Origin of the sequence: Hydrogenophaga sp. BPS33, from assembly GCF_009859475.1 — a bacterium.
Lineage (GTDB): Bacteria > Pseudomonadota > Gammaproteobacteria > Burkholderiales > Burkholderiaceae_C > Hydrogenophaga.
Window position 1 is genome coordinate 1,129,498 of the sequence record NZ_CP044549.1, and the last position, 115,343, is coordinate 1,244,840.

Genomic DNA, 115,343 nt, shown 5'->3' on the forward strand with positions numbered 1-115,343 from the left:
TCGTTGGTCGAAGGCGGTTTGCCGGCGGTGATGAGCCAGACCTTCCGCTCGATGATCCATTCGCGCCTGGCGCTGGGCCTCAAGCACTACGAACGCGCGTACCCCGAGACCGACGTCGTGCTGATCGAGCCCGACCAGCGCGACGCCACGCTGTTTTTTGCCAACACCTTCAGCTACCGCCAACGCCGCGAGATCGCGGAGCACGCCTACCAGCAGACGCGCCGCATGCTGCTCGAGCGCCAGGCCGAACTGGCGCCGCGCTTCGCGCGCCACGGCGTGGCGTTGAACCTGCGCGTGCTGCGCGACCCCGAGCGCCATCTTCTGCAGCGCGAACCCCTCACGCGCAACGCGGTGGGCGCGCGGCTGCACGCCACGCTCGACCAGTTGCAGCGGCACCTGGACCACCAGGCCGCACTCGGCCCCCGCTGACGACCGCCGCCATGACCAAAAAGGCCCCGCGGCGCACCGCCGAGCGCATCCTGGAAGTGACGCTGGAGCTGTTCAACCGCTTCGGTGAACCCAACGTCTCCACCACCCTGATCTCGGCCGAGCTGGGCATCAGTCCGGGCAACCTCTACTACCACTACCCCGCCAAGGACGAATTGATCAACTCGCTGTTCGCGCGCTACGAGCGCGCGCTGGGCGAGTTGCTGAGCGCCAGCGACGGCGTGCGCAATGTGGAGGACGCGTGGTTCTTCCTGCACTCCTTGTTCGAGCGCATCTGGGAGTACCGCTTTCTCTACCGCGATCTCAACGATCTGCTGTCGAAGAACCGCTTGCTGGAGACGCACTTTCAGGCCGTGCTGAAGAACAAGTCGCGCGCGATCCGGCAGATGCTGGACAGCATGAGCCGCCACAGCGCGGTGCGCATCGACGCGCGCGAAACCGAACCCACCGCCACCAGCATGGTCGTGGTGCTCACCTATTGGCTGAGCTTCGAGTACGTGCGCGATCCGCGGCACGCGCTCGAACCCGACAACGCTCAACAAGCGCTGCTGCGCGGCGCCAGCCATGTGCTCAACCTGCTGGCCCCTTACCTCGAAACCTCGCAAAGGCAGCATCTGATGACGCTCACCAGCGCCTACGGCTCTCCCACCTGATCCAATCCGCGAGAGCCACGCCATGGCCCCTTGGACTGCATCCTCTCTGACCGGGCCGCAAGACCGGATGGACGTCGGGCAACTGCAGCGTCTCTGGAGCCACCTGCACCGCGGCGACGCGGAACCTTGGCCTGAAGCGCCCGAACTGCAGAACGCCTGGCTGGCCTTTCACAACGGCGATTTCCAGCGTGCAACCGAAACCGGCCTGGGCCTGGGCGACGCCGGCATGAACGTCGCCAACAAAGCCACCAGCATCTACGCCAACTACCTGGAGCCGCGCGAACAACATCGCCACGATCTGCTGCTCGCCGCTGCCGCGCGGGCCGAAGACTTCCAGCGGCGGCAACCGGAAAACCCCGGTGCCTGGTTCTGGCAGGCCTATCCGCTGGCCCGCCACATCCAGAGCATCAGCGTGGCCAAGGCCCTCACGCAAGGCCTGGGGTCTCGTGTGAAGACCGCGCTGGAGGCCGCCATCGAGCGTTGTCCGCAACACGCCGACGCGCACCTGGCGCTGGGCACCTTCCACGCCGAAGTGATCAACAAGGTGGGGGCCGTCGTGGGACGCATGACCTACGGTGCCAACAAGGCCGAAGGGCTGGCGATGTACCGGCAGGCGTTGGCGCTCAACCCCGACGCCATCACCACCTTGACCGAGTACGCCAACGGTTTGATCATGCTCGAAGGACTGGAGGCCCTGTCCGAAGCAAACCGCCTGCTCGACCGCGTGGCCACGATCGAGCCGCTGGACGAGGCCGAGCGCCTGTACGCAGCGTCGGCGCGCGCAGTGTTGGAAGGATGAGGAGGCCGCGGACGGCCACCCTACAATTTCCTTTCCATTCGCTTCACGCCGCCCGATCACATGACCACGCCCGCCGACATTTCCTCCATCGCTCCCCGAGACAAAGCCGAGATCCTTGCGCAGGCGCTGCCCTACATCCGCAAGTTCCACGGCAAGACCATGGTCATCAAATACGGCGGCAACGCCATGACCGATCCCGCGCTACAGCAGGACTTCGCCGAAGACGTGGTGCTGCTCAAGCTGGTGGGCATCAACCCGGTGGTGGTGCATGGAGGCGGGCCTCAGATCGAGACCCTGCTCAAGCGCCTGGGCAAGCAAGGCCAGTTCATCCAGGGCATGCGCGTGACCGACCCTGAAACCATGGAAGTGGTGGAATGGGTGCTCGCGGGCGAGGTGCAGCAGGACATCGTGGGCCTGATCAACCAGGCCGGCGGCAAGGCCGTGGGCCTGACCGGGCGCGACGGCGCCATGATCCGCGCGCGCAAGCTGCGCATGACCGACCAAAAGGACCCGAACCTGGAACACGACGTGGGCCAGGTCGGTGACATCGTGAGCATCGATCCCGCCGTGGTGAAAGCCCTGCAGGATGATCAGTTCATTCCCGTCGTCAGTCCGATCGGCTTCGGCGAACATAACGAAAGCTACAACATCAATGCCGACGTGGTCGCCGCCAGGCTGGCCACGGTGCTGCAGGCCGAGAAATTGCTCATGCTCACCAACATCCGCGGCGTGCTCGACAAGGACATGCAACTGCTGACCGAACTGACGCCGCAGCGCATCGATGAACTGGTGCAAGACGGCACCATCTCCGGCGGCATGATCCCCAAAATCGCGGGTGCACTGGACGCGGCCAAGAGCGGCGTCAATGCGGTACACATCATCGACGGACGCGTGCCGCACGCACTGCTGCTCGAAGTGCTCGGCAACGAGCCCTTCGGCACCATGATCAAGTCCTGAAGTGCGGTTGCTGCTGGTCGAAGACGATCTGATGGTGGCCAGCGGCATCAAGCTGGGGTTGGCCAACGCCGGCTACACCGTGGATTGGGTCGGCAGCGCCGAGCGCGCGCTGCAAGCCCTGGAGAGCGACACTTTCGATCTCGCCATCGTGGACATCGGCCTGCCCAAGATGGACGGCCTGGCGCTCACCCGTCAACTGCGCGCCAATGGATCGAAGATGCCCGTGTTGATCCTGACCGCGCGCGACGCGCTTCACGACCGGGTGCAGGGGCTGGACATCGGCGCCGACGACTACATGGTCAAACCCTTCGAGCTGCCCGAGCTGTTGGCCCGCATGCGCGCGCTGTTGCGGCGCTCGCAGGCGGCCACGTCGGCGGTGCTGGGCTTCGGCCCGCTGGAGATGGACACCGCCAGCCGCCGTGTCACCTTGTCGGGCCAGACCATCGAGCTGGGTCCGCGCGAATGGACGGTGCTCGAATACCTGCTGATGCACGTGCCCAAGCCCGCCGCCAAAGACAAGCTGCTGCAGGTGCTCACCGGCTGGGACAAGGAGATCACGCCCAACGCGATCGAGGTCTACGTCTCGCGTCTGCGCGCCAAGCTCGAACCGTCTGGCATCAGCCTTCGCGCGATTCGGGGTTTTGGCTACCGTCTTGAACTGAACGAAGCGCCGGGGCATGCCGCTGCGCTTTGAACCGGCCGCCTCGGGCGGCATGATCTGGGGCTTGCAGCGCCGGTTGCTGGTCATGCTGCTGTTCACCCTGAGCGTGATCGGCACCGTCAGCGTGCTCGTGCACTACCAGACCGCCGGTACCGCCGCGCTGCAGCAGGACCAGCGCCTGCTCAAGCTGCTGCCTCTGCTGGCCGATTCGATCGTCGTCACCAGCACGGGCCAGGGCGAACCCGAGCGGGCCATCGCCGGGCTGAGCGAGGCCATCGAGGGGCCGGGCATGGCGATGCTGTTGGCGCCGCCCGTGGAAGAGTTCCTGTCCGAGCGGCCTGGCCTCACCGCCTTCGGCGTGTTCGATGCCCGTGGCAGCCAGATCCTGGGCGAGCGCTGGCTGCCCGTCATCCTGCCCGATGGGCACGAGGCCGAGTTTCGCAGTGTCATCGAGGACGGCACGACCTACCGCGTGGCGGCACAACGCGTCGACTCGGACATGGGGGAGCGCATCGTCATGCTGGCCGACGGTTCCGACGTGCGGCAGCATTGGCTGGGCAACGTGTTGCTGCGGGTGCTGTTGCCCAACTTGTTGTTGTTCGCCGTCGCGGCCGCCGTGGTCGCCTGGGGGGTGGCGCGCACCCTGCGGCCGCTGATCGACCTGCGCAGGGCCGTGGAAAACCGCTCCCCGCGCGACCTGAGCCCTCTGAGCACCACCAACATTCCTGGCGAGGTCCTGCCGCTGGTGGAGTCGCTCAACCGGCTGTTTCAGCTCGTCAATGTGCAGACCGAGGCGCAACGCCGCTTCGTGGCCGATGCCGCGCACCAGCTGCGCACACCGCTGGCCGGCCTGCAGGCACAGGTGGAGGCCTGGGCCCAGGCCACGCGAGGCATACCGGGCGATCAGAACATCGGCCTGCGTGCCGACCAAGTGCGCCGCATGCGCGAAGCCACGCGGCGCACGTCCCAATTGGCGAGCCAGTTGCTGGCGCTGTCGCGGGCCGATTCGGTCAGCGCCGACATCCAGCCGATGCAGCGGGTGGACCTGCAGGAACTGTGCGAGAACATGCTCTCGCTGTACCTCGATGCGGCGGGGCGCAAACACATCGACCTGGGCCTGGAAGTGCAGCCCGTGCAAACCTTGGGCCATGCCTGGCTGCTGCGCGAAATGCTGCTCAACCTGGTGGACAACGCGGTGAAGTACACACCCGTTGGCGGGCGCATCACCGTGCGCTGTGGCGAAGAGCCGGAGAAAAGAGGTGGCGCCCTGTGCGCATGGATCGAGGTCGAGGACGACGGTCCGGGCATTCCCGTGCACGAGCACGAGCGCGTGCTGCAACGTTTCTACCGCGTGCCGGGCACGGCGGGCGAGGGCAACGGCCTGGGGCTGGCCATCGCCAATGAGATCACGCGCGCCCACCGCATTCCGCTGCAGTTCGAGGCCGGTGCGCAAGGGCGCGGGCTGCGCGTGCGGGTGACTTTCGAGGCGGTCACTCACTGACCCCGGATCGCCCGCCCAAAGGCCGCTTCTCGCCCCACGCTGTGCGAGAATGGCCGCGGAAGAAGACCCGAGCCGGGGCTGGCGCAGGCCCCGGCCATCCCACCTCCAACCGACATGCTCGCCCATGACCTCCAACGCTCCAGACTCCCCTTCCCCGGCCGACGATGCAGCCCTTGAAGCGGCCCAGGCCATAGAAGCAGCCGCGCAAACAGAGGGCGGGACCCGCAAGCGGCCCAAACCGGGCGAACGCCGTGTGCAGATCCTGCAGGCGCTGGCCACCATGCTGGAGCAACCCGGTGCCGAGCGCATCACCACCGCCGCGCTGGCTGCGCGCCTGGAAGTGAGCGAAGCGGCGCTGTACCGCCACTTCGCGAGCAAGGCCCAGATGTTCGAAGGCCTCATCGAGTTCATCGAACAATCCGTCTTCGGCCTGATCAACCAGCTCGGCGAGCGCGAGCCCGACGCGAACCTGCGCTCGCGAAAGATCGTCACCTTGCTGTTGCAGTTCGGCGAGAAGAACCCCGGCATGACCCGCGTGATGGTGGGCGACGCGCTGGTCTTTGAAAACGAGCGCCTGCAGCAGCGCATGAACCTGTTCTTCGACAAGATCGAATCGGCGTTGCGGCAGAACCTGCGCGAAACCTCGGTCTTGACCGGCGCGGCCACGCCCACGGTGGACGCCCAGGCGGATGCGTCCGTCATCACCGCGTTTTGCGTGGGACGCCTGCAACGCTTCGCACGCAGCGGCTTCAAGCGCTCACCCGGCGAAAGCCTGGACCACAGCCTGGCGCTTTTGCTGCCCGTCACACGGCCCTGAACCGTTGCATTGGGCGTGGCAATTAGGGCACTGGCCCTAACAAAGGTGGCACAAACGGTCCGGTGGTTTGCCTGGGCCGCCGGTTTTGCGGTAAAAATAGCACGACCGTTCGATTCTTCGGGCGGTTTGTTTTTTGGCCCATCCCTCGAACCGGATTCCTTTCGCATGAGTGCAGCATCCCACCGCGACAAGCCCGCCACCACCGCCGTGCGGCGCTCGGCCGCGTCCGGGCCGCTGCAGAAGGGTCAGCAGACCAAGGCCGCCATCGTCGACGCGGCACTCGGCCTGGCCACCCAGATCGGCCTCGAAGGCCTTTCCATCGGTGCGCTTGCCGAAGTCATGCAGATGAGCAAGTCCGGTGTGTTCGCGCATTTTGGTTCGCGCGAAGAGCTGCAGATATCCGTGGTGCGCGAGTACCACACGCGTTTCGAAGGCGAGGTGTTCTATCCGGCGATGGAGGCGCCGCGCGGGCTGCCCCGGTTGCGCGCGCTGTTCGACAACTGGATGAAGCGCACCACGGTCGAGATCGACTCGGGTTGCCTCTACATCAGTGGCGCGGTCGAATTCGACGACCGGCCCGGCCCGGTGCGCGACGCGCTGGCCAGCTCGGTCGGCACCTGGCTCGCCGCTTTGCGCCGTGCGGTGGAGATCGCCATTGAAGAAGGCCATCTGGCACCCGGCACCGACGCACCGCAAATGGCGTTCGAAATCCACGCCCAGATTCTTGCGTTGCACTACGAAGCGCGATTCCTGCGCAGCCCCGGCTCGGTGCAGCGCGCCTTGCGCGCCTTCGATGGCATCGTCGATCGCCACAGCCGTTCGCCTGCCGAAAAAGCGCTCTCCAAATCCCCCGTGGCCGCGCGCAAAACGCGCGGCTGATTTTTTCCTTTCCCCGCAAACCCAGTTCAGGAGGTTCCGATGCCCGTTTACAACCCGCCTTTGCGAGATATGCAGTTCGTGATGCACGAGGTGCTCAAGGTCACCGACGACTTCAAGGCCATGCCGCAACATGCCGAGGTGGACGCCGACACCATCAACGCGGTGCTCGAAGAGGCGGGGAAGTTCGCGACCGAGGTGCTGTTCCCGCTCAACATCGGCGGCGACACCGAAGGCTGCACACTCGACAAGACCACGCACGAGGTCAAGACGCCCACCGGCTTCAAGGAAGCCTACAAGACCTACGTGGAAGGCGGTTGGGCGGCCTTGTCGTGCGACCCGGCATTCGGTGGCCAGGGCCTGCCGCTGGTGGTGAACCAGTGCCTGTACGAAATGATGAACTCGGCCAACCAGGCCTGGACCATGTACCCCGGCCTCACGCACGGCGCCTACGCCGCGCTGAGCACCTACGGCACGGACGAACAGAAGCAAACCTACCTGCCCAAGATGACCAGCGGCGAATGGACCGGCACCATGTGCCTGACCGAGCCGCACTGCGGCACCGACCTGGGCCTCATGCGCACCAAGGCCGAACCGCAGGCCGATGGCACCTACAAGATCACCGGCAACAAGATCTTCATCAGCGCCGGTGAGCACGACATGGCCGAGAACATCATCCACCTGGTGTTGGCCCGCCTGCCCGACGCGCCCCCCGGCACCAAAGGCATCAGCCTGTTCGCCGTGCCCAAGCACAACGTCAAGGCCGATGGCACGTTGGGCACGCGCAACGGCATCATCTGCGGCGGCCTGGAGCACAAGATGGGCATCCATGGCAACGCCACCGCGCAGATCGTGATCGACGGCGCCACCGGCACGCTCGTGGGCCAGCCGAACAAGGGCATGCAAGCCATGTTCGTGATGATGAATGCCGCGCGCCTGGGCGTGGGCAACCAGTCGCTGGGTCTCACCGAAGTGGCTTACCAGAATGCCCTGGCCTATGCGAAGGACCGCGTGCAAGGCCGTTCGCTCAGCGGCACCAAGGCCAAGGACAAGCCGGCCGACCCGATCATCGTGCACCCCGACGTGCGCAAGATGCTGCTCACCGCCAAGGCCTACGCCGAAGGCGGCCGCGCCCTGGCCATGTTCTGCTCGGTGCTGCTCGAGAAGGTGCACCACCACCCGGACGAGAAAGTGCGCAAGGACAGCGACGACATGCTGTCGCTGCTCACGCCCATCACCAAGGCCTTCCTGACCGACAACGGCTACAACGCCACCACGCAATGCCAGCAGGTGTTCGGTGGCCATGGCTACATCAAGGAATGGGGCATGGAGCAATACGTGCGCGATGCCCGCATCAACATGATCTACGAAGGCACCAACACCATCCAGAGCCTGGACCTGCTGGGCCGCAAGGTGCTGGGCAACAACGGTGCCACGCTCAAGAAGTTTGGCAAGCTCGTGGGCGCGCTGGTGCAGGAAGAGGGCGTGAACGAGAAGATGGCCGAGTTCATCAACCCACTGGCGGTGCTGGGCGAGCAGATCACCAAGTTCACCACCGAGATCGGCTTCAAGGGCCTGCAGAACCCCGATGAAGTGGGCGCTGCCGCGGTGGACTATTTGCGCGTGGCGGGGCACCTGGTGTTCGGCTACTTCTGGGCCCGCATGGCGCAGGTGGCGCTGCGCGAAATTGCCGCCGGCAACACCGATCCGTTCTACGTCGCCAAGCTGCAGACCGCGCGCTTCTATTTCGCCAAGCTGTTCCCAGAAACAGCGACGCTGATGCGCACCGCGCGCGCAGGATCGAAGTCCCTCATGGACACCGACGCGGCACTCGCGTAAACACAGGCTTTCCTTCAACACCAGGAGACTTCGATGATCAAGACAACGCTTGCAGCTTCGCTTCTGATTTTTGCCGGTCATGCGCTTGCACAGATGTCACCCGTCGGTCTGTGGAAGACCATTGACGACGACACGAAGAAGGAAAAGTCGCTGGTGCGCATCACCGAGAGCAACGGTGTCTACAGCGGCAAGATCGAGAAATTCCTCGATCCCGCCACCAAGCCCGACATGGTCTGCGAGAAGTGCACCGACGAGCGCAAGGACAAGCCTGTGCTGGGCATGACCATCCTGCGCAACCTCAAACAGAGCGCGGACGACAAGGGCGTGTACGACGGCGGCGACATCGTCGATCCGAACAACGGCAAGGTCTACCGCACGCGCCTAAAGCCGGTGGAAGACGGCAAGAAGCTTGAGATGCGGGGCTACATCGGCCCGTTCTACCGCACCCAGGTCTGGATTCGCGTCGAGTGAAGACCGCGCGCCTGTTCTCTTTCATGGAAACCCAATGAACCGATTTCAAGTGAAGAAAGTCGCCGTGCTCGGCGCGGGCGTGATGGGCGCGCAGATCGCCGCGCACCTGGTGAACGTCAAAGTCCCCGTCGTCTTGTTCGACCTCCCCGCGAAGGAAGGTCCGAAAAACGGCATCGTCACGCGCGCGGTGGACGGGTTGAAAAAGCTCAAACCCTCACCGCTGGGCGTGGCACGCGACGCCGATCTGATCGGCCAGGCCAACTACGAAGAGCACATGGAGCAGTTGCGCGACTGCGACCTCATCATCGAGGCCATCGCCGAGCGCATGGACTGGAAGCTCGACCTCTATACGAAGATCGCGCCCTTTGTCGCCGAGCACGCCATCGTCGCGTCCAACACCTCGGGCCTGTCGATCACGAAGCTGAGCGAAGCACTGCCCGAAGCGATCCAGCCGCGCTTCTGCGGCATCCACTTCTTCAACCCGCCGCGCTACATGACGCTGGTGGAGCTGATCGCCACGCCGACAACCGAACCGCAGATCCTCAACGACCTGGAGACCTTCGTCACCAGCGGCCTGGGCAAGGGCGTGGTGCGGGCCAAGGACACGCCCAACTTCGTCGCCAACCGCATCGGCATCGCCGGCATGCTGGCGACGATGAAAGAGGTGGAGAACTTCGGCCTGACCTTTGATGTGGTCGACGACCTCACCGGCAAGCGCCTGGGGCGCGCCAGCAGCGGCACCTTCCGCACCGCCGACGTGGTGGGCCTGGACACCATGGCCCATGTGGTCAAGACGCTGCAGGACAACCTGAACCAGGACACAGACCCCTTCTACGGCAGCTTCGGCACGCCGCCGGTGCTGGCCAAGCTGCTCGAGCTGAAGAACCTCGGCCAGAAGAGCGGCGCGGGCTTCTATAAGAAGGTGGGACGCGACATCCTGCGCTTCGATCTGGCCAGCGAAGACTATGTGCCCAGCGGCGAGAAGGCCGACGAGGTGTACGGCCGCATGCTCAAGCGCCCGGCCGCCGAGCGCCTGAAGCTGCTGCGCCACAGCGAAGGTCCGCAAGGCCAGTTCCTCTGGGCCATTCTGCGCAACAGCTTCCACTACGCCGCCGTGCACCTGGCCTCCATCGCAGAGACCGCGCGCGACGTGGACCAGGCCATGCGCTGGGGCTTCGGCATGAAGCAGGGCCCGTTCGAGCTCTGGCAGGAAGCGGGCTGGCTGGAGGTGGCGAAGATGGTGCAGGAAGACATCGATGCAGGCAAAGCCTTGTCCAAAGCGCCGCTGCCCGATTGGGTGTTCAAAGGCCCGGTGGCCGAAGCCGGTGGCGTGCACACCGCGCAGGGTTCGTGGAACCCGGGCAAGGGGGTGTTCGAAGGGCGCTTGCAGTTGCCGGTGGTCCAACGGCAGCACTTCCCGGAACTGTTGCTGGGCGAAGCCGGCCCGAAGTTCGAGACCGCGGGCACGACGATCGAAGAGAACGACTCGATCCGCGTGTGGACGCTGGACGAGCAGGTGCTCATCGCCAGCATCAAGACCAAGATGCATGCCATCAGCCCCGAGGTGTGCGAAGGCCTGATGGCCGCGGTGGATTTGGCCGAGAAGGAATACCAGGGCCTGGTGATCTGGTCGGGCGACGAACCCTTCAGCGCCGGCGCCGACCTGCAAGCCATGTTGCCGGCCTTCATGGCCGTGGGCGTGAGCGCGATCGAAGACGCCGAAGGCTTCATGCAACAGACCATGCTGCGCCTGCGCTATGCAAATGTGCCGGTGGTGTCGGCCATTCGCGGCCTGGCGCTGGGCGGGGGTTGCGAGTTGGCGGTGTACAGCGCACGCCGCGTGGTGCACATGGAGAGCTACATCGGCCTGGTGGAAGTCGGCGTGGGTCTGGTGCCCGGGGCCGGCGGTTTGACCTACATCGCGCGCCGCGCAGCGGAGAACGCCGAAACCTCGACCGGCAAGGACTTGCTGCCGTTCCTGACCGAGGGATTCACGGCCGCCGCCATGGCCAAGGTGGGCACGAGTGCGATCGAGTCGCGGCAACTGGGTTATGTGCTGCACTCGGACGTGATCGTGCCGCACAAGGACGAGTTGCTGTTCGTCGCGATCAACGAGGCCAAGGGTTTGTTCAACGGCGGCTACCGCGCGCCGCACAAGCGCCTGTTCCCCGTGGCAGGGCGCGACGGCAAGGCGACCATCCTGGGCAGCTTGGTGAACATGCGCGACGGCGGCTTCATCAGCCAGCACGACTTCCATATCGCGTCCTTGATCGCGGATGTGGTGACGGGGGGCGATGTGGAGCCGGGGACGCTGGTGAGCGAGGACTATCTGATGACCTTGGAGCGCCGGGCGTTCTGTTCGCTGATCGTGCATCCGAAGACGCAGGAGCGGATTCTGGGGATGTTGAACACGGGCAAGCCGGTACGGAATTGAGCGTATGAAAGGTGCGAACGTGGTCCGCGTTGCAGACACTCTCCCGCAAGCGGGAGAAGAGGGAGAGCAGCTCCTGGAGGCCGACGTGACTTACCCCCTCTCCCGCCTGCGGGAGAGGGTTGGGGTGAGGGCGCAGGCCAAAGAAAAAGCGCGGGAACTGCGAACCAGCACCACTGAAGCCGAAGCCCTGCTGTGGCAACACATACGGGGCCGACGATTCCAGGGCTTCAAATTTCGCCGGCAAAGACCATTGAGCCCCTACATCCTTGACTTCGTCTGCCTCGAAGCGGGTTTGGTCATTGAGATCGATGGCGGACAACACAGCGATCAACTGGACTACGACCAGAGACGAAGCGCACTGATCACAAGCCGTGGACTGACCGTCATCCGGTTCTGGAACCACGAAGTCATGAACGAAACCACTGCCGTACTGGAGAAGAGTTGGCAAACGTTGCAGACCCTCACCCCAACCCTCTCCCGCAAGCGGGAGAGGGAGTGAACACCAAAATCCGAAGGAGCATCCCATGACCAAGCAAATCCAGGACGCCTACATCGTCGCCGCCACCCGCACGCCCATCGGCCGTTCGCACAAGGGCTCCTTCAAGCACCTGCGCCCGGACGACATGCTGGCCCTCGCCCTGCGCTCCGCGCTTGCACAAGCCCCGGGCCTGGACCCCAAGGCCATCGAAGACGTGATCTGCGGCTGCGCCATCCCCGAGGCCCAGCAAGGCCTGAACGTGGCGCGCATCGGCGCCATCCTCGCCGGCCTGCCCAACAGCGTGGGCGGCATCACCGTCAACCGCTTCTGCGCCTCCGGCCTCTCGGCCATTCAGATGGCGGCCGACCGCATCCGAGTGGGCGAGGCGGACGTGATGATCGCCGCCGGCACCGAGAGCATGAGCATGGTGCCGATGATGGGCAATACGCCCAGCCTCTCGCCCACCATCTTCCAGAACACCGACGACGTGGAAAGTTATGGCATTGCCTACGGCATGGGCCTGACCGCCGAGAAGGTCGCGCAGAAATGGAAGGTGTCGCGCGAGGCGCAGGATGCGTTCGCACTGCAGTCGCACCAGCGTGCCGTGCTGGCCATGCAGAACGGCGAGTTCAACGACGAGATCACGCCGGTGGAAGTGACCGAGCGCCGTGTGGACCTGGAAAGCGCGGAAGTGACCACCACCATGCGCACCGTGAAGCTGGACGAAGGCGCCCGGCCCGAGACCTCGCTCGAAGGCCTGGCCAAGTTGCGCACGGTGTTCGCCGCGCGCGGCTCGGTCACGGCGGGCAACAGCTCGCAGACCAGCGACGGCGCGGGTGCGCTCATCCTCGCCAGCGAATCCGCGGTGAAACGCTTCGGCCTCACGCCCTTGGCGCGTTTCGTCAGCTACGCCTCGCGGGGCGTGCCGCCGCACCTCATGGGCATCGGCCCGATCGAAGCGATTCCCGCCGCGCTGAAATACGCCGGCCTTACGCAAGACCAGATCGACTGGATCGAGCTCAACGAAGCCTTCGCCGCGCAGTCGCTGGCGGTCATCAACACCCTGGGCCTGGACCCGAGCAAGGTGAATCCCATGGGCGGCGCGATCGCGCTGGGCCACCCGCTGGGCGCCACCGGCGCGATCCGAGCCGCGACCGTGGTGCACGCGCTCAAGCGCCACAACAAGCAGTACGGCATGGTCACCATGTGCGTGGGCATGGGACAGGGCGCGGCCGGGATCTTCGAACGGGTATGACCCACGCGCCAGGCTGGGCCGTGCGGACATCGCCTCAGAGCGAGGTCTTCTCCAGCCGGGCTTGCAGCATCTCCACGATGGAGGGGCTCTGGGCCAGGTCCAGGGGCGTGCGGTGTTGGTAGTCTCGCAGGCGGGTATCGGCCAGGCCCGCCAGCAAGATCTGGACGTTCTGCACACGGCCTTCCTGGCACGCCACGTGCAGCGCGGTTCTTTGGCGGTTGTTGGCCTGGTCGACCTTCGCATCCCGGAGCAGCAACAGCGTCACCAGGCCGGGTTCGCTGCCCGCAGCCGCAAAGATCAAGGCCGTATCGCCCACCTCGTTGCGGGCATTCACGTCGGCGCCGGCTTGCAGCAACCATTCAACCCCTTCCAAGTAGCCGATCTCGGCGGCGATGTGCAAGGGCGTCTGGCCACGCCCGTCCGCCTGGTTGAGGTCGTCACCGCGTTGCAGCAACGTGCGCGCGGCCTCAAGGTCGGCTGTGCGCATGGCCGCGTGCAACGAGGCATGCCCCGTGCTGTGTGCAGCGGTCGTGGTGGTGATCGCGCCCCCGGTGACGGTGGTGGTCACGGTGTGCGTGGTCATGTGGCTGGTGGTGGCGCTCTGGGGCTGAAGCGCGCGTTGCACCGCGCCGATGGCGTCTCTCAGCTGCGCCGCCTCCGCCGCGCTCAACGCGTCCTGGTCGACCGATTCCAGCAGGGCCACTGCACGTTGGGGGTATCGCTCGGCCAACGACAACGCGTACGGGCCGAAGTCGTGGAACTCGAAGGCGGTGTGGATGACCCAGGTGCTGGCCATGTCGAGGGCGAGCTGCGTGTGCGGGTCCAGTACATGGGGCTGGGCCGCGATCAGCAGGCCCAGCGCCTGGTCGGGACAGTGCCTCGCCAGGGCCCACGCCAGCTCTGCGAATCCCGGGGGCAGCTGGATGTGGCTGCCGCGCGAACGCACCTGCATTTCCTTGTCTCTGCCCGGTTCCATCGCGAAGGGTCCGTTCGGCGTCGAGAACGCTTGCGCCAAAGTTTTTCCATGTTGCTGGATCAAGGCTGTTGCCTTGCCCGTAGTGGGGTCGATACCCCAGGCCCGTAGCAAGTCAGTGGCCCAGGCGAGGGCGTCCGCCGCGTTGTTCGAGGGACGCGCCGTGGGTGCGGTGGGTATGCGCATGAAAGTCTCCCTGATGATGGACGGTGTGGGGAACAGATGGAGCGGCCGGGTTCACTGGAACAACGCCGTCAACGCCGGATTGCCCTTGTTCAGCACCAACTGCAACAGGGTGGTGCCGTCCGAAAAGGTGAGGTCTCGCGCCGCGCCGGCCTGCAGCAGCACCCTGGCGATCGCGATCTGTTCATGGTGAACTGCGAAGGCCAGAGCCGACATGGTTTTGGCGTTCTGGGGGTTGGGGTTTGCCCCGAGTCGCAGCAACAGATTGCATGTGTCCAGGTGGCCCCGTTCGATGGCATAGTGGATCGGGACATAGGCGCGCGCATCGGGTTGATCGATATTGGCGCCGTGCTGACACAGCAAGCGGACGACTTCCTTGTGTCCAGAATCGGCGGCGAGATGCAGCGGCATCGCGCCGGTGGCCAGGGAAATGTTGGCGCTGACGTGGTGGACCTCCAGGAGCTGCCGGACGGCCTCCAGGTTGCCATCAAAGCAGTGCATGAACATGAGCTCTTCCTTGGCCCGTTGCGCTGCCGTGCCTTTCATCGCGGAGAGTTCTTGCAGGGTCAGAGCGGGTTGCGATGTCTGTTGCCATGCCTTGCCACGGGCGGGCCAGCTGAACGTGACCATCGGCTGCACCGAGCGCGCCGGGGCGGGCGGGGGCGGCGAGGCGACCAGCGACCGGGTGGGCTTGGGGTCCAGGATGCGATCGCCGACCCATTCATTCGCGATCGCCGCGTTCAATTCGATCAGGGTGGTGCCCTCCCGGCCGATGATCGTGAACGAGAAACTGGGAAAACCTTGCAGCGTCGGGCGTCCGGGCTTTGGCACGGTGGGATCGCGCTGCAGGCGTCGGAAGAAGGCCTCGGCCGCGTTGCGCGCATTGCAAGCCGTCACCACCAGCTTCGTTGCCCCCTTTTTGTACATCAAGAGCATCAAATCCACCAGGGGCACCAGGCTACCGTCGCTCAAGCGCACCGTCACGGTTTGCAGTTCGCCATCCAAGGTTCCGTGGAACGTGCAGACGACAAAGTCGCCGTACTGGATATCCATGGCCTCCAGGTCACGCCATGCCAGACCTTGGGTGCCGTCCCCCACCGCGTGCATGGGGATGCCGCCGTTCTGGCCTTTCTGCAGCAAGGACGTGGAAATTTTTCCCGGGAAGCCGGGGCCGGTGACCACCCAGCCGCGCGGTGCCGTGACGGGTCTTGCCATGATGGGTTGTGCGGTGTCGGTCGGACGCAGGGCCGCGATGAGGTCGTCGCCCAGACCCCGTTCGATAGCGATCGACTGCGCTGTTCGGCCCAATTCGTCGACGCGGTCCACAAGTGCCTGGAATGCCGCCTTGCTCATCGTCGCACGGATGGCCTGGACCACCGCAAGCGCGTTGTCGCCGCAGCATGCGCTGTGCAAGAAGGTCATGCGATGGGGGCCATCGTCGCCAGCGTGCACCCCCGGCCGTTGCAGCAGCAAGGCCACGGCACCGTCGCTGCCGGCGCGGGCGGCCAGGTGCAGCGGGGTCCAGCCCTCGTGGTTGGGTGTGTGCGCCGCCAGGCCTGGCTGGTTCAGCAGGCACTGCACGACCGTCGGCTTGCCATTGCGCGCTGCCAGGGCCAGTGGCGTGGCCCCGTGCTGATGAACCGCGTTGAGCACGGCAGGCGGGACCGTCTTGCCGGGCGTGCTATGCCGCTGCAGCAACCATTCCACCCCCTCAAGATGGCCCTCGTTGCTGGCCAGGTGCAAGTCGGTGCAGCCATCTTTTCGGGTTTTCTGGATATCCGCGCCGAGGTCGATCAGCCGTTGGGCCACGTCGAGATGGCCATACACGATCGCCAGGTGGTACGGCGTGGATCCGTCCACCGCCTGTGCGTCGACTGCGGTGCCTGCGAGCAGATCCAGCATGGTCAAGCGGCCAGATCCCGCCGCCTGGTGCAGGGGCGTCCAGCCCAGCCAATCGGTGTGCTGCGGGTCGACGAGCGGCTGTTCCAGCAGCTTCTTCGCGATCTCCGCGTGGCCCACTTCGATGGCAACGTGCAAGGCGCTCGCGCCGTAGGTCGACGCGGCGTTGAGCACGGCTTTCTGGTCCGCTGTGCTGGGCAGGCGCGCCACCTCGGCCAACATCCATTGCACGGCGGCCAGATGGCCATTCTGGCAGGCGACGAACAGTGGACTCGCGGTGTGGCTGGACACCCGAATGTCCACGCCCCTCGCGCGCAGTGCCCGGGCGATGTCCACGTTGCCCACGGACATCGCGAAGTACAGCGGCGTGTCCTCGGATGGTGAGGCGCTCAGGCGCAGGGCGCTGGACTTCAACAGTTGCCGGACGACATCGGCATGCCCTCGGGTGATGGCCTCCTGCAAAGGCTTTGTGCCTTCGTGGTCGGGTTCGTTGATCTGCGCGGTGGAATGCCGCAGCAGGTCGCGCACCAGATCCGCATGGCCCGAACGGCAGGCCAGCAGCAGCGGGCTCTGGCCCAGCGCGTTGGCTTGTCCCAATGCGCTGGGCAGGGGCTCGCCCGTTTGTTTGGCCAGGGCAGGCAGCAGCCATTGCACCGTGGTGCGATCGCCCAACTCGCAAGCCGCATGCAGTGGCGTTACGCCCGCGCGATTGGCTTTGCCGAGGTCGGCCCGCGTGTTCTCGGCCAGCCACCGGGCCATGGCGGGCTGCTTCGCCTGGATGGCGAGCAACAACGGGGTGCTTCCCGAGACGTCGGTGGCATTGATGTCGACATCGGTCCGGACCAGCAGCAATGCGGCGACTGCGGGGCTTGCGCGCCGGGCGGCGTCGTGCAAGGCCGTGCGGCCTTGGGCATCCACCGGCGTGAGGTCCACCTCGCTGCGGTGCAGCAGCAGATCGACCACGGCTGGGCTGGGCGCGAACGCCGCGAGCTGCAGCGGTGACTGGCCGCTGCGGTTCCTGGCGTTGAGCACGTCGTGCAGGTCGATGGCCTGGAACTGTGGCGTGTCCAGAAGCCAGGTCACCGCCGCCAGGTTGCCCTTGAGGCACAGCCTGGCCAGTGCCGTGTTGCCTTGTTGGTCCGCATGCAGGACGTCCGCGCCTTTGTCGAGGAGGCTCTGGGCCGCGTTCCATTGGCCCGCCAACAGTGCGTAGACCAAGGGTGGCGTGCCTTGGGCATCTTCTGCGTCGATCTGGATGTCGCCGTGGCCCAGCAAGCATTCGATCATGCGCGGTTCGCCTGCCCGCGCCGCGATGTGCAGCGGCGAGCAGTGGTCGTTGTCCGCCAGGTTGGGGTCGAGGTGCTCGGCCTCGAGCAAGCGCTCTACCACGCCGTGCCGGCCTTCCTGGACGGCGTGCCGCAACGGCGTCATCCCATGTTGGTCCAGCGCGTTCAGAGCGGCGCCTTTGTCCGGGCCGTCCGGCCGAAAACTATCCTGTGCCATTAACCAGGTCACCACCGATTCGTGGCCCGCGCGGCAGGCCTCGTGCAAGGGTGTTCGGCCTTCGGGGCCGGGCTGTTGATCGTCCGCGCCATGGTCCAGAAGCAGGTTGCACGCCAGCATCTGGTTCATTCGGGCCGCCAGGTGCAGGGGGGCTGCGCCCTCCTGGTCGGTGGCGTTGAGGTCGATGCCGGGTTGCTGCAGCAGCAGTTTCAGGACGTCGTCCTGGCGGGCTTCGACGGCCAGGTGCAACGCAGTCTTGCCATCGACCAGCACCGCATTCAGGATGACGGTGCTGCCCAGCAGGGCTCGCACCTCCTCGACCTGGCCGGCCCGGACCGCCCCGGCCAGCCGCTGCAGACCTTGCTCGTACACGTCCTGCGCGTCCTGCGCCTGGGCGGTGAGCGTCGTGTTCAAGGTTGAATGGGCGTCGCTATCCTCCGAGTCCGAGTCCGCGTCTGTGTCTGAGAAGGATGAGAAGGACGAGAAGCTGTCGTCGCCGGACGGGTCGACATGCGGCGGCCGGTGGATCTGCTCAAAGGTATCCGAGGCCTCTGGGTCCGCGTCGCTCACGGAAGCCTCGGAGTCGCTTACCAAGGACTCGCTTTCCTCGGAATCGCTGTCTGTGGAGATCGGAGAGGAGACCTGCGACGTGCGCGCAGGAACAAGAGGCGTTGGGGTGGAGGTCAGGCGCGTCACGGTTTCTCCGGGGCAAATGCCAGTCAAGGAGCTCCCTGTTGTGCAGCTTGAGTAACAAACCCCCCGGGGGGATTCCGGCACGTCCCTGGCCGTGCGCACGGCGATCAGGATGTGCGCTCGGTACCCGGTTCCAATAGATGGGCGATGGCGTGGTGCCCATGGGCCTTCGCCAGGTCGATCGCGCTCAAGGCCTTTTTGCAGCGGTGTTGTCGATCCGCCCCCGCGTCGATCAAGACTTTCACGATGGCCAGGTGGCCGTTTCGACTGGCGAGATGGAGCGCGGTTTCGCCCGTGGACGGGTCTTCTGCATCGACCTTCGCGCGGTGCTCGAGCAGGAGGGCGGCGATGTCGGTTTTGCCGCACAGGCACGCGAGGTGCAGCGCGCTGCGGCCCAGCTCGTCAGGCGCATTGGGATTCACGCCGTGTTCGGTCAGCAGTTCGTGCACCGGCTCCGTTGCTCCATGAGCGGTATGGAGGAAAAGCAGAGCGATCCGGCCCGTCCTTTGGTAGTCCAGCGGGCCCGAGAACTCTTCCAGGTCGGGTATCTTGCGCGTGTGGATCACGACCTCCTGCCGACCCGCGTCCCACGCCAGCGTGTCCACCCGCATCTGTGTGCCCATGAGCAACGCATTGCGCTTCCCGAAACCTGTCTTTTCGGCCACACCGTCTTTAAGCCACTGCTGTGCCGCCACCTGGTTCTTCCCCATCAGGTACGCAGAGCCGGTCATGAGGGTGTAGTCCAGTCCCGTGTACCCGCCGTTGGCCGCCGTCGGACGGGGAATGGCCGGGTCGTTCTGCAAGCGAGAACGCCACACCGTGGCCACGTCGATCGTGTTGCCGAGGTCGTCCTGGGCATCCAGAAACAGCAGCTTCATCACGCCCCTCTCGAAGAACAGGCGCAGCACCTCGGCCTTGGGCACTTTCTCGCCCCGGCCCAGGTCCACCATCTCCTCCATCAAGACGCTGTCCCAGTGGACGCGGAACTGGCACAACACCAGATCCCCGGCCTGGATGGCTAGCGCTTGCAGGCCCTTCCACGTGAGGTCGAGCTTGCCGTCGCCATAAGTCTGCAATGGGATCTCGCCTTTTTTCCCGATCGCGACGAGTTCCTGGTTGTTCCATTGCGGCTGTGCACCGCCCACGACGACCCAGCCTCTCTTGTAAGACGTCTGCGGTAGCGCCGAGGGCATGGTCACCGGTGCCATGGGCAGCGCCTGAATGACGTCGTCGCCCGCATGGAACTGGGCGGCCCGGGAGCCCGCCTTGGTGTCCCACGCGTTGCGCTCGTCGGCCCATGCCAGGAAGTCGTTGCGCGGCATCCCCGCTTGCAAGGCATGGATGGACGGCAGCGCTTTCTTGCCTTGGGTGGCCACGAGATGCAAGGCGGTGTTGCCGTACGGTCCTGGCTGCAACCGGTCGGTCTTCGGATGGGTCAGCAGCACGGCGATGGTTTCGTGCCTGGCCCTGAGGCACGCGGCGTGCAGCGGCGCAATGCTCTGGACGTCTGCCTTGTTGGGATCGATGCCCTCTTGCGCCAGAAGAAAGCGCACGGTCTGCACATGCCCTTCCTGCGCCGCCAGTTGCAGCGGCGTCTTCCCCGAATCTGTGGTTTGGTTCAGCACGGCGGCACGGTCGCGCGGTTGGCCTTTGAGCAAGAGGATCTCAGGCCGCTTGAGCAGCGCACGGATGATGCCGGTGGCACCGCGTTCGCCTGCGATGTGCAGCGCCGTGAAGCCGGCCTCGAAGGTCTGGTGGATGTCGGCGCCGTGGTTCAGCAACGCGTCGACCATTTCTTCGGTGTCGGGAGCGATCGCCCAATACAGCGCCGTGTGGCCCGAGGCGTCCGGTTGATCCACGCCGACACCCGGGTGCTCCAGCAACGCGTCGATGGCTTCCTCGTGGCGGTGGATGACGGCTTCGTGCAGCGGGGTATGGCCTGCCTGGTTCACCGGGTTGGGCTCGATGTGCGTCTGCTTCAGCAGCACGCGCACCACTTTCGCGTGGCCCTTGGCTGCGGCAGCATGCAGCGGGGTGTTCCCATCTGTCATGCGTGCGTTCAGTACGCGGCGCGGGTCGAGCCTCTTGCCGTCGGTTTGAGGGCGCAACAGCTTGCGCAGCAGCCATTTCACGGTGACCAGTTTGCCGACATCGCTGGCCAGGTGCAGGGGGGTTGCGCCGTCCATTCGGATGGCTTGAGGGTACGCCCCCTTGTTCAGCAGTTGTTGGGCGACGCCCAATTGCCCGTGCCAGATGGCGCTGTGAAACGCCGTGCCATTGTCGAAAGGCATGGCGTCTACCTGGATACCCTTGTGCGCCAGGAGCATGCCGACGATCTCGGTCAAGCCCATTCTGGCCGCCGCGTGCAGCGGTGTTCCTTCGGCATTCGCGGTGTTCACGTCAATGTCGGTCTGCTCCAGCAGAAACTTCACCAATGCTTGAGCCTGCGGACCATGGCCGATGGCGTAGTGCAAGGGCCGCGAGGAATCGTCCGAGGGCTGGTTCAACACCTGTTTGCGTGCGAGGGTCTTCCCACCGTGTCGCCACAGGTCGGGCTGCTCCAGCAGCCACTGGACGATCTCGAGATGGTGGTTGCGGCATGCCTGGTGCAGCGGTGCAAACTCGCCCGGGGTGGGGCGGTTGATGTTGGCCTTGCTCTGGTGCAGCCGTTTCGCCATCTCCAAGTGATTGTTCTTGATCGCCAGAGAGAACGCGGTGTCGCCGCTGTCGGACGCGCTGTTCACGTCGATGTCCGGATGCACCAACAGCAGCTCGATCAGGTCGATGCGCTGGTGTTTCGCGGCTTCGATCAGGGGTGTGCAGCCCTCGTCGTCGGCCTCGTTTGGACGAATGTCTTGCTGCTTCAGCAGGAACGCCACCAGCCGCGCATTGCCCGAGCGGGTGGCCAGCGTCAGCGGTGTATCGCCCTTGCGGGTGCGCTGATTCAGCACGGCAGCCCTGCTGCCCGGTTGGCCCTTCAGCTTCCAGATGCCGGGCTGTTGCAACAACCACCGCACCAACTCGAGATCGCCGTTCTGGCACGCGAGGTGCAATGCGGCAAAGCCGTCGTTCGTGCACAGGCCGATGTGTGCCCCCTTGTCCAACAGCGACACCGCCGCGCTCGTCTGTTGGTATTGGATGGCGAGCAGAAAAGGCGTGGCGCCGGCTGCGTTGGCGCGCTGAATGTCCACGCCCTTGTGCTGAAGCAGCGCCAGGACGGTGAGGGCATGTTTTCCCTTGAGGGCCGCATGGAGCGGCATGTCGCCTGCGTGGTTGGCCGGGTTGGGGTGGACGCCGGGTTGCTTGAGAAGCTCGTCCACCACCTCCGTCTTGCCGGAGGCGGCGGCCTGCAGAAGCGGTGTGACACCGGTCGTGGTGACCAGATTCAACACGGCGACGATGTGGCGTGGCCCCGCGATGCCCTGCCGGATCTCGGCCTGTGCCAGCAACCACTGGACCACTTCCACGTTGCCGTAGTGACAGGCGGCATGTAGCGGCGCCACGCCGTTGTGCATGGCCCTGTTGACGCAGCTTCTGTGTTGCGGTTGCCGGACTTCTCTTTCCTTTTCCAGCAGAAGTTGGGCCACATTCCAATGTCCGTATTCGAGCGCCAGCAAAAAGGGTGTGGCGCCCGATGCCAGCGGCGCGTTCAGCGGGATGCCGCGCACCTTCAGCAAGCGCGCCATGGCCCCCGCTCTACCGAACCTGGCCGCTTCGTGCAAGGCTGTCCAGCCCTTGTCGCGTGCTCGGGCCGGATCGATGTCCGGGTGCTCCAAAAGGCAGTCCAGCACCTTGAGCTTCTCCTGGCGCGCGGCCAACTGCAGGGGCGTTGCGCCGTCCTTGATGGTCTCGTTGAGCAGGGGCGACAGCATCAGCAGAGCCAGCACTTTCTCCGGGTCGTCGGCGTGGATGGCTTCCACCCACTTTTCCGGCCCTTTTTTGTTGGCCTGTTGTACTTTCTGGGCCTGAACCGAGAGCGTGGTGCCGGGCTGCGGGGCGGGCAGCGGTGGCGGGATGGCCGTGGTCGTGGCCGTCAGGGTCGTTGTGGTCGAGCCCGGTGTGGTCCTGGTGGTGGGTGCGTGGGTCGCGGTCTGCGTTGTGGTCGTTGTGGTGGTGGTCGTGAATGTCGTCGCGGTGGTGGCCGTGGGTGGGTGCTGGCTCGCGTCTTGTGCCTTGGTGAAGGCCAGCTCCACCGCCGTCCAGGTCACCGGTGGTGCCGGACAGTCCAGGGCGAGGCTCAGCAGGGGCAACGCCTGAACCGGTGCCGCATCGGCCAAGGCGAGCGCCAACTCGCCGAAGCCGTTCGGCAAAGCATGGCCCACCGCCCGATCGCGCGCTTTCGGGGCTTTGGCGACGTTCGTGACGCCGTTGCCGTCGTCCCGGACCGTCAGTGGGGCCTGGCTGCCCTGCAGTGCCAGGTACAAGGTGTGGCCATGCTTCGCGATCAAGGTCTGCGCCTTCGCCCCGGCAGGGTCGATACCCAGCTTTCTCAGCAAGTCCTGCTGCTGTTGGACGGTGGAGAACTCGGTGTCGCTGTTGGATCGAGAGCGGGAGGTCGGTGCGACTTTCATGTCGTTTCTCTGAAGAGGCGGAATGGGGGATGAAGCCTTCGGGTCGGTCCCACACGGCGTCGTTGTGGCAGCCTCAGACTTCTTCTTCGTCGGCCGGCAGGCGCTGAGCCATCGGTTTGACGGGCGGGTCGAGCAGTTCGATGACCTCTGAATCGCCGCGGTGCACCGCCAGGTGCAGCGGCATTCTTCCGGTGTTGTCGATCGGCTTCAGATGGATGCCGTTTTGCGACAACAGAAGCGCCACGACTTCTGCGGGGCCCAGCCTGGCGGCCACATGCAGAGGCGTGGCCCCGGTCTTGTCGGGATGGTTCAGGAGGGCGGGCAGTTGGCTGGGCTGTCCATGGGGTTTCGGGTGCGCGAGTTGCTCCAGCAGCCACCGGAGGATGTCGACCGATCCGCTCTTGCAGGCCAGGTGCAAGGACGTCTCGCCGGCCTTGTTGGTGCAACGGATATCTGCCCCCTTGTTCATCAGCAAGCGAGCGACCGCCAGGTGCCCATGCGCGATCGCGGCATGAAACGCGGTGCTGCCAGACGCGTTGATGGCATCCACCCGGATCTTCGACTGGGCGAGCAACTGCTGGGTGATGACGAGCAAGCCCCGTTGGGCGGCCATTTGCAGCGGTGTCTTGCCTTCTCCGTTTCCCTGGTTGACGTCGATACCGGTTTGCGCGAGCAAGTACATGACGAGCAGTTCCGCTTCTGCGCCATGGCCGATGGCGCACATCAGGAGGGAGTCGTTGCCGCCCGGCGTCTGGTTCAGCAGCGTGGGCCTGTCGAGCGTGCGACCGTTCTGTTGAAGAACTTCCCGCTGCTGCAACAGCCACTTGACGATCTCCACGAGGTGGTTCATGCATGCGTGGCGCAACGGTGTGTCCCCGCTCCGGGTCGGTTGGTGGATGGATGCCCCGTTTTTCAGCAGCAGCTTGGCCATCTCCAGATCGTTGTTCTTGATCGCCTGGAAGAACGGCGAGATGCCGTCGAGGGACTCCAGGTTCACCTTGGTTTTCGTGTGCGTCAGCAACAACCGGACGATGCCGACGTCTCGGGTGTTCACGCCTTCGTGCAGGGGGGTATTCCCCTTTTTGTTGGCCTTGTTGGGATCGATGGAACCCTGGTCCAGCAAGAACTTCACCAGCTGGGCATTGCACGACCGCGTCGCCAGCGCCAGGGGCGTGCTGCCATCCCGGGTGGGCTCGTTCAGTACGGTGGCGACGGTGCGATTCGGGTGCTTGTGCTGCCAGGCCACCGGCTGTTCCAGCAACCACTTTACGGCTTTGAGCTTGCCGTTCAGGCAGGCGAATTGCAAAGGCGTGAGATCTTTCTTCGAGACCGGGTGCAGGTTCGCGCCCTTGTTCTGCAGCAGCTCCACCATGTCCAGGCGGTCGTGGCGGATGGCGAGCAGAACCGCCGCGGCGCCGTTTTCCGGCTCCGGCTTGACGCCCGGTTGCTTCAGCAGGTATTTCACAAGCGCCGCCTGGCCCGAACCGATCGCCAACAGCAAGGGTGTTTTGCCGTCATGCGCGGGCAGGTTCAGCAGCGTCTCCATGTCGAGCACCTCACCGTCGTGCTGCAAGATCTCGGGCTGCGCCAGCAGCCATTGGACCGTTTCCAATGCGCCGTTTCGGCACGCCATGTGCAGCGGTGTGACGCCCTCGGCGTTCGGCCTGCCGACCCAGCTGCCAGCGCTCAACGGCTGGTTCGACAGCTGCTTCGCCACTTTTCTCTCTTTGTTCAGCAGCACGTTGGCCACTTTCAAATGGCCGTGCTCGATCGCCGTCAAAAAGGGTGTGGCACCGGTCGACAGCGAGGTGGCGCTGCCAGCGTGCGAGTCCTTCAGCAGCCGTTTCACGACGTGGATGTGGCCGCCCCGGGCCGCTTCTTGCAAAGCCGTCCAGCCACCTTTGCCCGCGGTTCTTTGGATGTCGGGGTGCTTGAGCAAGTAGTCCACGACCTTGAGCTTGCCCAGGCGCGCGGCCAACCGCAGAGGCGTTGCGCCACCCTTTATCGCGCCGTTCAGCAGAGGCGACAGCATGAGCACGGCCAGCACCCTCTTCGGGTCGTCGGCCATGATGGCGTCGACCATCTTCTCGGGGCCTTCGTCATTGGCCTGTTGCACGGCATTTGCCTGGGGTGAGAGCGTGGTCTCGGCATGCAAGGGCGCACGGCCAATGGGACCGGGATCTGCGGTGGTGGTCGCGGCCATGGCCGTGGTCGTGGTGGTTGCCCCGGGCATGGTCTTCGTGGTCCTCGTGGTTTGGGTGTGGTGGGCTGTCTGGGTGGTGGTGGTTGTCGCTGTAGCTGTCGTGATCGGGGTCGCGGTGGCCGGTGAGCGGTGTCGGCCCAGCTCGGTGGCGATTTCGATGGCCGTTTCAACCGCCTTCCAGGTCGCGGGGCGGGCCTGGCAATTCAAGGCGGCGGTCAGCAGGGGAAGCGAATGGACCGGTGCTGCAGTGGCCAGTGCCAGTGCCAGCCCACCGAACAGAGGGGGCAACGGATGGTCCACCGCCTGACCGCGCCGCCTTGGGGCTGTGTCGATGGCGACCAAGCCGTTGTCCTTGCTCCCGATCACCAGCGGGGCGTTGGCGCCATGGAACGCCAGGTACAGCGTGTGGCCATGCACTTCGATCAACGCCTGCGCCTTCGATGTGGTCGGGTCGATACCCAACTGCTGCAGCAAGTCCTGCTGCTGTTGAACCGTGGAAAACGAGGTATCGCTGGTTGTTTTCGGGTGGAACTTCGCGCCGAAGACTTTCATGATGTGCTCCCTGCATGTGATGCAGCTTCGGAACCAGGGGCATCGTGCAGTTCCTCGCCGATCGCGCGCTGCGGCGCGATGACGGACGGCTGAGTGCTCTTGCGTTCAGGGGGATGGTGCTTGCCGCCGGGACAGAAGATTCAAGATGGCGGTGCGCCCATGGTGCCGCGCCAGATTCCATGCGTCGTGGCCCTGAGGGCCCCTGGTCCTGGGGTCGGCCCCGGCATCCAGCAACAGCTGGACGATCGCGGCGTGTCCTTTTTCGACGGCAATGAGCAGTGGCGTGGAGGCGTCGTCTTTGGCCGTCATCGCCTGTGCCGGGTTGGCGCCGTGCTCCAGCAGAAGATGGCACACCTCCGCATGGCCGCCCTCGCTCGCAAAGTACAGCGCGGACCGCCCCGCCAGATCGGTCAGATGCACATCGGCGTTGTGCTGGAGCAAGGCCTTTGCGACGTGCAGCCGGCCGCCATGGCACGCCAGTGCCAGCGCCGTATACCCTCCGACCGAAGCGTTCGGATCGGCCTTGAGCGTCTCCAGAAGAATCTGTATCAGATCGGCTCTCCCGTCGAACGCATGCAGAACCAGCAACTGGCTCTTGAGGTCCTCGACCTCCTCGGCGGGCCGATGGCCCAGCCATCGAGCGTCCAGCGGCCCACGGCCGGTGACCTTGAGCGTCGCGCTCTCGGCATCCCAAGCCAGCGATTGCTGCGCTTGTACCGACCGCATCGGCAGCGCGTCGCCTGCCGCCAGGGGATTCCTGAGCTTGGTGGCACAGTCTTCGAGACCCAAAGCGACCGCGATGGTGTTCAGGGCACCGACCGTCTTTCCGTTGCCCACGATGGTGTATTCCAGGCCCAGGTAACCCTCGACACCGTTTCTGGGTCGCCGCAGGGTCGGGTCTTTCGTCAGGCAGTGGTACAGGGGGGTCATGCCCATGTGGGCTTCGCAACCGAGAAACACCACCTTTCGGGCGCCTTTTTCATGCAGCATGCGCGCCACGTCCACCAGTGGCACGAACACGCCCTTGCCCATTTCCATCATGACCCTCTGCAGGGAGGTGTCCCATTGCGTGTGGGCATAGATGAAGACGAAATCGCCGGACCGGATGGGCAGCCCGATCAATGCCTGCCAAGACAGCTGGGTCTTGCCGTCGCCCAAGGTTTCGATCTGCAGGCCGGCCTTTCTTGCGACGTCCACCTGTGCGTCCAGTGGCTCCAGCCGGGGACCCGTCACCACCCAGCCCCGGCCTTGCGCCGTGGGCACCCGCGCCATGGGCAGAATCCTCGTGGGCGGCGTCAGCAAGTCGATCACCTCCTGGGGTGCGCCCCGTTCCGCGGCCAATGACGCGGGCCAGGCACCCCATTCGTCGCGCGATTTCAGGAGTGCCTCGAACACCTCGGGCGACACCCTGGCGCGGATCGCGATCAGGAGCGGCAGCGGGTCTGGACTGATGGCCACGAAGTGCATGAGCGTGAGCCCATGCGGCCCTTCCTGTAGTACACGGATGCCGGGGTGCTCCAACAACCGCACCAGGACGTCCAGGTTGCCATTGCGGGCGGCGTGGTGAAGAGGTGCCCAACCTTGTTTGTTCGGCCGATTGGGATCGATGCTCTTTTGCTTCAGCAGCAGGCTCGCCGCGTGTGTGGCGTTTGCGCTGGTGGCCTGCAGCAGCGGTGTGGTGCCGGATTGGTCGGCGTGGTTGAGCACCAGGGCCGCACGCGCGCCAGCTTGCCGCAGCGTTTTGTTCAGCAGCCAGCGCAGCGTGAGGAGACTGGCGGCGCAGGCCGCATGCAACGGCGTGGAGCCGCCTTGGATCGGCTGCTGAATGTCCGCTCCCCGGGCCAGCAACCACTGAGCGACCTGCAACCTGTCGTTCGCGATCGCGAGGTAGAACAACGTGAGACCGCTGGGAAGCGGCTTGTGGATGTCGGTGTCGCGTTGCAGCAGCAACTTGGCGATGTCGCGGTGGCCCGCGTGCACAGCGTAATGCAAGGGCGTCCATTCTTCAGCGCCGATCTGGTCGGGATCGGCGCCATGGTCCAGCAGAAGCCGCACCAGTTTCGCATCGCCTTGTCCGATCGCCCCCAGCAGGGGTGTCACGCCATTGGGAGCCGCCTGGTTCACCACGGTGCGCAAAGCGATCGGTCGGCCATTTTTTTCCAGGAGCGCCGGCTGCTTCAGCAACCATCGCACGTTGCCGGCGCTGGTGTGCGAGCACGCTCCGATCAAGGGCGTGAAGCCAAAGGTCCGATGGTGAATATCGGCGCCCTTGTCCAGCAGCAGTTCGGCGGCCTTGCGTTTCGAATGCCGGATGGCGTAGAAGAGCGCCGAGAGGCCCTTGGGGCCCGGCGCATCGATCTGGATATCGGGACGGTTCAGGAGCCAGGTGATCACGCCCGTGAAACCCTTTGCGGCGGCCCGATGCAAAGCGGTCCATTGCTCGTGGTCTGCCAGGTTCGGGTCCATGCTCTTCTGTCGCAACAGCAGTTTCACCACCTTCTGCCGACCCGTTTCGGCGGCCATCTGCAGGGGCGTGATGCCCCGGTTGGTGCGTTGGTTCAATACGGCGGACCTGTCACGCTTGCTGTCGCCGAGCGCCCGAAGTTCCGGTCGCTTCAGCAACCAACGCACGGCCTCCACATGCCCAGCCGTGCAGGCGGCATGCAGGGGCGCATGACCGCCTCGCCGGGTTCGGTGGATGTTGGCCCCGGCACGCACCAGCAAGTCGGCCATGTCCAGATGGTTGTGGGCGATGGCGAGATAGAACGGTGTCGTTCCATCGTCGCAGGCCACATGCACGTCCGTCTCCGGATGCCCGAGCAGTGCGGTGGCCATCCCGATGCCGCCGTTTTGGGCTGCCCAGTGCAAGGGCGTCCAGCCATCGCTACTGGCCAGGTTCGGGTCGATACTGCCTTGCTTCAGCAGGAACGCGGCGGCGTTTTCTTTCCCCCGAAACACCGCCCATGCCAGAGGCGGCATGCCATTGGCCAGCAACGTGTTCAGCAAGAACGGCGCGCGGCGCAAGACGTCCTGTATGCGTGCCGGATCGTCCTCGTCGATCGCCTGGGCAAGCGGGCCCGTGCCGCCCTGGGTGGCTTGCAGCACCGCCTGCGCTTGCGCCGAGAGCGTCAGCTCGGGCGTGGTATCCAGGGCATCGAGGTCGGGCTCTTCTGTCTCGCACTCGACGTCGCCGGTGATGTTCAGGTATTCGCTCGACGCCTCGCTGTCGCTGGTCGGGGCCGTCGGCGGCTTGTCGTGGGGGTTCGAGCCGGCCTGGGTCCATGAGGCCAGCGCTGCACCGATCGCTTTCATGCTGTGGCTCCAGGAGAAAAAAGTTCTTCCTGTACGAAACGGGCGACCCGATCGGGTTCTGCTGCGGGCCGGCCTGGGTCGGCTTCAGTACCGCCTTTGCCGGGGCGGCGTCATCAGCTTGACCACCTCATCGCGGCCATGTGCTTTGGCCACATCCAGCGGGGTCCTTCCCCGCCTGTCCTTGATCTGGTGGTTGGTGTTTCTTTGGAGCAGCAGCTGGACAACGTCGGCGTGGCCCTGCTGGCAGGCCATGTGCAGGGCGGTTTCTTTTTTCTGGTTCCTGTGGTTGGTGTCGATCCGCGCGCCCTGGGCCAGAAGCAACTGCACCGTGGCGATATCGCCATTCGCGCAGGCGATCATCAGCAAGGTGCTGCCGCCGGAGTAGACGTCGTTGGGGGAGGCGCCATGCCATAGCAGCAGTTCGACGATGCGTGCGTGTTTCCCTACGACGGCCATCTGCACCAGCGTGCTGTCTGCGAACCGTTGCGTGGCATCCGCCCCGTGCTTCAGCAGCAATTCGACGATATCAAGCTGGTGGTACTCGACCGCGATGGACAGTGGCGTCTGGCCGCGCCTGCTGGCGGGGTCGACCGCGGCGCCTTTCTTCAGCAGCAGCGCCACCACATCGGGCTGACCTGCGGCAGCCAGGTGCAACGCGGTGCGCCACGTTTGGTTGGAGGTGTGCTGGATGTCGGCACCGCGCGCCAGCAGCAGATCGACGACCGCCACGTGGCCTTCCTTGCTGGCGAACATCAGCGGTGTGTGCCCTTCGATGTCTTGCGTATCGACGCCCGCGCCGTTGTCCAGCAGCACCTTGACCACGTCGACATGCCCGCTCTGGCAGGCTTGCCAGAGGGCCGATGGGGAAGTCGCTCCACGCTCCAGCAGCAACTGCACCACGTGGGCATGGCCGTTGCTGCAGGCCAGGTTGAGCGCGAGCTGGTGGGTCTTCGACACTTTCTGAGGGTTGGCGCCATGCTCCAGAAGGACATTGGCGACCTCCACGTTGCCCGCCTCGCAGGCCACGTGCAGCGCGGTCTTTCCGAGCTGCAGTTCGTCCACGTTCAGGTTGAAGTTGCCGAGCAGTTCCCGCGCCTTGTCCGGGATGTTTTCATGGGCATAGCGGAACAGCAGCGCGAGCTTGGCAGGGTCGACGTAGGCTTTCTGCATGGCGTAGAGCGCTGGCAGCGGCAGGGGTTCGCTGCGCTGCAACACCAGCTCGCGGTTGTCGCCGTCCCAGACCAGGGTGGTCACAGGCAACACCGAGCGCGTGTGCAGCGCGTTGCCCGCCACGCCGCGTGTTTTTCCCTGCGCGCAGTCGTGCATGAAGAGATGTGCCACGCCGGCGTTCAGGCTGGGCAGGCCTGGGCCTTCTCCGCCGATGAAGCTGTAGTGCAGATCCAGGAAGCCTCCCTCGCGATCGGCGGGAAGATGGAAGCTGGTTTCGTACTGCAAGAGCCGCCGCAGCGGTTGCGCCGCGCGGGCCACGTCGTCGCCCATGAACAGCGCCCTCAGCACCCCCTTGTTGAACAGGACGCGCATCAGATTCGCCAGGGGCACAGCTTCGGGTTTGCCGCGCGGATCGGACGCCGGAAACACCACCATGACGCGTTGCAGCGTTTCGTCCCAGTACGACCGGAAATGGCAGACGGCGAAATCACCGTGCTGGATGCCCATCTGTTGGACATCCGGCCACGTGGCGTTGTTGTGGACGTCGCCATGCGCGTCCATGGCGATCCCGCAATTTTCGGCGATGCTGACGAGCTCCATGCTTTGCATGTATTCCGGGAACGGGCCAAAGACCAACCGCCCTCGGTTGTAGGTGGTGGCCACCAGCGGCTGAACCTGCACGGCTCTGGGCGGTTGCAGCGACGCGATGACCTCTTCGGTTTGGCCGCATTCGATGGCGCCGAACACAGGCAGGTTGCCCCATTCGTCCGGGGTCGTGAGCAGCAGTGTGAAGTCGCGCGGCATGTGCTGGCGCAACAATTCGATGTTTTGCGGATGGGCCGTGTTCATCGCCACGGCATGTGCGGGGTTCAGCTTGTGCGGCCATTCCAGCGACGTGAGAGGTTTCTGCGCCAGCAGCCAGGACAACAGCTCGTGCGAACCCTTCTGACATGCGGCGAACAGCGGTCGCCAGCCGTCGGTTCCCTCCAGGTTGATGTTGGCGCCCCGCGCCCGCAGCAGTTGGGCCATGTCCAGCTGCCCCGACTCAATGGCCAGATAGAACGCCGTGGCGCCGGACCGGGTCCGCGCGTCCAGGTGGGCCACGCCTTGCTGCAGCAGCAAGCGCGCCACGTTGATGTGCCGGCCGGCGACGGCCAGGTGCAGCGGCGCGGCACGCCGCTCTCGATCAAGAGCGTCGGGGTTGGCGTTCTTGTTGAGCAACGCGGCGACGATGCCGTCGTGGCCCGCCCCCGCCGCTTCGTGCAAGGGTGTCGTGCCGTGGATGTCGGCCAGATTCGGTTCGATGCCCGGGTGCGCCAACAGGGCGTCCACGATGGCTGCTTTGCCTTCGCGCGCGGCCATCTGCAAAGGCGTGCCGGTGTCGTCGAGCGGCTGGTTCAGCAGAAAGGGCGCGCGGTCCAACAGTTGCTGGACCTGCTTCAGGTCGTTGTCCGCGATCGCCTGGGCCAGTTGCTGCGCACCTTCCTGGCTGGCCTGCAGCACCGCCTGTGCCTGGGGCGAGAGTTGTGCCGTAGGTCCTTGCGGGGTGTACTTGTCGTCCAGCGTGGTTTGCGGTTTGTGATGGGGCGCTGAGGTCGTGGCGGTTTGCGAGATCCCGACCGTGTCCGTGCTGGTGGAGGTCGTGGTCGCCGTGGTGGTCGTGGTCGTTTGCGAATGCCGATCGGGCGCGAAATTCAGGGATGATCCGGGGTGTCCAGTCGTCGGTCGCATACGGTTTCTCCAGAAACCGGTTTGCGGAACGCGCCGGGTGCTTCGGTTCCGGCGCGGTGGCTCAAGCCGACGTCAAGGCCGGCCCAGGAACAGGTACAGCCCTGTATAGCCGCGCGGCGCGCTCACGATGCTCAGGTACAGCGGGCCGATGCCGGTGTCCGCGCCCACGAACAGGCTGGAGCCAGTGCGCATGTCCTTGAACGAGATGTCGCGCCGCGCGGTCCAGGCGTTGCCGGCTTCGATCGAGCCACCGACGAACAAGGCGCGTGCCACGCCCACGCTGTACGGCAGGCGCTGGTAGTAGGTGAGGCGGCCGAACACCAGGTAATTGCCCGCGAGCTGGCCCACGCGGTAGCCCGACATCTGCTGGAAGCCGCCCAGGGCGTATTCGTCGAGCGCGCCGATGGGGATCTGGCTGGCGTAGGCGATGCGCGCGCCCAGGTTGAAGGTGTGCGGGCCCCAGCTCTTCACGGCGGTGGCCGTGCCTTCCAGTCGCGTGAAGCTGCCGCTGTTTTCCTCGTCGCGGAAGGAACGGCGGCCCATCACGATCTCGCCCTTGGCCCGGTAGCCGCGCGAAGGGAAATTGGCGTAGTCGAGCTGGTCGGCCAGCACGGCGGCCCGCACGCCCAGCTCGCTCCACACCAGGGAGCCGTGCGCGTCCTGTGGCAACACGCCCGCGATCAACTCGGGCTTGACCTTGCGGCGCGCGGCCACCAGGCCCACGCGCATGTCGCCCACATTGCCCAGCAGGCCCATGGGCCAGCCCAGGTCCACGCCCACCTGCACGCCTTGGCGCTGCAGCAGGGCCAACATGTCGCCACCGGGGGTGAAGTACTCCACGCGGCGCAGGCTCGCGTCTACATAACCGGAGACAAATCGGTCGCTGCGCAGGCTCAGTGGCTGGTAGAGCTCGGAATACAGGCCCAGCGTCTCGCCCAGTTGCACGCGGTTGCGCCACTCCGCGCCGCTGTCGTTGAGCCAGTGCCGGTTGTGGCTGATGCGCAGGTTGAAGGCGCCCTGGCCTTCGAAGTCGGTGCGCAAGTCCAGCCCCACACGCAGGTAGTTCGGTCCCCAGGTGTTCTCGCGCAGGTGCACGGTGAGGTCTTCGGCCCCATCGCCACGCCGCGCCAGGCTGTAGTCCACGCGCTCGTAGTCGCCGGTGGCCGCGAGTGTCTGCAGGTCGCGCTCGAGCGTGGGCACGTCCAGCGACTGGCCAGGCGCCGATTCCAGGGCTGTGGCCAGGCGCGCCGCGTGCGCCTCGTTGACGCCTTCGAACTTCACCGAGGCCACCCTGCCGATGCGCGCGGCGTTGGCCTGCGCCTGCGCCGCGCGCGTGGCAACCCATTGCTGGTAGCGCGGCGCATCGGCCGAAAAGCGCTTGAGCGCCTCGCTCACGGTTTGCGCGTAGTCGTTGCCGATCTTCACCAGTTCGGCGGCCTTGCCGAAGTCGGCCGAAGAAATCGTGCCCAGCGGTGGGGTGAGCAACAAGTCGTCGGGGGTCAGGGTGGCGATGCTGGCCTGCACGTTCTGCTCGGTCAGGATGTTCACCATCTGCGTGGTGATGCCCACCACGCTGCCCAGTGTTTCGCGCCCGGCCAGCGGGGTGCCGATGTTGATGGCGATGACCACGTCCGCCCCCATGCGGCGCGCCACGCCCACCGGCAGGTTGTCCACCAGGCCGCCATCGCCCAGGATGCGCCCGTCCACCTCCAGCGGGGAAAACACGCCCGGCACCGACATGCTTGCGCGCAGTGCGGCGGCCATGTCGCCATGGTCCATCACCACGGCCTGGCCGGTCTCCATGTCGGTGGTGACGGCGCGAAACGGTGTGGGCAGGCCGTCGAACGTGGCCAGATGCCGGGTGGACAAGGTGTAGCGGCGCAACAGCATTTCCAGCGAACGCGTGGACACCGCGCCGGTGGGCAGCACGAACTGCCCGTCGCGAAAGCCGAGCATGAGCACGGGCGAGAGTTCGAAGTCTTCTTCCTTGCGGCGCTGCGAGAGTCGTTGCCGGGGCTCGCGGCGGTCGAACAAATCGCCCCAATGCACCGACAGGATCTCGCGTTCGAGCTCGTCCACGGTCATGCCGCTGGCGTACAGCCCGCCGATGATGGCGCCCATGGAGGTGCCGACGATCAGATCGACCGGCACCTTGGCCGCTTCCAGGGCCTTGAGCACGCCCACGTGCGCGAAGCCGCGCGCGCCGCCACCCGAGAGCACCAGGCCCACGCGGGGGCGGGGCACGGGAGCGGGCTCTTCGGCTGCTGCGGCTGCCGGGGCTGGCGCGGCTTGCGCGTGCGCGGGATGGCCACCGAGCAGGACGAGGAAGAGCAGGGCGGTGATCAGGCCACGGTGGGCGAAAGGGAGCAAGAGGGAGGGCATCGACGTCACCAGGTGCTGCAGGGGCCGCGCTGGATCGCGGCGAGGCCGCCAGTGTAGAGGGGTGCCCAAGCGCGGCGCTGCAGGGACATGTGTCACCGAGTGGTCATGTGCCCGGTAGCGGGCTCCAGAAAAGCGCAGCGCTTCGTGGTAATTTGCAGCCTCCTTTTTTGCACCACACGGGACACCCCATGAGCGACATCCTCGTCCACACCGAAGCCGGCGTCTGCACCCTCACCTTCAACCGGCCCGACAAGAAGAACTCCATCACCGCCGACATGTACGGCGCCCTGGCCGACGCGCTGCAGGCCGCGCAAGACGACGCTGGCGTGCGCTGCGTGGTGTTCCAGGGCAACGAGACCACTTTCAGCGCCGGCAACGACATCGCCGACTTCCTGAACAACCCGCCCGCGACCGTCGACTCGCCGGTGTTCCGCTTCCTGCGCGCCATCGCGCAGTTTCCCAAGCCGATGGTCGCCGCCGTGTGCGGCCCGGCGGTGGGAGTGGGCACGACGATGCTGTTCCACTGCGACCTGGTCTACGCGGGCGACAACGCTGCCTTCTCCATGCCGTTCGTGAACCTGGGCCTGTGCCCGGAAGCCGCGTCCAGCCTGCTGGTGCCGCAGATGCTGGGCTACCACCGCGCGGCCGAGGCGCTGCTGCTGGGCGAGCCGTTCATGGCCGAGGCCGCGTTGGAAGTGGGCCTGGTCAACCGCGTGCTGCCGCCCACGGAGGCTGCCGGTTATGCCCAGGCGGTGGCGCGCAAGCTCGCCGCCAAGCCCTTGAGCGCCCTGGTGGAGACCAAGCGCCTCATGAAAAAAGGCCAGGCCCGGCAGGTGATGGAGGTCATGGCCGAGGAGGGAGCGAGCTTTGGCCGCATGCTGCGCGAGCCGGCGGCCAAGGAGGCGTTCGGGGCGTTCATGGAACGCAGGAAGCCGGATTTTTCGAAGGTTTGAACAAAGCCCGGCATCGATGGCAATTTGTCTGAATATATAGACAAATTTTGCATAAATGTCCATAATGTTGGACAAATGACCAACTCGGAGCACATGGTGGTATTGGAGCGCCAGTTGCTTTTGCAGCTAGGCGACAGACTCAAACGCCTTCGCAAGGCCCAAGGCATCAGCACGGTGGACATGGCTGAGCGCGCGGGCATCTCGCGCACCACCCTGGGTGCCGTCGAAGCAGGCGATCCTGGACCTTCGATCGGCACTTATCTGCGCGTCATGTCGATCCTGGGCATTGGGGGCGAGCTCGCATTGTTGGCGGGAGATACGTTGCAGCCCGGACCTGCTGGCAGTGCCGCCGCGCGGTCGCGTCGCGCGCGACCGGTGGTGCAAGTGCGGGTGTCGACCGATACATCTCAACATCAGCTGCAGGACCTGCAAAGCCTGGTGCTTCATGAGGAAGCGGTGCGCATGGTACGTGCCGATCCATCGCTGTTGCACCAAGTCCAGAAAACGCTGGAACGCTGGCTGCGCGCGGGGCCTTCGCGCTCCAGCGGTTTGTGGAAGGAATGGCAGGACATTCTGGCCCACGGTCGATGGCGAAAGGCATTGGGGCGCACGCGGAGGGCGCAGGAACTGCGTCAGGCGTCTCCCTTGACGACGGTGCTCCCCGACACGATGCGCAAGCGCATCCTGGCGCAGGTCGGGGATCTCAAGAGAGGTGTCACGTTGGGTGATGTGGACAGCGGAGAAGTCCCATGACCCGCGAAGAACTCGAGCACATCCGACGGTGGTGGAACGCCATTGCCGGTGGTGATTCCGGCGGACCCATTTGATGGACGCGCGATCACCACCTGTCGACATCGCCCATCAGTTGGCGAGCACCCGTGCCGTACTCGACCGCCACCTGCACGGCGCGATGCAGTCTCTGCATCTCTTCGGCTCTGCGGTGTCGGGCGGTCTGAAGCCGCACAGCGACATCGACCTGCTGGTGACCGTGGACGCGCCGCTGCCCGAACCTCAGCGGCGCGATTTGATGACCGCTCTGCTGCGCGTGTCTGCCTGGCCGGGCACCGATCCCGACCTGCGCGCGCTGGAGGTGACCGTGCTGGTGCTCGGCGATGTGCTGCCGTGGCGCTACCCGCCCCGGCGCGAACTGCAGTTCGGCGAGTGGTTGCGCGAGGACTTGTTGCGCGGGGTCTTCGAACCGCCCATGCCGGACCACGATCTCGCGATTCTTCTGACCGAGGTGCGGGGGCACAGCCTGTGTCTGATGGGACCGGTGGCCGAGCAGCAGTTCGAGCCCGTGCCGCGTGCGGACATCCAGCGGGCGCTGCTCGACTCGGTTGCGCAGTGGAACCAGGAAGCCGATTGGCAAGGCGATGAGCGCAACGTGGTGCTGGCCTTGGCGCGCATCTGGTTCAGTGTGGTGACGGGCGGCTTTGCGCCGAAGGACGTGGCGGCGGATTGGGCGTTGCCGCGTTTGCCGATGGGATTGCAGCCCGTGTTGAGGCGTGCTCGGGATGCCTACCGGGGGGACTCGGTGGATGAGCTCGCCGATCATGGGGCGGAGTTGGCCGCCTGGGTGGCGCATGTCAAGGCGGGCATTTATCGCGAGGCCGACGGGATGTCGCGGAGCGACGCAGGCCTCACGCCGCCGAGATCGAGTCCGTGTAGATGAAGCTGCTGCACGCCGCCACGAAAGCCCGGGGCGTCTGCCGGTCCCCGACGCCATAGACGCGCACACCTTCGCAGCGCATCTTGAACACCAGCGGCGCGAAATCGCTGTCGGAGGACACGATGCACACCGCGTCGACCAGGCCCGCGTTCACCAGGTCCATCGCGTGCAGGCACAGCGTGATGTCGGCCGCGTTCTTGCCCCGCGCGAAGGAAATGAGGTGCACGGCCTCGATCGCGTTCGGGTTCAGCAAGCTCTTGAAACGCTTCATCTCGGAGCGCGACCAGTCGGCAAACGCGCGCTTGACGATGAGCGTGCCGTAGCAGGCGGCGCGCAGCAGGATGGCGCGGATGAGCGTGTGTGAGACGTTTTCCGCGTCGATCAACACGGCGAGTCTTTGTTGCTTGTGTCCCAGCTTGGGCATGCGGCTTTCCCCCTGTTCGGTTCGGTGGACAGCCGCCGCCACGTGACAGGGTGGCGGCGGCCCGAACGGGCTGAGAACCGGCGCTTCCTCGCGAAAACCGGCAGGCCTTGCGACCTCCCGTCCGAGCCGCCAAAAGCTTGCACGAACAACGAAGGCCGCTGCTACCAGCGGTTTGCAGCGACCTTCAGGTCGCGGGGAAACGGCGGGTTCTCAGGCCCGGCTCACCTTTTTCGTGAGCGGGGGCGACTTTAACCCATGCCGATCCGGGCACCAATGGAAGAAACCCGCTCAAGGCGTTGGCAGTCCGCTGCCTGATTTCGTTCAAGCGGTGCAGATTTCCTCGGCGCCCAGCGCCACGGCCCACGATGCCACCAAGGCGTCCACTTCTCCTGCGCCGGCCACCCCAAACACATAGTTGTCCGGCCGCACGATGGCCGCCACGCACTGGTGGCGTTGAAACCAGGCCTCGGCCACACCATCGGTCTCCAGCGCGTCCTGCGTGCCGAGCGCCACCACGCGCAATCCCGACGTGGGCAGCACCGCCTGGCCCGCCGCCAGCACCAGCCGCCAACCGTGACCCGCGACGGTGTCCATGCGCTGGCGGCCGTTGGCCGTGAGCAACCAGGGCTGCGGGAACAGGCTGCCGCGCGCGGCATGGTCTTGCTGCGCCAGCAAGCCGGTGCTCAGCGGCGGCAGGATGTCCTGGCGCGGCGTGTCTTTCACCACGCCGTGGCATTGCGCGAGCATCGCGGCGTCGCGCTCGCGCGCCTGCACGACGTCGCGCACACAGATCACCTCGCCCACGTGTTTGATGCGGCTGGTGAGCTCGCGCACGTGCGCCTTGCGCTCGGTGCCGTAGCTGTCGAGCAGGCGTTCAGCGTTCGCGCCCTTCACCTCGCCACGCAGCACGGCGGCCAGTTTCCACGACAGGTTGGCCGCGTCGCGGATGCCCTGGCACATGCCCTGGCCCAGGAACGGCGGCTGCATGTGCGCCGCGTCGCCGGCCAGGAACACGCGGGCCTGGCGCCAATCCTGCGCCACCAGGGCGTGGAAACGGTAGCTGGCCTGGCGCCACAGCTGGCCGTCTTCGGGCGTGAGCCAGCGCGAGAGCAGGCGCCAGGTGGCCGCGTCGCTGGCCATCTCGCGCGGGTCTTCGCCGGTTTTCAGCGAGATCTCCCAGCGGCGGTGGTTCTTCGGGCCGATCACCAGCGTGCACGGGCGCTCGGGCTCGCAATACTGCACGCTCACCCGGGGCAGCTTGGCCAGGCCGCGTTCGTTCACCAGCACGTCCACCACCAGCCAGGGCTCGTCGAAGTCCAGGTCTTCGAGCGGCATGTTCAGCTGCGTGCGCACCGCACTGGAGCCGCCGTCGCAGGCGATAGCGTAGCGCGCGCCCACGGTCTTCGTCCGATCACCATCGCGGATGGACAGCGCCACGCGCGCGCTGTCCTGCGACACCGCCGTCATCTCCACGCCGAGGTCCATCACCACGTTCGGCAGTTGCGCCACGCGTTCGCGCAGCACGCGCTCCACCTCGGGCTGGGTGAACACCATCGAGGGCGTGTAGCCCTGCGGATAGGGCGGCGCGACCATGGTCATGCGGCGGATCAGTTGGCCGTCCACACCGAAGTACTCGGAGGGCGTGAACGGCTCGCAGAAAGGCGCCACGGCATCGGCCACGCCCAGCTGCTGGAACACGCGCATGATCTCGTGGTCCAGCGCGATCGCGCGCGGAATCTGGTAGACATCCTTGAGCCGGTCGCACACGTACACGCTCAGGCCGGCCTGGCCCAGCAGACCTGCGGCCACCACGCCCGAAGGCCCGCAGCCGACGATGGCGACATCGAACACCTTCTGCTCCATGATGATCAGGCCTGTTCGTTCACGATCGGGTTGACCAGGGTGCCGATGCGCTCGATCTCGACCTCGTAGCTGTCGCCGGCCTTCATCCACACCGGCGGCGTGCGCGCCTGGCCGACGCCGGCCGGCGTGCCCATCACGACCACGTCGCCCGGCTCCAGCGTGAGCACCTCGGCCAGCAGCGCGATGGTCTCGGCCACGTTGAAGATCATGTCGCTGGTGTTGGCGTCCTGCATCACCTGGCCGTTGAGCCGACCCTGGATCTTCAGGCCCACGGCGCCCGGCGGCAGTTCGTCGGCGCTCACCAGCACCGGGCCGAAACCGCCGGTGGCGTCGAAGTTCTTGCCGATGGTCCATTGCGGCGTGCGCTTCTGGTAGTCGCGCACGCTCATGTCGTTGAAGGGCGCGTAGCCGAACACGTATTGCAGCGCGTCGGCTTCCTGGGTGTGGCGCGGCACGCGCTGGCCGATCACCACCGCCATCTCGGCCTCGTAGTCGAACTTCGACGACACCTTGGGCACCACGCCGGCCGCGCCGTGCGCGATCAACGAGGAGGCGCCGCGCAAGAAGAACCAGGGGTAGTCGGGCTTGTCGCGGCCGCCTTCCTTGGCGTGGTCGAAGTAGTTCAGGCCCAGGCAGACGATCTTGCCCGGCTCGGGCACCAGTGGCGCCAGCTGCGCGCTCGCCAGCGGCAGGCGTGCGGTGCCGCTGGCAACGGCGGCGCGCGCGGCGGCCAGGAGGTCGACGCCGGCTTTCAGCGCGTCCCGCAGGTCGGCGGGCACGTGCGCTTGCGCCTCGTTCAGGTCGATCAGGTCTTGGCCATCGACGACGGCCAGGCGGGTGGCGCCGTCGCGCAGGTAGGTGGTGAATCGCATGTGCTGGAGGCTTTCAAAAAATCAGGAAGGAACGAAGAGGACGCGGCGTTGCGCTTCCTTCAGGGTGGTGGAGGGTGGGGCGGAGATGCCCCATTGATCGACGCGCCCGGGTGGCCATTTCCAGTCGGCCGGTCCCCGGGGTTGGTAGGTCTCGTCCACCTGTTCCACCTCGGCGGTGTATTCGATGACGATGCCGAACGGGTCGATGAAGTAGTTGAAGAGGTTGTCGCCCGGGCCGTGGCGGCCTGGGCCCCACTGGATCGGGTGGCCCGCGTCCTTCATGCGGCCGCCGCCGCGCATCACCGCATCGCCATCGGGCATGAGGAAGGCGATGTGGTTGAGCGCGTCGTTGTCGGCCACGCCCACGGCCAGCGTGTGGTGGTCGCGGTTGCAGTTCATGAAGGCGATGGCCACGGTGCGGTCGGCCAGCGTGAAGCCGAGGGCCTCGGTGAGGAAACGCTGCGTGTCGTCCACCGCGTGGCTGTTGAGCACCACGTGCGTGAGGCGCACCGGCGTGTCGCGTTGCGGGCCACGGTCTTCCAGGCGCGTATCGCCGTGCACCACCTGGAACACGCGGCCATGCGGGTCGCGCAGCGTGAGGCCGGTGCCGCCCGCCGGGTTCTTCGTCAGCGGACCGATGGGCGAGGCGATGGCACCACCCGCGCGCGGCACGGCTTCGGCCACGGCCTGCAAGGCTTCGGCGCTGCGCGCGCGCAGCGTCACCTGGCGGATCTTGGGCGTGTCGCCACCGTTTGCATACAGCGCGAGCAGGTGGTGGTCGGCGCCGCTGCCGCGCAGGTAGACGGCGTGTTCGCTGCGGTGCGATACCTGCAGGTGCCACACCTCGGTGTAGAAGGTTTCGGCGCGCGCGAGGTCGGGCACGTTGAGCGCCACGCTGCGCACGCCTTCGATCCAGGGAGAACTCATGGGGTGGTCACTTTCATGGGCCGGGCCAGGAAGCGCTCGGCGTTGTGTTGCAGCAGTTGCGCGGTGACCGCGCCGTCGAAGCCGGCGGCTTCGATGCGTTGCACCGGCGTGCGGTCATGGAAGTTGAACGGGTAGTCCGTGCCCACCATCAGCTGCGTGGCGCCGAAGCTCGCCACCAGGTGGCGCAGGGTCGGCGTGTCGAACACCAGGGTGTCGTAGAACAGCCGGCGCGCCTGTTCGGCCGGGGACTCGACCACCGCTTCCTTCAAGGCAGGAAACACGCCCCAGCCCTGTTGCAGCCGGGGCAGCAACGAGGCCAGCGTGCCCCCGCCGTGGCTGAACGCGATGCGCAGGCCGGGCCGGCGCACCAGCAGGTTGCTGGTGATCACCGACGCGGCGGCCAGGCCCACGTCGCTCGGGTAGCCCAGCACCTGCTGCAGCGGCGCGGGTCCCACCAGGCGCTCCATGCCAGCCGGGCGGATGGCGTGCACGAACACCGCCGCGCCCAGCGCCTCGCAGGCTTCGAAGAAAGGATCCAGCGCGGGAGCACCCACGGGCACGCCGTTGATGTTGCTGCCGATCTCCACGCCCGCGAACCCCAGCGTCTGCACCACGTACTCGAGCTCGCGGATGGCGAGATCCACGTCCTGCAGCGGCACCGCACCCAGGCCCGCGAGGCGGCCACCGCTCTCGGCCACCATGGCAGCGATCTGGTCGTTCAGGTAACGCAGCAATTGCTGCGCGTCTACGGCGTCCATCCAATAAGACAGCAGCTCGGGCATGGGCGAGACCACCTGCAGGTCCAGGCCCATCGCGGGCAGGTCCTGCAGGCGCTTGGCCACGTCCCAGCACTTGTCCGACACGGTGCGGTAGTTCTTGCCCGCGATCATCACGCTGCGGTGGCAGGGCTGCGCCGGCGCCATCGAAGGCCAGTCCGCCGGCGCACGGCGGCCGATGTAGGCCGGGAAGTTCTCGGGCACGACGTGCGCGTGCACGTCGACACCGCCACAGGCACAGCGCATCGCGGAAGGCACAGTCCTCACTCCGCCGTGATGCCCAGGGCCTTGACGATGTCGCGCCAGCGCGCGTGCTCGCCGCGCATGAAGGCGTCGAACTCGGCCACCGACATCTTCTGCTCCGCGAGCGACCCCAACTGCTGCAGGCGGGCCGCCACCTCGGGCTGGCGCAACACGGTTTCGATGTCGCGGTTCACGCGCGCCACCACGTCGGACGGCGTGCCGGCGGGCGCGAACACGCCGTTCCAGCCGGTGTACTCGAAGCCGGGGAAGGTCTCGCTGAGCGCAGGCACGTGGGGCATGGAAGCCTGGCGCTGCGCCGTGCTGATGGCCAGTGGCTTGATCTGGCCGCTCTTGATGAAGGCGGTGAGCGCGGCGTCGGGCAGGCAGACCAGTTGCACGCGCCCGCCGATCACGTCCTGGATCGCCTCGGGTGCCTTGGTGTAGGGCACGTGGTTGAGCTTGACGCCGGCCTTGGCGGCCACGCTGTCGGCCAGCATGCCGGAGAAGGTCTTGGGCCCTTCGGTGGCGATCGAAACCGTGCCCGGCTGCGCCTTGGCCATGGCGATGGCCTCGGCCAGGTCCTTGGCCGGGAAGTTCGCGGCGGCGGCGATCACGAAGGGGCTGCGGCCCACCAGGCGCACCGGCACGAAGTCCTTCACCGGGTCGTAGGGCAGGGCCTTGAAGGTGAAGGCGTTGGTCACCATGGCGGCGGTGGTCGCGTAGTAGAAGGTGTAGCCATCGGCCGGCGAGCGTGCCGCGGCCTGGGCGCCGATCACGTTCTGCCCACCCGGCTTGTTGTCCACCACGATCGACTGGTTCCACAGCCGGCCCAATTGGTCGGCCAGGTAGCGCGCCAGGATGTCGGGACCCGCGCCCGCCGGTTGCGAGAGGATGAACTTGATCGGGCGCTGGGGCCAGGCGGGGGTCTGGGCTTGCAGGGCGCTGGCGAAGGGCAGCAGCACGGCGGCGCGGGCGAAATCTCGGCGTTGCATGGGCTTGTCTCCTGGAAGTGGTGCGGCACCGTCGGGCGGCCCGTCATGGGGTGAAAACAGCCCGCATGCTAGGGATCCCTGCTTTATCTGACCAGACGATGACGTGGATTCATAGAATCCATGCCATGGATATTCGACATGTCGACCTGAACCTGCTCGTGGTGTTCGACGCCATGACCCGCCACCGCAGCGTGGGGCGGGCGGGCGAGGCCCTGGGTTTGAGCCAGCCGGCCACCAGCGCGGCGCTCGCGCGTTTGCGCGCGGTCTTCGACGACGCGCTGTTCGTGCGCGCCGGCACCCAGATGAAACCGACACCGCGCGCGCTCGAACTCGGGCCGGTGGTGCACCGCGTGGTGGAGACCATCAACCACGAGATCCTGCAGCAGGCCAGCTTCGAACCCTTGAAGGCCGAGCGCAGTTTCACCCTGCTCACGCCCGACATCGGCGAGGTGGCGTTTCTGCCAGGGGTGCTGCGGCGCTTGCGGCACGAGGCGCCTTCGGTGCGCTTGCAGGCGATTGCCAAGCCCCGCGAGGCGGCGGCCGAGGCGCTCACCTCGGGCGATGCCGATCTGGCCGTGGGATTTTTTCCCGACCTGAAAAAGGCCGGCTTCTTTCAGCAAGGCCTGTTCAAGACCTCATACGCCTGCATCGCCTGCGCGCGCGTGGGGCCAGGCATGGCGCGCATGACGCAGAAGCAATACCTGGCCGCACGCCACGTGGTGGTGCTGCCCGATGGCCGCGAACACCTGCTCGACCGGTTCCTCGACACCAAGGGCTGGCGCCGCCACGTGACGCTGGAGTTGTCGCACTTCATGAGCCTGCTGGCGCTGCTGCCCGGCACCGACCTGATCGCGACCGTGCCCGAGGACATTGCCACCGTGATGGAGCGGCACATCCCGATCCGGCGCATCGGATTGCCGTTCAAACCGCCGGTGATCGAGGTGCAGCAGTTCTGGCACCGGCGCATGCAGAACGACCCCGGGCACCGCTGGCTGCGGGGCCTGTTTCACGAGGTCAACCGGCGCGAGGCGAATGCGCGGATGCCTTAGCTCTTCGACGTACTGGTGGTCCCGGTCGTGGTGGTCGTGGTCGTGGTCGTGCTGGTGGTCGTCGTGATCGTGGTGGCGGTCGTGCTGGCCTGCGTTGTGCTCGGCGCCGAGCCTTGCACTTCCGGTGGGATATTGCCAGTGATGTGCCGGGCAGGCGATGCCGTCGCCATGGCCATTTCGCGTTGCCCGCGCAGGTTGTGCGCCCGCAGCCGGGCAAACAACTGGTTGGCCTCACCTTCCAGTTCGCCGAACTCCTTGAGCGCCAAGGCCCGTTGCGCATCGGTGAGTTCTTCTGCAAATGAAAGCGTGAAGTCCTGGGGTTGGTCGTCGTCCGAATCCGACTCCATGGTCCGGAAGCCATGGATGTTTCCATCGCTCGTTTCGAAGTAATAGTCGTCGTGCTCCTGGGACAGGACGACGTGTTTCAGCGTCGTGTGGGTTTGGAGCATGTTCACCAGCGCGAGGGCGGAGCGCAGGGAGGTGTGGCAGCGGTCGAGGTTGAGGTACCACAGCGTCTTGTTGTGCTGCAGCGAGCTGACGAGAGTGCCCAGAATGCTGGTCAACACAACGCCACCATTGAAGGTTATCGATTGCAGCCCGAACGTTGGCGCTGCCATGGCGTGGGCCAGGGCCGCGCAAGGACCTGCCATCGCCAGGTCGCCCCCCGCGCGTTGGAATTCGCGCAGGTTGTCGCCCGCTTCCTGGGGAAGTTCGCCTTCTGACCACTCGAACTGGGTCAGGCACGGGCAAGAGGCGCTCAGCGATGCCACCAGGGGCAGTACGCTCAGGGTCGTCGGGTCTGTCGGCAGCACGCTCTCGCCCACGATGGTGAGCTGGGCCAATGCGGCATGGCCTGTCAACGGCTTGATGAAGACTTCGTTCAGACTCTCGCCGTTGGCCACACTGGCTTCTACCGAGACCGTTTTCAATGTGGCGAACTCGCGCACGGTCCACATGAATTCCTGGTATTGCGGCTGCAGGTGCGGTTGACCGTAGTCGATCGAGACCGGGTACTGCGGATCGAGATCCCAACCCACGGAGGAGAGCTGGGGGCCGGTGGACGGAAACTCGTCGATCTGGGTGTGCAAGGCGAAGAAGGACGGGTGGCTCACGTGGATATGCGTGAGCGTGCTGCAGTCCGCCAGGCCCCTTGCCAGGGTCCTGTAGTGCTCCATCTCTTCCTCATCGGGCGCTTGCTGCTCCATCCATCCGAACTCGATCGCTTGCAGCCGACTCTGGGCGAAGGCCCGCGCCACCTTGTCGGGCGCTTCCAGCACACCGTTGAAGACGATTTCGGTGAGCGAGCTGCGTTCGGATGTCAGCAGCGCGGAGAGGAAGTTGTTCACCGCTTTGGGCAGCCAGTAGTACGAGTTGGCATCGGCACGTTCGGGGAACAGCACGAGTCGGCGGACGGGCAAATCCTCAAGGGCCTCGATCATCAGGTTTGGCAGGATGGGATCCCAGTCGTGGGCCTGCTGGAGGACGAGCTTGAAGGGATCGGGTCTGTCTCCTTCCGGGGTATCCGGCCAGGTGATCTGGTTGAAGGCGGCGAAGACCTCCAGGAATATGTTGTGCGCCTCGGACCGAATCAGGTCGTCGTACACCTGCTGTTCGTCGTTCTTCTGGTACGGGTATTCGGTGCCGATGGCGATGAAGCGTAGAAGCGCCTCTACCCGGGGTAAGGCCGAAGAGGGCAAGGGCAGCAGCGCGGACAGCCACTCGTCCAACAGATCCTGGGAGACCTTGTCGTACGTTCGCTGGCGTTTGGCTTCGTTGTTCGTGTTCTCGTATGGATTGGGGCGCTTGCCAGCCGCAGAAGAATTGCCGGAGGGGGTGTCGCTGAGTCTGCTCATGGGGGAAGTTCGCCTGCATCGGATTTGGGATGCGGGTGCGTAACGGCGCCCATTCGCTGGTTCCGGTCCCACGAGCGTGGCGCATACCCCTTGCCCCATCGTTTCGCAGGGGGCGGGCGAAAGAAAGGATCAGCCGCTGACGAGACACCCTTTCTCAGTCCAGGCTCAGGTTCAGTTGTTTCACCACCGGCTCCCAGCGGGCGGTATCGGCCTGCATCTGGGCCTCGGCGACCCGGCGTGTGCTGCCCACGCCCCGCAGGTCCAGCGCTTGCAACCGGGCTCGCACGTCCGGCTCCGCCATGATGGCGCTCGCGTGCCGTTCCAGCTCGGTCGCGATCGGCTCCGGCAGTTTTCCGGGCGCCTGCAGCACCAGCTTGAAGCCGATGTCCAGCCTGGGGTCGTTGAGCGCCTGGGCCAGCGTCGGCACGTTCGGTGCGAGCGCGGAGGGTTCGGCGGACGACACGGCCAGGGCGACGAGCTTGCCGGCCGCCACGTGCGGCAGCACCGTTGGCGTGGCCAGGAAACCGCAATCCACCTCGCCAGCGAGCACGGCGGTGGTGGCCGGCGCGGGCCCACGGTAGGCGACGTGTTCCATCCGGGCGCCGGTGTGGCGCAGAAACATCTCCGCGGCCAGGTGGCCAGGCACGCCGGCACCGCCCGAGGCATAGGTCATGCGGGTCGACTTCGCGCGGGCCACCAGTTCGGACGCGGTTTTGACCTTCGTGCCTGGATGGCAGACCAGCATCTGGGTGAAGTTCGCCAGCACCGAGAGGTTCATCAGGTCCTTGTGCGCGTCGAACCTGAGCCGGGGATAGACCAGCGGATTCACCGTGACGACCGTGTCGGGGCTGACCCCGAGTGTGTAGCCGTCCGCGTCGGCCGCGGCGACCACGCCAGCGGCCAGGCTGGTGCCGGCGCCCGGGCGGTTCTCCACGATGACGCTTTGCCCCACGCGCTGCGACAGCCGGTCGGCAAAAAGCCGCGCAGTGATGTCGGAGGGCGCACCGGGCGGTGAGCCGACCAGCACGCGGATGGGTTTGGTGGGGTAGGCGCTGCTTTGCGCCTGCACGGCGGTGGTGGCCCACACGACAAGCGCGAAGGCGGTCAGGATGGGACGAAGGGTCCGCTGGTTCATGGGGTCTCCTGGTGGTGGGTGGGTTGGAGTGCTGCCGGTGTTCAATTCCCGGTGAACATGGGCGGGCGCTTCTCCAGTCGGGCGCGCATGCCTTCGTGTTTGTCCTGGGTCGAGAACAGGGTCTGGAAGGAGCGCCGCTCGAACCGTAACCCACTCTCCAGTCCGCTGTTCATGCCTTCCAGCACCGCTTCCTTGATGAGCCGCAGTGCCAGCACGGGCCGTGCCGCCAGCTCGCTGGCCACCTGCAATGCGCGGGCTTCTACCTCGTCGTCGCTCACCACCTCGCTGGCCAGGCCCAGGGCCAGGGCCGCGTCCGCGCTGAAGGGTTCTCCCCGCAGCAGGATGTGGAGCGCGGCGAACTTGCCCACCGCTTGCGTGAGACGCTGCGTGGCCCCGCCTCCGGGCATGATGCCCAGTGTCACTTCGGGCTGCCCGAAGCGAGCGCCCTGCCCGGCGATGAGAATGTCGGCGTGCATCGCCAGCTCGCAGCCGCCACCGAGCGCGTGGCCCTTGACGGCGGCGATCACCGGCTTGCGGCAACCGGCGATGGCGCCCCACAGCCGGTCCATCTGGCGCTCCATGATGTCCGCCGGTGTGGCGTCCACGTACTCGTTCAAGTCTGCCCCGGCACAGAACGCGCGGTCGCCGCCCGCCAGCACGATGACGCGGATCCTGGCATCGAGGTCGAGCCGGCCGAAGGCCCGCGCGAGCGCCTGGCGCAACTCGAGATTGAGTGCGTTGAGCACGGCCGGGCGGTTCAGGCGCAGCAGCGCCACGCCTTGTGCAGGCTGCTCTTCGAGCAGGACCTCGCTCATGGTGCCGTGCCCGTGAACCGGGGTGCGCGCTTCTCGAAGAACGCGGCAACCGCCTCGGCATGGTCGGTGGTGTGGTGGGCCAGACCCTGCAGCCGGCCGGCGGCGTGCAGCGCCTCGTCCAGCGTGCCGGTGCGGGCCTGTTGCAGCAGCTGGCGCGTCCAGCGCAGCGCCTGCGGCGGGTTGGCCGCGATGCGGGCGGCCAGGCGAAAAGCCTCGTCGAGCAGCGCCTCGGGCTCGACCACGCGCGAGACCAGGCCGATGCGCAGCGCTTCCTCGGCGTCGAGGGTGTCGCCGGTGAAGGCCATCTCGGCCGCGCGCGCGTGGCCAACCACGCGCGGCAGCAGCCAGCAGCCACCATCGCCGGGGACGATGCCGACCTTCACGAAGCTCTCGGCGAAGCGCGCGGTGGTGGACGCGATGCGCAGGTCGCACATGCAGGCGAGGTCGTTGCCGGCACCGATGGCAGGGCCGTTGACCGCTGCGATGATGGGCACCTGCAACGCCTCGAAGGCGCGTGGAATCCGTTGGATGCCTTCGCGGTAGCCCTGGGCGATCTGCTCGGGCGGGCCGGCGAACATGCCGGTGTGGTCGCGCATCTCGGCCAGGTTGCCGCCCGAGCAGAAGGCCGTGCCCGTGCCCGTAAGAATGGCCACGCGGATGTCCAGGTCGGCGTTGAGCGCGGCGAAGGTCTGCTCGAACGCCGCGAACATGGCCTCGCCGCTCAGGGCGTTGCGGGTCCGCGGCCGGTTGAGGGTGAGCAGCGCGACGTGACCGCGCCGTTCGACGCGGATGGCATCGTTCATACGCGGTCTCCCACGCGTTCGATGGCCATGGCCACGCCCTGGCCCACCCCCACGCACATGGTCACCAGGCCGTAGCGCCCGCCGATGCGCTGCAATTGCCGCGCCGCGGTAAGCACCAGGCGCGCGCCGCTCATGCCCAGCGGATGGCCAAAGGCGATGGCGCCGCCGTGGGGATTCACGTGCGCGGCGTCGTCGGTCAATCCGAGTGCGCGCGTCACTGCCAATCCCTGGGCCGCGAAGGCTTCGTTGAGTTCGATGACCTCGAAGTCGCCGATGTGCAAGTCGATCTGCTCCAGCAGCTTGTGTACCGCTGGCACAGGACCGAACCCCATCACGCGCGGCGCGATACCGGCACTGGCGAAACCCACGATGCGCGCGATGGGCCGCAGGCCGTGGCGCTGCGTGGCCGCTTCGCTGGCCAGCAGCAAGGCGGCGGCGCCATCGTTCACGCCCGACGCGTTGCCGGCGGTGACCGTGCCGCCTGCGCGGAACGCGGGCTTGAGCGCGGCCAGGCTGTCAGCGGTGGTGTCGGCGCGCGGGTGCTCGTCTTGCGTCACCACCGTGATGGCACCCTTGCGGCCGGGCACGTCGACCGGCACGATTTCCTGCGCCAGCGCACCCGCTCGCATCGCCGCCACTGCGCGCTGCTGGCTGCGCAGCGCGAACGCGTCCTGGTCGGCGCGCGAGATGCCGTGTTCCTGCGCCACGTTCTCGGCGGTCTCGCCCATCGCATCTACGCCGTACAGCGCTTCCATGCGCGGGTTGACGAAGCGCCAGCCGATCGTGGAGTCGTGCACTTCGGCATGGCGCGAGAACGCCGCCGTGGGCTTGGGCATCACCAGCGGCGCGCGGCTCATGCTCTCCACGCCACCGGCGATGGCGATCTGCGCCTGACCCGCGTGCAGCGCACGCGCGGCCTGCGCCACGGCTTCTAGGCCCGAGCCGCACAGGCGGTTGACCGTGACCGCCGGTACCTCGGCCGGCAAGCCCGCCAGCAAGGCGCTCATGCGGGCCACGTTGCGGTTGTCCTCGCCGGCCTGGTTGACGCAGCCGTAGACCAGCTCATCGATCCAGGCCGGATCGAGCGAAGGGTGCCGCGCCATCAGCGCGCGGATGGGGATGGCGCCCAGATCGTCGGTGCGAACGTCCGAGAGCGCGCCACCGTAGCGTCCGATCGGTGTGCGTACGCCGTCGCACAGGAATGCATCCATGTTCACAATCCCAGCACCCGTTCGGCGTTGCCGTGCAGGATCTTTTCCATGACCTCGGGCTTGTACCCGAGCTCGTCCCACTCGCGCAGGATGCGCTCGTAGGGCAGGCTGGGGTAGTCGCTGCCGAACATGATCTTGTCCTGCAGGCGGCCGCGGATGTCCACCTTGAGGTTGCCCGGGAAGTGCTTGGGCGCCCAGCCCGACATCTCCCAGTACACGTTGCCCTTGTGCAGCGCCACGGCGGTGGTCTCGTCCACCCAGGGCCAGCCGGGGTGGGCCATGACAATCCTCAGGTTCGGGAAGTCGGCCGCGAGCTGGTCGATGTGCTTGGGATGGGCGTGGCGCACCACGGCGCCGTGGCCGCCGGGCATGCCCGCGCCCATGCCGGTGGTGCCGACGTCGATCATCACCGCCGCGCCCATGGTGTTGATCTCCTCGAACAGCGGGTAGTAGCGGCGATCGCTCACGGCGAAGTGCTGCATGATGGGGTGGAAGTGAAAGCCGATGAAGCCCAGTTCCTTGACCGCCTTGCGGGCCTGGATCATCGCGATTTCGCCCTTGGCCGGCTCCACCGCGCCCCAGCACTGAATGACGCGCTGCGGATTCCGTTTCCACATGTCGTGCACGTATTCGTTGGTGCAGGGTGGTGCGGCGACGGTGGTCTCCAGGTCGAGCGCCACCAGGCAGGCCTCGACACCGGCGCCAGCGAACTCGGCGATCACGTCGTCTTCGCTCTTGCCCACCCAGTCCCGCTTCCAGTAGCGGGCGAGCTCGGCGGGGTAGGGTCCCTGGGACTCGACCCAGGTCGGCGTGCCCGGGTAGCAGTGCAGGTCGATGATGCGCATGGGGTTTCTCTCCTTCTCTCTGTCGTGTTCAGTGGGGAATGCGGCGGGCGGCTTCTTCTTCCGCGAGCTTGTGGGCGATGAGTTCACCGAGGGCCTTCTTGGATACCTTGCCGAAGGTGGAGACCGGAAAGTCCGGCAGCGCCTCCAGCCGCTCGGGCAGCTTGAATTTGGCGATTTCCTTGGTGAGCAGGAAGCCGACGAGCTCCTTCAAATGCAATGCATGGCCGGGCCTGAGGATCACGAAGGCGCACATCCGTTCGCCCAGGGCCTCATCGGGCATGGGCACGCAGGCCACGTTCTGCACCGCGGGGTGCATGAGGATCAGGTTCTCCACCTCTTCGGCGCTGATCTTTTCGCCACCGCGGTTGATCAGGTCCTTCTTGCGGCCTTCGACGATGTAGTTGCCGCTGGGGTGCTTGCGCATCAGGTCGCCGGAGCGGTAGAAGCCGTCGGGCGTGAACTGGCGCGCGTTGTACTCGGGAACGCCGAAGTAGCCGCGCAGCGTGTAGGGGCCGCGCACGGTGAACTCGCCGACCTCGCCATCGGGCACCTCGCGGCCCTCGTCGTCCAGCAGCAGCACCTCGTCGTCCTCGCACACCGGGCGGCCGCAGGTTTCGAGCTTGACCTCTTCCGGGTCGCTCGCACGCACGAACATCAGCGTGCCTTCGGACATGCCGAAGTTCTCCTGCACGAACACACCGGGGATCAGCGCGCGCGTCTTGGCGCGCACTTCGGGCTGCATGCGCTGACCACCGCTCTGAATGAGTTTCAGGCTGGAGAGGTTGAAGTGCTCGGCCGCGCCGTCGTTGATCAGCCGGATCAGCAGCGCGGGCACCACCTTCAGGTGGGTGACCTTGTGCTTCTCGATCAGCGTGAACATGTCCACTGGCCGGGTGTTGGCGTGCAGCACCACCTTGGCACCCTGGAACATGAAACCCTGGATACCCGGGCAGGCCAAGGGGAGGTTGTGCGCGATGGGCAGCACCAGCAACAGCACCGACTCAGCGTCGATCTCGCAAACCTCGGCCGCCACCTTGGAGTTGTAGGCGTAGTCGTTGTTGGTGCGCGGGATCAACTTCGGGATGCCGGTGGTGCCGCCCGAGAGCTGGAAGATGCAAGGGTCGGTCGGGTCGATGTGGATCTCGGCCAGGCGCGAGGCCGGCAGCGTGGCAGGCTTTCGGATCAGCTCGCGAAGCGAGACTTCGCCCGCGCCGGCCTCGCCGAGCACGAGGCGGAACTTCAGCGACGGGTTCTCGGCCTGCACGCGGGCGATCACCGGCGCGAAGGCGAAGTCGCCCGCGGCATCGGGATACACGCAGGTGGTCGCGCCCGAGAGCTGCACGAACTGGCTGATCTCGGCGTAGCGGTGCGTGACCAGCGCGGCGATCGGGATGCAGCCGATCTTCTGCAGCGCGAAGTACAGCACCACGAACTCGTGCACGTTGGGCAGCGTGGGCACCACGCGATCCAGCGGCTTCAGGCCCAGCTCAAGCAGGTTTAGCGCCAGGTTGGTGGTGGCGCGGTCCAACTCGGCGTAGGTGAAGCTCACATCGCCATCGATCAGAGCCACGCGGTTCGCGTGGCGCTTGAACACCGCGTCGAACTCCTGCGCCAGCGAGCGGTCCTGCCAATAGCCCTTGGCGCGGTAGCGCGCGGCGTACTCGGGGGGGAAGGGAACGAAGCCATCAAGCATGGTTGTCTCCTCGGGTGTTACGTCGAACTTGTGAAGCCGCCGTCGATGACGACGACCTCTCCGGTCACGAAGCGCATGCCGGTGATGAGGTTCAGCATCACCTCGGCCACGTCGTCGGCGGTGACGCAGCGTTTGAGCGGGGTGGCCTTGGCGCGCGCGCCCATGAGCGTGTCGTACTTATCCCCCAGCATGCGTTCCATCCAGTCGCCCTCCATCCAGCCCGGCGCCACCGCGTTCACGCGGATGTCCGGCCCCAGGTTCCAGGCCATCATCTTGGTCAGGCTCACCACCGCGGCCTTGCTGGCGGCGTAGGGCAGGGGCTGCGGGCCGGGGCGCAGGCCGACAATGCTCGCGGTGTTCACGATGCAGGGCTCGCCACCGGCGGCCTTGCACTGCTTCAGCAGCGGCACGGCCGCGCGGCTCACCTGGAAGTTGCCGCGCACGTTGACCGCGAAAGTGCGGTCCCATTCGTCGAGCTTGAGGCTCTCCAGATCCTTCACCTTCCAGGTTGCGGTGGTGCCCGCGTTGTTGACCAGGGCGTCGAGGTGGCCGAAGGCATCGCCGATCTTCGACAGCATCTGGCGCACGGCGGCATCGTCGCTCACGTCGCATTGCAGCAGCAGGGTCTTGGCGCCCAGGGCCTGGGCTTCTTCGGCCACCGCCTGCGCGGCCTTGGCGCTGGAGGCGTAGTTGATGGCCACGTCGAAGCCGGCCCTGGCCAGTGCCAGCACGGCGCTGCGGCCGATGCCGGTGCCGCCACCGGTCACGAGGGCTTTCTTGCGTTGGGTCATGGTGAGGTTCTCCTGTTGTATGGGTGAGTTCGTCCCGGGCGCCGGCTCGACCGACGCCTTCGGACGTTGGGGGAAAGCGGCTTACTGCGGCTGCACGCCGAGTTCGTTCACCAGGTGCTTCATCGCGCCCTGTTGCTGCACAAAGAAGGCGCGGGCCGCGGCCACGCTGTCCTGGCGCGGGTAGATGCCAAGCTCACTCAGGCGTGCGATGACCTCGGGCGAGGCGGTGATGCGGTTCACGTCGGCGTTGATGCGCTCGACGATGGCCGACGGCGTGCCCGCGGGCACGATGATCTGGAACCAGCCGATGGCTTCGTAGCCGGGGTAGGTTTCCGCCACGGTGGGCACGTCGATGCCGGGCAAACGCTGCGCCGAGGTCACGCCGATGGCGCGCAGGCGGCCCGATTTCATGTGCGGCAGCAGGCTGGGCACGCCGTCCACCGTGAGCGCGGCGTCGCCCGCGAGCACGGCGGCCACGGCCTCGGGCGGGGTGCGGTAGGGCACGGTGAACATGCCCATGCCGCCTGCCTTGCTCACCATCTCGCCGGCCAGGTGCGGCAGCGAGTTGAGCTGCGGCGCGGCGAAGTTCACCTTGCCGGGATGGGCCTTGGCGTGTTTCGCCAGATCCGCCATCGACTGGATGCCGCTGGTGGCGGGCACCACCAGCATCAGCGGGCTGATGCCCACCGTCACGGCCGGTGCCAGGTCGTGGTCGGGGTTGAACTGCGGGTTCTTGAACACCAGCGGCGTGATGGTGCCCATGGCCGCCGGCACGAAACCGATGGTGTAGCCATCGGGCGCGGAGCGCGCCAGTCCCGACATGCCGGGAATGCCGCCCGCGCCGGGCCGGTTGTCCACCACCACGCCCTGGCCCCAGGTGGTGGCGAGCTTTTCGCCGACGATGCGCGCGATCACGTCGGGCGCGGAGCCGGCGCCCACGGGCACGATCATGCGCACGGGTTTGGTCGGCCAGGCCTGGGCGATGGCGGGTGTGCCGACCGCCGCCAACAGGAACCAGGCTGCGTGCAGGAGATGGCGCTTGGAAATCGGTCTCATGTCATGTCTCCGGAGTCGTTGGTCTGTGATCCCCCGCCGATGGGGTGAAGCGGACTCTAGGGAAATGACAGGATTCCAATAAGATGGCGTGATTCGAAAAGTGATTCGAAAACGGTATCCCCCTCTGACGGAAAGAAGCGAGAAGCCACTGCATGAAGCTCGAACAGTTGCAACACCTGATGGCCATCGTGGAACACGGCAGCCTGCGCTCGGCCGCGCGGCGGTTGGACATGCCCCAGCCCGCGCTGACCCGCAGCGTGCGGGCGCTGGAGAGGGAGTTGGGCGTGAGCTTGTTTGCGCGGCAGACCACCGGCATGGTGCTGACCGCGGAAGGCGTGCGCTTTCACCGTCGGGCGTGCGTGATCTCCAGCGAGGCGCGGCGTGCGCGCGAAGAGGTGCAGCATCCCGGCCCCGGCTACGAAGGCACGGTGTCGATGGCGTTGTCCATCATGCCGCACCTGGGCATGCTGCCCGATGCCTTGCCGGTCTTTCGAAGCGCGTACCCCAAGGTCAGGCTCAACATCACGGAGAGTTTGATGCCATCGGTGGAAGGTGCGCTGCGCGACGGCAGTCTGGACTTCTACCTCGGCGCGGCGCCCTCACAGAAAACCGCGCCGGGCCTGGCCATGCAGCACCTGTGCGACAACACGCGCGTGGTGGTCTGCCGCAAGGGGCATCCGTTGGCGCGCGTGCGCAGCCTGAAGGCCTTGGCCGGCGCGGAGTGGGCCAGCACCACCATCGACCACAACGCCGAGCAAGACCTGGCGCAGCTGTTCAAAGCCCACGGCCAAGCCGCGCCGCGCGTGATGCTGAGCGCGCATTCGGCCTTGTCGGTGCAGGTGGCGCTGGTGCGGACCGATCTGCTGGCCATGCTGCCCCGGCAATGGCTGGACTTCGCGATGACGCGCGATCTGTTGGACGTGATCCCGGTGCGCGAGCGCTTGCCGGCGCCCGCCATCGTGCTGGTGCGCCGGCCCGACTTGCCGTTGTCGCCGCCGTCGGAGTTCTTCTGCGACGTGTTGCTGCGCGGCTTGCCCAGGGCATGAGACTCCCCGTAGCCGTCCCCCGATGCCTCTGGGGTGCGCAGGCTTGGGTGTGCGGGCCTTGTGTCCGCTTCAGCCGTGCGCGAGGCCGGCCGCTTGCACGCCGGCCATGCAGATCAGTTCGTCCTCATCGCCCGTGCCACCGCTGGCGCCCACGGCGCCCAGCAGTCGGCCTTGTGCGTCCTTGATCACCACCGCACCGGTCTGCGGCAGGAACTTGCCGTCCGACGTGGCCGCGAGCGAGACGAAGAAGTTGGGGTTGCCCTTGGCGCGTTCGCCCAATGTGCGGCTGGACACGCCCATGCCGACGGCACCCCAGGCTTTGGCGCGCGCGATGTCGAAGCGGAACATGCTCGCGCCGTCTTCGCTGGCGAAGGCCTTGAGGTTGCCCGCGGCGTCGAGCACCGCGATGCCCATGGGCTGGTAACCCATCTCCTTGGATTTTGCGAGTGCGGCGGTGATGATGGTTTGTGCGTGGTCGAGAGAGAGGGTCATGGTGAGATGCGATGGATGAGCCGGGTGGATGGTGTGTCTTGCTCTTTCGAGAGGGGCCGGTTTGCAGGGTCGAGGTGTTGGAGCGCAGAGGGAGTTCATCCAGAGGCATCGAGGGTCCGGCTCCGCCGGCCCAAGATGCCGTCCCCCCTCCAAGCGCCGCAGGCGCGCTAGAGAGGGGGGAAGCCGCGTCAGCGGCGCAGGGGGGTGTTCTTAATCCTCAGGTTTGAAGCCGGTGACCTTCACCACGTTACCCCAGAAAGCGTGATTCTCGCGGATGGCCTTGGTCAGGCCGTCGGGTGTCACCCGCATGACCTCCAGGCCATTCTTGTCGATCACCTCTTTCATCGCGGCCGAGGCGAGTGCATCGTTCACCGCGGTGTTGAGCGCGGCGACCTTGGCGCGGTCCATGCCTGCCGGGCCGTACCACGCGAGCCAGTCGACGAAGGCCACGTCTTTGTAGCCGAGCTCGGTCAGCGTGGGCGTGTCGGGCAGGGCCTTCCAACGCGTCGGGGCGGAGACCGCGAGCGCACGCAGGTTGCCCGATCGGATGTGCGGCAGCACCTCGCTCACCACGTTGAAGCTCACCGGAATCTGCCCGCCGCGCAGGTCGGTGAGCAGCGGCGCGCCGCCCTTGTACGGCACCGCCTGCATCTCCACGCCCGACTGCTTGCCCAGCATCGCGCCGGCCAGGTGCAAAGAGGAGCCGGTGGCCGGCACGCCATAGTTGGCCTGGCTCGGGTTGGCCTTGGCCCACTTCAGGTAGTCGGCCACGGTGCGGATCTCGGCCGGCAGGCCCGGGCCGGCCGTGAACACCGCCGTGTAGGTGACCAGGCCGGCGATGGCGGTGAAGTCGTTGAGCGTGTCGTAGGGCAGCTTCTTGAACACGTGCGGGTGCAAGGTCATCACCGTGCTGGGGCAGCCGAACAAGGTGTTGCCATCGGGCGCGGAGCGCTTGACGAATTCGGCCGCGATGCGCCCGCCCGCGCCGGGCTTGCTGTCGTAGATGATGGGCTGCGGGTACTTGCCGCGCAGGTTGTCGATCAGCGGCCGGGCGACCTGGTCGCCCAGGCCGCCGCCCACGGGGAAGCCCGACCACAGCGTGGCATTGGCCGGGGCCTGCGCCCATGCGGGCAGGCCGGTGGAAGCCAGGCCGCCGAGGGCCGCGCCCGCGCGAAGAAGGGTTCTGCGTTGCATCATGTTTTGTCTCCTGGCGTGTAGTGGAATGGAAGTGGATCAGAAGGGGTAGTGGCGCGGCGTGGTCTGCAAAGTGATCCAGCGCAGCTCGGTGAAGGCCTCGATGCCGGCCTTGCCGCCGAAGCGTCCGTAGCCAGAGGCTTTGACGCCGCCGAATGGCATCTGTGCTTCGTCGTGCACCGTCGGGCCGTTCACGTGGCAGATGCCCGACTCGATGCGCTGCGCCACTTGCAGCGCGCGCGCCGCGTCGCGGCCGAACACCGCGGCGGACAGGCCATAGGGGTTGTCGTTGGCGCAGGCCACGGCCGCGTCCACGCCGCTCACGCGCACCACCGGTTTGACCGGGCCGAAGCTTTCTTCGTGGTAGATCTGCATCTCGCGCGTCACGTGGTCCAGCACGGTCGCGGGCATCAAGGTGTTCTCGGCCTTGCCGCCGCAGACCAGCGTGGCGCCCTTGGCCAGTGCGTCGTCGATCAGCGCGTTGCAGCGTTCGACCGTGCGCATGTCGACCACCGAGCCGAGTACGGTCGGCCCCTTGCGCGGGTCGCCCAGCGGCAGGCCCACGGCGCGCGCCGCGAGCTTGGCGACGAAGGCGTCGGCCACGCTGGCGTCGACCACGAGGCGTTCGGTGGACATGCAGATCTGGCCCGAGTTGGCGAAGCTGCCGAAGATCGCGCCGTCCACCGCGGCGTCGAGGTCGGCGTCGTCCAGCACCACGAAGGGCGCCTTGCCGCCGAGTTCGAGCACCACCGGTTTGAGGTACTTGGCACAGGTTTGCGCGATGAGCTTGCCCACGCCGGTGGAGCCGGTGAAGTTCACGCGGCGCACGGCCGGGTGCGCCACCATCGCTTCCACCACGGCGGCTGCGTCGGCTGGTGCGTTGGTGACGAAGTTCACCACGCCGGGCGGAAAGCCCGCATCGTGCAGCGCGTCGATGATCAGGCCGTGCGTGGCCGGGCACAGCTCGGAACCTTTGAGCACCACCGTGTTGCCGCACGCCAGCGGCGTGGCGATGGCACGCACCGCCAGGATGACCGGCGCGTTCCACGGTGCGATGCCCAGCACCACGCCGGCGGGCACGCGCAGGCCCATGGCAAGGCTGCCCGGCACGTCCGACGGAATCACCTCGCCGCTGATCTGCGTGGTGATGGCGGCCGCTTCCTGCAGCATGCCGGCGGCCAGGTGCACGTTGAAGCCGGCCCAGGGCGCGGCCGCGCCGGTCTCGCCGGCCATGGCGGCGGTGAACTGCGCGGCGCGCGCTTCGAGCGCGGTGGCGGCCTTGAGCAGCAGCGCGCGCCGCGCGCCCGGGCCGGTGGCCGACCAGGCGGGGAAGGCCGCGGCGGCGGCTTCCACCGCGCGCACGGCGTCCTGTTCGGTCGCGGCTGGCGCACGCGTGGCCACCTGGCCGTCGAGCGGGTTGCGCCGCTCGAAGGTCTTGCCCGATTCGGCGACGGCTTTTTCACCACCGATCAGCATGCGGATGTCGTTCAACAGTTTCTCCTTGGGGGTTTCGACACGGGTCAACGACTGAAAGCCGTATTTGTTCATGCTCACGAACTGTCCCACCGCGGGGTGGGGCAGGAACTTGGTGCGGCAATCGAGCACGGCGGGCAAGCCGGAGTCGATCGCGCGCTGCAGCGCGGCGGCGATGTCGCCGGCGCGCGTGACCACCTCGCCATGGCAGCCGAAGCCGCGTGCGATCGCGGCGTAGTCGGTGTCTTCCAGCGCGGTGGCCATCTCGAAATCCAGGCCGGCTTTCTGGCCCATGCGGATCACGCCCCAGGCCGCGTTGTTGTGGATCACGTTGATCACCGGCAGGCGGTAGCGCCGGGCCGTGTCCAGCTCGTTGAGCGTGAAGCCGAATGCGCCGTCGCCTGTGATGTTGAGCACGGTCTGGTGCGGGAACTGCGACTTCAGCGCGATCGCCGCCGGCAAGCCGTAGCCCAGGTGCGCCATGCCCGGTTCGTGGAAGCGCGTGCGCACGCCGTGCACGGGCGTGAGGTCGTTGCTCCAGAACGTGGTGTGGCCGCCGTCGAAAACCGCGAGTGCGTCGGCGGGCATGGCGTCGCCGATGGCCTTGGCCAGCGCCGCCGGGTGCATGGTCTCTTCGGTGTCGGCGGCCATCAGCGCCAGCTTGCGTTCGTAGCGGGCGCGCACCGCGCGCGCTTCGGCCAGCCAGGTGTTGTCGGGCGGTGGCTCGTCACCGAGCGCGGCGAGCAGGTCGCGCAGGGCTTCGCCCGCGTCGGCCTGCATGGCCACCTCGTGGACCGCCGCGCTACCCAGCGCGGTCGGGTCGATGTTGATGTTGATGAGCCGGTGGTGCCGCCGGGCCAACGCGCCGCGCTCGTCCCACATCCACGAAGACCAGCGGCAGCCGATGCTCACGATCACGTCGGCGCGCTCGAACGCCACCTTTACCGCTTCGCCCGCGATGATGCCGCCGTGGCCAATGAAGTGCGGGCTGTCCGAAGGCACCACGCCCAGCGCCATCTGGGTCGGCACCACGGGTGCGTTCAAACGTTGCGCCAGCGCGCGCAGTGCGTGGGTTGCACCGGCCGCGACCACGCCGCCACCGCCGACGATGAGCGGGCGTTTGGCGCCCCGCAACAAGGTAACGGCTGCGTCTACCAGGGAAGACGCCGGGCGCGGGCCCACCGTGGCTCTGTAGCGCTGCGGCGCGAGTTCGAACTCGTCGGCGGCAAAGGCGTGCACCTCGCCCAGCACATCTTGTGGAATGTCCAGATGCACCGGGCCGGGCCGTCCGCCCAGGGCTTCGCGGAACGCGCGCCGCGCCAGCTCGGGTATGCGCCGTGCGTCGTTGACCACGGCGTTCCATTTGGTCAATGGCCTGGTCACCGCCACCGTGTCCATGTCCATGAAAAAGCCGACGTGCGGATACGAACTGGCGCGGTGCTGGTTGGTCGTGATGGCCAGCAACGGCAGGTTGTTGTTGAACGCTGAGCCCAGGCCCGACGCCATGTTGAGACCCCCCGGCCCCAGTTCACCCACCGCGACGGCCATCTTGCCAGTGCCGGCGTGCAAGGCGGCGGCCATCATCGGCCCCGCAGCTTCGTGGCGCACGCCGATGAAGCGGATGCGCGGCTCGCGGCTGAGCGCGTGGAACAGCGGCGAGAGCTTGCCGCCCACGATGCCGAACACCGTGTCCACGCCCTCGGCCAGCAGCACCTGCACGAGCGCTTGTGCGCCGGTGAGGCGCAACGGCGGGCGCTGCGTGGCGGGCGCCTGCACGGGCGGGGCTTCGGGGGGCGGGTTGCGGGTCATGAAGAGCTCGGGTCGTTCGTTCGAGGTGCGGATGATGCGTGTCCATGGCGCACAAAGCGATGGACGATTCGGCCCGAACCTTGTAGTTTTCCGGCATCCGGTGACAATCGCTCGCCATGAGCGCCTCTCCCTTGTTGCTGGTCCCCTTCCGCGAAGTCCGGCACGATCAGCCGGACGATTGCCTGCACTACGAATCCGTCGCCGTGCGCGGCGCGGAGATGGACTGGACGATTCCGGCGCACCGGCACGAGGGTTTGCACCAGTTCCAATTCCTTGAGAAAGGGCACGTGCGCGGCACCATCGATGGCAGCGACTTCGACGCGGAGGCGCCCGTGCTGCTCATGCTCGCGCCCGGCTCGGTGCACGGCTTCACCTACACGCCCGATACCGTGGGCCACCAGGTGACGGTGCCCACCTCGACCCTGCGGCAACTGCTGGGTGGCTCGAACCTGGCCGACACCGAACTGGCCACCTCCTGCGTATTGCCCGGACTCGAAGGCGATGGCATGGCCGACAGCCAGAGCCTGTTCACGCAAGTGGCGCAGGAGTTCCGCGCCCAGAGCCCGGGCCGCGTGCACGCTTTGCTTGCTTGCGCCACGCTGCTGGCGGTGCAGTTTCTTCGGCGCCGGGGCGAGCAGTTTCGGCGCGAGCGCGGGCAAGGTGCGCGCGACGCGCTGCTGCAGCGCTACCGCGGCCTGGTCGAGCAGCACTACCGAGAACACCGGCCGCTGTCGTTCTATGCCGAGGCGCTCGGGGTCACGCCCGATCACCTCAGCCGCACCTGCCGCAGCGCGACGAAACAATCGGCGCTGCACATTCTGCACGAGCGGCTGATGCTGGAGGCGCGCCGCCTGCTGGCCTATTCCTCGATGCCGGTCACCGAGGTGGCGTTGCAACTCGGCTACGACGACGCGGCCTACTTCAGCAAGTTCTTCAACCGCAGCGTGGGCCACACGCCGTCGGAATACCGGGCCTTGGTGGCCAGCGGTGTGCGTGGCGGGATGGCGCCGTGAGCACGAACCGCACCCGGTCGCGAACACCGTCGCCGCGCACGGTGGTGGTCGATCCCGAGCGCCGGCGCCTGTCGTGGGCGCTGTTGGGGTCGGCGGTTTTCCATGCGTTGCTGATGAGCCTGGTGTTGAGCGGGCAGGGCAACGGCCCGCCTGGGTTTTCCTTTCTCTGGCAGGAGCGGCGTGGCGAGTTGCCCGCGCTGCGGGTCGTGTTGCAGCCCGCGCCCTCGGCGCCAGCGGCGGCAGCGGCCGCGGGCGCGGCACCGTCCGCACCGGTTACGGCGGCTCGCGAAACCCCGGTGAATCCTGCGCCGTCCCGGGCCGCACGGACACCCATGCCAACACCATTGGCATCGGCGCAACGGCCCTCCTCCGCGCCTCCCGCGCCTCCTGTGCGATCGGTGGTGAAGAAGCCCGTGGTGCCCCAGGCCGTACCGATCCCGACACCGGCGCCGACACCGACACCGACACCGGCACCGGCACCGGCACCGGCTCCCGCGCCGCTGCCCGTTCCCGAGACCACGGTCGCCGCTGCACCGACCGTGGCGCCGTCCGATGCGGCCATGGAGCAGGCGCGGCAGGCGCAACAAGCGCTGGCCGCGCAACGGCTATTGCGAGAAGCCCAGGCGTTGCAGGCCGCCGAGCAGCGCCTGCAGGAGGCGCAACGGCAGGAGGCCCTGCGTGCGGAGGCGGCCCGTGTCGAGGCCGCGCGGGCAGAGGCTGCGCGAGAGGCATCCGCTCGCCTGGAGGCCTTGCGCGCCGAGGCCGCACGCGAGGCGGCGGCCCAGGCGCTCGCGATCCAGCAAGAGGCGGTGCGCCAGGAAGCGGCGCGGGCCGACATCGCGCGCCTGGAAGTCGAGCGCCGGGAGGCGGCTCAGCGCCTGGCCGCGCAGCAGGCGGCCGAAGCGCAGGAGGCCGAACGCCGCGAGGCGGCGCGCGTCGAAGCGCAGCGTCAGGCCCAAGCGCAGCAGGCGCAAGCACGACAGGCGTTGGAAGCGGAGCGCGAAGCCGCCGCGCGCGCCGAAGAGCTTCGCCGGCAAGAAGCGGCGCGCCAGGCGGCCGCGCAGGAGGAAGCCGCGCGCCAAGCGGCGCAAAGACAGGAAGCTGCACGGCAGGAAGCCGCACGCGCCGAGGCCGCACGGTTGGAAGCCGAACAGCGATGGGCCGCGGCCCAGCATGAGGCAGCGCGGCAGGCCGCCGCACAAGCTGCCGCCGCGCATGCCGAGGCCGTGCAGTTGGAAGTCGAACGCATGGCGGCGGCCCAGCAGGAAGCCGCCCGAATGGCGGAAACAGGACGCCTGGAGGCCGAGCGGCAGGCCGCCGCACGGCTAGAAGCCGCCGAGCGAGCCGAAGCCGAACGGCAGGCACGCGAACGGCAAATCGCGGCGCAGCAGGAAGCCGATCGCCAAGCTGCCGAGCAACAAGCGGCTCAGCAAGCAGCGGCCCAGCAAGCAGCGGCCCAGCAAGCCGCCGCGCTGCAGGCCGCCGAAGCCGCTGGCCGTGCCGAAACCGGGCCTCAGGCTGCCCCGCAGGGCGCTGGTGCACCGGCGCCTGGATCGCCGCAAGCCGGCGCGGCGCAGGCCAGTGCTGCGTCACCGTCCACGCGTTCGGACGCGGCGGGCTCCGAAGCGGCCCGACGCGAAGCCGAGCGGCTGGCCCACGAAGCCCTGCGCGAAGAACGCCTGCGCGCGATTGGCCGGCAACTGAACGAAGAGGCCGATCGGCGCCGCGAGGCCGAGGCGGCGGCCGCGCGCGAGACGCCGCCGCAGTACTGGCAGACCCTGCGCCGGGGCCGCATCTTCGGCTACACCGACGCGAGCGAAGAGCTCGTGCGCTACGCGCAGGCCTTTGCCTACAAGGTCCAGCAGAACATGACCTTCGAACTGGTGCGCGAGGCCGCGAAGCAGCGGCACCAGAGCCCGGTGGTGACGGTGTCCATCCGCGCCGATGGCACGGTGGAGTCGGTGCGCTTCGTGGTGCCCAGCGGCGTGGCCGAGATCGACGAGGCCATTCGCGAGATCGTACGCAGCCAGGCCAACTACCCGGCGTTCTCGCCCGCGCTGGCACGCGAGTTCGACGTGGTCGAAATCCGCCGCACCTGGAGTTTTGATACTTCCATCCGCCTGCACTGAGCTTGGCGGAACCCCGCCGTTCGGCCGGTTACGCAGTGAGCGTTGCAGCATGCCGTGCTGCCTGTGCAAGGTGCCTGCCCTCATAAGGAGTCGATACATGATCGATGCCAATCGCCCAGCAACACCCAACGCTGGACCGGCATACGCCAGTACAGCATCGAATGACGATGGCAACGTGCAAGCGCTCAATCAAAAAATTTCGCTGGTCTTTCTTGCGAAAGACATTGAAACCTCGTTGAAGCATTTGTCCCATCGCGCCGCCTACATCGCCGATTTTCAGCAGCGCATTGCCGACGCTCAGCGCACCCTGGAGGCGGGAACCCCCAGCGCACAAACGCTCGCGCGAATCGACGGCTTGGTCATAGAAGTCCGAAAACTCCTGGAATCGGAGCGCACGCAGGGACCTGATCTGGTCGACAGAGCCAACAACCTTCGGGCAACGCTCACGGAACTGTCTCAATGGAAGCACCAGCTTCCCATCTGGGGGAACAACGTTGGTGAATGCCTGAAGATGCTGGATATTCCTCCGCTGACTGCGGGGACGCTGCTCATGCTTGAAGAGTGCGTTGAGTCCGCCAAGGACGAACTGCGCAGGGTGCGTGCGCGGTGAGAAATCTGCAATGCAATACACAGGAGTTTTATCATGACGAACACCGTATCTTCAACGACGCCAGCGGCTGCAACAGCCACCTCCACGGTCACCCGCAGCAGTGGAAAAAAGCCCACCGCAGAAGAGGTCCGTCTGGTGTTGGATGCCCAGTCCGTCAAAGACGCGATCGCGGATATTTCCAAACTCCAAGGGGAACTTGCCACGGAGGGAAAACGCTTGAACCAGCTCCTGGGAGACTTTCAGAAAGATCCCGAAAACAAAACGCTGCAGAAGGACATTCGGGAGTGCTTCATGAAAGTCGCGATGCTGCTCTTCTCAGATGCGAGCGTTGTCACCTCGAACCCTTCAACGGACATTGGGCAGCTTCGCACCAATGTGACGGACATTTTGAACACCTTGCAGGCGTGGTACGCCAGCAAGACGTAACGCCTCATCCTTTTTGGGCCAAGCTTGTCAAGCGCTCGCCCTGGATGGCCAGATCCTCGCTCTATGTGGACATGGTCAGGATCACATAGTTGATGAGCTTGGACGGCTGCAACAGCTCGATCTGTTCGACCTTGAGTTTCTTGTAGGGCGCCGTGGCCGAGGCCTGCGGCGTTGCAGCGGTCGTCCAATGCCTTCTGCGTTTTCCGTTCACCGGCAAGGGTGTTGGTGTAAGGTGCCGCCCCATGACCGACACCGATCCCCTCGAATGGGCCAAGGCCTTGTTCTTCGAAGGCAACGCCTTTTTCGAAGCCGACCAACTGAACGACGCCCGCCAATGCTTCGAGGCCGCGCTGGCGTTCGTCCCCGGGCGGCCTTCCATCCTCGCCAACCTCGGCGTGACGCTGTGCCGGTTGGGGCAGTGGTCCGATGCCGTGACCGCACTGCAGCAAGCCACGGCGGCCGACCCCGGGAACCGCGATGCCTGGGTGGCGCTTGGGCTCTCATACGAAGCCCTATCGCAGTGGGCCGATGCGGTGCGGTGTTTGCGGCAGGGCATTCGCCTGGGGGCGTCCACGCCCCCGCTGTGGCTGTCGCTCGCCATGTGCTTGTCGCACTTGGAGCAGCCCGCGGCGGCGCTGGACGCGCTCGACCGGGCGCTCGCGCTCGACCCGTCCCTGGCCGACGCCTGGAGCCACCGCGGCAGCCTGTTGCGCGAGCTCGGTCGCCACGCCGACGCTGCGCACTGCTTCGAAAAAGCCCTGGCCCACGGCGCTGACGAGGCGCTGCACCGCTTCTATCTGGCCTCGGTGCAGGGCGGCCAAGCCGCGCCGCCGCAGCCGCCCCACGCCTATGTGGAAGCCTTGTTCGACGACTACGCGGAAGGTTTCCAGACCCATCTGCTCGAGCAGCTGAAGTACCAGGCCCACAGCAGCTTGCTCGCGCCGCTGACGGGCCCAGGCCAGCGCTACGGGCTGGTGCTCGACCTGGGGTGCGGCACCGGCCTGTGCGGCCAGCTCGTCCGTGCGCACGCGGACGCGGTGGACGGCGTGGACCTTGCGCAGGCCATGGTGGAACAGGCGCGCGCCTCTGGGGTGTACCGCGAGGTGGTGCACGGCGAGCTGCTTGGCTTCTTGCAGACGCGAAGCGACCAGGCCGATCTCATCCTGGCGGCCGACGTGTTCATCTATGTGGGCGCGCTCGACGCGGTGTTCGCCGCCGTGCGCGAACGCCTCCAGCCGGGCGGCTGTTTTGCGTTTTCCGTCGAACTTGCCAGCGGGGAGCCGGGCCTGCAGCTGCGCCCCAGCCTGCGCTATGCCCACACCCCGGGCTACGTGGAGCAGGTCGCGCAGTCCCAAGGTTTTCGCGTGCGCCAGACCTGGCAGGCGCCCCTGCGCGAAGACCAGCAAAAGCCGGTGATGGGTTTGTATGTGCTGCTGGAGCCGGCGGACTGATTCCGTCTCAGCCGTGCCGCCGTGCCACCCAGCAGACCGCCCCTTCTGCGCCATACCGCTCGGCATACGGCACGTCGCGTTCGATTTCGAACGAGTCGCCCGCGCGCAATTGGCGGGTGAGGTCGCCCACGGTCAACCACATCTCGCCGCTGGCGACCACGGCCTTGGCCGCGAAGGGCTGGGCGTGCATGTCCCGGAAGGTGCGCGGTTCCCAGCGGTGCTCGAGCACTTCGTCGTAACCTTCCATCAAGGATTGGAGCCGAAAGGCTGAGAAGCTGGGCATGTTCATGGTGTGGCCATTGTGGTGCTTTGCGGCGACCGGTCAAGCGTTAGCATGCGGCCTTCTGTCGTCCTACAAAAGGCTCCTCTTCATGTCCCACGTGCTCTTGATCGTCGAACCCATCGGACAACGCGCCGCCCGCACCGCCGCCGAAGGGCGCGAGGTCTATGCGCGCATGACACGGTTCGGTGAGTCGCTGCAGGCGCGCGGCAAGCTGCTGGCCGCGCAGTCCCTGGCCTCCCAGGCCAACGCTGCCCGGGTGCAGACACGCGGCGGCCAGACCCAGGTGGTCGATGGGCCGTTCGCCGAAGCCAAGGAAATGATCGGTGGTTTTTTCCTGCTCAACTGCGCCAACCGGGCGGAGGCCCTGGAGATCGCCCGCGAATGCCCGGCGGCCGAGTGGGCCACGGTGGAGGTGCGCTCGCTCGGCCCCTGTTACGACTAGGGCCTGTTCACACTATTTTTCCAAGTGCGAAGGGGTTGAAAACAGCGCCAATCGAGGCGCGCGACGACGGCCAGACTGGGCGTCTGGCCTAGGAGTGCAACGAAGAGTGGCGCTGTTTTCAACCCCTTCCCTTCGGGTTGCGGCCCAAAAGGCCATGCGCCGCGTTGCGAAGCCTCGCCGGGCCACCGGCCCGTCTGCGTTTCGCGCCTTGCGCATGGCCTTTTGGATCCGCAACGCATCTTGGAAAAATAGTGTGAACATGCCCTAAAAAAGAGCGGCCGTTGTCGAAAGCCGCCCAGCTGAACCGTCGTGGGGGTGGCGACAACCGCTTTTTTCAGGAGACCCCCATGCGATTCATGATCATCGTCAAATCCTGCGACGAATTCGAAGCCGAGACCACACCCGCCCCCGACCCGCAGGTGATGGCCGAGATGGTGCGCTACCACGAGGAACTGGCCCAGGCCGGCGTGTTGCTCGATGGCAGCGGACTGCAGCCCAGCCGCAAGGGCTGGCGCGTGCACCATGGCGCCGATGGCGGCAAGCGCATCCTCGACGGGCCGTTCGCCGAGGCCAAGGAACTCATCGCCGGCTACACCCTGATCCAGGTGCGTTCGCGCGAAGAGGCGCTGGAATGGAGCCGGCGCTTTCCCAACCCGGCCGGCAAGGGCAAGGAAGCGGTCGTCGAGTTGCGCCAGCTCTACGAAATGGACGATTTCCCGCCCAGCCAGCCGCTCGAAGACTTCAAGAAGATCGACACCCTGATGGCCAAGAGCTGAGCTGCCGATCACCCCCAATCCCTTCCATTCACCCGCACACCAGGAACCACCATGAGCTTCAAACAGATCTTCGTCAACCTGCCGATCCAGGACATGGCCCGCTCGCAGGCCTTCTTCAAGTCCCTCGGCCTGAGCTTCAACCCGCAGTTCACCAACGAGCAAGGCGCCTGCCTCGAACTGGGCGAAAACTTCTTCGCGATGTTGCTGGTCGAGCCCTTCTTCCAGGGCTTCACCAAGCTGCCCATCTCGGACGCGAAGAAAGCCACCGAGGTGCTGATCGCGCTCTCGGTCGACAGCCGGGACGAGGTCGATCAAGTGGTGGCCAAGGCGGTCGCGGCGGGTGGCACCACCCCCAACGCGCCGCAGGACCACGGCTTCATGTACCAGCATGGCTTCGCCGACCTCGACGGCCACCAGTGGGAGGTGTGCTGGATGGACATGAGCGCAGCGCCCGCGCAGATGTAAATTCCCACCCATGCATTCCGGTGTCCACCAAGCCATCGCCACGGTCTGGCGTATCGAGTCCGCGCGCATCACGGCCAGTGTGGCGCGCGTGGTGCGCGACGTGGGCGTGGCCGAGGAACTCGCGCAGGACGCGCTGGTGGCCGCGCTGGAACATTGGCCCCAGGACGGTGTGCCCGACAACCCCGCGGCCTGGCTCATGATCACCGCCAAGCGCCGCGCGCTCGACCACCTGCGCCACCGGCAGATGGCCGACGACAAGCACGGCGGCATTGCCGCCGACATGGAAGCCCTGGGCACCACCCACGTGCCCGATTTCGTCGACGCGCTCGACGAAGCCCGCCAGGACGACATTGGCGACGACCTGCTGCGCCTGGTTTTCACCGCCTGCCACCCCGTGCTGTCGACCGACGCGCGCGTGGCGCTCACGCTCAAGCTGCTCGGCGGTCTCACCACACACGAGATCGCGCGCGCTTTTCTGGTGCCCGAAGCCACCATTGCGCAGCGCATCGTGCGGGCCAAGCGCACGCTCAGCGATGCCGGTGTGCCGTACGAGGTGCCGCGCGGCGATGCGCTGGGCGAGCGCCTGGCCTCGGTGCTGGAAGTGGTGTACCTGGTGTTCAACGAGGGCTACACCGCGACCAGCGGGGGCGACTGGATGCGCCCGGACCTGTGCAACGAAGCCCTGCGCCTGGGCCGCATGCTGGCCGGCATCGCGCCACAGCAGCCGGAGGTGCACGGCCTGCTGGCCTTGATGGAAATCCAGGCCTCGCGCACCGCGGCGCGCACCGATGCCGAGGGAACGCCGGTCTTGCTGGCCGAGCAGGACCGCAGCCGCTGGGACCACTTGCTGATCCGCCGAGGCCTGGCCGCGCTGGACCATGCGGACCTGCTCACCACCGAGCCCGGCGCCTACCACCTGCAAGCGGCCATCGCCGCGTGCCATGCGCGCGCGGGACGCGCCGACGCCACCGACTGGGCGCGCATCGCCGCTTTGTATGGTGAGTTGTTGAAGGTCTCGCCGTCACCCGTGGTGGAACTCAACCGCGCGGTGGCGGTGTCGATGAACGCCGGGCCGGCTGCGGGGTTGGTGCTGGTGGACGCGCTCATGAAGAACAAGGCGCTGCGCCAGTACCACTGGTTGCCCAGTGTGCGTGGCGATCTGCTGGCCAGGCTGGACCGCCGCGAGGAAGCCCGCGCCGAGTTCGAGCGCGCGGCCGAGCTGGCGAACAACGAGCGCGAGAAGACGTTTCTGATGGAGCGTGCTGCGGCGTTGCGCGGTTGACGTTCCCGTTTGGCCAACGATAGCCATGGCGCAGTTGATTGACGCTCTGCGGCGCTCGTGACGCGTTCTTTTTCGGATTAACCGAGCATCGCCGTAAGCCTCGATTCGATGTCGACCAGCGCCTCGAACCCATACTGTGTAGGGCGCCTCTCGTTGGGAGGGAGCTTGATGATGTTGCGGACCCTCGTTTGAAAGTCGCTGATCTGGTCTTTCGTTGCGCCGTCGGCCTGGATCCGCCTCTGAGCGCGGAGCTCGACCTGTTTGACGTACGCCTTCAGTTCGCCGTACCGGGGCGATCCACTTCAGCATCGGCTTGCATTCAGGATCGTCCAGGTGGCGGCTGAGCGAGGAAGCCGTTCCACGAGGCTCATCCGCGAGCTTCGCGGCGCTCTCGTGGGCTTCGCCGCCTTTGCAGTCGCCCAAACCCATATCGAGGTGCAGTTTTTGCGGCGTTTTCTCTCCGCAGATGGACGGGACCAATGGCGGGGCGCGGCTTCTGGTCGATGCCTTCAGGACCGATGTTCGCCGTCGTATTGGGTGATCAGCGGAACGGCGAATTCGATGGCTTCATCGAACTTCGGTACCGGGGTGAATTGCGCTGGATCGCCGACGCGCAGTGCTTCGGCGAACTCCAGTGCCTCTTCGTCCATCGTCAACCTCTGCGCGTCGGGAGCCCTGTTCACACCGTCACACAGCCGTTTCAGCACCTTGCCGTAGAAACCTCCATCTTCCGGCTCGCTCAGTTGCGCAAGCTCGTGCAGCTTTTGCAGCCGCCAGAGCATCTTTTCCCTCTGGGTGGGTGTGCTGTCGGTACTCAGACCTTCGGCGAGCAGCGAGGTGGCTTCGCGGGCGAAGGCCATCAGCACGAGTCGCTTCAACTGGCTTTCGTCGATGGCATCGCTCAGCAGCGCCTCGCGCAGTGCTCCGGTGGCACCGTTCTGGAGGTCTTGCGCCTTCGTCAGGGCGTTGCGAAAGTCTTGCAGCGTGACGCTGGAGACGAGCGTGCCGAGCAAGGCGCATTTGCCGGCCATCGTGCGCAGGCTGGTGAAGGGTTGCTGTGCCAACACCTGCGCGAGATGCGGGTCGGTCAGCGCGGCTTGCAGCTTCTGTTCGATTTGCTGTGCGTTCCCGCCGACCTGGGTTTCGTGCGTGGTCCTCAAGATGTCGCAGGCCTCGCGCAGCGGCAGTGTGAACAGCGCCTGCGCGTCGACCTGCTGCTGGACGTTGTGGGCCACCCAGCGGTGCCAGGCGGCAAGCCGATGGCAATGCGTGGCGTACGTCTGCACCGACGGGCTGCGGTCCAGCGTGTAGGCCTGTGCATGGGCCCAGGTGCTCTCTTGAAAACCGTCCGGTGTGGGGTCGAGCAGATACGCGATCGGTTCGGCCTTGGAGGGCAGACGGGTCGCGGCGTCTTGAATGGCTTGGGGCGAACCCCCCAGGAGCGCCTGCAAGAGGTTGTCGCGCAAGGTGGCCCGCTTCACGATGTCGGAAGGACCCTTGAAATGCGGTGGGCTGGCGTTGGAGATGCTGGAGGTGTTGGACGTGTTGTGCCGGCTGCGCGGGGTGCCCTGCGTGCCCGAGCTGAGCGGATTCAGGGCGGTGGTGTTGAGTGCCGGGACCGGCTGAGTGGTGCGAGGGGTGCGAGGGGAGAGCGGTATTGCCGTTGGCTTTGACATGAATGGAACTCCGCGGGAGTGGAAACGCAAGGGTGGCGCCCGGTTGCGGCGGCCGCGTTTTGAGAAACGAAGGCCCCCACGCAGTTCCTCGCGCGATGGGCGTTTCCCTGGAGCTCCCTTGTCGCTGGTGCTGCCCGGTGCTGCTCAGGACACGTCGTCGTCGGACCCGTCTTGCGTTGGCTGCGTTGCGATAGGCCGCCCGCTTTTCTGTTTGACGGACCTCTCTGCCTGGAGGCACAGCCGGTTCAGAATGAGGAAGTCCCAGCCATCGTCCGGCGTGGACGCCTGGTTCTTGCGCTGCACCATGAGTTGCGCGAGCAGGGTCTTTCTTTGGGGTTCGGAGAGCGGGTCGCCGAGGCGCTCGTCCGGCGCCGAGGTGACCTGATGGGCGAACGCCTTCCTCCACAAGCGTTTCAGGGCGTCGGTGGCGGGAGGGCTGTCGCTGAGAAGGGCTGCGCGCAGCTGGCGGGTCGCCTGGAGCTGCTCCGAAAGGGCGATCTCCACGGCGCTGCGAAACGCTTTCAAGCTGGCGGTGTCCTTGAGGTGCGTCTCCAGGATCGTGCACTTGTCCAGCATGGTCTGGATGTTGGTGAAGGGCTGCTCGGCCAGCGCCTGTGCCAGTTGGGGGTCTGCCAGCGCCGTTGCGATCCGGTGCGCGATGGTGTTGGCGTTTTCCTTCAATTGCACTTCGTGGGTGGTGCGCAGTGCATCGCAGATGGCCCACAGGCCAGGCGAAAAAACAGCGTGCATCATTTCTGTGCGCTGCCGAAGCACGTCGCGCACCCAGTGGTGCCAGACGGCGATCTGGCGGCAATGCACGACATAGGTCTGAATGGGGATGCGGAATGTCGAGAGATGGCCTTGTGCGGGCTTCCAGATGTGCTCCATAAACCGGTCGGGTATGGGGGCGGGAAATTGCCGCTCCAGGTGGTCGGTGGAAGAAAGCTCTTCCAGCAGAGACGACGCTTGCTCGCTATTGCCATGCTTGATGGCGTGGAGCAACAGGTCGCGCTGGCGGGCCGGGGCGAGCGCCGTTTCGTCCGAACTCTCTGGCGGGGGCGGCATCTGGAGTGCTTCGCGAAAGCTCATCGGCTCGTCGCGGGGTGAGTTGGGCGGGGCCACAAGCTCTGCGGACAGGCCCGCGAGCGCTGCGAGGAGGTCCACCTGTTCTTCGTCGGAGGACGTCGTCGACTCGCTGCCCACATGCGGCGGCGGTGCTTCGGGCTGAATGGGCGCGTGCGGACGCCGCAGGGTATCGCCCCGTGCGGAGCCGATCCCAGGGGGTGTCTGCGCGCTGCGGGCCCGCACGGGAATCGGGGTGGGGTCCGATGCCTGGGCTGGGGGTAGGGCACGCACGCCCGTGAATCCCATGTGCTCCGTGTGCGCGCGCGGGCGAATCCATTGGCTTCGCGCCGGGCCGTTGGAACCCGTGGCGATCGACTTGAGCGGCACGCGAATGGCAATGGAGACGAACGACGAGGTGCTCTTGACGGGCGCCGGATCGGACAGGGGAGTCGCTTGGGTTTTGCTCATGGAAGCGTTCCTGGGTCGGTGAAGGGAAGAGTGGGTAACGCGTTGGGCCTGCGTGTGCGGCGGTTTGTGTGTCAGGAGATCCCGCGACACGCATGGCGCTGCACGCCTGAGGGAGGCGAGTGAAATCCCTCATGGCGGGGTGCGCGGGTCAACGCCACACTGAGCCGCAATCACCGCTGCAACCTATGGACCACCAGGACGCTTTCGTACCCTTCCGGGGCTCCAGCCACGCTCCGCTGGATCCCGAGACCGAGGCCGACATCGTCGTCATCGGCGCAGGCCCTGCCGGTCTGGCCACGGCGGCCTGCCTGGTGCAGCGCGGCCACAGCCCCTGGGTGATCGAGCGGGCGCAGAACGTGGGCTCGTCCTGGCGCCACCACTACGAGCGCCTGCACCTGCACACCGTCAAGACGCATTCCGCTCTGCCGGGCATGCCGTTTCGGGACGAGGCGCCGCGCTACGTGTCGCGCCAGGGCGTGGTGGACTACCTGAGCGCTTACGCCCAGCGCTTTGGCATTGCGCCGACCCTGGGTGCCGAGGTGGGGGCGGTCGAGCCGCGGACGGGGCGCCCGGGCGCGCCGTGGCAGGTGGTGCTCGCGGGTGGGCGAGCCATCTCGGCCAACCACGTGGTGGTGGCCACGGGGGCGAACCGGTTGCCGGTCATGCCCGCGCTGCCAGGGCAGGACCGGTTCCAAGGCCGCGTGCTGCACAGCCGCAGCTACCGCAATGCCGCGCCCTTTGCCGGCCAGCGGGTGCTGGTGGTGGGCATGGGCAACACCGGCGCGGAGATCGCCCTGGACCTGACCGAGCAGGGCATGCGCACGGCGCTGTCGGTGCGCTCGCCGGTCAACATCGTGCGCCGCGACGTGCTGGGCCGGCCCACCCAGCTCTCCAGCCTTCTGCTCGCCCGGTTGCCACCGGCCTTGGGCGACGCACTGGCCACCTTGCTGCGCGACATCACCGTGGGCGACCTCGGCCGCTACGGCTTGCGCACCGCCTCCATATCGCCCTTGCGCCAGCTGCGCAAAGAAGGCAAGACGCCGATGATCGACATCGGCACGGTGGCGCGCATCCAGAGCGGTGAGATCGCGGTCTACCCCGGCGTGCAGGCGCTGACGCGCGATGGGGTTCGCTTCAGCGACGGTCGCGAGCATCCGTTCGATGCGGTGCTGCTGGCCACCGGGTACGAAGCCGCATTGCCCGCGTTGTTCCCCTACACCGCGCTGCCGCTCGACGAACGCGGCATGCCGCCGCAAGCCATCGGTGAAGGTGCGCTCGACGGTCTGTACTTCGTGGGTTTCGACGTGCGCCAGCCAGGCGGGCTGCTGCGCTCCATCGCACAGCAGGCCGAACGCGTGGCCGAGCGGATTTCCCTGCGCCAGGCGCAAGCCCCCAGAACCCGCGATGGCGTTGCACGCTGAATGGAAAGGCTGGAACCATGTTGACCTTGTTGCTGCTCGTGACCTGTATCGGTTTGGCTCTGATGGGCGGCGTGTTCTTCGCGTTTTCCAGTTTCGTGATGAAGGCGCTGGGCCAGTTGCCCACGGCCAGTGCGGTGGCGGCCATGCAACGCATCAACGTGGTGGTGCTCAACCCGTTGTTCCTTTGCGCGTTCATGGGCACCGCGCTGCTGGCGGGGGCCTGCGTGGTGGTGGCGGTGATGATTCGCGCCGAGCCGCGCGCGCCATGGGTGCTGGCCGCAGGGCTCTTCTACCTGGTGGGCACCTTTGGCGTCACCATGGTCTTCAACGTGCCGCGCAACAACCGCCTGGCTTCGCTCGCGCCCGAGTCGGCGCAGGCCGAGGCGGTCTGGCACGAATACCTGCGCGACTGGACGCGCTGGAACCATGTGCGCACGGTGGCCGCGTTGGCCGGAGCCGTCTGTGCGCTGATGGGGCAGATGCCCTGAAGTGTTTCCGCTGGGTTCGGCAGCGCGCCGATGTCAATGGGGCAGGCTGTTGGCGTAGCGGATTTGCGTTCTGACCCAATCGAGCGCCGCCAACTCCAGAGGAAACGCATCGGCACGTTCTGGCGCCGCATGGTATGCGTGCACGGTCTCGATGGCATTCAGCATGCTCGGGAGTTCCTCCCAGAAAGTGCCCGCACTGACGTAGTCAACGGCGATGGACGTGGTCTGCTTGGCGTACTCCACCCGTGCGAGCGCGGCGATCTCCTGGGGGGCCAGCGTGTCTTCCAGCAATTCCTTTCGAAGCAACGCGGACGCGTTCTTCTGCATCTCCCGCGCCGACTCGGCCAATTTCCGGAATGCGATCACGATGCCTGCGTGGTCGTCGTTGATGGCCGCCAGGACCGTGCATTTGACCATCAGCATTCTCAGGCCGATGCTCGGTTGCGTGGCAAGCTACCGCACCGGGTCCGGGCCCTCTTCCAGCTGCAAGAGCAAGGAGGTCAGCAAGGACGCGCGCTTCAGAATCTCGTCCGCGTCGTCCAGAACACAATTCACTGACCACTCCGAGACGCTGCGGATGTCGGGACCCCGAGAAGCCGGGGGTCTGGCGGCGCTCGATGCCGGGCCACGCGCCGTCGCGCTGGGAAAGCGCATGTGCCGTGCTGGTGTGGGTGGCACGGTCTGGCTTCGTGTGAACCGGCTTCGTGGCTGGGCCGCCAAGCCGCTTTGCGATGCGCCCAGGCCGGGCCCCGGAACCTCCGAGCGGGGCGACGAAGCCGATGTCAAGGGTTTGCGTGTGACGCCGTCGTTTTGCATGTTTGTGTCCTGGGTCAGGTTTCCGTGGGCTGGGTGTGTGTCTTGCGCATCCAGTTCAAGATGCTGTCGAGCGCGGCCTGTTCAACGCGGTACTGCCCTGAGGGGTCTTCGGCATAGTGGGCGAGCACCTCTCGCAAGGCCTGCAGCGTCGAAGCAAATGGCGCTTCGTTGGCGCTGGGACCATTGGTGGCTGCGGACGTCATCTGCCCCGCGTAGACCAGCAAGGCGAGCGAGGCGACCTTTTCCTTGTCGAAGGGGGATTGGAGAAGCGCGCTTCGCAGCAATGCGGGTGCCTCCCTTTGCCGCTTCTGCGCCTCTTCGATCTTGCGCTGAAGGTCGATCACCAGGTGTCCGTGAGCGTGGCTCAGGCTCAGGAATTGCACGCAGGTCCGGCGCATCTCCGCCAGGCTGGCATAGGGCTGTATGGCGAGGTCGGTCACAAAGTCCCGGCCCACCAAGGTCATGGCGCTGGTGATCCACTGCGCCAGATCATCGGCCTGGAATGTCAGTTGCGGCACATCTGCGCCGCTGAGGGACTGGCAGAGGTGTCGCACTTCGGGTGCGTACCACCGCTCGATCTGCTCGTTGGGAATGGTCGAGAGATCGGCCGTCAGCTGGGCTTGATCCCCCGACGCCAGGGGCTTCCTTTTGGGGAGGGTTTGCAATGTGGGACCTGCCGTGACCAGGTCTTTCGCCGAACGGAGCTGCCTTGGGCTCTTCTTCGGCAGCGACAGGTTGTGCGGAAGGCGGGTGTCGCGTATTTGCCGCGCCACCCATTGCAGCGCCACTTGTTGGGCACCGAAGTCAGGTCCCTTCTGCTGGTATTCCCCGGCCACCGCCTGGATGCGCGCGTCCATGGCGCGGACCTGGCTCCAGAGGGCGCCCTCGCTGACGAAGTCGACGGGCGCGGACGTCATCTGCTTGGCGTATTCGACCAGGGCGAGCTCGGCCACCTTCTCGGGCTGGAAGGTCTCGCGGCAAAGCTCGTCCTGCATGCGCTGGGACACGGTCCGCTGTTGCTCGAACGCCTGGCGCAGCTGCGATAGAAGGATGTGGACCATGTCCCTGTGCATGGTGTGCGTGGCGAGGAGCAAGCACTTCAGCACCAGCATTCCCACATGGGCAAAAGGCTGCCGGGCGAACTCGGCGACCAGCCGGTCGGGATCGTGCGGGCCATTGGCAGCCTGGATGAGCAGCACCAGCTCGCTCGCACGGTGTTTCAGAGCCAGTTCATGGGTGTCTCTGAGCGCCAGGCACAGCGCCCGGACCTGCGGCGCGTAGGTTTTCTCGCGTTGCGCCTGGGGCAAGGCGTGGTACGCACTGTCCACGCTCTGTGCATGCATTGCGCGTGTGCGGGCGTCATCGACAAAGCGCAACAGCAGTCGGCTTTGGACAGTCTGGTGGTGGTCGTCGTATTGCTGGGCCTTGATCCGGAGAGCCGCAGGGTGGGTATTGTGGGGTTGGGGTAGAAGGTAGAGGCTCAGGTCCGGGCAATCGGTTGGGATCGTGTTCAGCAGGTCATGGGTCCAGGAAGCGTCATCGCGCTCCAATGCGCTGAAGAGGTCTACGCACAACACACCGCGTTGCCGGATCACGGTGGGGGATTCGAGCTGCGTCCTGAACCGATCGACCGTGGCGTCGCCTGTCACCCACTCGGGAATCTTCCGTGTTCGGGGCCCTGGGGTCGATGCAGGAGCAGCTTGGGCGCTCGATACCTCTTCGACCGTGTCCACCAAGGTGCGCGTATCCATGGGGTTCGGCGCACGTGGCGCCGAAAAGGCTGTCTCGCCCTTGTGGGGCGTCGGGCTGAACTGGCCGCGATGTCTGCCCCCTGCGCCGCTCGCGGTGGTGGGTAAAGTCGATGTCGGCGTTTCGACGGCCCCCGGGGTGGATGCGCTTCGGAGGTGCTTGCGTTTGGAGAACGTCAGGGGTCTGGGGGACGTTTTGGGTTGCATGCTGGGATCGGACACGGGCTACTTCCTTTTTTCGAACAGGGGTGTGTCTGCGCGGCTCGGCCCTATGGGCCTGGACGCAGGCGAATACGAGGAGGGGAGCGGGCGCCGGCCTCAGTGCGGCAGGCGGGCGGTTTGGACGATCTGCTGAAACACCGCGTAGAGCGCGTGCTTCTCGACGGTGGTGTCTTCCGATTCAAGGAGGGATTCGTACACCGTTTGCATGCGATCCCGCATGCGCTCAACCTGTCCCCAGGTGGCGCCGGCGCTGACGAAGTCGACCGGCAAGGACGTCATCCGCTTCGCGTATTCCATCATTGCGAGCACTTCGACGTCTTGGATGTTGCTGTGCTTCTTCAGCAGTTCTTGCTGGAGGCGCCGGGAGACACGGCTCTGGACCGTGATGGCCGTCGACAGGCTTGCGCGGAACGCGGCCAGGACCTTTTTGTCGACGACCTTCTCAAGCACATTGCACTGGATCTGCACCGTCTTCAGGTTGGCGAAGGGCTGTGCGGCGAGTTCGTCGTCGAGGTCTTCGGCGTTCAGGGCTTCCTGCATCAGCGCCTGAAAGCGTGGCCCTTGGGAGCGCAGATCCTCCGTGGCAGTGTCCCGCAGCGCGAGGCACAGTTCCCGGACCTGCGGCGCGTAGACCTGGTCGAGTTCCGCGTCGTTGAACGCGCTCAGATCGGTTTGCACACGGTCGGCCGCCTTCGCGCGATCGAGGGCGTCCAGGGTGTAGCGCACCAGGCGTGCGTTGCCGGGATGCTCGCGGTTGTACTGGTGCGCCGCCTTGTGGAGCATTTCGCAGACTCGCACTTCGATGGCCTGGCCTGCGGGCGGAAAGTAGCGGTTCAGGTGCGTGATGTCGGACGGTATGTCTTGCAGAAGCTGGCTGATCGTGCTGGCGTCGCGCGCGATCAGCGCGAAGACCAATTCGTTGCGCTGTGCTTCCCGCCTCAGCACGGTGGTGGGGTTGCTCCAGAGGTCATCCGCTTCGCTGGCATGGGCCGACCACTCCAGGATTTCGCGGGTTCGCGGTCCCTCGGTGGCCTGGCGGGACTTGGCCAAGCGCAACCCCACCGGGACATCCGACCATTCATAAGCTTTCCACTCCTGGGTGATCCAGTCCAGCATCTGTTTGCATTCGCGGTCCAGTTGTCCCCAAATCTCGCCAGCGGCCGCGCGCAGTTGCTTGGCCAGTGCCGAGGTTTTCTGAAGATCGGCGGAGTCGACCTCGCCGAATCCCAGGTAGAGATGCAATTTCGCGGGTCCGATGGTGTCGTGGTCCTGGTTCTCGGCGACCAGTGCCCTCAGGCTTGTCTCGGCCTGCGCGGCATGTGGGCCGATGGGCCTTGTCAGCGCCGCGAGCAGGTCGATACGGTGCGCTTCGATGCGGTCACTCGTGAATTGCGCCTCCCCCTCCTCTTCTTCGTCTTGCGTGGCGGTCACAGCCTCGGTCATCTGGCTCATGGGTCTTATCGACTCGAAGCGGGCTCTGGCCAGGCCATCCAAGGGGCGCGGCGCCGCCTGGCTGCGCTCTGCGGCCCCGGTTCCAGAAGCCTGTGGCTTCAGCGACGAATCGCCCTGGGTCGGCTGGGCCAGCGGCTTGGGTGGAGAGGTGGCGGGACCGAGTGGCGAAGACGACATGGGGCACTTTCTGTTTGAAGGGTGGGGAGTGTTTGATTGCAGGCGCGGTTGCCCTCGGAGCGTGCGCGTGCGCTGGCACGGCGAGCCCCTCTGTAACGGGGGCTGATTTCTTGGTTCCTACCCCTTGGCGGACCCGGTTTTGGGGGCCTTGGCGCCATTCAAGTCGAGGTGTGGAGCACCGATGTCAATGGCAGGCTCTGTTTCCAACGCTCCACGAGGTACCGACCATGTTTCAACTTTCTCAACGACCCATTCGCACCCAGTTGACCGCGTTGTTGGCAGTGGCTGTGATGTTCCTGGTGTCTGTCGCGGGCGTGGGGGCGTGGGCCCTGATGCGCAGTGCGTCGATCGCCAGCACCAGCAACGACGTGCACGTGCCGCGCCAGCGCGCCAGCAACGAGCTTCTGCAGGCGGTGAGCGCGCGCGCCATTGCCGCTCGCAACCTGGTTCTCGCTGTCGATCCGGCGGTGCGCGATGTCGAACTGGCCAAGATCAAGCAGGCGCACGAGGCCACGCAGGCTGCGGTGAAGCAACTCCAGGCGCTGACCGCCGACGCGGGCGCCGAGGACCGGCAACTGGTGGGCGCCGTGGTCGCCGCCGAAGCCGAGTACGGTCCGGTGGCGCTGAAGATCACCGGCGTGGCCGCCGGTGGTGCATCGCAGCAAGCGGCGACCATGATCATCGAAGAGTGCCGACCCTTGCTGGAAAAGCTGGAAAAGGCGGTGGCCGCTCTCCTGACCCACGAGGCGGCACAAACACAAGCGGACCACGACGGCTTGATGGCCGACACCAGCGCGGCCATCTCCTGGGTGGCCGCCCTGGGTGTTGGTGCGCTGGTGTTGCTGGTGTGGTTGGGCTTTGTCATCACGCGCGGCCTGGTGGGCAGCAGCCGGGCGGCGCTGCAGGCGGTGGAGAAGATGGCGGCGGGTGACATGTCCCTGCGGCTGCAGGCGACAGGCGAAAGTGAGCCTCAGCGCGTGTTGCGCTCGCTCGACGGCATGGCCACGCGGCTGCGCGAAGTGCTGGGCACGGTGCGCAGCGCCTCCGACCAGATCGCCACCGCGAGCGAAGAGGTGGCCAAGGGATCGCTGGACCTGTCCTCGCGCACCGAGCAGGCTGCGAGCAACCTGGAGGAAACCGCAGCCAGCATGGAGCAGATGACGGCCACCGTGCAGCAATCGAGCAACTCGGCACGCCAGGCCAACCAATTGGCCGGCGAGTCGGCCGATGTGGCGCGGCGCGGTGGCGATGTGGTGAACCAGGTGGTGCAGACCATGGGTGACATCAGCAAGTCGTCCGGGCGCATCGGCGAGATCATCGGTGTGATCGATGGCATCGCGTTCCAGACCAACATCCTCGCCCTCAACGCGGCCGTGGAGGCTGCGCGCGCGGGCGAGCAGGGCCGCGGCTTCGCGGTGGTGGCGGGCGAGGTGCGCAACCTCGCGCAGCGCAGCGCGCAGGCGGCCAAGGAGATCAAGCAACTGATCGAGGACTCGAACCAGCAGGTCAGCGGCGGCACGCGCCTGGTGCAGGAAGCGGGCGGCACCATTGCCGAGGTGGTGGACAACGCGCGGCGCGTGAGCAGCATCGTGAGCGAGATCATGGCTTCGAGCACCGAGCAGGCCGATGGCGTGACGCAGATCAACGTCGCCGTGACCCAGCTCGACCACATGACGCAACAGAATGCGGCACTGGTGGAGCAGACCTCGGCCGCTGCCGAGAGCCTGAAGGAGCAAGCGCGCCAGCTGTCGTCGGCGGTGTCCGTGTTCCGTCTGACGGCCTGACCTATGCCTTCTTCCTCGTGCGCTTGTGCTGCGTCGGCCAGGCCTGCATGCGGAAGGCCTCGACCAGGAAGTCGATCAGCAGGCGCACCTTGGCGGGCATGAATTTGCGCGACGGATAGACCACGGATACCACGAGTTCGATCGAGCGGTATTCGGGCATCAGCTCCACCAGCGCGCCGGCCTGCAGATCGGGCCCCACCAGGAACGAGGGTTGCAGCACGATGGCTTGGTGGCGCAGTGCGGCGAGGCGGCAAGTGTCGCCGTTGTTGCTGCGCAGGCGGGGCGCGATCTTCACCGTCACCGGCCCTTGCGGTCCGGTGAACACCCAGTTCTCGCCCATGGAGAACAGGCTGTAGCTCACCACCGCGTGTTGCGCCAGTCCCGAGGGATGTCGGGGCGTGCCGTGCCGGCGCAGATAGGTGGGTGAGGCGCACAACACCATGCGCGTGCGGGCCAGCGGACGGCTCACTAGGCTGGAGTCGGGCAGGGTGGCGATGCGCACCGCCAGATCGAAACCTTCTTCCACCAGGTCGACCACGCGGTCCGACAAGCTCACGTCCAGGGTGAGCCGGGGGTGTTGGGACATGAAGGCCATCCACAGCGGCGCGAGGTGCAAGATGCCGAAGGTGACCGGCGCATTCACACGCAGCACGCCGACCGCCTCGCCGCTGCGCGAGGTGATCTCCGCTTCGGCTTCTTCGACCGTGGCCAGCACCTCTTTGCAACGCGCATGAAAGACCTCGCCTTCGGGCGTCAGGGAGAGCCGCCGCGTGGTGCGGTTGAGCAGCCTCACACCCAGGTGCGCTTCCAGGTCGGCCACGTGCCGCGACACCGCGGCCTTCGACATGGGCAAGGCATCGGCGGCGGCGACGAAGCTGCCCACGTCAACCACGGTGGCAAACACGCGCATGGCTTCCAGTCGGTCCATTTGTCTCTCTAGGTGGAACAGTTTGTCTCATTGAAACATCTTTATTCCGGAATCTGGAACTTTTAAAGTTTCAGCCATCGACAGGAGAGCCTCATGACCACGACGACGACCACCACCACCACCACCCGCATGCCCACGCTGTTCGTGTCGCACGGCGCACCCACTTTCGCGCTCGACCCCGGCCTGGCCGGGCCGAAGTTGCAGGCGCTCGGCCGCGCCTTGCCCAAGCCGGCCGCCGTGCTGATCGTCTCGCCCCACTGGATGACGCGCGGTGCGCGCGTGGGCCTGTCTGCCCAACCCGAGACCATCCACGACTTCGGCGGTTTTCCCCAGCCGCTGTACGAGATCGCCTATCCCGCGCCCGGCCATGCCGCGCTGGCGCAGCGTGCGTTGGACGTGTTGCAACAGGCCGGCTGGAGCGCGCAAGGCGAGGCCCAACGCGGCCTGGACCACGGCGCCTGGGTGCCGCTGCTGTACCTGTTTCCGAACGCGGACGTGCCGGTGTTCCAGGTGTCGCTGCCCATGGGCCTGGACGCGCAGGGTGCCTGGAACTTCGGGCAGGCGCTCGCGCCGCTGCGCGACGAAGGTGTGCTGGTGATCGGCTCGGGCAGTCTCACGCACAACCTGTACGAGTTCCGCAGCGGCCATGGCAACGACGCGGCCTACGCCACCGCGTTCACCGCCTGGGTGCGCGAAGCCGTGCAACAGGGCGACAGCGCGCGCTTGCGCCGCACGCTGGACGACGCGCCGCATGCGCAGCGCGCCCACCCGACCACCGAGCACTTCCTGCCTCTGCTGGTGGCGGCTGGTGCGGCGGGCGAGGGGGCTACCGCCGAGGTGATCGACGGTGGCATTGCGCACGGCGTGCTGTCGATGGACAGCTTCGTGTTGGGCGCACCGAGCGCGGTCTGAGGCGGCTTTGCGGCGCGCCGCGCGTTGGGTACATGGGGTGGCTGGTGGCGGTCCCTGCGCCGCGCAAGCCCGCCGGGCATGCTGCCACGGGCCTGTCACACGACGGCCCTCCAATCGGGTGCATGACCACCGTCGACCTGATCTATTTCAATGCGGGCGGCGGCCACCGCGCATCGGCACTGGCGCTGCAGGCCGTGTTGCGCGAGCGGCAGCCCGACTGGCAAGTGCGTCTGGTCAACCTGTTCGAGGTGCTCGACCCGCAAGGCAAGTTCCAGAAGATGACGGGCAGCGCGCCCGAGGATTGGTACAACAAGCGCCTGGCGCGTGGCTGGACCATCGGCATGGCGCAGGAGCTCAAGCTGCTGCAAGGCATGATCCGCATGGCGCACCCCATGTTGCTGCGGCGGCTGCAGCGGCATTGGCTGCGCACCGAGCCCGATCTGGTGGTGTCGCTGGTGCCCAACTTCAACCGCTCGATGTGCCAGAGCCTGGCCTCGGCCTTGCCCGGCGTGCCTTACACCACCGTGCTCACCGATCTGGCCGACGTGCCGCCGCACTTCTGGATCGAACGCGGTCAGCGCCAGCACGTCGTCTGCGGCACGCCGCGCGCGGTGGAACAGGCGCTGGCACTGGGCCACCCACCCGAACGCGTGCACGCCACCTCGGGCATGATCATCCGGCCCGAGTTCTACGAGCCCCAGGCGCTGGACCGCGCGCGGGAACTGCGTCGCCGGGGCTTCGACCCGTCCCGGCCCATCGGCATCGTGATGTTCGGTGGCCACGGCTCCAAGGCCATGCTGGGCATTGCCGAGCGCCTGGGTGCGACCACGCAGCTGATCCTGGTCTGCGGCCACAACAAGGCCCTGGCCGCGCGGCTGCAGGCGCTGCCGCGCGGCGCGCCTCGGCTGGTGCTCGGTTTCAGCACGGAGGTGTCGCGCACCATGCGGCTGGCCGACTTCTTCATCGGAAAACCGGGCCCCGGCAGCCTGAGCGAGGCGGTGCAACAAGGCCTGCCGGTGATCGTGGTCGACAACGCCTGGACCATGCCGCAGGAGCGCTACAACGCGCACTGGGTGCGCGACAACGGCCTGGGCATCGTGGCGCGCAGCTACCGCCGCATTCCCGAAGCGGTGGCGTGCTTGTTGGGTGAGCTGGAGCGCTACCGCGAACGGGTGCGCCGGGTGGAGAACCGGGCGCTGTTCGAAATCCCCGTGCTGCTCGAACGCATCCTGGACGAGGCCCAGGCTGTGGCGCCGATGCTCTGAACGGTCGAGCAGCGCCGTGGGCAGGGCGCAGGTCCGCGAAAGTGCCTCAGCGGTTGTCGGTATGCCTGTCAAGTGTGCCGGCACGGGCGATGCCGGTGGTGGTCGTGGTCAAGGTCGTGGCGGTCGTGGTCGTGGTCGTGGTCGTGGTCGTGGTCGTCGTGGGCACGGTCGCCGTCGTAGGGTCTGTCGCGAAGGCTTCGGGAAACCTGAAGGCTGCGGCCAGGGGTGACGGGGGCACGGGCGGGATGGCGTTTTCAACCGCGCCGTGGCTCAAGAGAAGTTCCACGGTATCGTGTCGTTCGCCTGCCCTTGCTGCGCTCATGAGGATGTTGTTGCCCGCTTCGTCCACCACGTTCACGGGCGCACCCAACTCGAGCGCTCGCAGCAGCAGCTCATGGCTTTCAGATTGGATCGCCTTGAGGGCCACGCGATGCAGATCGCTCTGCTGTTCGTTCAAGCGCACACTCGGCAGACACCCATTCGCCAGGAATTCGGCGTGCCTTTGATAGTCGCGCGCGCCATTGCGCTGCAGAAGATGGACGAGGGCGGGGTCTTGCACCGTTACCAGCAATTCGTTGCTGCCCCACTGGTCTACCACGTTCACAGGAGCGCCGGCTTCGATCATCTGTTGGAACGTGTGGCCATCGCCCATCGCGGCGGCCATGACCGCGGTCTTGAAAAGATCCGCGTCCCGGGGGTTCAATTGCACGGCCATCTGAAGAGCGAGCTTTGCGGGCACCGAGGGCCTGCGTGGCACGTGGGGCAAGCTGTAGAGGGGAGGCTCCGCCTTTTGGTCGGCGCTTCGCTCATGCGCTCGATCCCACTCTTCTTCAACGTCTGACCTCATTTGCCCCGAGGTCAGGCTTTTCAAGGCTTCGCCCGGCGTGAACCGTGCTTCCTTGTGCAGCCCGTCCCCGTCCGAGCGCCGGCTGACCTCAGCCAGGCGCACCGCTGTCACCAGCGGCGCTTCCGCCCAGAGATGTTGGAGAACGTGCGCGGCAGGAACGCCGAAAAGGCCGGGAGCGACATCGCGCCCTCCGGCAACGCTTCTCAGCGCTTCCGACAGAAAGCCCTCAACGCGCGGGATGAGCTGACTGTGGGCGTCAGTGACGATCTTGGCTTGTTGGTTTCTCAGCGGCTGGTTGTCCATGACTTCAATGAGCCGCTGGTTCAGTGCTATCAATTCCGGTTGCTGGGCGTTGGCGCGCGCGACCTGCTCCGGCGATGCGCCAGCCGGCATGATGAGCGAGCGGGACTCGCGGTCGGAGTACGAGTGGTCGAATGTGTCGGGAAATCCCACTGCTCGTGGGGGATCGTCGTCGAGGAGAAAAAAATAGTGATAGAGACTGTTGGGTAGCAGGAACCATTGCAGCGTCCGGTTGAGTTCGAGCGCTTCCCGCGCGCGCTCTCTCGAACGGAATGCGAGAAAGCAGTTCCGCAGATCGAAGCCTTTCAGAGAGGTGTCGTGCTGGAGGTCCAGAAAAAGCGTGTCGCTGAAATCCGGGGAAATGGGCAGTCCATGCAAGGCCAGGAACACAAGCTTGGACGGCTCCGACGCCATGGGCTCGTCCACCACCGCCGAAGCGAGCGCTGCGGTGAGGCTCCCGCCTTGTTGCAAGTGCCGGTCGAAATACCGTCCGGCTCTGCCTTGGTAGGGGAAATCGACGCCGAGGTAACCGGCGTCCATGCGCAGATGGGTGAGGGATGGACATGTTCTCGTGTATGCCCTCATCCGGGGCGCCACCGGCAGTCTGGATTCGACGGTATCCGTGCGGATGTGGACCTGGAGATCCAGATGGGTCAGCGACTTGTTCCGGGCCAGAGGCACCAGTACCTTGCGGTTCAGGGTCTCGCCGTTCTCCGTGCTCGCCTTCTGCGTGGCGAAGGCGGTCAGTGTGGGTATTTGGACTGCCATCTCCACGAAAGCAGGAAACGACGGCCCGTTGTCGATGTCCAGTGTATCGGCGCCCTAGTGGTATCCCAAGGTGATGGCCTTCAATTGGGGGCCGCCTTGTGTCGCGTAGTTGCCGACGATGGCATGCATGTCCAGAAGTTCGGAATACCCCAAGTGGAGGTGTTCCAGTGTGGGACAGTGCGCCAGGGCTTTGAGGATGCGCCGATGACCCGTGATCTCGGCCTCGGTGGGGGGACCTATCAGTGGCGCCTGGCTGAGCGCGATGGTGCGCAATGCGCTGACCGGGATCGCACTCACGATCGGTTGGATGGCCGACAGATGGCCCTGCAGATGGAGTTCCGACGCACCGCTGTTCAACAAGGTCGCCACGCAAAGGCAGGTGGCCAGGCCCACCGGGTCCTGAGGATATCGAGGCCGGACGCGAACGCAGTCGACGTTCATCTGGTTCAAAGCCTGGGTCAGCTCCGGGAGGTCCGGTTTCCAATCCGTGGGAAGGCACAGCTCCAATGAGCGCCGATGGGGCGGTGCATCCAGATTTCCGAGGGAGGCCGCTTCCAGCAGGTGGTGGTAGCGATTGAAGGTAGCCACCAACAGCGGGTACTCGTGGGCACCCAGCAGATCGTTGAACACGTCTTTGGCGTCGTCGGGCTCCAACGCGGTCACCGATCCCTCGGCCATGGACGTCCACAGGTTCATCAGATCCTCGTACTCCGGGGCGTTGAGAGCCAGGTCCTTGCGCCGCAGGAAGGGGGTGAGTTCTTGCCGAATCGCCTTTTGCATGGGTGTCTCGCCGCTCTCGGACACGTCCTCCGACTCGCTATCGTCGTTGCGGGCGATTTTGGAATCCGGTTGGGCTTCGAGGGCATAGGGGTTGGGGCGCTTGGGGCCTGAGCCACTGACAGCCATGGGGGGTCTCCTGATGGGCGTGAAGCCCCTGAGTGACCTGGCAGGGAAACCCGTTCCGGTATCGCTTATTTTTACGAAGCACGTGCTTGCTGAAAATAACACCGGCTGCTATCGTGCGCTGCATGAGCTTGGCCAAAACCCCACCTTCTGCGCCAGCGCCGCGCCGCCCGCGGGGGCGTCCGCGCAAGACGGCCGACGAACGCGACGACGGCAACCGCCGCCAGGCGCTGATCGCGGGCGCCGCGCGCCTGTTTCGCCAACAGGGCTTTGCCGCCACCACCACGCGCGACATCGCCGCCGCCGTGGGCATGCGCTCGGGCTCGCCGTTCTACCACTTCGACAGCAAGGAGGCGCTGCTGGGCGCCGTGATGCGTGAAGGCATGCGGGGCGCGCTGCAGCGGCAACAGGCCGCGCTGGGCCTGTTGGCCGAGACGGCTTCGGCGCAGGCGCGTTTGCGTGTCCTGGTGCGCAGCCACTTCGACGTGCTGCTCGGGCCCGACAGCGACTTCATTCCGGTGATGCTGTACGAATGGCGCTCGGTCAGCCCGGCCCAGCGCGGTGAAATCACGCGATTGAAAGACCGCTACGAGGCCGATTGGATGCCCACGCTGCAGGCCCTGTACGCGCAGGGCGTGCTGGGTTGCGATCCGGCGCTGGCGCGGCTGATGGTCTTTGGCGCGCTCAACTGGTCGGCGCAGTGGTACGTACCGCCTTCCGGGCGCAGCGCCAAGGCGCGCGCGCGCGCCTCGCTCGACGAACTCACCACCGCCGCGCTCGGCCTGTTCTTGAAAGAGGATGTGCGATGACGTTTGCCCATGGCCGCCCTGCGGTACCGAAGGTGTTCCGGGATGTTTGAATCCACCTTCCGTCCTCAGAGTCCGCAGGCGCAGGCGCGACGCGGCGCCATGCTCGCGCGCTTGGAACAGTTGCGTGCGCTGGAAGACCGCGCGGCCATGGCATCGGCGAAGTCAAAACCCCAGTTCGACAAGCGCGGCCAACTGCTGCCCCGCGAGCGGGTGGCCTTGTTGCTGGACCCGGGCGCGCGCTTCGTGCCGCTGTGCAGCCTGGCGGGCTATCTGCAGGACACGCCGGACCCCGGGACATCGGTGCCCGGCGGTGGCGTGGTCGCCGGCATGGGCTTCGTGAGCGGCGTGCGCTGCATGGTGGTGGCCAGCGATTCGGGCATCGAAGCCGGCGCGATCCAGGCGCGCGGTCTGGAGAAGATCCTGCGGGTGCAGGAGATCGCCTTGCAGAACCGCTTGCCCTTCGTGCACCTGGTGGAGAGCGCGGGTGCGAACCTCACGAAGTACCAGGTCGAGGGTTTTGTGCAGGGCGGCGCGCTGTTTCGCAACCTGGCGCGCCTGTCGGCGGCGGGCATTCCCGTGGTCACGGTGCAGCACGGCTCGGGCACGGCGGGTGGGGCCTACATGCCGGGCTTGAGCGACATCGTGATCATGGTGCGGGGGCGCTCGCGCGCGTTCCTGGCGGGGCCGCCCTTGTTGTTGGCGGCCACAGGGGAGGTGGCGACGGAAGAGGAATTGGGTGGCGCGGAGATGCACACCTCGGTGTCCGGCCTGGGCGAGTACCTGGCGCAGGACGACCGGGAGGCGCTGGGCTTGGCTCGGCGCTTGTTGGGGACCCTCACCCCAGCCCTCTCCCGCCAGCGGGAGAGGGGGCAAAAGACCTCGCTCGCCGGGGAGCGTGCCTTGCTCCCTCTCCCGCTGGCGGGAGAGGATTGGGGTGAGGGCGTCGCCGCATTCAACCCCCAAGACCTTCTCGCCCTCATGCCGCTGCACCACCGCGAACCGGTGGACATGCGCGAGGTCATCGCCCGCCTCGTCGATGGCTCCGATATGCTCGAGTTCAAGGCGCTCTACGGCGCCGCCACGGTGTGCGTGCAGGCGCGCATCGAAGGCCATGCCGTCGGTATCCTCAGCAACAACGGCCCGATCGACGTGGCCGGCGCGAACAAGGCCACGCACTTCATCCAGTGGATGTGCCAGCTCGGCCACCCCGTCGTCTACCTGCAGAACACCACCGGCTACATGGTCGGCAAGGACAGCGAGCAGGGCGGCATGATCAAGCACGGCAGCAAGATGATCCAGGCCGTCACCAACGCCACGGTGCCGCAGATCACCATCCAGTGCGGGGCTTCCTTTGGGGCCGGCAACTACGGCATGTGCGGACGCGGTTTCGCGCCGCGTTTTCTTTTCAGCTGGCCGCAGGCCACCACGGCGGTCATGGGTGGCGAGCAGGCGGCGCGCACCATGCAGATCGTGGCCGAGGCCGGCATGGCGCGCAAAGGCATCACGCCCGATCCGGCGCAGATGCAGACGCAGTTCGACGAGATCGTCCATAGGTTCGAACGCCAGGCCGATGCGTTTTACACCAGCGGCCTGGTGCTCGACGACGGCGTCATCGACCCGCGCGACACGCGCGCCGTGCTCGCCTTCTGCCTGGACACCTGCGCCGAAGCCAGCGCGCGCGAACCGCGCCCCATGCAGTTTGGCGTGGCGCGCATGTAGCACCCCCACCGTTGCCCAGCGCACCCATCGGAGACCCGGCATGCAACTCACGCACGAACACCGCGAAGTGCAGAAAACGCTCAAGCGCTACATCGACGAGCACATCAACCCGCGGGTGGATGCTTGGGAAGCGGCCGAGATAATGCCCGCACACGAGCTCTTCAAAGGCCTGGGCAAGCTGGGCCTGCTGGGCTTGACCAAACCCGAGGCCCACGGCGGCGCGGGGCTGGACTATTCCTACAGCATGGCCATGGCCGAGACGCTGGGCCACATCCACTGCGGTGGCGTACCCATGGCGATCGGCGTGCAGACCGACATGGCCACGCCCGCGCTCGCGCGCTTCGGCAGCGAAGAACTTCAGCGCGAATTCCTGGCGCCGGCCATCGCGGGCGATGAAGTGGCCTGCATCGGCGTGAGCGAACCCGGCGCGGGCAGCGACGTCTCGGCCATCCAGAGCGTGGCGCGCAAGGATGGCGACGACTACCTCATCTCGGGCCAGAAGATGTGGATCACCAACAGCCTGCAGGCCGACTGGATGTGCATGCTCGTCAACACCAGCGACGGCCCCGCGCACAAGAACAAGAGCCTGGTGGTGGTGCGCATGCGCGACGAGAAGGGTCGGCTCGCCAAGGGCATCGAGGTGGCGCAGAAGATCCGCAAGATCGGCATGCACAGCAGCGACACCGGCCTGATCTACTTCGACGGGGTGCGCGTGCCGCAGCGCAATCGCATCGGCCAGGAGGGCGCGGGATTTCTCTACCAGATGCAGCAGTTCCAGGAAGAGCGCCTGTGGTGCGCGGCGAGCACCTTGGTCGCGCTGAACAATTGCATCGCCTGGACGGTGGAGTGGGCGCAGGAGCGCAAGCTCTTCGGCGCGTCGCTGGCCGACCAGCAATGGGTGCAGTTCAAGCTGGCCGAGCTCAAGACCGAGGTGGAGAGTTTGCGCGCATTGACCTACCAGGCGGTGGAGCACTATGTGGCGGGCGAGGACGTGACCGAGTGGGCGACCATGGCCAAGCTCAAGGCCGGTCGTCTGAACCGCGTGGTGCCCGACACCTGCTTGCAGTTCTGGGGTGGCATGGGATTCACCTGGGAGAACAAGGTCTCGCGCATGTTCCGCGATGGGCGCCTGGCCTCGATCGGGGGCGGGGCGGACGAGGTGATGCTGGGCATCCTGAGCAAGACCATGGGCATTGCGAAGCGGGGCGTGAAGTGAGGGCCGCATGAAAAAACTCCTCATCGCCAACCGAGGCGAGATCGCGCGCCGCATCATCCGCACCGCGCACGCCATGGGCATCGAAACCGTGGCGGTCTATTCGGAGCCCGATGCGCAGGCCCTGCACGTGCGCGAGGCCACCACTGCCTACGCGCTGGGCGGCGCGGCGTCGGCCGATTCCTATCTGCGCATCGACCGTCTGCTCGACGCGGCCGCCGCCACCAACGCCGACGCCGTGCACCCCGGCTACGGTTTCCTGAGCGAGAACGCGGACTTCGCGCAAGCCGTGATCGACGCGGGATTCGCCTGGGTCGGCCCGCCGCCGGCCGCCATCCGCGCGTTGGGCCGCAAGTCGGCCGCCAAGGCGCTGGCGCTCGCGCACGGCGTGCCCTGCCTGCCCGGCTACTTCGGAGACGACCAGCGAGAGGAAACCTTCCTGGCCGAAGCGCAGCGCATCGGCTTTCCTCTGATGGTGAAGGCCGTGGCCGGCGGCGGGGGGCGCGGCATGCGGCTGGTGCACGAGATCGCCGAACTGCCGGCGGCCTTGAGCAGCGCGCGCTCCGAGGCGCTGGCGGGTTTCGGCGATGGCGATCTGCTGATCGAACGCGCGCTGCCGCGGCCCCGCCATGTGGAGGTGCAGGTGTTCGCCGATGCGCACGGCCACTGTGTGCACCTGGGCGAGCGCGACTGCTCGGTACAACGCCGCCACCAGAAGATCGTGGAAGAGTCGCCCAGCCCTGCGGTGTCGCCGGCGCTGCGCGAAGCGCTGGGGCGTTGTGCGGTGCGCCTGGCCCAGGCGGCGGGCTACGTGGGGGCTGGCACGGTGGAGTTTCTGCTGGAGGCACACCCTCTTTCTCACGCTCTTTCGCACGCAGGGGAGGCGGGCGCGGGATCTTTCTTCCTGATGGAGATGAACACCCGCCTGCAGGTCGAACACCCCGTCACCGAAGCGCTCACCGGCCTCGATCTCGTGGAGTGGCAGTTGCGCATCGCGCGCGGCGAAACGCTGCCGCTGCAGCAGGACCAGATCTGCTTCAGCGGCCACGCCCTGGAGGTGCGCCTGTGCGCCGAAGACGCGCATTTCACACCTCACACCGGACGTGTGCGGCACTTCGCCGCACCCGCACCGCAGCCGGGTCTGCGCTTCGACCATGCGCTGGAGACCGGGTGCGCCATCACCCCGCACTACGACGCCCTGCTCGGCAAGCTCATCGCCCACGCGCCCACCCGCGCCGAGGCCATCGAACGGCTCGCGCATGCGCTCGACCAGACGGTGTTGCTCGGTCTGCCGAGCAACCGCGCCTTCCTGGCCGCCTGCCTGCGCAACCCGGTGTTTCACGAAGGCGGCGCGCTCATTGCCTTCCTGGCCGAAGAAGGCGAGGCGATCCGCGCCACGCTGCAGCCGCCGCCGGACGCGGTGTTGGCGGGCGTGCTGGCCGCCGTGTTCCATGCACAGGGTCCCGCCGTGGCGCTGCCATGCCCGTTTGCCCGCCCGCTGCGCTGGCAGCATGGCGAGCAGGTGATGGACATCGCGGTGCTCGAACAAGGGCAGGGCCTGTTGCGTGTCGTGCAGGGCGAGCGCCAGCTGCAAGCCCTCGTGGCACCGGGATGCGTGACGATCGATGGCGTCACCTGGCCCGTGAGGGCGGCGAGTCTGGGCGCGGACCTGTGGCAGGTGCAAGCGGGAGCGCACACGGTCGAACTGCGCGACCTGGCCCATGCGCCGCCCGCGGGCGCTGGTGGCGACGGCGGCGCGCTCGAGTTGCGTGCCCCCTTCAATGGCAAGCTCATGGCAGTCCATGCCCAACCGGGGCAGGCCATCGCGCGCGGCGCGCCGTTGCTGGTCATCGAATCCATGAAGCTCGAACACACGTTGAGCGCGCCGCGCGCCGCGGTGGTGGCGAACGTTCTTGTGATGGCAGGCCAGCAAGTCGCGCCTGGGCAATTGCTGGTCACCTATGTGTCTTGAGACGAAACACCCCCTGCGCGCCATTGGCGCTCTCCCTTGCAATGAAAACCATGAGCAAACACGCTGAACCTCAGACCCCGATCGAATTCGAACCCGCGTTCGTGGCCGCCGTGCAGGACTTGTTCGACGAGAAGATCGTCTTCAACAAACTGATGGGCGTGCGGCTCACCGAGGTCAGGGCCGACGGCGTTCGTGCGCACCTGGCCATGAAGCCCGAACTGGTGGGGAACTACCTGCACCACCGCTTGCACGGCGGCGTGGTGAGTGCCTGCCTCGACGCTTTGGCTGGCATGGCCTGCATGGCGGCGAGTGCGGCCCGCCACATGGACGAGCCGCCCCTGCAGCGGCTGCACCGCTTCAGCAAGCTCGGCACCATCGACCTGCGCATCGACTACTTGCGGCCTTGCGTGGGCGAGCATTTCGACCTGCGTGCCGAGGTGCTGCGCCTGGGCTCGCGCGTGGCGACCACGCGCATGGAGTTTCTGGGGGCGGATGGGAAGCTGCTGTGCGTGGGCGCGGGGGCTTATATCGTGTCGTAGCGCCGGGCTGGCTCAGGTGAGAGCGGATCAAGGCTTGAGCGTGTCCAAGTACGCGGCAATGTCGATCATGTCGCTTTGCTGCAGGTTGGCCAACGGTGCTTTCATCAGGGCTGCGCTGGGCCCTGCTCGCACACCCGTTTGCAGCTCATACAACTGTCGAAAAATGTAGGTCGACCAGCGCTTGCCCCCTTCGGATGCTGCCCGGCGGCACATAGGCCGTGAACGTGACCCGGGGGTCGCGGTTCTCGAAGCGCTCGAGATCGTTGTTCAGCTCGATGATCCGTTGACCGATGGGTTCGCGAGCCGGCGGTTTTACCGGTGCAAGAAACCAGTTGTAGACATATGTCTTGGGCACGGTCTTGCTCTCGACCACCTGGATGTTCTGCCTGGGTTTCAACGCCGAAAAATAGGCTGCAACGGCTTTTGCTTCTTCTTCGGAAAGGGCCTTGGCCGTTGCGATCATCAGGGTCTGTGGCTTTCGGTAGGGCACGGCGGTGGACCGCGCGCCGCTTTTGTAGTCGGCCAGCTGCTGAAGAATGTACGGCGCCGACAAACCCGCCAGGCTCGAGTTTTCGGGCCCGCCGGTGCCCTCTGCACGGTGGCAGTAGCCACAGGCGCTCACGTTTTGCGGGCGGCCTCTGGCGACCACGGCGGGCATGGGCGGATGGGCATCGGGATGCCAATCGGGGGCGAGAAAACGATCCCTCACCTCTGACAAGGTGTGTCTCACGCGGCTATCGGGGACGTGGCGCACGGCGCCGTCGTCTGGCGTCAGTTTGAACCCGGGTGGATTCATGGGGTAGGCCCACGAAGGGGGACCTTCACGGGCCATTGCGCTGGGCAAGCCGGTCCAGCAGGCCAACGTGGACATCAGGACCAGAATGGCTCGTTTGCCCATGCCGTGCGCTCCTCAGCTCTTTCGGTGGGTTGAATCTTTGGGCTATGGAACCGTTGCGCGCACCCGTTCGCCCGGCTGTGCTGCACGCAGCCACTGGGTGGTTGAAAGGGGTGTCTGGTTCAATGAGCCGCATGCCGAATGCTGCTCCACAGATCGGCTCGGTCTACCTCAGACGCGGGGACTTCCGCAGCCCCGGCCTGACCCACCGCCACGCCAGCCCCACCAGCGCAGCGAACACGGTGTAGGCGGCCAGAAATACCCACCAGGGCGCGTCCCAGTACAGCAGCTGAGAGAGCCAGTGTTCGACAAAGCTCTCGCCGTAGCTGGCCTGGCCGGCGATGCGGCGAAGCTTTTGTTCCCACACCGTGAGCGGGCACAGCTGCCCCAGCCAGGCCTGGGCCGCGATGAACACCATCAGGCCCAGATGGGCCAGCCGCAGACCGAAGTGGCGCACCCAGCGCCAACCCAGCGCACCACCCACGAGCACCAGCGGCAGCAGGCCGACCACGAAGACGACGATGGCCAGGTGCAGCGTGAGCAGTGCGTCGGCGAAAAGGCCCGCGAGGCCGGCGCTCAACGGACGGCCCGCCGCGTGGCCCGCTTCAGCGCATGTACTCCGAAATCACCTTCCACCGGCCATCTGTGATCTGGGACAGCCGCGAGGCGTTGCTGCCCAGGCGCTTGGTGGGGCTGAAGGTCATTTCGGCGGAGCCGAAGATGTCGGGCGGAATCTTCATCGTGTCCATGGCCTTGATGAAGCTCTCGGTGGTGAGGTTGTTGCCCGCGGCGCTGGCCGCGCGTGCGAAGGCATCGATGGAGCCGTAGCCATACACCGAGAACACGGTGGGGTCTTCGTTGAACTTGGTCTTGTACTTGTTGGCCCAGAAGCGCAGCGGCTGAGAGGCTTCGTCCAGGTAGGGGTGCTGCACCGTCATGGCGGCATAGAAGCCGTTCATGGCGGGGCCGCCCAGCTTGTGGATGAGGTCGGTGTAGGCGCCGGCCGATCCGATGAACACCGGGTTGAAGTTCAAACGCTTGGCGGTCGCGATGCCGCCGATGGTCTCCCGGATCAAGGTGCCCATCACCACCATGTCGCATTGCTCCGACGCAAGCTTCTGCATCTGCGACGCGAAGTCGGTGGCGCCGCGCTTGTAGGTGGTCTCCACCGCCAGGGGCATTCCGATTGCCTTGAGCCCGTCTTCCGCGCCCCGCTTGACTTCGAGGCCGAACTCGTCGTCCTGGTACAGGGTGCAGACCTTCTTGGATCCCTTTTCCTTGACCAGGCGCGGCACCATGATTTTCATCATGTCGTAGTAGGGTGCGGCAAACGAGTACTTGAGCTTGTGGAAGGGCTCGTACATCTCGCGCGCGGCTGTGATGGGATAGAAGTTGAGCACGTTCTTGCTGAACTGCACCGGCATGGCGGCCATGTTCTGCGCCGTGCCGATATGGCCGACCATGGCGAAGATCTTGTCCTGGTTCACCAGCTTCTGTGCGGCCAGCACGGCATTGCGCGGGTCGTACTTGGCGTCTTCCACCAGCAGCTTGATCTTGCGGCCGTTGATGCCACCTTGTTCGTTGATCTCGTCCACGCGCAGCTGCATGCCCATGCGCACCTGCTTGCCAAACGCCGCGATGGGTCCCGACAGATCCTGGATCGAGCCGACCACGATCTCGTTCTTGCTCACGCCTTGGGTTTGCGCCAGCACCGAGGCGGCACCCAGGGCGAACGCGGCGGCTGCGGTGAGTTTCAATCCGGGTTTCATGGTGTCTCCTGGTGGGTGGATCGGTGTTGAAAACAGAACCTGTTCAGTGGCGGTACATGGCCTCGATCTGGGGGGCGTACTTGGTCTGCACCAGCTTGCGCTTGAGCTTCATGGTGGGGGTGAGTTCTTCGTCTTCGGCGCTCAGCTGGGTGTCGAGCAGGAAGAACCGCTTGATCTGCTCGACGCGGGCGAACTTCTTGTTCACGCGGTCGACCTCGGCCTGGATGAGGGCCTGCACCTCGGGCGCGCGGGTGAGGCTGGCGTAGTTGGAAAACGGCACGTCGTGGTCCTGCGCATGTTTTTCCACATTCTCCTGGTCGATCATGATGATGACGGTGAGATAGGGGCGCTGGTCACCGATCACCACCGCGTCGGTCACATAGGGCGAGAACTTCAGTTCGTTCTCCAACTCGCTGGGCGTGATGTTCTTGCCCCCCGCAGTGATGATGATGTCTTTCATGCGGTCGGTGATGCGGAAAAACCCTTCCTCGTCCACCGTGCCCACGTCGCCGGTGTGCAGCCAGCCCTGCGCGTCCAGGGTCTCGGCGGTTTTCTCGGGCAGGTTGAGGTACCCCATGAACACGTTCGGACCGCGCACCAGGATCTCGCCGGTCTGCGGGTCGATCCGCACCTCGTTGTAGTTCGCGGCCGGCCCGATGCTGCCGGGCTTGATGCGTTCGGGCGGAACGCCGGTGGCCGCGCCGCAGGTTTCGGTCATGCCCCAGACCTCGAGCATGGGCACACCCAGCGCGAGGTACCAGCGCACCAGGTCGGGCGAGATGGGCGCGGCGCCGGTGACGAGGTAGCGCGCGCGGTGGATGCCGATGAGTTTGCGCACGTTGTCCAGGGCCAGCAAGCGCGCCACGGTGAAGCGTATGCGCAGAAAGGCGGGAACGGGCTGGCCCGCCAGCACCCGATCGGCCACCTGCCGTCCCACGCCGATGGCCCAGGCATAGGCCGCCTGCTGGGCGGCACCGGCCTCCTTGAGGGCGATCATCACGCCGGAATAGAACTTCTCCCACACGCGTGGCACGGCGGTGAACACCGTGGGCGCGATCTCGCGCACGTTCTCCGGCACGGTCTCGGGGTTCTCCACGAAATTCAGGCGTGCGCCGGTGTAGAGCGAGAAGTACTCGCCGCCCAGGCGTTCGGCGATGTGGCACAGCGGCAGGAAGCACATGCACTCGTCGTTCTGGTCGCGCGAGATCAGCGTGTTGTAGCCGCGCACGGTATGGACCAGGCCCCGGTGGCTGTGCATGGCGCCCTTGGGACGGCCGGTGGTGCCCGAGGTGTAGACCAGGATCGCCAGCGCCTGCGGGTCCACCGCCGCCACGCGCTGTGCCAGCAGGTCCGGGTGCTGCCGCAGATGCTCGCGGCCCACTTCGCGCAACGCGCTCAGGCCGATCACCTGTGCATCGTCCAGATCGCGCAGGCCGTCCATGTCGAAGACCACGATCTTCTTGAGCAAGGGCAGTTGCGCGCGCACGTCCAGCGCCTTGTCGAGCTGCTCATCGTCCTCGACGAACAGCACCGAGGTGCCCGAGTCGGCGCACAGGTACTGCACCTGTTCGGCCGCATCGGTCGGGTAGATACCGTTGGACACCCCGCCCGCGCTGAGGACCGCGAGATCGCAGAGCACCCATTCAATGGTCGTGTTGGAGAGGATGGATGCCGTGTCGCCTGGCGCGAAGCCCAGGGCCATCAAGCCGTGGGCGATTTCGCGCACCGCTTCGCCGGTCTGGCCCCAGGTCCAGGCGCGCCAGAGACCGAGCTCCTTCTGGCGCATCCACACCTGTGCTTCGCGCTCCCGCACCCCGTTCCAGAACAGCGCGGGAATGGTCTCGCCGGGCAGAACCACATCGGTGCGTGGCTGGATGCGGGAGAGATCCCAGAGGTTGCTCATGCCTTATCTCCAGTTCTTCTTTTTCTTCCAGCGCCGCTCACCGCGCGCGCCGGTTTCCTTCATGCCGAGGTAGAACTCCTTGATGTCGTCTTTCTCGCGCAGATGGGCGCAGGTGTCTTCCATGACGATGCGGCCGTTCTCCAGCACGTAGCCGTAGTCGGAGGCATTGAGCGCCATGTTGGCGTTCTGCTCCACCAGCAGGATGGTGGTGCCGCGCTCGCGGTTGATGCGCACCACGATCTCGAAGATCTCCTTGGTGAGCTTCGGTGAAAGGCCCAGGCTGGGTTCGTCGAGCAGGACCAGATCGGGGCTGGCCATGAGCGCGCGGCTGATGGCCAGCATCTGCTGCTGTCCGCCGGAGAGCAGGCCCGCATCCTGATCGGCGCGCTCGCGCAGGATGGGAAAGTAGCCATACACGGCTTCCATGTCGCGCGCCACACCGTCGCGGTCCTTGCGTGTGTAGGCGCCCATCTGCAGGTTGTCGCGCACCGAGAGCAGCGGAAAGACTTCGCGGCCCTCGGGCACATGGCTCAGGCCCTGCTGCACGATCAGCGCGGGGTCCTGCGCGGTGATGTTCTCGCCCTTGAACTCGATCGAGCCCTTGCGCGGATCGATGATGCCGCTGATGGTCTTGAGGATGGTCGTCTTGCCCGCACCGTTGGAGCCGAGCACGGTGGCGATTTCGCCGCGGCGCACCTGCAGGCTCACGCCGCGGATGGCCTTGATCGGGCCGTAGGCGCTCTCGACATTGAGCAGCTTGAGCACCGGTTCGTCGGTGGTCGCCACGCTCATGTCAGCACCTTCGCGCTGGGACTTTCGCGGCGCAGGTTCGACGCATCGTCCATCGATCCCAGGTAGGCCTCGATCACGCCCGGGTCGCGCTGCACCTCGGCCGGCGTGCCCGAAGCCAGCTCGGCCCCCATGCTCATGGCCAGCACGCGGTCGGACACCTTGGAGACCAGGCTCATGTCGTGCTCCACCATCAACACCGTGATGCCCAGTTCCTCCTTGATGTCGGTGATCCAGAAGGCCATGTCCTCCGTCTCCTCCACGTTCAGGCCCGACGAGGGCTCGTCGAGCAGCAGCAGGCGCGGTTCGGTGCAGAGGGCGCGGGCGAGTTCCACCACTTTGCGAACGCCGTAGGGCAGGCCGGCCACCATCGACTCGCGGTGGTGTTGCAGATCCAGCAGGTCGATCACCTGTTCGACCTTTTCGCGCGCTTCGATCTCGGCGGCGCGCGTCTTGCCGGTGAAGAAGATCTCGCCCCAAAGCCCGGTGCGCCGGTGCGTGTGGCGCCCGATGAGCAGGTTCTGCAGCACCGTGGCGTGTTCGAACAGCTCGATGTTCTGGAAGGTGCGGGCGATGCCGAGGCGGGCGATCTGGTGCGGTGCCTGCTGGGTCAGGCGCAGCATGCCGTCGGGCCCCAGGTAGTCGATGTTGCCGCTGGTGGGGGTGTAGATGCGGCTGATCAGGTTGAACACCGTGGTCTTGCCCGCGCCGTTGGGCCCGATGAGCGTGAACACCTCGCCGCGCTTCACATCGAAGCTCACGTTGTTGACAGCGACCACGCCGCCAAAGCGCACGCTGAGGTTGCGGGCCGAGAGCAAGATGTCCTGGTTCATCTCAGTCTTTCGGATCTTTGAAATGACTTCTGCCGCTTGAACGTGCCCTTGCGGTAGAACGGGAACAGCTGGAACCAGGTGCGCACCTTCAGCCAGCGTCCGTACAAGCCCATGGGCTCGAACAGCACGAAGGCGATCAGCACGATGCCGTAGACCGTGCCCTGCAGGCCGGTGGCCTGTCCGATCGCATCGGGCAGATAGTCCTTGCCCAGCGCGATGAGCTGGGGCATGACGATGAGGAAGATCGCGCCGAGGAAAGCACCGTGGATCGAGCCCAGCCCACCGATGACGACCATGAGCAGCAGGTCGATCGACTGGAGGATGCCGAACTGCTCGGGCGAGAGGAATTGGATCTTGTGCGCGTAGAGCGCGCCGCCGATGCCGGCGAGCGCGGCCGAGAGCGCGAAGCTCAATGTCTTGTAGCGCGCGAGGTGGATGCCCATGCTCTGGGCGGAAATCTCCGAATCGCGGATGGCGACGAAGGCGCGGCCGGTGAACGAGCGCATGAGGTTGACCACGCCGAGCGTGGCCAGCACGGTGATGACCAGGCACAGCAGGTAAAAGTGTTCGGTGGAAATCAGCTCCCAGCCGAGGAGCTTGGGCGCATTGACCATCAGACCCTTGTTGCCGCCGGTCATGGATTCCCAGCGGGCGATCACCTCTTCCACGATGAAACCGAAGGCCAGCGTGGCCATGCCGAGGTAGATGCCTTTGACCCGCAATGCCGGCAGGCCCACGACCATGCCCACGGCGGCCGAGAGCAGGCCGGCGCACAGCAGGGCGAGCGGAAACGGCACGCCGGCGTTCACCATGATGGCTTGCGTGTACGCGCCCACGCCCAGAAAGGCTGCGTGGCCGAGCGAGAACAGGCCGGTGAAGCCCGCCAGCAGCATCAGGCCCAGGCCGACCACGGCGTAGATCAGCACGAAGGTGAGTTGTGCGAGCCAGTACTCTGGAAGGGTCCAGGGCGCGAGCAGGAGAAACAGCACCAGCAAGCTGTACCAGAGCACATGTCCGCCGTGTTTGGCGAGGCGGATGTCCTGGTCGTAGTTGGTCTTGAAAAGGAATCGCATTTTGTTTGTTCAGTCGGGGTCAGAGCACATCACTTCGCGAGTGGTCTGACCCCCAGTCATCTGACCCCCAGTCATCACACTTTCTTTCGCAACTTCTCGCCGAACAGACCGTTGGGTTTGAGCACCAGCATGACCAGCACCACCACATACGGCGCGATGTCCTTGAAGCCTTCGGCCATGTAGAACCCGGCCAGCTGTTCGACGATGCCGATGATCAGACCGCCCACGATGGCGCCGGGCAGGCTGCTGAAGCCGCCTACCACCGCCGCCGGGAACGCCTTGAGGCCGATGAAACCCATGTTGGCGTGTACGAAAGTGAAGGGCGCGAGCAGCAGCCCGGCAATGGCGGCCACGCCCGCGGCCAGGCCCCACACCAGGCCGTTGAGCCGCTTGACCGGAATGCCCATGTAGTAGGCCGCGAGCTGGTTTTGCGACGCGGCTTGCATGGCGATGCCGAGCTTGCTGAAGCGGAACATCGCGAAGAGAGCGCCGCACAGGATGGCGGTGGAGCCGATCACCACGATCTGCTCGGCCGAGACCACCAGCGTGCCCATGCGCAGCAACTGATTGGCATAGGGCACGGGCAGGGTGTGCGTGTCGGTGCCGATGTTGGGCAGCATGGTGATGAGGCCGCGCAGCGTGTAGCCCACGCCGATGGTGAGCATCACGATGGAGAAGGCCGGTTGCCCGAGGATGGGGCGGATCACCACGCGTTCCAGCGCAACGCCGAACAGGCCCATGCCCAGAATGGCCGCCGGCACCGACAGCCAGAAAGGAAAACCCAGCATGGTCATGGTGGCCAGGCCGAAGAAGGCCCCCACCATCATCAAGTCGCCCTGAGCGAAGCTCACGGTTTCCGTGGCCTTGTAGATCAGCACGAAACCCAGCGCGATCAGCCCATAGATGCAGCCTTGGGCCACGCCGCTGATCAACAGCTGCAGCAGTTGCACGCAGGTCTCCTAGAGTTCTTGTGCTTCGTGCGGCCGGGGTGCGCTGCGCTGCGTCGGCGTTGTGCAGGCGTTCCAGACGGTGTTCGCAAGTTATAGCCGTCTCGGGTGCTCTCGCTGCTAGGGGTTGTCCCGATCTCCGGCGGTTCCGGTGCAGAACCTGCGGAGGATGGGTGTGTCGCGCGGGTTCGCCGCCACGCTGCCTTGCGTCAGTTCAGGGTGATGTTCAGCGCGTACACCGCACCCGCTCGGCTGCGGCCGTTGTCGCTCTGGTCGCCGTTGACGCCCGTGGCGGCGCTTTCTTCGTGAGGCGCCCCCACGGCAAGCGTGAGGCCATCGCTGGGCAAGGCCACGCTGAAGCCAAACGAATCGCCAACGTCGGGGTTGCTGGCTTTCAGATAGGCCCGTTGCGCCCAGTGGTCGCCACTGCTTCGCGAAAAGAGATACACCGCGCCAGATTCGCCGAACGCGTTGTCGTTCTGGTCCCCGTTGACACCCCGTGCGCTGCTGGCTTCCCAGCGTGCCCCTACCGCCAACAGATCACCGTGGAGGGAGAGCGCCATGCTGTAGCCGAATTGATCGCCGTCACCGGCATTGCTGGCTTTCAGATAGGCCGCCTGTGTCCAGTGATCGGCCGCATCGCGCGTGAAGACATAGGCGGCGCCCGCATCCAGGAGCGAATCGTCTGCCGGGTTCGTGCCATTGCCCTGTTCTCGATGCGCGCCCACAGCCAGGGTCTTGCCATCGCCGGACAGGGCCAGGCTGTGGCCGAACTGGTCGTCCCGTCCGGCATTGCTGGCCTTCAAGTAGGCGATCTCGGTCCAACGGTCCAATGCGTCTCGGGAAAACACATACGCAGCGCCAGCGCCGGTGAGCGAATCGTCGTCAGGGCCTGCAATGCCATCGCTCGCCTCGTTGATCGCGCCCACGGCCAGGGTGTCGCCGTCGTTCGACAGCGCCAGGCTGATCCCGAAAAAGTCGCCCAAGCCCACGTTGCTGGCCTTGATGAACGCCGACTGTGTCCAGCTGTGCGCCACGTTGTTGCGTGAAAAAACATAGACCGCGCCGGCCTCATCCACATCGCCGTTTGCGGGATCCAAGCCATTGCTGTCTTCGTTCTGAGAACCCACAGCCAGCCTGTCGCCATTGCCTGAGAGGGCCACGCTGATGCCGAACGCGTCGGCCACATTGGCGTTCTCGGCTTTGAGGTAGGCCTGTTGCGTCCAACTGCCCGCACTGCGCTGGAAAACGTAAGCAGCCCCGGCCGCGCCGGCCGAGTTGTCGCTTTCGCCACCCCCGAGAGACAGGGCCATGCTGTCTTCGCCGATGGCGCCCACGGCCAAGGTGTCACCGGTGGCCGAGAGCGCCACGCTGGAGCCGAATTCGTCACCGTCATCGCGATTGCTGGCCTTCAAATAGTCCTGCAGCTTCCAGGTGTTGCCGTCTCGAATGAACACATAGACCGCACCTGAGTTGGGAAGGGATTCGTTGGCGGGATCGCTGCCGTCGCTGGAATCCGTGCGCGCGCCAATCGCCAAGGTCTCGCCATTTGCCGACAGCGCCACGCTGTGGCCGAGCATGACCGGGTTGGGGCTCGACGATTTGATGTAGTTCAGTGCAACGGTGATGTCGGGCGAATCCGGCATCGAGCCGATGGTGGGCAAGCCGTCGGTGTTGACCGACAGGTCAGAGCCTCCACAGCCAGGGAGTGCCACGGCGGTGAGCAGCACGGCGGCCATCACCAGACAGAACTTTTGAAGGGATGACGGCATGGTGCAGGTGGGGTTGAATAGGATGGCGGGCATGGGGTTTCGCTGCAGTGGAGTGAGAGGGGGGAGGAAAAAGTCGTGAGCAGGCATCGGCGGGTGGCGTGCTTCTTCACCATCCAGCGGGTGGTCTGCAGGACGGGAACGTTTGAGGTGTGCAAGACCCGTCGGACCCGGGTGGATTGAGGTCCACGAGGTACACCGCGCCGGCCTCAGGGGCTGAGGTGTCGGCCTGGTTGCCGTTGATGCCTTTGGCGTTGCTGCTTTCGCTGGGGGCGCCGAACGCCCATGTAAGGCCATTTCCCGAGAGGGTGACGGCACCCAGTTCGGCGCGTTCCCGGCTGTTGCTGGCCTTCACATAGGCTTGCTGACGCCAGGTGCTGCCCTCGCGGGTCAAGACATGGACGGCGCCCGATTCGACGACCGTGTTGCTGGTGGGGGTGGCATTGAAGCCGATGGCATTGCTGTTGTCATGGACCGCTCCCACAGCCAAGGTGTTGCCATCGCTGGTCAGGGCCAGCCGGATGCCGAAGTGGTTCAGCGTATGGGGGTAACTGCCTCTGAAAAGGGCTTGTTGATGCCAGTCGCCGGCGCTGAACGCGAAGACATAGGCGGCGCCGGCTTCGGGCATCGAGTCGCCCGGGCCGTTTTCCCTGTATGCGCCGACCGCCAGCGTGTGACCATCGGCCGACAGCGCCAAGCTCCATCCGAACTCTTCGTATGCCCCGATGTTGCTGGCCTTCAAGTAGCGCTGCTGGGTCCAGGTGCCCAAGTGGTCGCGGGTGAAGGTGTAGGCCGCGCCAGCACCTGGCTCGGACGTGTCGGCTTCGTTCCCGCCAAAGCCACTGGCTTCCCAGGATGCCCCCACCGCCAGCGTGTGGCCATCGCCGGAGAGGGCGACGCTGATGCCGAAGCCATGGTCGGGCTTGGTGTTGCTGGCTTTCACATAGGCCTGCTGGGTCCAGACGTCGGCCGGGTCGCGGGTGAAGACGTAGGCGGCGCCCGAGTAGTCCGCCAATTCATTGGGAACGCTGGTGGTGCCCGTGGTGTTGCTGCTTTCCCAGGGAGCGCCCACCGCCAATGTCCGACCGTCGGCCGACAACGCGACGCTCCATCCGAACCCATCCGACGCCCCGATGTTGCTGGCCTTCAGATACGTTTGCTGTGTCCACGTCGTGCCGTTTCGGGTGAAAACGTACGCGGCGCCAGCTTGAGCAAGGGAGTCGTCCCCGGGGTTGAAGATGCTGCTACTGGCTTCCCCATACGCCCCGACCGCCATTGTGTGACCGTCGGCCGAAAGCGCCAGGCTCGCGCCAAAATTGTCGAAGATGTCCGGGTCGCTGGCTTTCAAATGTGCCTGCTGAACCCAGGTGTTGCCGCTGCGCACGAAGATGTGCACCTCGCCCTCGCCGCTGATGGGTTGTGGCGATCCAACCGCCAGCGTGTTTCCGTCGGCCGACAGCACGGTGCTGGTGCCGAACTTGTCATCGGCTTTTGTGTTCGAGGATTTGATGTACTGAATCGCCATCTCCATCTCTGCCTGCGGCACCGGCGACCCTCCGCAACTCGCTAGCAACAACAGCAGAATGCCGGCAAGGTGGCGGGTTCGGCGCTTGAAGAGGCTGAGGTTCATGATGGGCAGGGGCTTTGGTCGAGATGCACACACCTTGTAGGGGCCGTTGGCCAAGGGGGTATGCCCAGAGGCGCCACACTGAGGAACACCCGCCCCTTCATGGGTTCCTTGAGCGCCCCGACTTTTCTATGATGGGCTATGGCTTCGACCTCCTCCGCCCTCAACGCTGCCGACGTGCTCGTGCTGCAACACCTCTTCGAAGATGGCCCGGGTTTCCTGGGCCAATGGCTGGATGCGCAAGGGATTGCCTGGCAGGTGCGCTGTGCCGAGGCGGGCGATCGGTATCCCGCCTCGGTGCGCGGCTACCGTGGCCTGGCGGTGCTCGGCGGGGCGTGGAGCGCGAACGACGAGCGCCCCACGCTGCGCCAGGCCGAGGGTCTCATCCGCGAGGCCGATGCGCTGGGCATTCCCGTGATCGGCCACTGCCTGGGTGGCCAGTTGATGGCCAAGGCGCTCGGCGGCCGGGTGGAGCGCCTGCAGCAGCCCGAGGTGGGCTGGTGGCCGATCGCGCACAACGGCAGCGCCATGGCGCGCGCTTGGTTCGGAGACGACACAATGCCCACCGTGTACCAGTGGCACCAGGACGGCTTTACCCAGTTGCCGCCGGGCGCAGAGCTGCTGGCTTCGTCAGCCGCCTGCGCGCACCAGGCCTTCGCGCTCGGGCCGCATCTGGCGATGCAGTTCCACATCGAGATCACGCCGCAGAAGATCGCTACGTGGTTGAAGGAACCGGGCGATGCCTACGCGGCGAAGGTGCTGCGGCACCGCGACAGCGTGCAAGACCCGGCGTCTATGACTGCGGCTACCCAGCGCTATCTCGCCGGCAGCGAGGCTTTGGCCGATCGCATCTACCGCCGTTGGCGCTCGGGCTGGCCCGATTAGGACGTGGCCGAGGCGTCTGCCGGCGGCTGGATCGACCGGGGCCGGCCTTCCATGTCGATCGCCACGTAGGTCAGCGTGGCTTCGGTGACCTTCACGTACTGGCCCTGCGACGAGAAACGCTCGGCATACACCTCGACCTCCACCGTGACCGAGGTGCGGCCCACGCGCGTGACGCGGCCGAAGAAGCTCAGGATGTCGCCCACGCGCACCGGCTGCTTGAAGATGAACTGGTTCACCGCCACCGTGGCCTGGCGCCCGCGCGTGATGCGGGCCGGCAGCACCGCACCCGCCAGGTCCATCTGGGCCATGACCCAGCCGCCGAAGATGTCGCCGTTGGCGTTGCAGTCGCCAGGCAGGGGGATGACCTTGAGGACCAGCTCGCGGTCGGTCGGCAGGGAGGTCGGGGCGGGGACGCTTGAATCTGGGGACATGGGCACAATCTCTGGATAACAAGCCCCATTCTCCCGCATGCGCCGCGACATTTCCTCTTCATCTCCTGTTTCCGCCTTGCCTGCCAGTGCCGGCTTGGCCGGTGCACCTCCCGCACCCCGCTCCGACTGGGCCACGCTCCAGCGCCTGTTGCCTTACCTGTGGCAATACAAGGGCCGGGTGGTGCTCGCGCTGGCCTTCATGGTGGCGGCCAAGATGGCCAACGTGGGCGTGCCGCTGCTGCTCAAGGAACTGGTCGACGCCATGACCATCCAGCCCGGCAGCGTGGCCTCGATGCTGGTGGTGCCCTTGGGGTTGCTGCTGGCGTACGGTTTGCTGCGCCTGTCCACCAGCGTGTTCACCGAACTGCGCGAACTGGTGTTCGCCAAGGCCACCGAGGGCGCCACGCGCAGCATTTCGCTGCAGGTGTTCGGGCATCTGCATGCGCTGAGCCTGCGATTTCACCTGGAGCGCCAGACCGGCGGCATGACGCGCGACATCGAGCGCGGCACGCGCGGCGTGCAGTCGCTCATCTCGTATTCGCTCTACAGCATCTTTCCCACGCTGATCGAGGTGGCCATGGTGCTCACCTTGCTGGGCACGAAGTTCGACATGGGCTACGTGTGGATTACCCTGGCAGCGCTGGTGCTGTACGTGACCTTCACCGTGACCGTGACCGAGTGGCGCACGAAATTCCGCCGGCAGATGAACGAGCTGGAGTCCACCAGCCAGAGCCGCGCCATCGACTCGCTGCTGAACTACGAAACCGTCAAGTATTTCAACAACGAGCAGTTCGAGGCGCACCGGTACGACGCGGCGCTGGAGAAGCTGCGCCGCGCGCGCATCAAGAGCCAGACCACCTTGTCCATGCTCAACGCCGGGCAGCAGGTGGTGATCGCCGTGGCGCTGGTGCTCATGCTCTGGCGCGCCACGCAGGGCGTGGTGAGTGGCGAGCTCACACTGGGCGACCTGGTCATGGTCAACGCCTTCATGATCCAGCTCTACATTCCGCTGGGATTCCTCGGCGTGCTGTACCGCGAGATCAAGCAGAGCCTGACCGATCTGGAAAAGATGTTCGCGCTGCTGGAGAAGGAACGCGAGATCGCCGATGTGCCCGGTGCGCAGCCGCTGGTGCTCGCTGGCGCGCCGGCGGTGAAGTTCGAGAACGTGCGCTTTTCGTATGAGCCTGCGCGCGAGATCCTGCACGGCATCAGCTTCGAGATTCCACCGGGCAAGACGGTGGCGGTGGTGGGGCCCTCGGGCTCGGGCAAGAGCACGCTGGCACGCCTGCTGTACCGGTTCTACGATGTAAGCAACGCGGACGAGGGCGGCCGGATCACCCTGGACGGGCAGGACGTCAAGAGCGTGACCCAGGCCAGCGTGCGCCAGGCGATCGGCATCGTGCCGCAGGACACGGTGCTGTTCAACGACACCATCGAATACAACATCCTCTACGGCCGCCCCGACGCGGGCCACGAGGCTGCGGTGCAGGCCGCGAAGGCCGCGCACATCCACGCCTTCATCGAGCGCCTGCCGCTGGGTTACCAGACCATGGTGGGTGAGCGCGGCCTCAAACTCTCGGGCGGTGAGAAGCAGCGCGTGGCCATTGCGCGCACGCTGCTGAAAAACCCGCCGATCGTGATCTTCGACGAGGCCACGTCGGCGCTGGACTCGGCCAACGAGCGGGCGATCCAGGCCGAGCTCAAGAGCGCGGCGCGCAACAAGACCACGCTGGTGATCGCGCACCGCCTGTCCACGGTGGTGGACGCGCACGAGATCCTGGTGCTGGTCAACGGCGAGATCGTGGAGCGCGGCACGCACGCCGACCTGGTGGGGCGTGGTGGCGTGTATGCCGGCATGTGGGCGCTGCAGCAGAGCGGCGCCGATTGATACGCACTACTTGATCGTGAGATCGCTCTTCTTGATGAAGTCGGCGATCTGCTGGGCCTCGTCGCGGTAGCTCTTGCCGAATTGCGCTGCCGTCTGGCGTTTGATGACCAGGCCCTCGCCCGCCAGCTTCTGAGCGATGGACGGGTCTTGCAAGGCTTTCCCGATGGCCGCGTTCAATTGGTCCACGATGGCGGTGGGCGTGCCAGGCGGTGCGAACACACCCAGCGCGCCACTGGCGTTCAGGCCAGGCGCGCCGTGGGCTGCCATCAGTGGCAAGTCCGGGAACAACGGGGAGGGGTCGGGCGATCCAATCGCCAGGGCGCGCACGTTGCCGGCTTGCAGCTGCCCCGCGGCCAGGGACGAAGAACTGAAAATGGCCTGAACCTGGCCGCCGAGCATGTCCTGCATCATCTGCGCCGCGCCCTTGTAGGGCACGGGCGTCATCTTCAGGCCGTAGGCGGCGTTCATGTGTTCCAGTGCGAAGTGGTTGGGCGAGCCGGTGCCACTGGTGCCGAAGTTGATCTTGCCCGGACGGCTTTTCACGTAGGCGACAAACTCGTCCAGGTTCTTGGCGGGGAAATCGGCGTTCACCAGCAGCAAGGTGGTGGGGCGGCCGACAGAGGCCACCGGCAGCAGGTCGCGGACCGGATCGAAGTTCAAGCTGCGGTCGGTGGCGGCAGCGATCTGAAGCGAGGTGTACGCCGTGAACAGAATGGTGTAGCCATCCGGCTTGGCGCGCGCGATGGTGCCACCCCCCACGGCACCGGCCGCACCGCCCTTGTTTTCGGGCACGACCTGTTGGCCGAGGATCCCGGTGAGCGTGGTGCCCAGCTGCCGTGCCACGGTATCGACAATGGCCCCGGGCGGGTAGCCGATGACCATGGTGATGGGGCGCGAAGGGTAGGCGGTCTGCGCGTTCGCGGTGATCGCCGTGAAAGCCAGCAGGCCTGCGAATGCCGCAAAGCCTCGGCGCCGCCACGGGGTGTGGGTGTCTTGCATCGTGTTGTCTCCTGGAAGTCGCCCGCCGCTTGCGGGTGCCGGCGATGATCCTAGGAGGAATGCAAGGCTTGCGCGGGTTTTGTTGGCTGCGTTTCGTTCAGCGAAACCGACCGGCTCAAGCCGCGCCGCTCTCGCGCTCGCGCAACCGGAAGCGCTGGATCTTCCCCGTCGCCGTCTTCGGCAATTCGGGGAGGAACTCGATGAAGCGCGGGTATTTGTAGGGCGCGAGTTTTTCTTTCACGAAGGCCTGCAGTTCGGCTTCGGTGGCCTTCGCTTCGGGCTTGAGCACCACGAAGGCCTTGGTCTTGGTCAGGCCGTCGGCATCGGTCTTGCCAATCACGGCGGCTTCCAGCACCGCCGGGTGCTGCACCAGCGTGGCCTCGACCTCGAACGGGCTCACGTAGATGCCGCTGACCTTGAGCATGTCGTCGTTGCGGCCGGCGTAGGTGCAGTAGCCGTCGGCGTCGCGCGTGTACTTGTCGCCGGCCTTGGTCCAGCCGCCCTGGAAGGTGTCGCGGCTCTTGCCGCGGTTGTTCCAGTACATCAGGGCGGCGCTGGGGCCGCGGATGTAGAGGTCGCCGATCTCGCCATCGGCCACCGGCCGGCCGTCTTCGCCGCGCAGTTCGATGTCGTAGCCTGGCACCGGCTTGCCGGTGGTGCCATAGCGCACGTCGCCAGGGCGGTTGGAGAGAAACACGTGCAGCATTTCGGTGGAGCCGATGCCGTCGATGATTTCCACGCCGAAGTGGTTCGTCCAGCGTTGGCCGATGTCTTGTGGGAGCGCTTCGCCGGCTGATGAACACAGGCGCAGGGCGACCTCGTTCCTCTTGGGCAGATCGGCCGCCGCGAGCATGCCGCCGTAACCCGTGGGCGCACCGTAGAACACGGTGGGTTTCTGGTCCACGAAGCGCTTGAAGCAGGCTTGCGGCGTGGGGCGCTCGGCCATCAGCACCACGCTGGCACCGACGCTGAGGGGGAAGGTGAGGGCATTGCCCAGGCCGTAGGCGAAGAACAGTTTGGCGGCGGAAAACACCACGTCGCTCTCGCGCAGACCGAGCACGGCCTTGCCGTAGAGCTCGGCCGTCCAGTACAGATTGGCCTGCGTGTGCACGGCTCCCTTGGGCGCGCCGGTGGAGCCGGAGGAAAACAGCCAGAACGCCGGTTCGTCGCCGTGGGTGTTGGCGGCGGCCTGCGCCGGGTCGTGGCGCGCGACGAGCTGGGCGAAGTCGTGCACGCCGTTGGGCAGCGCACCAGTGGCGCGCGAGGCGACGATGTGCCGCACCTCATGGCCACCTTCCTGCGCATCCAGCTTGTCCAGCGCGGTCTGCAGCGTAGGCAGCAAGGCGGCGGACACGAGGGCGGCCTGGGCGCGGCTGTTGGCCATCATGTACGCGTAGTCCTGTGCGGTGAGCAGCGTGTTCACCGCCACCGGCACCACGCCCGCGTGCAGCGCGCCCAGGAAGGCCACCACCCAATCGCTGCTGTCGTGCATGAGCAGCAGCACGCGTTCTTCGCGCCGCAGGCCGAGAGCGGTGAGCGCCGAGGAGAAGCGCAGTACCTGGTCCGCGAGCTGGCCGTAGGTGAGCGTGCCTTGGTCGTCGATCAGGGCGTTCTTCTCCGCGCGCCCGGCGTTGGTTTCGAGCAAATGGCGCGCGAAGTTGAAGCGCTCAGGGGGGGCGGCGACGTGGGGGGTGTTCATGGGCTTGTCTCCTCGTCGGATTTTTAGGGTCAGACGCTGAACGGTACGGCAGATGTGGCCAACACGTCCAGCGCGGCACTGCTGGCCTGCACCGCGCTGCGGCGGTGGTAGAAGCCGAGCGCGCGCAAGCCGCCCAGTTCTTCGCCGCCGCCGGCACGCCCCGGGCCTCCGTGCAAGGACATGGGCATCACATTGCCATGGCCGGTCTGGCTGGCCGCGACGTCGGGCGAGATAGCGTGCACGCGGCCATGGGCCGAGCCGAGTTCGAGCGCGGCGCTGGCGGTGAAGGTCGGGTCGGCGCTGAAGACCGAGCACACCAGCGAACCTTCGCCGCGGCGGATGAGTCCGTAGGCCTGTTCGATGCTGTCGTAGGCCATGAGCGTGGCCACTGGGCCGAACACTTCAACCTCGTGCAGCACCTTCGCCTTCGTGGGTTCGCGCGAACCCAGCAACACAGGCGCCACGCAGGCAGCCACCTTCGCGTCGGCATCCACCAGCGCGGCACTGCCGCCGTCGAACAGCAGCTCGGCCTCGGCGCGCAACTTGGCGATGCCTTCGATCACGCTGGCTTTCTGCTCCTGGCTCACCAGAGATCCCATGCGCACGGTCTCCGTGCGCGGGTTGCCCACGCTGGTTTTGGCCAGCTTGGCACCGATGGCCTGCGCGGCGGCATCAAAGAGCGCGCGCGGCACGAACACGCGCCGGATCGCGGTGCACTTCTGGCCGGACTTCACCGTCATCTCGCGCGCCACTTCGCTCACGAGCAAGGTGAAGGCTTCGCTGTCGGCGGTGGCCGCCGGGTCGAGCAGGGCACTGTTGAGGCTGTCGGCCTCGATGTTGCAGCGCACCGAACGTTCGGCCACGGCGGGGTGGCTGCGGATGATGCGCGCGGTCTCGGCCGAGCCGGTGAACGAGACCACGTCGAACGGTTGCAGCTGGTCCATCAGCCCGGCGGAGGAGCCGCAGACCACCGAGAGCGCGCCCGGCGGCAGGATGTTGGCGTCGATCACGTCCTTCACCATGCGTTGCGTGAGCCAGGCGGTGGCGGTGGCCGGCTTGACGATCACCGGCACGCCCGAGAGCAGCGCCGGCGCGGCCTTCTCCCACAGTCCCCAGCTCGGGAAATTGAAGGCGTTGATGAACAGCGCCACGCCGTGGGTGGGCTGCAGGATGTGCTGGGTCTGGAACACCGGGTCCTTGCCCATGCGGAGGCGTTCGCCATCGAGCAGGGCCCGGGCGCTGCCCAGGGCTTCGCCCTGCTTGGCGTAGTAACCCAGGGTGAAGATGCCGCCGTCGATGTCGACCGCCGAGTCCTTGGTGGTGGTGCCCGAGTTGGCGGTGGCGATCTCGTAATAGGCGTCACGGTGGGCCTGCAGCACCTTGACGATGGCGGCGAGCATGCCGGCGCGTTCGCCGTAGCTCAGTGCGCGCAAGGCCTTGCCGCCTTTTTCGCGCGCGAAGGCGAACCCGGCGGCCAGATCGAGCCCGGCGCTGCTCACGCGGGCGATCTCGGTGCCGAGCACCGGGTCGAACAGCGGCGTGCCGGCGCCAGTGCCGCTTTGCCATTGGCCGCCGAGGAAGTTGGGAAGCAGGGTGCTGGTGGTCATGCGTGTCTCGCTGGTGTGTCGTGGAAGCCGCCCGCCGGCGCTGGCCGCAGGCACTGAATGGCGCTATAAATGCACTATCTTGCGCTTTTGGGATTGTGCATTAAAGTGCATGTCTTGACGCTTGGCAAGCCCGTCCAGCGTTTTCCTGCACTGCTCCTTGAAAGGCTAGCTCTTCATGAACGTCGAAGACAACGGCGTGATGGTGTCCTCCGAAGTGAAGGCGCCCATGGCCGATGAAGAACCGCCGCGGCATCCTTTTCTGGTCGCGCTGGGCGAACGGGTGCGCACCCTGCGTTCGCGCCGGGGCATGACGCGCAAGGCGGTGGCGGTGGCGGCCGACGTGTCCGAGCGGCATCTGGCCAATCTGGAGTACGGCACGGGCAACGCCTCCATCCTGGTGCTGCTGCAGGTGGCGCAGGCGCTGCACTGCTCGCTCGCGGAACTCATTGGAGATGTGAGTACAAGCTCACCGGAGTGGCTCCTGATCCGGGAACTGCTGGAAAAGCGCAACGAAACGGACTTGCGGCGCGCGCGCATCGCCATCGGCGGTTTGCTGGGTGGCAGCGCGGCCGCTGGCGAGGATCCCCGGCGCAAGGCGCGCATCGCCCTGATCGGCCTGCGCGGCGCGGGCAAATCCACGCTGGGGCAGCGCCTGGCCGACGACCTGGGGTTTGCCTTCATCGAGCTCAGCCGTGAGATCGAGAAATTCGCCGGCTGCAGCATCAACGAGATCCATTCGCTGTATGGCACGCCGGCCTACCGCCGTTACGAGCGGCGCGCGCTGGAAGAGGCGATCCAGATCTATCCCGAGGTGGTCATCGCCACGCCCGGCGGACTGGTCTCCGATGCGACCAATTTCAACCTGCTGCTCTCCCACTGCACCACGGTGTGGCTGCAGGCCGATCCGGCCGACCACATGGGCCGCGTGGCCGCGCAGGGCGACATGCGACCGATGGCCGCCAGCCGCGAGGCGATGGAGGACTTGAAGCGCATCCTGGCCGGACGCTCGGCCTTCTATTCCAAGGCCGACATGGCGTTCGACACCAGCGCCTACAACCTCGAAGACGCCTTCCAGGCGCTGCGGATCCAAGTGCGCGAGGCGATCGGCCTGGACATGTAACATGCATAAAAGTGCATTGACGGTCTTGAGTTTGTGAAATATTATTCACGTCACCAGGTTCAAGCCGGCATTTGAGTGCAGCTGGTTGGGCCTGATTCCACCGTGGGTCAGAGGCCCGCGGATGCCCCAGATCCCCAGACACAGCCGGAGACTTCCCATGAGCGCCACCGCAACGCCCCCCGCCGTCGACTACCGCACCCAGCCCGACCAGTACCGCCACGTGAAGCTGGCCTTCGATGGCGCGATCGCCACCCTGTCGATCGACATCGACGAAGACGCCGGCATCCGCCCCGGCTACAAGCTCAAGCTCAACAGCTACGACCTCGGTGTGGACATCGAGCTGCACGACGCGCTCAACCGCGTGCGCTTCGAGCACCCCGAGGTGCGCACCGTGGTCGTCACCAGCGCCAAGGACCGCGTGTTCTGCTCCGGCGCCAACATCTTCATGCTCGGCCTCTCCAGCCATGCCTGGAAAGTGAACTTCTGCAAGTTCACGAACGAAACCCGCAACGGCATCGAGGACTCCTCCAAGTACAGTGGCCTGAGGTTCGTCGCCGCGCTCAACGGCGCGTGCGCTGGCGGTGGCTACGAGCTGGCCCTGGCCTGCGACGAGATCGTGCTGGTGGACGACCGCTCCTCCGCCGTGTCGCTGCCCGAAGTGCCGCTGCTCGGCGTGCTGCCGGGCACCGGCGGCCTCACCCGCGTGACCGACAAGCGCCACGTGCGCCACGACCTGGCCGACATCTTCTGCACCACCAGCGAAGGTGTGCGTGGCCAGAAGGCGGTGGACTGGCGCCTGGTCGATTCCATCGTCAAACCGCAGAAGTTTGCCGAGCATGTGAAAGAACGCGCCACCGCGCTGGCCGCGCAGAGCGACCGGCCCGCCAATGGCAAGGGCGTGGCCTTGCCGCGCGTGGAGCGCAAGGACAGCGCCGACGGCATTCACTACGCCTATGTGAACGTGGCGATCGACCGCGCCAAGCGCAACGTGACCATCACCGTGAAAGCGCCCACCGGTGCGCAACCGAAGGACATCGCCGGCATCGAGGCCGCGGGTACCGCGTGGTGGCCGCTGCAGATGGCGCGCGAACTCGACGACGCCATCCTGTGCTTGCGCACCAACGAGCTGGACATGGGCACGTGGCTGCTCAAGACCGAAGGCGATGCGGCCGCCGTGCTCGCCAGCGACGCGCTGATGCTCGCGAACAAGGACCACTGGTTCGTGCGCGAAACCCTGGGCCTGATGCGCCGCACGTTTGCGCGTCTGGACGTGTCTTCGCGCAGCCTGTTTGCGCTGATCGAATCCGGTTCGTGCTTCGCCGGCTCGCTGGCCGAGCTGGCCTTCTGTGCCGACCGCGCCTACATGCTGGCCCTGCCCGACGACGCGGACGCCGCGCCCAAGATGCAGCTGGGCGAGTTCAACTTCGGCTACCTGCCCATGGTCAACGAGCAGTCGCGCCTGCAGCGCCGCTTCTATGAAGAGACCGGGCCGATGGAAGCCGCACGCGGCGCGATCGGCAAGGCGCTGGACGCGGACGCCGCGCTGGCCCTCGGCCTGGTGACCGCCGCGCCGGACGACATCGACTGGGCCGACGAGGTGCGCATGGCGATGGAAGAGCGCGCGGCCATGTCGCCCGATGCGCTCACTGGCCTGGAAGCCAACCTGCGTTTCGCGCAGAAGGAAAACATGGCCACCCGCATCTTCGGCCGCCTCACCGCCTGGCAAAACTGGATCTTCATCCGCCCGAACGCCGTGGGCGAAAAAGGCGCGTTGAAGGTCTACGGCAAAGGCGACAAAGCGGCTTTCGATTTCAACCGCGTCTGATCCCATCCCAGCCACCGAACACGAGGAACCAGGACATGTCCACGATCAATTACAGCGAAAAGATCCCCAACAACGTCAACCTCTCCGAAGACCGCACGCTGCAGCGCGCGCTCGAAGGCTGGCAGCCCAACTTCATCAACTGGTGGGACGACGTGGGCCCCGAGGGTTCGACCAACCACGAGGTCTACCTGCGCACCGCGGTCAGTGTGGACCCGCAAGGCTGGGCGCAGTTCGGCCACGTGAAGATGCGCGACTACCGCTGGGGCATCTTCCTGAACCCGGGCGATGCCGAGCGCAAGATCCATTTCGGTGACAACCTGGGCGAGAAGGCCTGGCAGGACGTGCCCGGCGAACACCGCGCCAACCTGCGCCGCATCATCGTCACGCAGGGCGACACCGAACCCGCGTCGGTCGAACAGCAGCGCCACCTGGGCCTGACCGCGCCCAGCATGTACGACCTGCGCAACCTGTTCCAGATCAACGTGGAAGAAGGCCGCCACCTGTGGGCCATGGTCTACCTGCTGCACAAGCACTTCGGCCGCGATGGCCGCGAAGAAGCCGAGGCGCTGCT

At 66.2% G+C, this 115,343-nt stretch carries 93 protein-coding genes and 1 pseudogene (2 of these 94 only partly in view); 43 read left to right on the plus strand and 51 right to left on the minus strand.

What is annotated here, in order from left to right; all coding sequences use genetic code 11:
* The 13 genes from F9K07_RS05420 to F9K07_RS05480 form a co-directional block, all read left to right on the plus strand.
* Positions 1-429, plus strand: the end of a protein-coding gene (locus F9K07_RS05420) for a patatin-like phospholipase family protein (protein ID WP_159590135.1). It extends 810 nt beyond the left edge of the window; only the last 429 of its 1,239 coding nucleotides appear in the window; its start codon lies beyond the left edge, outside the window; its stop codon occupies positions 427-429.
* 11 nt (positions 430-440) lie between these two features.
* Positions 441-1,100, plus strand: coding sequence for a TetR/AcrR family transcriptional regulator (locus F9K07_RS05425; RefSeq protein ID WP_159590137.1), 660 nt, complete (start codon positions 441-443; stop codon positions 1,098-1,100).
* Positions 1,101-1,122: 22 nt separating this feature from the next.
* Positions 1,123-1,899 carry a hypothetical protein gene (locus F9K07_RS05430; RefSeq protein ID WP_236581803.1) on the plus strand — a complete coding sequence of 259 codons (777 nt, stop codon included), beginning with the start codon at positions 1,123-1,125 and terminating at the stop codon, positions 1,897-1,899.
* 60 nt (positions 1,900-1,959) lie between these two features.
* Positions 1,960-2,856, plus strand: coding sequence for an acetylglutamate kinase (gene argB, locus F9K07_RS05435; RefSeq protein ID WP_159590139.1), 897 nt, complete (start codon positions 1,960-1,962; stop codon positions 2,854-2,856).
* Position 2,857: 1 nt separating this feature from the next.
* Entirely contained in the window at positions 2,858-3,550 is a 693-nt protein-coding gene (locus F9K07_RS05440; RefSeq protein ID WP_159590141.1) for a response regulator, read from the plus strand.
* Entirely contained in the window at positions 3,534-5,018 is a 1,485-nt protein-coding gene (locus tag F9K07_RS05445; protein WP_328794010.1) for an ATP-binding protein, read from the plus strand. The genes F9K07_RS05440 and F9K07_RS05445 overlap by 17 nt, the downstream gene beginning before the upstream one ends.
* Positions 5,019-5,142: 124 nt before the next feature.
* Positions 5,143-5,835, plus strand: coding sequence for a nucleoid occlusion factor SlmA (gene slmA, locus F9K07_RS05450; protein ID WP_159590143.1), 693 nt, complete (start codon positions 5,143-5,145; stop codon positions 5,833-5,835).
* 165 nt (positions 5,836-6,000) lie between these two features.
* Positions 6,001-6,714: a TetR/AcrR family transcriptional regulator gene (locus tag F9K07_RS05455; RefSeq protein WP_159590145.1), complete on the plus strand. Its 714-nt coding sequence runs from the start codon at positions 6,001-6,003 to the stop codon at positions 6,712-6,714.
* A 39-nt stretch (positions 6,715-6,753) separates the two neighbouring features.
* Positions 6,754-8,550: an acyl-CoA dehydrogenase C-terminal domain-containing protein gene (locus tag F9K07_RS05460; RefSeq protein WP_159590147.1), complete on the plus strand. Its 1,797-nt coding sequence runs from the start codon at positions 6,754-6,756 to the stop codon at positions 8,548-8,550.
* 33 nt (positions 8,551-8,583) lie between these two features.
* Entirely contained in the window at positions 8,584-9,021 is a 438-nt protein-coding gene (locus tag F9K07_RS05465; RefSeq protein WP_159590149.1) for a DUF2147 domain-containing protein, read from the plus strand.
* Positions 9,022-9,055: 34 nt separating this feature from the next.
* On the plus strand, positions 9,056-11,455 hold the full coding sequence (locus tag F9K07_RS05470; protein WP_159590151.1) for a 3-hydroxyacyl-CoA dehydrogenase/enoyl-CoA hydratase family protein: 2,400 nt from the start codon (positions 9,056-9,058) through the stop codon (positions 11,453-11,455).
* Between the two features lie 85 nt (positions 11,456-11,540).
* The gene (locus F9K07_RS05475; protein WP_201451514.1) at positions 11,541-11,954 is read left to right on the plus strand and encodes an endonuclease domain-containing protein; all 414 of its coding nucleotides are present in this window, start codon (positions 11,541-11,543) and stop codon (positions 11,952-11,954) included.
* A 25-nt stretch (positions 11,955-11,979) separates the two neighbouring features.
* Positions 11,980-13,188 carry an acetyl-CoA C-acyltransferase gene (locus F9K07_RS05480; RefSeq protein ID WP_159590155.1) on the plus strand — a complete coding sequence of 403 codons (1,209 nt, stop codon included), beginning with the start codon at positions 11,980-11,982 and terminating at the stop codon, positions 13,186-13,188.
* Between the two features lie 34 nt (positions 13,189-13,222).
* Here the strand turns inward: F9K07_RS05480 and F9K07_RS05485 are convergent, their stop codons facing one another.
* Together F9K07_RS05485 and F9K07_RS05490 are read right to left on the minus strand one after the other, a co-directional pair.
* Complete coding sequence (locus F9K07_RS05485; protein WP_159590157.1) at positions 13,223-14,347, minus strand: ankyrin repeat domain-containing protein; 1,125 nt, start codon at positions 14,345-14,347, stop codon at positions 13,223-13,225.
* 51 nt (positions 14,348-14,398) lie between these two features.
* Positions 14,399-18,160 (minus strand): ankyrin repeat domain-containing protein, encoded by a 3,762-nt coding sequence (locus tag F9K07_RS05490; protein ID WP_159590159.1) that lies wholly within the window; start codon positions 18,158-18,160, stop codon positions 14,399-14,401.
* On the opposite strand from F9K07_RS05490, the gene F9K07_RS05495 reads away from it, so the two are divergent.
* Entirely contained in the window at positions 18,153-18,497 is a 345-nt protein-coding gene (locus tag F9K07_RS05495) for a hypothetical protein (protein ID WP_159590161.1), read from the plus strand. The genes F9K07_RS05490 and F9K07_RS05495 overlap by 8 nt on opposite strands.
* Before the next feature lie 49 nt (positions 18,498-18,546).
* Here F9K07_RS05495 and F9K07_RS05500 read toward each other — a convergent pair whose 3' ends face one another.
* From F9K07_RS05500 to F9K07_RS05520, 5 genes are all read right to left on the minus strand, one after another.
* Positions 18,547-23,010 (minus strand): ankyrin repeat domain-containing protein, encoded by a 4,464-nt coding sequence (locus F9K07_RS05500; protein ID WP_159590163.1) that lies wholly within the window; start codon positions 23,008-23,010, stop codon positions 18,547-18,549.
* 73 nt (positions 23,011-23,083) lie between these two features.
* Entirely contained in the window at positions 23,084-25,765 is a 2,682-nt protein-coding gene (locus F9K07_RS05505; protein ID WP_159590165.1) for an ankyrin repeat domain-containing protein, read from the minus strand.
* A gap of 105 nt (positions 25,766-25,870) precedes the next feature.
* Positions 25,871-29,077, minus strand: a complete 3,207-nt coding sequence (locus F9K07_RS05510) for an ankyrin repeat domain-containing protein (protein WP_159590167.1) — start codon at positions 29,075-29,077, stop codon at positions 25,871-25,873.
* Between the two features lie 84 nt (positions 29,078-29,161).
* Complete coding sequence (locus tag F9K07_RS05515) at positions 29,162-31,978, minus strand: ankyrin repeat domain-containing protein (RefSeq protein WP_159590169.1); 2,817 nt, start codon at positions 31,976-31,978, stop codon at positions 29,162-29,164.
* 72 nt (positions 31,979-32,050) lie between these two features.
* Positions 32,051-34,360, minus strand: a complete 2,310-nt coding sequence (locus F9K07_RS05520; protein ID WP_159590171.1) for a patatin-like phospholipase family protein — start codon at positions 34,358-34,360, stop codon at positions 32,051-32,053.
* Positions 34,361-34,548: 188 nt separating this feature from the next.
* Here F9K07_RS05520 and F9K07_RS05525 point away from each other — a divergent pair, with 188 nt between their 5' ends.
* From F9K07_RS05525 to F9K07_RS05535, 3 genes are all read left to right on the plus strand, one after another.
* Positions 34,549-35,313, plus strand: a complete 765-nt coding sequence (locus tag F9K07_RS05525) for an enoyl-CoA hydratase (protein WP_159590173.1) — start codon at positions 34,549-34,551, stop codon at positions 35,311-35,313.
* 75 nt (positions 35,314-35,388) lie between these two features.
* A complete protein-coding gene (locus F9K07_RS05530; RefSeq protein ID WP_159590175.1) occupies positions 35,389-36,066 on the plus strand; it encodes a helix-turn-helix transcriptional regulator in 678 nt (225 codons plus the stop codon).
* Positions 36,067-36,139: 73 nt separating this feature from the next.
* A complete protein-coding gene (locus tag F9K07_RS05535) occupies positions 36,140-36,985 on the plus strand; it encodes an aminoglycoside adenylyltransferase family protein (protein WP_159590177.1) in 846 nt (281 codons plus the stop codon).
* On the opposite strand, the gene F9K07_RS05540 is transcribed toward F9K07_RS05535, so the two are convergent.
* The 6 genes from F9K07_RS05540 to F9K07_RS05565 form a co-directional block, all read right to left on the minus strand.
* Positions 36,954-37,406, minus strand: coding sequence for an NYN domain-containing protein (locus F9K07_RS05540; RefSeq protein WP_159590179.1), 453 nt, complete (start codon positions 37,404-37,406; stop codon positions 36,954-36,956). The genes F9K07_RS05535 and F9K07_RS05540 overlap by 32 nt on opposite strands.
* A 321-nt stretch (positions 37,407-37,727) precedes the next feature.
* Positions 37,728-39,269: a bifunctional 3-(3-hydroxy-phenyl)propionate/3-hydroxycinnamic acid hydroxylase gene (locus tag F9K07_RS05545; protein WP_159590181.1), complete on the minus strand. Its 1,542-nt coding sequence runs from the start codon at positions 39,267-39,269 to the stop codon at positions 37,728-37,730.
* A gap of 5 nt (positions 39,270-39,274) precedes the next feature.
* The gene (locus F9K07_RS05550; protein ID WP_159590183.1) at positions 39,275-40,141 is read right to left on the minus strand and encodes a fumarylacetoacetate hydrolase family protein; all 867 of its coding nucleotides are present in this window, start codon (positions 40,139-40,141) and stop codon (positions 39,275-39,277) included.
* Between the two features lie 21 nt (positions 40,142-40,162).
* Complete coding sequence (locus F9K07_RS05555; protein WP_159590185.1) at positions 40,163-41,068, minus strand: VOC family protein; 906 nt, start codon at positions 41,066-41,068, stop codon at positions 40,163-40,165.
* Entirely contained in the window at positions 41,065-42,102 is a 1,038-nt protein-coding gene (locus tag F9K07_RS05560; protein ID WP_236581804.1) for an amidohydrolase family protein, read from the minus strand. Before F9K07_RS05560 ends, F9K07_RS05555 begins: the two co-directional genes overlap by 4 nt.
* A 5-nt stretch (positions 42,103-42,107) precedes the next feature.
* Positions 42,108-43,079, minus strand: a complete 972-nt coding sequence (locus tag F9K07_RS05565; protein ID WP_159590187.1) for a Bug family tripartite tricarboxylate transporter substrate binding protein — start codon at positions 43,077-43,079, stop codon at positions 42,108-42,110.
* Positions 43,080-43,204: 125 nt separating this feature from the next.
* On the opposite strand from F9K07_RS05565, the gene F9K07_RS05570 reads away from it, so the two are divergent.
* Positions 43,205-44,128 (plus strand): LysR family transcriptional regulator, encoded by a 924-nt coding sequence (locus F9K07_RS05570; RefSeq protein ID WP_159590189.1) that lies wholly within the window; start codon positions 43,205-43,207, stop codon positions 44,126-44,128.
* Here the strand turns inward: F9K07_RS05570 and F9K07_RS31555 are convergent.
* The 9 genes from F9K07_RS31555 to F9K07_RS05615 form a co-directional block, all read right to left on the minus strand.
* A complete protein-coding gene (locus F9K07_RS31555) occupies positions 44,125-45,981 on the minus strand; it encodes a hypothetical protein (protein ID WP_201451515.1) in 1,857 nt (618 codons plus the stop codon). The genes F9K07_RS05570 and F9K07_RS31555 overlap by 4 nt on opposite strands.
* Positions 45,982-46,135: 154 nt before the next feature.
* Positions 46,136-47,116 (minus strand): Bug family tripartite tricarboxylate transporter substrate binding protein, encoded by a 981-nt coding sequence (locus F9K07_RS05580; RefSeq protein WP_159590191.1) that lies wholly within the window; start codon positions 47,114-47,116, stop codon positions 46,136-46,138.
* A gap of 41 nt (positions 47,117-47,157) precedes the next feature.
* Positions 47,158-47,931, minus strand: coding sequence for an enoyl-CoA hydratase-related protein (locus F9K07_RS05585; RefSeq protein WP_159590193.1), 774 nt, complete (start codon positions 47,929-47,931; stop codon positions 47,158-47,160).
* Complete coding sequence (locus tag F9K07_RS05590; RefSeq protein ID WP_159590195.1) at positions 47,928-48,734, minus strand: crotonase/enoyl-CoA hydratase family protein; 807 nt, start codon at positions 48,732-48,734, stop codon at positions 47,928-47,930. The genes F9K07_RS05585 and F9K07_RS05590 overlap by 4 nt, the downstream gene beginning before the upstream one ends.
* The gene (gene pcaF, locus F9K07_RS05595) at positions 48,731-49,945 is read right to left on the minus strand and encodes a 3-oxoadipyl-CoA thiolase (protein WP_159590197.1); all 1,215 of its coding nucleotides are present in this window, start codon (positions 49,943-49,945) and stop codon (positions 48,731-48,733) included. The genes F9K07_RS05590 and pcaF overlap by 4 nt, the downstream gene beginning before the upstream one ends.
* A gap of 2 nt (positions 49,946-49,947) precedes the next feature.
* On the minus strand, positions 49,948-50,790 hold the full coding sequence (locus F9K07_RS05600; RefSeq protein ID WP_159590199.1) for an amidohydrolase family protein: 843 nt from the start codon (positions 50,788-50,790) through the stop codon (positions 49,948-49,950).
* Between the two features lie 28 nt (positions 50,791-50,818).
* On the minus strand, positions 50,819-52,483 hold the full coding sequence (locus F9K07_RS05605; RefSeq protein WP_159590201.1) for a (2,3-dihydroxybenzoyl)adenylate synthase: 1,665 nt from the start codon (positions 52,481-52,483) through the stop codon (positions 50,819-50,821).
* Between the two features lie 17 nt (positions 52,484-52,500).
* Positions 52,501-53,274 (minus strand): SDR family NAD(P)-dependent oxidoreductase, encoded by a 774-nt coding sequence (locus tag F9K07_RS05610; RefSeq protein WP_159590203.1) that lies wholly within the window; start codon positions 53,272-53,274, stop codon positions 52,501-52,503.
* A gap of 81 nt (positions 53,275-53,355) precedes the next feature.
* The gene (locus F9K07_RS05615; protein ID WP_159590205.1) at positions 53,356-54,330 is read right to left on the minus strand and encodes a Bug family tripartite tricarboxylate transporter substrate binding protein; all 975 of its coding nucleotides are present in this window, start codon (positions 54,328-54,330) and stop codon (positions 53,356-53,358) included.
* A 152-nt stretch (positions 54,331-54,482) separates the two neighbouring features.
* Between F9K07_RS05615 and F9K07_RS05620 the strand changes: the two genes are divergently transcribed.
* Entirely contained in the window at positions 54,483-55,376 is an 894-nt protein-coding gene (locus F9K07_RS05620; protein ID WP_159590207.1) for a LysR family transcriptional regulator, read from the plus strand.
* A gap of 69 nt (positions 55,377-55,445) precedes the next feature.
* Here F9K07_RS05620 and F9K07_RS05625 read toward each other — a convergent pair whose 3' ends face one another.
* The 4 genes and pseudogenes from F9K07_RS05625 to F9K07_RS05640 all read right to left on the minus strand — a co-directional run.
* Entirely contained in the window at positions 55,446-55,868 is a 423-nt protein-coding gene (locus tag F9K07_RS05625; protein ID WP_159590209.1) for a GlcG/HbpS family heme-binding protein, read from the minus strand.
* A 210-nt stretch (positions 55,869-56,078) separates the two neighbouring features.
* Positions 56,079-57,065 carry a Bug family tripartite tricarboxylate transporter substrate binding protein gene (locus tag F9K07_RS05630; protein WP_159590211.1) on the minus strand — a complete coding sequence of 329 codons (987 nt, stop codon included), beginning with the start codon at positions 57,063-57,065 and terminating at the stop codon, positions 56,079-56,081.
* Between the two features lie 36 nt (positions 57,066-57,101).
* Positions 57,102-58,553 carry an aldehyde dehydrogenase family protein gene (locus F9K07_RS05635; protein WP_159596829.1) on the minus strand — a complete coding sequence of 484 codons (1,452 nt, stop codon included), beginning with the start codon at positions 58,551-58,553 and terminating at the stop codon, positions 57,102-57,104.
* A gap of 114 nt (positions 58,554-58,667) precedes the next feature.
* A pseudogene (locus tag F9K07_RS05640) lies at positions 58,668-60,344 on the minus strand (thiamine pyrophosphate-binding protein); the annotation flags it as partial.
* Positions 60,345-60,460: 116 nt separating this feature from the next.
* Between F9K07_RS05640 and F9K07_RS05645 the strand changes: the two are divergent.
* The 4 genes from F9K07_RS05645 (at position 60,461) to F9K07_RS05660 (ending at position 64,522) form a co-directional block, all read left to right on the plus strand.
* Entirely contained in the window at positions 60,461-61,357 is an 897-nt protein-coding gene (locus tag F9K07_RS05645; RefSeq protein ID WP_159590213.1) for an AraC family transcriptional regulator, read from the plus strand.
* The gene (locus tag F9K07_RS05650; protein WP_159590215.1) at positions 61,354-63,486 is read left to right on the plus strand and encodes a TonB C-terminal domain-containing protein; all 2,133 of its coding nucleotides are present in this window, start codon (positions 61,354-61,356) and stop codon (positions 63,484-63,486) included. Before F9K07_RS05645 ends, F9K07_RS05650 begins: the two co-directional genes overlap by 4 nt.
* 97 nt (positions 63,487-63,583) lie before the next feature.
* Entirely contained in the window at positions 63,584-64,096 is a 513-nt protein-coding gene (locus F9K07_RS05655; RefSeq protein WP_159590217.1) for a hypothetical protein, read from the plus strand.
* Positions 64,097-64,129: 33 nt separating this feature from the next.
* Complete coding sequence (locus F9K07_RS05660; RefSeq protein WP_159590219.1) at positions 64,130-64,522, plus strand: hypothetical protein; 393 nt, start codon at positions 64,130-64,132, stop codon at positions 64,520-64,522.
* A 61-nt stretch (positions 64,523-64,583) separates the two neighbouring features.
* Here the strand turns inward: F9K07_RS05660 and F9K07_RS05665 are convergent, their stop codons facing one another.
* On the minus strand, positions 64,584-64,766 hold the full coding sequence (locus tag F9K07_RS05665; RefSeq protein WP_159590221.1) for a hypothetical protein: 183 nt from the start codon (positions 64,764-64,766) through the stop codon (positions 64,584-64,586).
* Between F9K07_RS05665 and F9K07_RS05670 the strand changes: the two genes are divergently transcribed.
* Positions 64,765-65,973, plus strand: a complete 1,209-nt coding sequence (locus F9K07_RS05670) for a tetratricopeptide repeat protein (RefSeq protein WP_159590223.1) — start codon at positions 64,765-64,767, stop codon at positions 65,971-65,973. The two genes, F9K07_RS05665 and F9K07_RS05670, sit on opposite strands and share 2 nt — an antisense overlap.
* Positions 65,974-65,980: 7 nt before the next feature.
* Here F9K07_RS05670 and F9K07_RS05675 read toward each other — a convergent pair whose 3' ends face one another.
* Complete coding sequence (locus tag F9K07_RS05675; protein ID WP_201451516.1) at positions 65,981-66,262, minus strand: AraC family transcriptional regulator; 282 nt, start codon at positions 66,260-66,262, stop codon at positions 65,981-65,983.
* 82 nt (positions 66,263-66,344) lie between these two features.
* Here F9K07_RS05675 and F9K07_RS05680 point away from each other — a divergent pair, with 82 nt between their 5' ends.
* From F9K07_RS05680 to F9K07_RS05695, 4 genes are all read left to right on the plus strand, one after another.
* Positions 66,345-66,698 (plus strand): YciI family protein, encoded by a 354-nt coding sequence (locus tag F9K07_RS05680; protein ID WP_159590225.1) that lies wholly within the window; start codon positions 66,345-66,347, stop codon positions 66,696-66,698.
* A gap of 347 nt (positions 66,699-67,045) precedes the next feature.
* On the plus strand, positions 67,046-67,474 hold the full coding sequence (locus F9K07_RS05685; RefSeq protein ID WP_159590227.1) for a YciI family protein: 429 nt from the start codon (positions 67,046-67,048) through the stop codon (positions 67,472-67,474).
* 51 nt (positions 67,475-67,525) lie between these two features.
* Positions 67,526-67,939: a VOC family protein gene (locus tag F9K07_RS05690; RefSeq protein WP_159590229.1), complete on the plus strand. Its 414-nt coding sequence runs from the start codon at positions 67,526-67,528 to the stop codon at positions 67,937-67,939.
* 10 nt (positions 67,940-67,949) lie between these two features.
* Positions 67,950-69,221: an RNA polymerase sigma factor gene (locus F9K07_RS05695; protein WP_159590231.1), complete on the plus strand. Its 1,272-nt coding sequence runs from the start codon at positions 67,950-67,952 to the stop codon at positions 69,219-69,221.
* A 509-nt stretch (positions 69,222-69,730) separates the two neighbouring features.
* Here F9K07_RS05695 and F9K07_RS05700 read toward each other — a convergent pair.
* Both F9K07_RS05700 and F9K07_RS05705 read right to left on the minus strand, forming a co-directional pair.
* On the minus strand, positions 69,731-70,897 hold the full coding sequence (locus tag F9K07_RS05700; RefSeq protein WP_159590233.1) for a hypothetical protein: 1,167 nt from the start codon (positions 70,895-70,897) through the stop codon (positions 69,731-69,733).
* Between the two features lie 144 nt (positions 70,898-71,041).
* Positions 71,042-72,430 (minus strand): hypothetical protein, encoded by a 1,389-nt coding sequence (locus F9K07_RS05705; protein WP_159590235.1) that lies wholly within the window; start codon positions 72,428-72,430, stop codon positions 71,042-71,044.
* 185 nt (positions 72,431-72,615) lie between these two features.
* Here F9K07_RS05705 and F9K07_RS05710 point away from each other — a divergent pair, with 185 nt between their 5' ends.
* Together F9K07_RS05710 and F9K07_RS05715 are read left to right on the plus strand one after the other, a co-directional pair.
* Positions 72,616-73,851, plus strand: coding sequence for a flavin-containing monooxygenase (locus tag F9K07_RS05710; protein WP_159590236.1), 1,236 nt, complete (start codon positions 72,616-72,618; stop codon positions 73,849-73,851).
* A 17-nt stretch (positions 73,852-73,868) separates the two neighbouring features.
* Positions 73,869-74,339: an anthrone oxygenase family protein gene (locus F9K07_RS05715; protein WP_159590238.1), complete on the plus strand. Its 471-nt coding sequence runs from the start codon at positions 73,869-73,871 to the stop codon at positions 74,337-74,339.
* A 33-nt stretch (positions 74,340-74,372) separates the two neighbouring features.
* Here F9K07_RS05715 and F9K07_RS05720 read toward each other — a convergent pair whose 3' ends face one another.
* From F9K07_RS05720 to F9K07_RS05730, 3 genes are all read right to left on the minus strand, one after another.
* Positions 74,373-74,762 (minus strand): hypothetical protein, encoded by a 390-nt coding sequence (locus F9K07_RS05720; RefSeq protein WP_159590240.1) that lies wholly within the window; start codon positions 74,760-74,762, stop codon positions 74,373-74,375.
* Positions 74,763-75,169: 407 nt separating this feature from the next.
* Positions 75,170-76,906 (minus strand): hypothetical protein, encoded by a 1,737-nt coding sequence (locus tag F9K07_RS05725; protein WP_159590242.1) that lies wholly within the window; start codon positions 76,904-76,906, stop codon positions 75,170-75,172.
* 315 nt (positions 76,907-77,221) lie between these two features.
* Positions 77,222-78,754, minus strand: coding sequence for a hypothetical protein (locus F9K07_RS05730; RefSeq protein ID WP_159590244.1), 1,533 nt, complete (start codon positions 78,752-78,754; stop codon positions 77,222-77,224).
* Between the two features lie 227 nt (positions 78,755-78,981).
* Here F9K07_RS05730 and F9K07_RS32175 point away from each other — a divergent pair, with 227 nt between their 5' ends.
* Positions 78,982-80,538 carry a methyl-accepting chemotaxis protein gene (locus tag F9K07_RS32175; RefSeq protein WP_159590245.1) on the plus strand — a complete coding sequence of 519 codons (1,557 nt, stop codon included), beginning with the start codon at positions 78,982-78,984 and terminating at the stop codon, positions 80,536-80,538.
* Position 80,539: 1 nt separating this feature from the next.
* Here F9K07_RS32175 and F9K07_RS05740 read toward each other — a convergent pair whose 3' ends face one another.
* Positions 80,540-81,466: a LysR family transcriptional regulator gene (locus F9K07_RS05740; protein ID WP_159590247.1), complete on the minus strand. Its 927-nt coding sequence runs from the start codon at positions 81,464-81,466 to the stop codon at positions 80,540-80,542.
* A gap of 93 nt (positions 81,467-81,559) precedes the next feature.
* On the opposite strand from F9K07_RS05740, the gene F9K07_RS05745 reads away from it, so the two are divergent.
* Positions 81,560-82,378: a dioxygenase family protein gene (locus F9K07_RS05745; protein WP_201451517.1), complete on the plus strand. Its 819-nt coding sequence runs from the start codon at positions 81,560-81,562 to the stop codon at positions 82,376-82,378.
* 122 nt (positions 82,379-82,500) lie between these two features.
* Positions 82,501-83,643, plus strand: a complete 1,143-nt coding sequence (locus tag F9K07_RS05750) for a glycosyltransferase (protein WP_159590249.1) — start codon at positions 82,501-82,503, stop codon at positions 83,641-83,643.
* A 46-nt stretch (positions 83,644-83,689) separates the two neighbouring features.
* Here F9K07_RS05750 and F9K07_RS05755 read toward each other — a convergent pair whose 3' ends face one another.
* On the minus strand, positions 83,690-85,564 hold the full coding sequence (locus F9K07_RS05755; RefSeq protein WP_159590251.1) for an ankyrin repeat domain-containing protein: 1,875 nt from the start codon (positions 85,562-85,564) through the stop codon (positions 83,690-83,692).
* Between the two features lie 48 nt (positions 85,565-85,612).
* Positions 85,613-86,464, minus strand: a complete 852-nt coding sequence (locus F9K07_RS05760) for a hypothetical protein (RefSeq protein WP_159590253.1) — start codon at positions 86,462-86,464, stop codon at positions 85,613-85,615.
* A 122-nt stretch (positions 86,465-86,586) separates the two neighbouring features.
* On the opposite strand from F9K07_RS05760, the gene F9K07_RS05765 reads away from it, so the two are divergent.
* From F9K07_RS05765 to F9K07_RS05785, 5 genes are read left to right on the plus strand one after another with little or no spacing between them, the layout of a single operon-like run.
* A complete protein-coding gene (locus F9K07_RS05765; RefSeq protein ID WP_159590255.1) occupies positions 86,587-87,270 on the plus strand; it encodes a TetR/AcrR family transcriptional regulator in 684 nt (227 codons plus the stop codon).
* A 42-nt stretch (positions 87,271-87,312) separates the two neighbouring features.
* The gene (locus F9K07_RS05770; RefSeq protein ID WP_159590257.1) at positions 87,313-88,989 is read left to right on the plus strand and encodes an acyl-CoA carboxylase subunit beta; all 1,677 of its coding nucleotides are present in this window, start codon (positions 87,313-87,315) and stop codon (positions 88,987-88,989) included.
* A 40-nt stretch (positions 88,990-89,029) separates the two neighbouring features.
* Positions 89,030-90,205, plus strand: a complete 1,176-nt coding sequence (locus F9K07_RS05775; protein WP_159590259.1) for an acyl-CoA dehydrogenase family protein — start codon at positions 89,030-89,032, stop codon at positions 90,203-90,205.
* Between the two features lie 7 nt (positions 90,206-90,212).
* The gene (locus tag F9K07_RS05780; RefSeq protein ID WP_159590261.1) at positions 90,213-92,174 is read left to right on the plus strand and encodes an acetyl/propionyl/methylcrotonyl-CoA carboxylase subunit alpha; all 1,962 of its coding nucleotides are present in this window, start codon (positions 90,213-90,215) and stop codon (positions 92,172-92,174) included.
* 50 nt (positions 92,175-92,224) lie between these two features.
* Positions 92,225-92,713, plus strand: a complete 489-nt coding sequence (locus F9K07_RS05785; protein WP_159590263.1) for a thioesterase family protein — start codon at positions 92,225-92,227, stop codon at positions 92,711-92,713.
* Positions 92,714-92,740: 27 nt separating this feature from the next.
* On the opposite strand, the gene F9K07_RS32045 is transcribed toward F9K07_RS05785, so the two are convergent.
* From F9K07_RS32045 to F9K07_RS05835, 11 genes are all read right to left on the minus strand, one after another.
* A complete protein-coding gene (locus F9K07_RS32045; protein WP_268894743.1) occupies positions 92,741-92,866 on the minus strand; it encodes a hypothetical protein in 126 nt (41 codons plus the stop codon).
* The gene (locus F9K07_RS05790; RefSeq protein ID WP_201451518.1) at positions 92,859-93,611 is read right to left on the minus strand and encodes a c-type cytochrome; all 753 of its coding nucleotides are present in this window, start codon (positions 93,609-93,611) and stop codon (positions 92,859-92,861) included. The genes F9K07_RS32045 and F9K07_RS05790 overlap by 8 nt, the downstream gene beginning before the upstream one ends.
* A gap of 163 nt (positions 93,612-93,774) precedes the next feature.
* On the minus strand, positions 93,775-94,188 hold the full coding sequence (locus F9K07_RS05795) for a DUF2784 domain-containing protein (protein WP_159590265.1): 414 nt from the start codon (positions 94,186-94,188) through the stop codon (positions 93,775-93,777).
* Between the two features lie 25 nt (positions 94,189-94,213).
* Positions 94,214-95,377 (minus strand): ABC transporter substrate-binding protein, encoded by a 1,164-nt coding sequence (locus F9K07_RS05800; protein WP_159590267.1) that lies wholly within the window; start codon positions 95,375-95,377, stop codon positions 94,214-94,216.
* Between the two features lie 43 nt (positions 95,378-95,420).
* Entirely contained in the window at positions 95,421-97,280 is a 1,860-nt protein-coding gene (locus F9K07_RS05805; RefSeq protein WP_159590269.1) for an AMP-dependent synthetase/ligase, read from the minus strand.
* A gap of 3 nt (positions 97,281-97,283) precedes the next feature.
* Positions 97,284-98,072 (minus strand): ABC transporter ATP-binding protein, encoded by a 789-nt coding sequence (locus tag F9K07_RS05810; protein WP_159590271.1) that lies wholly within the window; start codon positions 98,070-98,072, stop codon positions 97,284-97,286.
* On the minus strand, positions 98,069-98,902 hold the full coding sequence (locus F9K07_RS05815; protein WP_159590273.1) for an ABC transporter ATP-binding protein: 834 nt from the start codon (positions 98,900-98,902) through the stop codon (positions 98,069-98,071). The genes F9K07_RS05810 and F9K07_RS05815 overlap by 4 nt, the downstream gene beginning before the upstream one ends.
* Positions 98,899-99,975, minus strand: coding sequence for a branched-chain amino acid ABC transporter permease (locus F9K07_RS05820; protein WP_159590275.1), 1,077 nt, complete (start codon positions 99,973-99,975; stop codon positions 98,899-98,901). The genes F9K07_RS05815 and F9K07_RS05820 overlap by 4 nt, the downstream gene beginning before the upstream one ends.
* A gap of 74 nt (positions 99,976-100,049) precedes the next feature.
* A complete protein-coding gene (locus F9K07_RS05825; protein ID WP_159590277.1) occupies positions 100,050-100,925 on the minus strand; it encodes a branched-chain amino acid ABC transporter permease in 876 nt (291 codons plus the stop codon).
* Positions 100,926-101,131: 206 nt separating this feature from the next.
* On the minus strand, positions 101,132-102,727 hold the full coding sequence (locus tag F9K07_RS05830) for an FG-GAP repeat protein (protein WP_159590279.1): 1,596 nt from the start codon (positions 102,725-102,727) through the stop codon (positions 101,132-101,134).
* Positions 102,728-102,800: 73 nt separating this feature from the next.
* Positions 102,801-104,321 (minus strand): FG-GAP repeat protein, encoded by a 1,521-nt coding sequence (locus F9K07_RS05835; protein WP_159590281.1) that lies wholly within the window; start codon positions 104,319-104,321, stop codon positions 102,801-102,803.
* 138 nt (positions 104,322-104,459) lie between these two features.
* On the opposite strand from F9K07_RS05835, the gene F9K07_RS05840 reads away from it, so the two are divergent.
* On the plus strand, positions 104,460-105,203 hold the full coding sequence (locus tag F9K07_RS05840; protein WP_159590283.1) for a type 1 glutamine amidotransferase: 744 nt from the start codon (positions 104,460-104,462) through the stop codon (positions 105,201-105,203).
* Here the strand turns inward: F9K07_RS05840 and F9K07_RS05845 are convergent.
* Positions 105,200-105,634, minus strand: coding sequence for an acyl-CoA thioesterase (locus tag F9K07_RS05845; protein ID WP_159590285.1), 435 nt, complete (start codon positions 105,632-105,634; stop codon positions 105,200-105,202). The two genes, F9K07_RS05840 and F9K07_RS05845, sit on opposite strands and share 4 nt — an antisense overlap.
* A gap of 37 nt (positions 105,635-105,671) precedes the next feature.
* Between F9K07_RS05845 and F9K07_RS05850 the strand changes: the two genes are divergently transcribed.
* Positions 105,672-107,522, plus strand: coding sequence for an ABCB family ABC transporter ATP-binding protein/permease (locus F9K07_RS05850; protein WP_159590287.1), 1,851 nt, complete (start codon positions 105,672-105,674; stop codon positions 107,520-107,522).
* 6 nt (positions 107,523-107,528) lie between these two features.
* On the opposite strand, the gene F9K07_RS05855 is transcribed toward F9K07_RS05850, so the two are convergent.
* The 3 genes from F9K07_RS05855 to F9K07_RS05865 form a co-directional block, all read right to left on the minus strand.
* The gene (locus tag F9K07_RS05855; RefSeq protein ID WP_159590289.1) at positions 107,529-108,521 is read right to left on the minus strand and encodes a Bug family tripartite tricarboxylate transporter substrate binding protein; all 993 of its coding nucleotides are present in this window, start codon (positions 108,519-108,521) and stop codon (positions 107,529-107,531) included.
* A 115-nt stretch (positions 108,522-108,636) separates the two neighbouring features.
* On the minus strand, positions 108,637-110,220 hold the full coding sequence (locus F9K07_RS05860; RefSeq protein WP_159590291.1) for a benzoate-CoA ligase family protein: 1,584 nt from the start codon (positions 110,218-110,220) through the stop codon (positions 108,637-108,639).
* A 29-nt stretch (positions 110,221-110,249) separates the two neighbouring features.
* Positions 110,250-111,827, minus strand: coding sequence for a 3,4-dehydroadipyl-CoA semialdehyde dehydrogenase (locus tag F9K07_RS05865; RefSeq protein ID WP_159590293.1), 1,578 nt, complete (start codon positions 111,825-111,827; stop codon positions 110,250-110,252).
* Positions 111,828-112,026: 199 nt separating this feature from the next.
* Between F9K07_RS05865 and F9K07_RS05870 the strand changes: the two genes are divergently transcribed.
* From F9K07_RS05870 to boxB, 3 genes are all read left to right on the plus strand, one after another.
* A complete protein-coding gene (locus F9K07_RS05870; protein WP_159596832.1) occupies positions 112,027-112,947 on the plus strand; it encodes a helix-turn-helix transcriptional regulator in 921 nt (306 codons plus the stop codon).
* Positions 112,948-113,104: 157 nt separating this feature from the next.
* Positions 113,105-114,772, plus strand: coding sequence for a 2,3-epoxybenzoyl-CoA dihydrolase (gene boxC, locus F9K07_RS05875; RefSeq protein WP_159590295.1), 1,668 nt, complete (start codon positions 113,105-113,107; stop codon positions 114,770-114,772).
* Positions 114,773-114,807: 35 nt separating this feature from the next.
* On the plus strand, positions 114,808-115,343 hold the 5' portion of the coding sequence (boxB, locus tag F9K07_RS05880) for a benzoyl-CoA 2,3-epoxidase subunit BoxB (protein ID WP_159590297.1). Its footprint extends 892 nt past the window's final position; the window shows 536 of its 1,428 coding nt (coding positions 1-536); the start codon lies at positions 114,808-114,810; the stop codon falls past the right edge of the window.

Excerpts from the sequence above, each read along its gene's own strand:
- F9K07_RS05525 (WP_159590173.1), top strand. The coding sequence starts at position 34,549 with ATGAGCGACATCCTCGTCCACACCGAAGCCGGCGTCTGCACCCTCACC.
- F9K07_RS05665 (WP_159590221.1), bottom strand. The coding sequence starts at position 64,766 with ATGGGGCGGCACCTTACACCAACACCCTTGCCGGTGAACGGAAAACGC.
- F9K07_RS05600 (WP_159590199.1), bottom strand. The coding sequence starts at position 50,790 with ATGCGCATCATCGACCTGCACTGCTACCCGGGCACGCCGACCTGGGTC.
- F9K07_RS05615 (WP_159590205.1), bottom strand. The coding sequence starts at position 54,330 with ATGAGACCGATTTCCAAGCGCCATCTCCTGCACGCAGCCTGGTTCCTG.
- F9K07_RS05630 (WP_159590211.1), bottom strand. The coding sequence starts at position 57,065 with ATGATGCAACGCAGAACCCTTCTTCGCGCGGGCGCGGCCCTCGGCGGC.
- F9K07_RS05840 (WP_159590283.1), top strand. The coding sequence starts at position 104,460 with ATGGCTTCGACCTCCTCCGCCCTCAACGCTGCCGACGTGCTCGTGCTG.
- F9K07_RS05580 (WP_159590191.1), bottom strand. The coding sequence starts at position 47,116 with ATGAACCAGCGGACCCTTCGTCCCATCCTGACCGCCTTCGCGCTTGTC.
- F9K07_RS05680 (WP_159590225.1), top strand. The coding sequence starts at position 66,345 with ATGTCCCACGTGCTCTTGATCGTCGAACCCATCGGACAACGCGCCGCC.
- F9K07_RS05810 (WP_159590271.1), bottom strand. The coding sequence starts at position 98,072 with ATGAGCGTGGCGACCACCGACGAACCGGTGCTCAAGCTGCTCAATGTC.
- F9K07_RS05590 (WP_159590195.1), bottom strand. The coding sequence starts at position 48,734 with ATGAACGATGCCATCCGCGTCGAACGGCGCGGTCACGTCGCGCTGCTC.
- F9K07_RS05610 (WP_159590203.1), bottom strand. The coding sequence starts at position 53,274 with ATGACCCAACGCAAGAAAGCCCTCGTGACCGGTGGCGGCACCGGCATC.
- boxC (WP_159590295.1), top strand. The coding sequence starts at position 113,105 with ATGAGCGCCACCGCAACGCCCCCCGCCGTCGACTACCGCACCCAGCCC.
- F9K07_RS05770 (WP_159590257.1), top strand. The coding sequence starts at position 87,313 with ATGTTTGAATCCACCTTCCGTCCTCAGAGTCCGCAGGCGCAGGCGCGA.
- F9K07_RS05675 (WP_201451516.1), bottom strand. The coding sequence starts at position 66,262 with ATGAACATGCCCAGCTTCTCAGCCTTTCGGCTCCAATCCTTGATGGAA.
- F9K07_RS05790 (WP_201451518.1), bottom strand. The coding sequence starts at position 93,611 with ATGGGCAAACGAGCCATTCTGGTCCTGATGTCCACGTTGGCCTGCTGG.
- F9K07_RS05705 (WP_159590235.1), bottom strand. The coding sequence starts at position 72,430 with ATGAGCAAAACCCAAGCGACTCCCCTGTCCGATCCGGCGCCCGTCAAG.
- F9K07_RS05455 (WP_159590145.1), top strand. The coding sequence starts at position 6,001 with ATGAGTGCAGCATCCCACCGCGACAAGCCCGCCACCACCGCCGTGCGG.
- F9K07_RS05485 (WP_159590157.1), bottom strand. The coding sequence starts at position 14,347 with ATGCGCATACCCACCGCACCCACGGCGCGTCCCTCGAACAACGCGGCG.
- F9K07_RS05620 (WP_159590207.1), top strand. The coding sequence starts at position 54,483 with ATGAAGCTCGAACAGTTGCAACACCTGATGGCCATCGTGGAACACGGC.
- argB (WP_159590139.1), top strand. The coding sequence starts at position 1,960 with ATGACCACGCCCGCCGACATTTCCTCCATCGCTCCCCGAGACAAAGCC.
- F9K07_RS05855 (WP_159590289.1), bottom strand. The coding sequence starts at position 108,521 with ATGCAAGACACCCACACCCCGTGGCGGCGCCGAGGCTTTGCGGCATTC.
- F9K07_RS05655 (WP_159590217.1), top strand. The coding sequence starts at position 63,584 with ATGATCGATGCCAATCGCCCAGCAACACCCAACGCTGGACCGGCATAC.
- F9K07_RS05645 (WP_159590213.1), top strand. The coding sequence starts at position 60,461 with ATGAGCGCCTCTCCCTTGTTGCTGGTCCCCTTCCGCGAAGTCCGGCAC.
- F9K07_RS05870 (WP_159596832.1), top strand. The coding sequence starts at position 112,027 with ATGGTGTCCTCCGAAGTGAAGGCGCCCATGGCCGATGAAGAACCGCCG.
- F9K07_RS05660 (WP_159590219.1), top strand. The coding sequence starts at position 64,130 with ATGACGAACACCGTATCTTCAACGACGCCAGCGGCTGCAACAGCCACC.
- F9K07_RS05775 (WP_159590259.1), top strand. The coding sequence starts at position 89,030 with ATGCAACTCACGCACGAACACCGCGAAGTGCAGAAAACGCTCAAGCGC.
- F9K07_RS05710 (WP_159590236.1), top strand. The coding sequence starts at position 72,616 with ATGGACCACCAGGACGCTTTCGTACCCTTCCGGGGCTCCAGCCACGCT.
- F9K07_RS05565 (WP_159590187.1), bottom strand. The coding sequence starts at position 43,079 with ATGCAACGCCGAGATTTCGCCCGCGCCGCCGTGCTGCTGCCCTTCGCC.
- F9K07_RS05805 (WP_159590269.1), bottom strand. The coding sequence starts at position 97,280 with ATGAGCAACCTCTGGGATCTCTCCCGCATCCAGCCACGCACCGATGTG.
- F9K07_RS05695 (WP_159590231.1), top strand. The coding sequence starts at position 67,950 with ATGCATTCCGGTGTCCACCAAGCCATCGCCACGGTCTGGCGTATCGAG.
- F9K07_RS05720 (WP_159590240.1), bottom strand. The coding sequence starts at position 74,762 with ATGCTGATGGTCAAATGCACGGTCCTGGCGGCCATCAACGACGACCAC.
- pcaF (WP_159590197.1), bottom strand. The coding sequence starts at position 49,945 with ATGGATGCATTCCTGTGCGACGGCGTACGCACACCGATCGGACGCTAC.
- F9K07_RS05545 (WP_159590181.1), bottom strand. The coding sequence starts at position 39,269 with ATGGAGCAGAAGGTGTTCGATGTCGCCATCGTCGGCTGCGGGCCTTCG.
- F9K07_RS31555 (WP_201451515.1), bottom strand. The coding sequence starts at position 45,981 with ATGAGCAGACTCAGCGACACCCCCTCCGGCAATTCTTCTGCGGCTGGC.
- F9K07_RS05670 (WP_159590223.1), top strand. The coding sequence starts at position 64,765 with ATGACCGACACCGATCCCCTCGAATGGGCCAAGGCCTTGTTCTTCGAA.
- F9K07_RS05585 (WP_159590193.1), bottom strand. The coding sequence starts at position 47,931 with ATGAGCGAGGTCCTGCTCGAAGAGCAGCCTGCACAAGGCGTGGCGCTG.
- F9K07_RS05740 (WP_159590247.1), bottom strand. The coding sequence starts at position 81,466 with ATGGACCGACTGGAAGCCATGCGCGTGTTTGCCACCGTGGTTGACGTG.
- F9K07_RS05625 (WP_159590209.1), bottom strand. The coding sequence starts at position 55,868 with ATGACCCTCTCTCTCGACCACGCACAAACCATCATCACCGCCGCACTC.
- F9K07_RS05555 (WP_159590185.1), bottom strand. The coding sequence starts at position 41,068 with ATGAGTTCTCCCTGGATCGAAGGCGTGCGCAGCGTGGCGCTCAACGTG.
- F9K07_RS05865 (WP_159590293.1), bottom strand. The coding sequence starts at position 111,827 with ATGACCACCAGCACCCTGCTTCCCAACTTCCTCGGCGGCCAATGGCAA.
- F9K07_RS05425 (WP_159590137.1), top strand. The coding sequence starts at position 441 with ATGACCAAAAAGGCCCCGCGGCGCACCGCCGAGCGCATCCTGGAAGTG.
- F9K07_RS05690 (WP_159590229.1), top strand. The coding sequence starts at position 67,526 with ATGAGCTTCAAACAGATCTTCGTCAACCTGCCGATCCAGGACATGGCC.
- F9K07_RS05480 (WP_159590155.1), top strand. The coding sequence starts at position 11,980 with ATGACCAAGCAAATCCAGGACGCCTACATCGTCGCCGCCACCCGCACG.
- F9K07_RS05515 (WP_159590169.1), bottom strand. The coding sequence starts at position 31,978 with ATGCGACCGACGACTGGACACCCCGGATCATCCCTGAATTTCGCGCCC.
- F9K07_RS05605 (WP_159590201.1), bottom strand. The coding sequence starts at position 52,483 with ATGCTTGATGGCTTCGTTCCCTTCCCCCCCGAGTACGCCGCGCGCTAC.
- F9K07_RS05835 (WP_159590281.1), bottom strand. The coding sequence starts at position 104,321 with ATGAACCTCAGCCTCTTCAAGCGCCGAACCCGCCACCTTGCCGGCATT.
- F9K07_RS05520 (WP_159590171.1), bottom strand. The coding sequence starts at position 34,360 with ATGCCCTCCCTCTTGCTCCCTTTCGCCCACCGTGGCCTGATCACCGCC.
- F9K07_RS05540 (WP_159590179.1), bottom strand. The coding sequence starts at position 37,406 with ATGCCCAAGCTGGGACACAAGCAACAAAGACTCGCCGTGTTGATCGAC.
- F9K07_RS05760 (WP_159590253.1), bottom strand. The coding sequence starts at position 86,464 with ATGGCTGTCAGTGGCTCAGGCCCCAAGCGCCCCAACCCCTATGCCCTC.
- F9K07_RS05860 (WP_159590291.1), bottom strand. The coding sequence starts at position 110,220 with ATGAACACCCCCCACGTCGCCGCCCCCCCTGAGCGCTTCAACTTCGCG.
- F9K07_RS05750 (WP_159590249.1), top strand. The coding sequence starts at position 82,501 with ATGACCACCGTCGACCTGATCTATTTCAATGCGGGCGGCGGCCACCGC.
- slmA (WP_159590143.1), top strand. The coding sequence starts at position 5,143 with ATGACCTCCAACGCTCCAGACTCCCCTTCCCCGGCCGACGATGCAGCC.
- F9K07_RS05550 (WP_159590183.1), bottom strand. The coding sequence starts at position 40,141 with ATGCGATTCACCACCTACCTGCGCGACGGCGCCACCCGCCTGGCCGTC.
- F9K07_RS05530 (WP_159590175.1), top strand. The coding sequence starts at position 35,389 with ATGACCAACTCGGAGCACATGGTGGTATTGGAGCGCCAGTTGCTTTTG.
- F9K07_RS05800 (WP_159590267.1), bottom strand. The coding sequence starts at position 95,377 with ATGAAACCCGGATTGAAACTCACCGCAGCCGCCGCGTTCGCCCTGGGT.
- F9K07_RS05845 (WP_159590285.1), bottom strand. The coding sequence starts at position 105,634 with ATGTCCCCAGATTCAAGCGTCCCCGCCCCGACCTCCCTGCCGACCGAC.
- F9K07_RS05815 (WP_159590273.1), bottom strand. The coding sequence starts at position 98,902 with ATGAACCAGGACATCTTGCTCTCGGCCCGCAACCTCAGCGTGCGCTTT.
- F9K07_RS05685 (WP_159590227.1), top strand. The coding sequence starts at position 67,046 with ATGCGATTCATGATCATCGTCAAATCCTGCGACGAATTCGAAGCCGAG.
- F9K07_RS05510 (WP_159590167.1), bottom strand. The coding sequence starts at position 29,077 with ATGAAAGCGATCGGTGCAGCGCTGGCCTCATGGACCCAGGCCGGCTCG.
- F9K07_RS05470 (WP_159590151.1), top strand. The coding sequence starts at position 9,056 with ATGAACCGATTTCAAGTGAAGAAAGTCGCCGTGCTCGGCGCGGGCGTG.
- F9K07_RS05430 (WP_236581803.1), top strand. The coding sequence starts at position 1,123 with ATGGCCCCTTGGACTGCATCCTCTCTGACCGGGCCGCAAGACCGGATG.
- F9K07_RS05765 (WP_159590255.1), top strand. The coding sequence starts at position 86,587 with ATGAGCTTGGCCAAAACCCCACCTTCTGCGCCAGCGCCGCGCCGCCCG.
- F9K07_RS05535 (WP_159590177.1), top strand. The coding sequence starts at position 36,140 with ATGGACGCGCGATCACCACCTGTCGACATCGCCCATCAGTTGGCGAGC.
- F9K07_RS05725 (WP_159590242.1), bottom strand. The coding sequence starts at position 76,906 with ATGGATACGCGCACCTTGGTGGACACGGTCGAAGAGGTATCGAGCGCC.
- F9K07_RS05445 (WP_328794010.1), top strand. The coding sequence starts at position 3,534 with ATGCCGCTGCGCTTTGAACCGGCCGCCTCGGGCGGCATGATCTGGGGC.
- F9K07_RS05570 (WP_159590189.1), top strand. The coding sequence starts at position 43,205 with ATGGATATTCGACATGTCGACCTGAACCTGCTCGTGGTGTTCGACGCC.
- F9K07_RS05500 (WP_159590163.1), bottom strand. The coding sequence starts at position 23,010 with ATGAAAGTCGCACCGACCTCCCGCTCTCGATCCAACAGCGACACCGAG.
- F9K07_RS05465 (WP_159590149.1), top strand. The coding sequence starts at position 8,584 with ATGATCAAGACAACGCTTGCAGCTTCGCTTCTGATTTTTGCCGGTCAT.
- F9K07_RS05820 (WP_159590275.1), bottom strand. The coding sequence starts at position 99,975 with ATGCGATTCCTTTTCAAGACCAACTACGACCAGGACATCCGCCTCGCC.
- F9K07_RS05505 (WP_159590165.1), bottom strand. The coding sequence starts at position 25,765 with ATGAAAGTCTTCGGCGCGAAGTTCCACCCGAAAACAACCAGCGATACC.
- F9K07_RS05850 (WP_159590287.1), top strand. The coding sequence starts at position 105,672 with ATGCGCCGCGACATTTCCTCTTCATCTCCTGTTTCCGCCTTGCCTGCC.
- F9K07_RS05830 (WP_159590279.1), bottom strand. The coding sequence starts at position 102,727 with ATGCCCGCCATCCTATTCAACCCCACCTGCACCATGCCGTCATCCCTT.
- F9K07_RS05780 (WP_159590261.1), top strand. The coding sequence starts at position 90,213 with ATGAAAAAACTCCTCATCGCCAACCGAGGCGAGATCGCGCGCCGCATC.
- F9K07_RS05715 (WP_159590238.1), top strand. The coding sequence starts at position 73,869 with ATGTTGACCTTGTTGCTGCTCGTGACCTGTATCGGTTTGGCTCTGATG.
- F9K07_RS05730 (WP_159590244.1), bottom strand. The coding sequence starts at position 78,754 with ATGTCGTCTTCGCCACTCGGTCCCGCCACCTCTCCACCCAAGCCGCTG.
- F9K07_RS32175 (WP_159590245.1), top strand. The coding sequence starts at position 78,982 with ATGTTTCAACTTTCTCAACGACCCATTCGCACCCAGTTGACCGCGTTG.
- F9K07_RS05745 (WP_201451517.1), top strand. The coding sequence starts at position 81,560 with ATGACCACGACGACGACCACCACCACCACCACCCGCATGCCCACGCTG.
- F9K07_RS05785 (WP_159590263.1), top strand. The coding sequence starts at position 92,225 with ATGAGCAAACACGCTGAACCTCAGACCCCGATCGAATTCGAACCCGCG.
- F9K07_RS05700 (WP_159590233.1), bottom strand. The coding sequence starts at position 70,897 with ATGTCAAAGCCAACGGCAATACCGCTCTCCCCTCGCACCCCTCGCACC.
- F9K07_RS05460 (WP_159590147.1), top strand. The coding sequence starts at position 6,754 with ATGCCCGTTTACAACCCGCCTTTGCGAGATATGCAGTTCGTGATGCAC.